Here is an 82997-nt window from a genome sequence, read left to right as displayed (position 1 = left end):
GCTTGCCCTCCTCCCCGGCTGGGTGGGTTCCCTCCGTGGGTGACTCCGTGTTGGTGGCCTTATTTCCTCGCCCCCCCCCCCCCCCCCCCCGCGGCCCCCCCCCCCCCCCCCCCCCCGGGGCGGGGCCCGTACGGCATACGGCTACCGGAGCTGGTCCACGTAGCGGTCCGTACCGGGAACCGTCGGTATGAAGGGCGCGACCAGTTCCACCCGGGCACCGAGCCCGGCCGCCGCCACCTCGGCGCCCAGCCCGTCGAAGAGCCCGGCCCAGCAATCGCGCGGGTCGCGCTCCAGGAACCACAGCAGGGTCAGCCGGGTGTCGACGCCCTCGACCTGCTTCACGTACGACATGCGGTCGCCGGGCAGTGGAGTCGGCCGGAAGACGGTCGCCATCGCGGCCGGTGAGCCCGCCAGCCGCTTGGGCAGGTGGTCGGCGGTCAGCCACTGGAGGAGCCCGGCCCGCTGCCCGGGCTCGGCCGTGTCGATGACCTCCATGACGAGCCCGGCGTACGGATGGTCGAGCGCGTGGAAGTCCCGCGGACCGTCCGCGCCGTCCCGGTACACGGTCGCCTCGTGGTCCTGGAAGGCCGTGAAGACGTGCGTACGGTCCTGGTGCACGCGGCCGTCGCGGTTCAGCCGCTTGTTGATGCCGACGGTCCACCGCATGTGGTCGTCGTAGCGGCCCTCGGTGATCCAGTAGGTGGAGAGATAGCAGCCGGCGGTGACGGGGTTCGCGACGGCCGATTCGCGCGGGTGGCGCAGGAGCTGGAGATCGCGGGTGGCGACCCAGCGGCGGCCCGCGTAGATCCAGGGCATCGCCATCGCCCCGGCGATGTAGTGGTCGTCCTCGTACCAGCGGTTGTAGGCGTGTTCGTGGCCCGGGTGGGGCTCGACCATGGTGATCAGCGCGTGCCCGGGGCGCACGCCGTACGGGCCGGTGGAGGCGAGCCGTCCGTAGAGCTCGCTGTCGGTGTCATCTGTCATGGCACAGCTATAGCTGATGCTGCGTCAGATGAGGATGGTCGTCACACCTCTCACGCCCTCTGCCATTCTCCCTCCGGAACCTTTAACCTGACTGCCCGTCATATCGTGTGTCGCGAGTCGGGAGGCACCCATGCCACTGAGCGGGAAGTCCGTCGTGATCTGCGGCGTCGGCGCCGGCCTCGGACATCAGGTGGCGGCGGCGTGCGTACGCGACGGGGCCGGTGTCACACTCGGCGCGCGCACCGAGTCCCAACTGGCCAAATGCGCCGACGAACTGGACCCGGACGGCTTGCGCAGCGCCTGGCTGGCGACGGACGTGGCGGACGAGGAGCAGTGCGCGGCCCTCGCGGCGCTCGCCGTCGAGCGGTTCGGCACCCTTGACGCCCTCGTCCATGTCGCGGCCCTGGACAGCCACTTCGGCGGACTGGAGGACGCAGACTTCGACGCCTGGAAGCGCGTGCTCGACGTGAACCTGCTCGGCGCGCTGCGCATGACCCGCGCCTGCCTGCCCGCCCTGAAGGAGCGCGGCGGCTCGGTCGTGCTGATCGGCACCCAGTCCTCGGTCGCGGCCCCCACCGAGGTACGGCAGGCCGCCTACGCCGCCTCGAAGGGCGCGCTCGTGTCGGCCATGTACTCGCTCGCCCGCGAGCTGGGCCCGCACCGGATACGGGTGAACACCGTGCAGCCCGGCTGGATGTGGGGTCCGCCGGTACGCGCGTACGTGGAGTACGCCGCACTGGACGAGGGCGTCCCGGAGTCCGACGTGCTGCGCCGGCTGGCCGACCGCATGGCGCTGCCGGAGCTGGCGACGGACGGGGACGTGGCGGAGGCCGCGGTCTTCCTGGCCTCCGACCGGGCGCGCGCGATCACCGGCCAGTCGCTGCTGGTCAACGCCGGTGAATTGATGCGCTGACCGCTGGTGGCGGACAGCCGTCGAGGGCCGCGCGGTCCACGCGCAGCCGCACCCCTCCCCCTCCTCTCCACGCTTCCGGCCGCACCGGATCCCGCGTCCCGTACGGCACCGCCGCATGCCCGGCCGACTGACGGATCACCACTGATGACGGATTGCCACTGACGAAGTGCCCGCCCATCGTGTGGCCGGGGTCACGTTCGGGACAACGCCCCAGAAGGTCAAGAACGAGCAAAATCGTTCTGCTTTCTGACCTGCGTTCACATCCCTGACCGTGAACACCCTTGACCGGCCGCCCGAACAAGCGGTTCAATCCCGGAAGCCCCCCGCTCCCGTACGGGGGCGCCGCCTCAACGGACGTACTGACGAAGCGCGTTCCCGTTCACAAGGCGGACCCCTGGAGGGGGCATGAACAGTTTCGACTGGGCCGTACTCGTCGGATACTTCGGCGTGATGGTCGCGATCGGCGTCTGGTCCCACAAGCGCGTGGGCGACGTGAGCGACTTCTTCACCGCCGGCGGCAAGATGCCGTGGTGGCTCTCCGGCATCTCGCACCACATGTCCGGCTACAGCGCCGTGATGTTCACCGGTTACGCGGGCATCTCCTATACGTACGGCATCACTTCCTTCGTCACCTGGTCGCTCCCGATCGCCGTCGGCATCGCCATCGGCGCCAATCTCTTCGCGCCCCGCCTCAACCGGCTGCGCTCACGGCTGCACGTCGCCTCGCCGCTCGAATACCTCAAGAACCGCTACAACCTGCCCACCCAGCAGGCGCTCGCCTGGTCGGGCATGCTGCTGAAGATCGTGGACGTGGGCGCCAAATGGGCCGCCATCGCGACCCTGCTGTCCGTCTTCACCGGGGCCTCCCTCAACCAGGGGATCGTCGTCACCGGCGTCATCACGGCCGTCTACTGCACGGTCGGCGGCCTGTGGGCGGACGCGCTGACGGAACTGGGGCAGTTCATCATCCAGTTGCTGGCCGGGGTGGCGATGCTCGTCACCGTGCTGAGCAAGCTCGGCGGGGTGAGCGCGCTGTGGAACGTATGGGACAAGCTCCCGGCGGGCCACACGCACCCGACCGCCGGCCCGTACACGGTGACGTTCCTCCTCGCGTACCTCTTCATCAAGACCTTCGAGTACAACGGCGGCATGTGGAACCAGGCGCAGCGCTACATGGCCACCTCCAGTGCCCGCGAGGCCAGGCGCTCCGCCTGGCTGTCGGCGACCCTGTGGCTCGTCTGGCCGGTGGTCCTCTTCTTCCCGATGTGGGTGGCGCCGCTCCTGGTGCACACCAAGAAGCCGGACGCCTCGGACTCCTACGCGCTGCTCACCGAACAGCTCCTGCCGCACGGCCTGCTGGGCCTGGTCGTCGTCGGCTTCTTCTCCCACACGATGGCCATGTGCTCCTCCGACGCCAACGCCATCGCCGCCGTCTTCACCCGCGATATCGCGCCCGTGCTCTCCCGCAGGGCGCGGCAGTGGACGTCGCGGAGCGGTCTGATCGCGGCGCGCGTGACCACGGTGGCGTTCCTGGCGCTGTCCATGGCCATCGCCACCCAGGTCAACTCGCCCGCCTTCAAGGACATCATCACCATCGTCATCAAGTGGGTGGCCGGGCTGATGGGCCCGATCGCGATCCCCTTCATGCTGGGGCTCCTGCGCCCGTTCCGTAAATCCGGCCCGACCGCGGCCCTGATCAGCTGGGCCGTGGGCCTCTTCGGCTTCTGGCTGACGAACTACGGCATCGACGGCCTCTCGCTCCAGGTGCAGATCGTGACCCCGGTGGCGACCTCGCTGGTCCTCTTCATCCTCATCGGCTTCATCAGGCCGGAGGACACCCCGGAGCGCGACGCCGTCATCGAGAAGATCAACACCGACGACGACGCCGGAGCCGCGGCGACCGCTACGCCCGAACAGGACCGTGTGGACCGCACGGTGGCGACGGCGTCGGAATAGCCCGCCGTGGGGCGGGCCGCCCTGGGAGGGCAGTCCGCCCAGGGCGGCTCCGCTTCCCCTCACGCTGCCGCCGGCCGACGGGCAAGACGCTCGGCTGGGACGCGTCGATCCGCGCTGGACCACCACGACCGGTGGCGGCCGGCAGCCGGGCCGGGTCGCCCGGGGCGGACGGGACGGCCCGTACGTACGTACGCGAGTTGCCCTACGCGCGCGGGTACCGCTCCAGCCACGCCGGGGTCGAACCCGCCGGGCCGTGCAGCGCCGCGCCCTGCGTCATCTCCATCGCGAAGTCGTCCGCCAGCTCCAGCACCGTGGCCCGGCCCTCCAGCTCCGCGAGCCAGCTCGGCGGGAGCGCCGTCTCGCCGTGCATGGCCCCGAGGAGGTTGCCGCAGATGGAGCCCGTGGAGTCGGAATCGCCGCCGTGGTTGACGGCCAGCAGCAGCCCATGGCGTACGTCCTCGGCGACCAGCGCGCAGTAGAGGCCCATCGACAGCGCCTCCTCGGCCGTCCATCCCTCGCCCAGCGACTCGACGCGCTCCGGCGAGGGCAGCCCCTGCCGTACGGCCCCCAGCGCCTGCTTGAGCGCCTCCGTCGTCTCCTCGTGGCCGGGGCGCGCGGCGAGCAGGGCCAGCGCCCGCTGCACCGCACCGTCCAGCGACTCGCCGCGCGCCAGGCCGTGCATGATGACGGCGAAGGCGCCCGCCGCCAGATAGCCGGTGGGGTGCCCGTGGGTCTGCGCGCCGCATTCGACGGCGAGCTGGAAGACCAGCTCCGGCTCCCAGCCGACCAGCAGCCCGAACGGCGCGGACCGCATCACGGCCCCGCACCCCTTCGAGTCCGGGTTCTTCGGCTGCTCCACCGTCCCCATCGTCTCGTCGCCGAGCCCCGACAGGCAGGCGCGGCCGGGCGCGCGCTGCGCGTACAGCCACTCCTCGCGGGCGAGCCAGCCCGCGTCCGGCTTGCGCTCGTCGGGCCCCCAGTCGCACTGGGTGGCCGCCCACCGCAGGTAGGCGCGGTGCACGTCGGTCGGCGGGTGCCAGGCACCCGTGTCGCGCCGCACCTGGGCCCGGATCAGCCCGTCCACCGTGAAGAGCGTCATCTGGGTGTCATCGGTGACGGCGCCGCGCCGCCCGTACGCCGGTACGTAGTCGGTGACGCCCTCCGTGCCGTGCTTCGCGCGGATGTCGGCCAGGGAGTTGAACTCGATGCCCGCGCCCAGGGCGTCCCCGATCGCACCGCCGAGCAGCGCGCCGCGCACCCGGCTGCGGAAGTCCTGCTGCTCGACGCGGCCCCATATGGCAGTCGCTGCGCTCGTGCTCACGCCTTCGCCTCCTTGCGTCGGCCTCGTTCCGCCGGCCTGGTTCTGGTGGCCTGGTCCCGTCGGCCATGGCCAGCCGTACGACGTACGTCCGGCACTTGTCAGGTACCGAACCGGCTCAGCACTTTAACGGACCGCCGACGTTCGCTTCCGGCCGATCCGCGCTACGGGCGACAGCGCGCCCGGACGATCAGCGGGCCCTCATGTGGGCATGCTCTGGGTATGTCCGACTCGTTCGAGAGTGACCGCATCACCATGGCCGTCGTCGCCTGCGCCCTGGCGGACGACAGCGACGGCGCGGTGGAGCTCCTGCTGCCGCTGGACGCCCGCGATGTCTCCCGGATCGCGGTCCGGCTGGCCGCGATGGCCGCCGACGCCCTCATCTCGGCGACTCAGGAGAACGGCGGCGACCGAGAGGAAGCCCTGGCGCGCTGGCAGCAGTGCATCCTGCAACACGAGACGGAGAACGAGGGGGGATAGCGGGCCTCGGGTGGCGGTCGGCACCGGGGCGCTCCCGCGTCACTGGGAGCGGGCCCGGCTTTCGCGCATGGCGCTGCGGATGCCGTCCGCGCGCCGGTGCACATAGGCGTTGACGCGTTCCAGCGCCTCCTGGTCCAGGCCGGCCGAATCCACGGCCGCCTGGTTCAGGAGGGCCTTGTCCGGGAGCGATTCCACCCAGCGCGAGAACGCCTTGCCCGCGACGGCCTTGCCCGAAGCGGCCTTGCCCGCGACCGCCTTGCCCAAAGCCGCCTTGCCCGCGACCGCCTTACCACCTGGTGCCGGATGGCCGCCCGCCACCGCCCGGCCATCCGGCACTGCCGGACCGCCGCCGACCACCCCGTCCCGCACCGGCGGAGGCGTGCCCTCCACTCCCCCGTAGCAGCTCTCGCACACGCCGCCCGCCAGCGCGTCCACCCGGCCGGGGAGTCGGCAGACGACACACTCAAGGATCAACGGCGTACGGCGGGGCATCTCTCGTACGGGTGGCATCTTCATCTCGATGCGCTTTTCGAGAAACCGCCTGGGTGCGGCCACATCAGGGGGCAGCCCCGACACCATCTGCGTCGTGAAGTACACGCCGGACAGATCGCGCCGGAGCCACTCCTCCACCAGCGGCTGGAGCACCCGGCATTCGGCGGCGGAGAGCATCAGCCGGCGGTCCTCCTGGCCGAGCCGCGCCAGCAGCCCGTACGCGCGCTGCGCCCGTGGCACGGTCTCCACGACCACCTCGGCGACGGGAACGCTCTCCGCCTCGGGGACGAACTCGGGCCGGGCCTGCGGCTCCTGCCAGCCGTCCATGTCCTGCCCGCGCTGGTAGGCCGCCCACCACGCGTCGCTGCGCGGCACCCGTGAGAAGTACGTGCGGGTGACGTGCTTCCCGCCCTCCAAGCGCTCCGTGAACCGCCTCAGATGCCCCTCCAGCGCCAGCCGCCGCAGCGCCGTGCCGAGGGCGCACTGCCCGTAGTCGAGCTGCGCGGCCAGCGCCTTGATGGAGATGCAGGTGCCGTCGGGCACCCGGTCGATGTACGAGGCGATGGCCGCCTCTCGCCTGGGCAGGTGCGAGAAGTCGTCGGCTCGGCGAGGGCCTTGGCCGGAAATGGTGCGTTTGCCGAAACCGACCGCCGCCATCCGGGGGCGGAGGTCCGTCGCGGACTCGTTGGCGCTAAAGTCTGGGGAAGCCATGGGGATCCCATCTAGATCTCTCGTGGACAGACCCCCGACAGGCGCGCCAACGCCTCCGGGGGTCGCTTTCTTGAGCGCACCGTACACGCTCGCAGCTCTCCGTGGCGACTCGATCACTCGAAGTCATCTCTCCTGGCCCGACGCCCACTTGGGGTAGGGAAGGAGGGTTATCTTCCCTCACCGTTCCAATGGGATCGCTCGGATCCCGAGCACCGGATCCCGCGCCTTGAGTTCCGGTCGCGAGCAGGGGCGACAGCACCGATACCGGCTGCGGCGCCGCCGGGCGCGGTCGCCGTCGGCCGCCCGCTCCGGGACGGTCGCTCCGGAGCAGGTGAGCGGCGGTCAGGGGGCGGTCGGGCGGACCGTTTCCATGATTTTGGCGATCTGGTCCTTGGCCAGGGCGTTGGGAACGCCCTGGTCCGCGTAGATCACCCAACCGTGCAAGCTGCCGTCCGGCAGCTTCTGGGCGATGCTGTGCACGACGGCGGTGGCCGGTACGCACGTGCTCGCGCGGTTGGCGATGGTGACCTCGGCGGTGGCGGTGTAACCGTCGATGCCGTTGTGCTTCCAGGGCTTGGCGGGGCCCACCTTCACCTTCGGCTTATTGCCGGGGCCGCCATAGGCGGCGAAGCCCCAGTTCCCGGCCCAGTTGCGGGCGTTCTCGGGGAGGGTGCCCTGCTTGCCGCCGCCCGTGGTGCCGACGGTGGCGAGCTGGCCCTTTCCCGCCTCACCGATCGCCTTGGGGTTCGCGGACGAGGCGCAGCCGCCCTGGCGGTAGTTGGCGGTGCCGGTCATCACGACGATCGGCCTGCCCTGTTCGTCGTTGTAGGAGATGGCCGTCTCCGGCGCGATGGTCTGCCACTTCTCGGCCTTGCCGGGCACGTCGTAGCGGAAGTGGTGCTGATCGTAGGTCTGCGTCTGCCAGCCCGTGACCATCGGCTTCCCGTCGGGAACATCGGCGGGGTCGCCCGACGGCGCGCCCGACGGGCCCTTACCGCCGGGCGGGGCCTGGGAGGCGGACGACTTCGGCTTGTCCTTGGCCTCATCGGACTTCTTGTCGTCGCCGCCGCTGGTCAGCAGGAACACCCCGGCGCCGATGACCGCGAGCGCCACCACCGCGCCGACGGCCGCGAGCAGGCCCTTCTTGCTGTTACGGCCGGGCGGCGGAGACCCGGGACCCGGACCACCGGGGCCGAGGCCGCCGGGGCCGCCAGGGCCGTACGCGGGGCCGCCGGGGCCGGGGCCCGGATGACCGTACGCCGGTCCGCCGGGGCCAGGAGCGCCGGTCCCCTGGCCCCCGTACGCCGGAGCGCCCGGCCCGACCGGAGCACTCGGCCCCACCGGGGCACCAGGGGCACCCGGGGCACCCGCGCCGGGACCGCCTCCCGCACCGCCCGGCGGCCCCCACGCGGGCGGCGGGCCGAATCCTTGCGGCTGCTGCGGAGGCTGAGGCGGCTGCGAAGGCTGTTGCGGCGGTTGTTGTGGGTGCTGCTGTGGGTTCTGGGGCTGATCGGGCTGTTGAGGGTTCTGCGGCCAAGACATCCGCACACCTTATGCACCCATCGGTTTCCGGCCAGTTGGTGACCGGCAACGGAACCGTAACCGCCGCTAATCCCCCAGCACCGGCAGCAGCTCCGGCAAGTGGCCGTCGGAGGCGTGCGCCGCCGTCTGCCGCTCCTCGGGCACCTCCCCATAGGTCGTCGTACGGACGCGGGACGGGCGGCCCGCGGCGTCGGCGATGGCGACGAGGTCCTGGATCGAGCGGTACGAACCGTAGGAGGAACCGGCCATCCGGGAGATGGTCTCCTCCATCAGCGTGCCGCCGAGGTCGTTCGCGCCGGAGCGCAGCATCTCGGCCGCGCCCTCCGCGCCGAGCTTGACCCAGCTGGTCTGGATGTTGGTGATGTGCGGGTGCAGCAGGACCCGGGCCATGGCCGTGACCGCGCGGTTGTCGCGGGTGGTGGGTCCGGGGCGGGCGATGCCCGCGAGGTAGACGGGGGCGTTGGTGTGGATGAAGGGGAGGGTGACGAACTCGGTGAAACCGCCCGTCTCCCGCTGGATTTCCGCCAGCGTCCGGAAGTGCCCCAGCCAGTGGCGCGGCTGGTCCACATGCCCGTACATCATCGTGGAGGACGAGCGGATGCCCAGCTCATGCGCTGTTTTGACGACCTCTATCCACGTGGCGGCGGGCAGCTTGCCCTTGGTCAGGATCCAGCGGACCTCGTCGTCCAGGATCTCGGCGGCGGTGCCGGGGATGGAGTCGAGGCCCGCCTCCTTGGCCGCGGCCAACCACTCGCGGATCGACATGCCGGTGCGGCTCGCGCCGTTGACGATCTCCATCGGGGAGAAGGCGTGGACGTGCATGCCCGGCACGCGCTCCTTCACCGCCCGCGCGATGTCGAAGTAGGCGGTGCCCGGCAGGTCCGGGTGGATGCCGCCCTGCATGCAGACCTCGGTCGCGCCGACCTCCCACGCCTGCTCGGCGCGGTCGGCGACCTGCGAGAGGGAGAGGGTGTACGCGTCGGCGTCGGTGCGGCGCTGGGCGAAGGCGCAGAACCGGCAGCCGGTGTAGCAGACGTTGGTGAAGTTGATGTTGCGGGTGACGATGTAGGTGACCTCGTCGCCGACGGTCGCGCGCCGCAGGTCGTCGGCGATGCGGCAGAGCGCGTCCAGCGCCGGGCCGTCGGCGTGCAGCAGCGCCAGCGCCTCGTCGTCGGTGAGCCGGGTCGGGTCGTCGGCGGCGACCGACAGCGCGGAGCGCACATCGGCGTCGATGCGGGAGGGGACCATGCCGGGCGCCGCCGCCTCGCGCAGCGCCTCCCAGTCGCCGTACACATCGTCGAAGTCGTCGCGCCGGTCGCTGGTGCGGCCCTCGGTGTCGATGGTGTGGTGCAGGTCCGTACGGCCGGAGGCGCCCAGCGAGAAGCCCTCGTCGGGCTCCTGCCACGGGTGGCCCTCCACCACCGCGTCCGGGCGGGCGAGGCCCGTCTCGGGGTCCGCCAGCGCCCGCACGTGCGGCAGCAGCCGCGGGTCCAGCCAGGGCTCGCCGCGCTGGATGAACTCGGGGTAGACCGCGAGCCGTTCGCGCAGCTCGAAGCCGACGGCGGCGGAGCGCTCGGCGAGCTCGTCGATCCGCGGCCAGGGGCGCTCGGGGTTGACGTGGTCGACGGTGAGCGGCGAGACGCCGCCCCAGTCGTCGATGCCGGCCTCGATGAGCAGCGCGTACTCGGAGTCCACCAGGTTCGGCGGGGCCTGGAGGCAGGCGGCGGGGCCCATGATGTGCCGGGCGACCGCGACGGTGGCGACCAGGTCCGCCAGCTCGGCGTCCGGCATGCCACGCATCGCGGTGTCCGGCTTGGCGCGGAAGTTCTGGATGATCAGTTCCTGGATGCCGTGGTAGGCGCGGGCCGTCTTGCGCAGCGCGAAGAGGGATTCGGCGCGCTCCTCGTACGTCTCCCCGATGCCGATCAGGAGGCCGCTCGTGAACGGCACGTTGGAGCGGCCGGCGTCCTCCAGGACGCGCAGCCGGACGGCCGGCTCCTTGTCCGGCGAGCCGTAGTGCGGCCCGCCGGGCTCGGACCACAGGCGGGTGGCGGTGGTCTCCAGCATCATGCCCATGGAGGGGGCGACGGGCTTGAGCCGCTGGAGGTCGGTCCAGGACATGACGCCGGGGTTGAGGTGCGGCAGGAGCCCGGTCTCCTCCAGGATGCGGATGGCCATGGCCCGTACGTACGCGATGGTGTCGTCGTACCCCTCGGCCTCCAGCCACTCGCGCGCCTCGGGCCAGCGGTCCTCGGGCTTGTCGCCGAGCGTGATCAGCGCTTCCTTGCAGCCCAGTTCGGCGCCGCGGCGAGCGATGTCGAGGACCTCGTCGGGGGACATGAACATCCCGTGTCCCGCGCGGCGCAGCTTGCCGGGGACGGTGACGAAGGTGCAGTAGTGGCATTTGTCGCGGCAGAGCCGGGTGAGCGGGATGAAGACGCTGCGCGAGTACGTGATGACGCCGGGGCGGCCCGCGGCCTGGAGGCCGGCGTCGCGCACCCGGCCCGCGGAGGCGGTGAGGTCCTTCAGGTCCGCGCCGCGCGCCTGAAGCAGCACGGCGGCCTCGGTGACGTCCAGGGCCACCCCGTCCCGGGCCCGTTTGAGCGCACGACGCATGGCGTTGGCGGTCGGTGCGGCCTGGTCGGGTACCTGCGCGCTCGAAGTCATCCCTTGAGGATACGAGCGAGCACTGACAGGGCGGCGGCGACGGGCGTGCCGTTTGTGTGGAGCTGATCACGTCAGGCGGAGGCGCCCTCCAGGTATGGGAGGGCGCGGTTCCGGCCGGGCGCGAACCGTACGGATTCCCCAGGCCGCGCCCGCCCCGCGAACGTCACAGATACCGCGCGTACTCGTCCAGTGTCCGCAGCACCTCCGCCTCGCCCTCCGCGGGCAGTTGCAGCACGGCCTCGGCCACCCCCAGATCCCGGTAGCGCGCCAGCTTCCCCTCCGACGGCAGCACCGCGTACGGCACGACCTGCGGCCCCTCCCCCTCGCGCCCCGCGTCCCGCCACGCCTGCCGCAGCGTCGGCAGCGTCTCCGCCAGACCGCCGCCGCCCATGGGCAGCCAGCCGTCCGCGTACTCCGCGATATGCGCGAAGAGCTTCGGCCCGGCCGCGCCGCCGATCAGCGTCCGCGGCCCGGTCAGCGGCTTGGCCCCGGCACGTACGCGCGGCGCGGTCGCCGGCTTGGGGTGCGCGAAACTGGCCCGTACGGACGCGAACTCACCCTCGTAACCCTCCGGTTCCGCGGCCCACAGCGCCCTCATGAGCGCCATCCGGTCCCGCGTCAGCTCCCGGCGGGTGGACCACTCCACTCCGTGGTCGGCGGCCTCCTCCACGTTCCAGCCGTATCCGACGCCGAGCGTGAAACGGCCGCCGGAGAGGAAGTCGAGGGTGGCCGCCTGCTTGGCCAGGTCGATGGGGTCGTGCTGGGCGACCAGCGCGACCCCGGTGCCCAGGGTGAGCCGTTCGGTGACCGCGGCGGCCTGGCCGAGGGCGACGAACGGGTCGAGGGAGCGCCCGTATTCGCGCGGAAGCGGCTCCCCCATGGGGGCCGGGGTGTCGCGGCTGACGGGTATATGGGTGTGCTCGGGGAGATAGAGACCGGAGAAACCGCGCTGCTCCAGCTCGCGCGCGAGCCGTACCGGGCTGATCGTCTCATCGGTCAGGAAAATCGTGGTGGCGATCCGCACTGAAACACCTCCGTCACAGGGGGAACGGCAGCCATGGGCGCCGCGTTCACGGTACGCCCGAGGAACGCACGGAAGACCTGTCCCGGACACCCGGCCGCCACACCACCGGAGACCGGCCGGCGGCGTCCGGTCACCCGGACCACGCGCCCCCCTCCGGATGGCAACTCGCCGTCCCGGGCCCGTTCCCCCGCGCGCCACCCGGGCGTACAACGGTGTCCTCGCGACACTTCCGGCGCCGCCCGACCCGGGCCGGCGCGGTCCGACGCAAGGGGCCCGTATGCAACGGCGCGACGTTCTCAAGCTCGCGGCTATCGCGGGCGCCACCGGCGCAATTACGCTCGATCCCGTGAAGTTCGCCCAAGCCGCCGACCGCGCCCCCGGCGCCGACGAGGTCCGCCGCGTGACCGGTCATCTGCCGACCGGCGCACCCGATTTCGTCTATCTGCCCGTCGAGGTGCCGCCCGGCGTCCGCGAGCTCGCCGTGTCCTATACATACGACAAACCCGCCGTGCCGCCCGGCACCCAGGGCAACGCCTGCGACATCGGCATCTTCGACGAGCGCGGCACGGCGCTCGGCGGGCGCGGCTTCCGCGGCTGGTCGGGCGGCGCGCGCACGGAATTCGCGATCAGCGCTACCGAGGCGACCCCGGGCTACCTCCCCGGGCCGGTACGGGCGGGCACCTGGCACGTCGCGCTCGGCCCGTACACCGTCGCGCCGACGGGCCTGGAGTACAGCGTGACGATCACGCTGCGGTACGGGCCGACAGGTGACACCCCCGAACAGGTTTATCCGCCGCAGCGCGCTAAAGGGCGCGGCCGAACGTGGTACCGGGGCGACAACCATCTGCACAGCGTCTACTCGGACGGCAAGCGCACCCCCGCCGAGATCGCCGCGGCGGCCCGCGCGGCGGGCCTCGACTGGATCACGACCACCGAGCACAACACCACCTCCGCGCACGGCGCCTGGCAGGGCCTGTGGGGTGACGACCTGCTGATCCTCACCGGCGAGGAGATCACCACGCGCAATGGCCACGTCGTGGCGCTGGGCACCGAGCCCGGCGCCTTCATCGACTGGCGCTACCGCGCCCGCGACAACGCGTTCGGCCGCTTCGCCCGCCAGATCCGGCAGGCCGGCGGCCTGGTCGTACCCGCCCATCCGCACGCGACCTGCATCGGCTGCGGCTGGAAGTTCGGCTTCAACGACGCCGACGCGGTGGAGGTCTGGAACGGCCCCTTCACCCCCGACGACGAGGTCTCCATCGCCGAGTGGGACAACACCCTCGTCGCCTCGGTCCGCCACCGCCGGCCGTGGCTGCCCGCCATGGGCAACAGCGACGCCCACCGCGAACCCGACGCCGTCGGCCTCCCGCAGACGGTGGTCCTCGCCGACGACCTCTCCCGTACGGCCATCCAGGAGGGCATCCGGGCGGGCCGCAGCTGGATCTGCGAGTCATCGAAAGTCGACCTGAAACTCACGGCGACGGGCGGCCGGGGCGCCCACGCGGGCATCGGCGGACGCCTGGAGGTCGGCCACGACACCGAGATCACCGTGCGCCTCGATGTCTCGGGCGCACCCGGCTGCACCGCTGCCTTCGTCACCGACCAGGGCCAACTCTTCACCGCCCCGCTGCCCGATTCCGGCTCGGGCACGGTGGAGTGGCGGACCACGGCCTCGTACGCGGCGTACGTACGGGCCGAGGTGCGCCATGCCCCGGCGGACGGCGGCGCGTCCGGGCTGCCCGGCGCGATGGCGGCGCTGACGAACCCGATCTTCCTCGGCCGGGAGGAGTGAGCGCCCGGGAGGAGACGGCGGTCGACACGGAAGTGCCGGACGGCGCGGGGCCGGCGGCGGACAACACAGACAGCACAGACAGCACGGAACAGAAGAACGGCGAGCGGGTGCCTCTCAGCACGGAACAGACGCAGGACGAGGGGCTCGGGCTCGTAGTCCTCGCGCGGGAACCGCTGCCCGGTGTGCCCGCCCAGGCCGCCGGGGCCAGGCGGGGCAGCGCGCCCACAGGGCCGGTCCGCGCCCGGCTCCTGCGGGGCCTGCCGCCGGCCCTGGTGTCGCTGCTCGTCCTGGCCGTCTGCCTGTGGGGCATCGGGCAGCGGCCGCTGGACCACGACGAGTACGCGGCGTGGTGGGCGGCGACGCTCCCGCACGCCGACCTGTCGCGGCTGCTGCACCACACCGACGCCCTGCTGGCCCCGTACTACCTCTTCACGCACGGCTGGATCGCCCTGGCGGGCGACTCCGCCACCGCGCTCCGGCTCCCGTCCGCCCTCGCCATGGGGGCGGTCGGCGGCCTGACCGTACTGCTGGGACGGCGGCTGTTCGACGCCCGTACGGGAGTGGTCGCGGGCGTCCTGCTCGCGCTGACGCCGAGTGTCGCGCGGTACGGGCAGGAGGCTCGCCCGTACGCCTTCGCGGCGCTGTTCGCGGTAGCCGCGACCTGGGCGCTGCTACGGGCCCTGGACCGGCCGGGGCCGGTCCGTTGGCTGCTGTACGGGGTCGGCACGGCGCTGGCCGTCCTCTCCCATCCGGCAGCGGCGGCGGTGCTTCCCGCGCACTGGGCGCTCGCGCGGGCGGGCCGCCGGACGGGGGCGTGGGCGGTGTCGGCGTGCTGCGCCCTGCTGCCCGTACTGCCGCTGGTGGCGCTCGGCGTGAACGGCGGTCAGACCGGGCAGGTCGGCTGGAACGCCACCGGATGGCGGGGCATCGTCGCGATGCCGTATCTGCTCTTCGGCTCGCCGGTGGTGGCGGCGGTGGCGCTGAGCTGCGCGCTGGTGGCCCTGGTCGCGGGCCGCGAACGGATCGGACCGCTCGTCTGGTGGGCGCTGCTGCCACTGCCCGTCACGGCGCTGACCACCGGCGAGCTCCACCTCTCCCAGCAGCACTATCTGCTCTTCACCCTCCCCGCCTGGGCGCTGCTGGCGGCGTACGGGGCGGTACGGATACTCGGCCCGCACATCACCCGCCGCCGCTCGACGGCCGCCGTCGCGGTGGCACTGGTACCGCTGCTGGCGGCGTGCTCGGCACTCGACCACACCCACCACGTGGTCCGCCGCCACCCGGGCGAACCGGACTTCCGACGGGCGGCAACCATGGTCATGGACCGGTCACGCCCCGGCGACGGCCTGGCCTACAGCGGCAACGGCACCGAGCCGCGGGCCATCGCATACGAGCTGCGCCACCTGACCCCCCGCGCCCTCCCGGCAGACGTCTTCACCGGCCACTCCGCCCGCCGCCTGGGCCGCTACGCCCCCGACGACTGCCGGGACCCGGAGCCCTGCGCACAGGACTTCCACCGCATCTGGGTGGTATCGACGGACCGCAGCGGGGACGGCACGGACAGCATGCCGTCACGAACGGAAGACCTCCTGTGGGACCGCTACCGCCCGGCGCGGGTGGAATGGTTCGCGAACGTACGGGTGGTGCTGCTGGTACGGGCATCGAAGCGGGCGTAGGGCGACGGGGGGCCTCCCTGGCCGTCATCGGCCCGTACGGCATTCGAGAAGGGGTGCCCGTGGTCGGGATGGGCTGGGCTGGGCTCCGAAGACTGCTGCGGCAAGGGGGCAGAGGGCAGGTCAGACGATCACGCTGACCGGATTGGCAGGTCGGAGAGCTCTTCGGCCTTGCGCGCCAAGAGGTAGGCCGCGTGACCGTGGCGTTCGGTGGTGTGGACGAGATGGAAACCCTGCACATCCCGGTAATAGCGGACCAGTCCCGCGTGGCCGCACCCGCGTCGTACCCATTCCCTGCCCGCGCGGGCCGCGTGTCCGAGCGCCCACCAGGCGATCAGCGCGCCGGGGCGTTCGTCCCGGCGGGCGGGGTCGGTGAAGGTGGTGGCGAGGAAGAGGGCGGATTCGCCCCGTTCCGCGTCGGTCCAGCCCCACTGCGGGGTTTCCTCATACAGGCTGGTGCAGCCGACCAGACGTCCGTGGGGATCGGTCATCGCCCAGACCGGGGTGCGATCGTCGGCGGCTCGGGCGGCGATCTCGTCCGCACGCTCGGGCAGTTCCTCACCGCCTTCCAGCCCGCGCCGGACCATCCAGACGGCGCGGTCGCGGATCAGGGCGGCGTAGGCGGGAACGTCGGCTCGGGTAGCCGGGCGCATGACGTACACGGTCTCTCTCCAGGGCGGGTCACGAGTGAGCACTGCGGGCGGCGAGGTGGGCGGCGACGACATCGGCGAGTCGGTCGTCCGTCTCCAGGATTGTGCCCCCGCGGATGCGGCGGATGGCTTCGGCGAAGGCGTCGGGGTCGATCAGCTTGGCGTCGATGAGCGGCGAGCCGTCGCTGAGGATGCGATCGGCATGTGCCGGGATGTTCTCGCGCAGGGCCTTGTGCATGACGTCGGTGAAGTTCTCGGGTTGTTGGGGGCGCACCACATCATCGGAGAAACCGAGGTGGGCGAGGCGTCTGCGGTGCAGGGCCTTGTCAGAGCGCCACGCGCGGGGCAGCCACTCGCCGAAGCGGATCATCGCGGGATCCGCGAAGGGGTGGACAGGCCACATCCGCGCCTTCAGTAGCAGCGGCGCGGCGGAGGCCAGCGCCAGCAGGGTCATTTCGTTGACTGCCGTTGGCGGAGCGGTGTCGACTTCGGCGTCGCGGAGAACTTCGCGGGCGACATGACCGAGCCAGGGTGTTGAACGGTGGGCGGGGCCGATCGGCAAGCGCGGCACTTCGCTCGGCGTGACTGCCAGCATCTCGTCCCCGCCGATGCCAGTGATCACTGTCCGGACGCCATGCGCGTCGAGCGCTTCCACCAGGGCGGTGGTCGCCTCGTGGTACGGCTCCTCGTACGGATTGACGAAACCGCCCAGCGCCCGGCGCCCCATGGGGTGCAGGGGCCCGAGGGCATCTGCGTCAGTGGTCACGTCCGCGCGGAAGCCGGCGTGATGAATCATTTCCCGTCGGCGTCGGCGTTGCTGTACACCGCCGGGCCCGGGCAGCAGCATGGCGGAGGACAGGATGCGCCCGGGGTAACGGAGAGAGGCATGAGTACCGGTGACAGCGGAGTCCATGCCGCCGGACAGGTGTGCGGCCGTAGTGTCCGGGTCGAAGACATGCCGGCCCAGGACACCGTCCAGCAGTTCCTCGTAAGCGACCAGGACATCGGCGTCTTCGCGCAGCGTGCGGGCAGCGGAATGGAGCGCGGGCCCGGGCATCCGGAAGGAGAGTGACCGGCCGTCGAAGACGGCGGTCGCTCGTTCGGTGAGCCGGTACAGGCCGGTGAAACTGGTGCGGTGGGTGTAGCGGAACCACAGGGCCAGCAGGCGGGTCACTTCGACCACATCGAGCCTCACAGCCTGCAGGCTGCGCGCGCTGTCGGCCATATTCCACGAGCCGCATAGCGCACCGGCGTTGACCGTGAGATAGACGGGTGCGATGCCGTGCGTTCCAGCGCTGAGGGTCACCCGTCCGGTCTTGGCGGTCTCCACGATGATGAAGTCGAGCGGCCATCGGCGGGCTTCGTCCAGGAGGCGGTGGTACCCGTCTGTCGGCAGTTCGGCCACGGGACGGCGTCCGTGTTCCTCGCGATCCGGCAGCAGTTCCCGGACCGTGACGAACGCGGCCCCCGTAGACCTGTCTGCCACCGTGCGCGTATCCAGGGCGGGGTGGGCGAGCGGTTCGATCCATGACCGGCCGGACTCCAAACGGGCTCCGTTCCATGTCCACGTTCCAGCCGGAATCTGCGGGTTGATATGCAGCTTCAACACGGTCGGTCCTCGGGGGAAGCGGGTCGGTCCGGTCCGGAACGCGGTCGGCGTCCCGGACCGGAGCACCCTGGTTCAGACGCGGATGGAGTCGTACTCATGGTTGGTGTCGCTGGACCCCGGGTCTTTCTTGTAGGCGAAACGCTCTGCCAAATCCGGTACGTGGTACTGCGGTTCATCCGCGAAGATGCGGCTGCCCACCTGGGCCGCCAGTGCGGTCTGCTCGTCGAGCTGTGCCATTTCCTTCCCCTGTCCTCTCGGGTTCCGTATGACGGCCCGGCGTCGCCCGTGGCCCCGGAGGGGAGGGCTGGAGCAGCCCTGGCGCCCCTCGGTCTCCCCCCGGTGGCGACGGGTTCGGTCCGGATCGTTCAGCCATCTCCGCCGCCCCTCGTGGTGGGCCGGGTACGAGGACCAGTGAAGGCCCAAGCGCGTGCGGGGGCCACGGCAGAACTACCGGAGTTCTGCCGCACGTCCGCCGCATCCATTACCGTGAGCTGCCGCAATGTCACAGCCGGGAGGGCTGGCCATGGGAGCCAGACGTGATCGACTCGTACACCGCAGGAAGGTCTGCGGTTACAGCCAGGAACAACTGGCTGACGCGCTCGGTGTGGACCGCACGTCCATCGGCCGGTGGGAACGCGGCGAGGCGAGCCCCCGGGCGTTCCTGTGGCCCAAGCTGGCCCGCCTGCTCAGGGCGGCTCCTTCAGAGTTTGACAAGCTGTTGCAGCCGGATTCAACCGCACCCGCAGCTGTGGCCGAGACAAAGGGCGGTGACCTTGACGACGTGATCCGACGAGACTTTCTCCAGCTGATGACCGTGACGGCGGCAGCCCCCGCGCTACCCCTCCCAGTGGATGCCGCCGACCGTGATCACGGGTACCGGCCGATGAACGAGCACCTGTGGCAGGTGTATTCACTGGCTTCCTCCAAACGGTCCGTGTATCCCCTCGTACGCGACCAGGCCACCTCGCTGGCTACCGCCCTGCGCAGCGCCGGTACTGAATCGACTCGCAAACAGCTGAGCCAGGAGGCCGGAGACCTGTTCCAACTCGCCGGCGAAGTCCTGTTCGACGGCAGCCGCTATACCGAAGCGGCGTACTGCTACACCCTCGCGGCAAGCGCCGCGAAGGAGGCGGGAAATCCGGACCTATGGGCCTGCGCACTGACCCGGCACGCCTTTATCGGCCTGCACGGCGACCAGAGGTATGAGGAGACAGTTCCCCTGCTGGAAGCGGCTCGTGCTGTCGCTGAACGCGGGAACACCGCCTTGTCCACGCGCCACTGGGTGGCGGCAGTACAGGCCGAGGCATACTCCGGTATAGGGGACTTGGACGCCTGTAAGCGTGCTCTGGACCAGGCCGAGGATGTCCACAGCCTCAGTCGAGGAATGCACAACGGTGGCTGGCTGCGCTTCGACGGGTCCCGCCTCGCCGAGGAACGCGGTACCTGTTTCGTGCGGCTCGGGCGGCCCGATTTGGCGGAGGGGGCCCTGACCGAGGCATTGAGTATGAACCTCTCCAGGCGACGCCGAGGAAGCGTGCTCACGGACCTCGCCCTCCTGGGAGCCCAGCGGCGCGACGTGGACCAGATCATCGGATATGCCGGAGACGCCCTTGAACTCGCCCGGCAGAGCGCATCAGGCTATGTCGCACGCAGGTTGCGCAGCTTGCAGCCGAGGCTGGTCCCGTTCCTGTCCGACCGACGTGCAAGTGATCTCAATGACCGGATTACGGAGTTGGATTCAGCCATCTGACTCAGCCGAGAGGAAAGCATCTTGAGCAACGACAACGGGCGCGTCTTCCGCGAGGCATGGATCGCGGGAGTCACCAAGCACTACCCCGGCGAGCCCAAGCCCGGCTACATCACGCCCTGGGACAGCACCCCGGACTGGGAGCGGGCAGCGGCTGCGGCCGTGTACGAACAGGTACGCCAGTTCATCGAGATCAGCGGTGGGGCCGCGCGGAAACTCACCCGCGAGCAGCGCGGCCACTACATCGCGACCTGCTGGATTGCCCAGATCTTCAAGCATTTCGAAGACCCCAAGCCCGGATACGTCGCAGATTACGCCGACCTACCCGACTGGCAGCGCGAGACGGACGCCGACATCTTCGACGGTATCGAGGACCACGTGGGGCGTCCGTAGCCCCGTCGAGCACCGTCACACCCGCGTATCCACCGTCCGCGTGTCCCGCCCCGACCGCAGCACCACCCCTGGCACCGCACCCGTCACCACGTCGTCGCGGATCGTCTCCACCCCGTTCACCCGGACGCTCACGATGCCCAGCGCCCGCGAGTCCAGCCGCGGGCTGTCACCCGGCAGGTCGTGGACGAGCGTGGCCGGGCCGGCGTCGATCCGGTCGGGGTCGAAGAGCACCAGGTCCGCGTGGTAGCCCTCCTCGATGCGGCCGCGCGACCGCAGCCCGAACAGCTGGGCCGGATCGTCCGTCAGCATCTGAACGGCCCGCTCCAGCGGTACGAGCTTCCGGCGGCGCAGGCAGTCGCCGATGAAGCGCGTGGTGTACGGGGCCCCGCACATCCGGTCCAGGTGGGCGCCCGCGTCCGAGCCGCCGAGCAGGACGTCCTGGTGCTCCCAGGTGCGGCGGCGCAGCTCCCAGCTGTCCGGGTCGTTGTCCGCCGGCATCGGCCACAGGACGGTGCGCAGATCGTCGGCGGCGCAGATCTCCACCAGGCACTCGAAGGGTTCCTGGGAGCGTTCGGCTGCGATGTCGCGCACCACCCGTCCGCTCAGACCCTCGTTGGCCGCCGAATAGGTGTCGCCGATCACGTACCGGTCGAAGTTCGCCAGCCGGCGGAAGACCCCGGCCTCCTTGCTGTCGGCGCGGCGCAGCATCTCGGCCCGTACGTCCGGTTCGCGGAGCTTCGCGATGCGCTCGGGCACCGGGAGGGCGAGGACGTCGCCCCAGCCGGGGATGAGGTTCAGCGCGCAGAAGGTGCCCAGGGACATGTTCATCGGGGTCAGGATCGGCATCGTCAGCGCGACGATCCGGCCGCCCGCCCGGCGGGCCCGCTCACTGGGTACGAGCTGACGCGGCACTCGTTCGGGGACAGCGGCGTCGATGGTCAGCACGTTCCAGTTCAGGGGGCGGCCAGCGGCGGCCGTCATGTCCACGAGGAGGTCGATCTCCTCGTCCGCGAACTGGTCGAGGCACCCGGCCACGATCGCCTCGATCTGCGTCCCCTCGTGCTCGCCGACCGCGCGGCAGAGCGCGAGGAGTTCGGAGGGGAGGGCGTGCCGGGAGGCGACGGGCTTCCCGTCGCCGTCGGAGTGGGTGGCCGACTGCGTCGTCGACAGGCCCCACGCGCCCGCGTCCATCGCCTCGTGGAAGAGTTCGAGCATCTGCGCGAGCTGCTTCTCGTCGGGCTGTCCGCCCACGGCGTCCGGCCCCATGACGTACCGGCGCAGCGCGCAGTGCCCGACCATGAAGCCCGCGTTGACGGCGGTCCGCCCGTCCAGGGCGTCCAGGTACTCCCCGAAGCCGGACCAGGTCCAGGGCGCGCCCTCCTCCAGCGCGGCCAGGGACATGCCCTCGACCTTGCTCATCATGCGCCGCGTGTAGTCGGCGTCCCCGGGGCGGGCGGGGTTGAGCGGGGCGAGGGTGAATCCGCAGTTGCCGCCGGCGACGGTCGTCACGCCGTGGTTCATGGACGGGGTGGCGTAGGGGTCCCAGAAGAGCTGGGCGTCGTAGTGGGTGTGCGGGTCGACGAATCCGGGCGCCAGTACCAGGCCGGCCGCGTCCTCGCTCGTACGGGCCTCCTCGGTGACGGTGCCCGGCTCCGCGATGACCGCGATCCGGCCGTCGCGGATGCCCAGGTCCGCCACGCGTGCGGGAGCGCCCGTTCCGTCCACGACGGTCGCTGCGCGGATGAGGTGGTCGAGCATGCGTCAGGTCCCCTTCTTCTCTGTCGCCTCGCTGTTGGTTCCCGTTGGCCCTTGTCGGTCCTCGTTGGCCCCGTTGGTCCTCGTCGGCCGCGTTGGCCCCGTCGGCCCTCGTTGGCCCCCGGTGCCGGGCTTCGCTGCCCGTCTGCCCTGCCGGGCCTCACTGCCCCGTCCGCGCCCCGCAGGCGTCGGCGAAGGTGCCGGGACGGCGTTCCGGGAGGCGCCGTCCCGGCGTCCGTGGGTGTTGTCACTCAGCGGTGTCAGGAACCGGACGACTGCCGGAACCGCGTCGTCCGGTGCACAGGGTCCGTATCGATCTTCGGGATCACGTGTTCACCTATCAGGCGGATCGTGTTCAGCGTGTCCTCGGACGAGATCCCGATCGGCAGCCCGAAGGACAGTTGGTCCGCCCCCGCCTGCTCCCACCGCTTGCACTGCCGGAACACCTCGTCCGGGTCGCCGCAGATCATCAGCTCCTCGGCGATCAGCAGCTCGATGATCTCGGTGCTGTACTCCGGGAGCAGTTCCGGCCACTCCGGAATCCCCTCCGGGCGCGGGAAGGTGTCGTGGTAGCGGAACAGCAGGGACTGAAGGTAATTGAGCCCGCCGCCGACGGCGATCTCGACGGCCTTCTCATGAGTCTCGGCGCAGATCGCCGTGGAGGTGACCATCACATTGTCGTTGACGAAGTCGCCAATGGCCTCGGCTTCCTTGATCGCCGACTTGTAGGAGTCGACGACCCACTCCATGTCCGCGACCTTCTGCACGCTGAACCCCAGTACGCCCAGCCCCTTCTTGGCGGCCATGGCGTACGAGGACGGGGACCCGGCCGCGTACCACATGGCGGGGTGGGACTTCCCGTACGGCTTCGGCAGGATCTTGCGGGGCGGCAGCTGCCAGAACTTCCCCTCGAAGCCCTGGTATTCGTCCTGGAGCCACATCTTGGGGAATTCGGCGATCGTCTCTTCCCAGATCTCCTTCGTGTAGTTCATATCGGTGACGCCCGGTATGAAGCCGAGGATCTCGTGGCTGCCCGCTCCGCGTCCGCTGCCGAACTCGAAGCGCCCGCCCGAGAGATGGTCGAGCATGGCCACCTTCTCGGCGACCTTCACCGGGTGGTTGACCTGGGGCAGCGGGTTGAAGATGCCCGAGCCCAGGTGGATGCGGTCCGTCGCGTGCGCGAGGTAGCCCAGGTAGACGTCGTTGGCGGAGAGGTGGGAGTACTCCTCCAGGAAGTGGTGCTCGGAGGCCCAGGCGTACTTGAACCCGGACTTGTCCGCCTGGATGACGTACTCGGTCTCCTCCATCAGCGCGTGGTGCTCGGCCTCGGGATCGGCCTGCGCCCGCCGGGCCGGCACGTATCCCTGCACAAAGAGCCCGAATTCCAAGGTTCTCTCCTCCAGGGGTGCGGGGGTCGCCCCGCTCTATTCCTGACGCTCCGTCAGATGTCGGATCACGGTCGACTGTGGCACCGAGCAGGGTAGTCGTCAATACCTGACGACCCATCAGATAGCTGGCTGAGGGAGGCCCAGAACGCGGGCTCAGAACAGAGACACTCCGGCCAGCCAGCCACCATCGATCACAAACGGCTGCCCCGTGATGTACGAGGAGTCATCCGAGGTCAGGAACAGTGCCAGGTTGGCCACCTCCTCCGGCCGCCCGATCCGCCCCATCGGCACCACCTTGCGGTACAGCTCCGCCATGGCCGCCTCCGACGCCTCCGCGTCCGCCCCCGGATCGAGCTGCGCCGGATTGGTCATCGGGGTGTCGACGGCCCCCGGGCAGACGGCGTTGACCCGGATGCCCCTGGCCGCCAGCTCCATCGCGGCGACCCGGGTCATCCCGACGATCGCGGCCTTCGTCGCCGCGTACGAGGTCAGCAGCGCCATGCCCGTAACCGCCGTGTACGAGGCCGTGTTCACGATCGTCCCGCCGCCCGCCGCCTCCAGCTCGGGCACCACCGACTTCATCCCCAGAAAAGCACCTATCTGGTTGACCTGCACCACTTGCAGGTACTCCTCCAGCGGGGTGTTCGCCAGCTCGTTGAAGCGCAGGATTCCGGCGTTGTTGACGAGCCCGTCCAGCTTCCCGAACGCCTCCTTCGTCTCGGCCACGGCGGACGTCCACTCCGCCTCGTCGCGCACGTCCAGGTGTACGTACCGGGCCGACCCCTCGCCGATATCTTTGGCCACGGCCTCACCCGCCTCGTCCAGCACGTCCGCGAGCACCACCTTCGCCCCCTCGGCGGCGAACAGCCGTGCCTCTTGCTCCCCTTGCCCGCGCGCGGCGCCCGTGATGAGCACAACGCGCCCGTCCAACTTGCCCATGTCCGCCTCCATGCCGTCGCGGTGGCCCGGTCGCCCACCACCACGGGGGGCTGCCGGGCAGGATTCAGCCCCTCCGGCTTTGCGGAGGAGCGAGCCGGGGGCAGAGCCCCGGCTTCGAAGAAAGGGGGGCGCTCTCCCGGCTAAAGGACCCGCGCAGAGAGCCCGTACAGAGGCCCCGGGTACAGGACCCGAGTACAGGAACGGTCTCCCGCCGAGCCATATCCCGACGAGCCGTCTCCCGCCGCACCGGCCCCACCCGCGCCGCCCCACCGCCCCTAAACGGCGCCCAGTCCCGGTGCGACCTCCGCCGCGAACGCCTCCATCTGATCGAGGAGTTCGGCGCGGTCCCGGCACCGGAAGCGCACCTGGATCTGGTGCACGCCCATCGCCCCGTACGCGCGCAACGACTCGGCGACGGCCTCGCCCTTGCCGCGCAGGGTCCGCCGGCCGACATCCCAGGAGGGCTCGCCCACGTACAGCGCCTCGGTGATCGCGCCGATCGCCACGGGCTCGGCGACCCCGGCCGCCTCCCTCAGCTCCCGCAACCTGGCGATCTTCGCCGGGAGCTGGTCGCGCCGGTCGCCCTGCGGAAGCCATCCGTCGCCCCGTACGGCCGCACGCCGCACCGCCGCGGGCGAGGAGCCGCCCACCCAGATGGGCGGCCGCGGCGCTCTGGCGGGCCGCGGCGCCTGGCCCAGCCCGCTGAACGCGAACCGCTCCCCGCTGAACTCCGCGAACTCCGACGGCCCGAGCGCCGCCTTCAGCGCGTCGACGGTCTCGTCGAGCACGGCTCCCCGCGCCGCGAACTCCACCCCCAGCACCTCGAACTCCTCCGGTACATGCCCGGCGCCCACCCCGAGCACCAACCGCCCGCCGGAGAGGTGGTCGAGGGTCGCGTACTGCTTGGCGGTGATCAGCGGATGGCGCAGCCCGGCCACCGCGACATGGCTCAGCAGCAGCACGCGCTCCGTGGCCGCGGCGAGGTAGGAGAGGGTGGCCACCGGGTCGTACCAGACCGTGCCCATCGCGTCGGCGAGCCGCCGCGGAATCGCCACGTGGTCGCACGAGGCGATGTACGCGAAACCGAGCCGGTCCGCCGCGCGCGCCACCGCCACCAGGTCCTCGGGGCCCGCCCCGGCCTCCCAGGGCTCCGCGAAGATCGTGCTCTGCGACTGGACGGGGAGCTGCATCCCGTACGCGAGCCGCCCTTCCGGAAGAACCCACAGCCCGTTACCCACTCCGCCTCCTCAAGACACGTCTCTCCTCTGCCGTTACGTCTTCCGTCCCAACTCCCCAGCCGGCTCTCCAGGCAGGTGCCGTCCGCCCCGGGACCAGCCGCCTTCCGCCTTCCGCCTTCCGCCTTCCGCCTTCCGCCTTCCGCCTTCCGCCTTCCGCCTTCCGCCAAGCGCCTACCGCCTTCCGCCAAGCGCCTACCGCCCGGCCTCCCCCTACCGCCTCGCCTCCGCCCATCGCCCGTCAGGCGTCAGCCCGAGCAGCTCGATGGCGTTGCCGCGTACGATCCGCTCCACCACGTCCGGCGCGAGGTGGCCCATCTGGTCCTCGCCGACCTCCCGTGAGCGGGGCCAGGTCGAGTCGGAGTGCGGGTAGTCGGTCTCGTACAGGACGTTCCCGACGCCGATCGCGTCCAGGTTCTTCAGGCCGAAGGCGTCGTCGAAGAAGCAGCCGTAAACGTGCTCAGCAAACAGTTCCGACGGCGGCCTGAGCACCTTGTCGGCGACGCCGCCCCAGCCGCGGTTCTCCTCCCACACCACGTCCGCGCGCTCAAGGATGTACGGGATCCAGCCGATCTGGCCCTCCGCGTACATGATCTTGAGGTTCGGGAAGCGGTCGAACTTCCCCGACATCAGCCAGTCGACCATCGAGAAGCAGCAGTTGGCGAAGGTGATCGTCGATCCCACCGCCGGGGGCGCGTCCGCGGAGGTGGAGGGCATCCGGCTCGACGAGCCGATGTGCATCGCGATGACGGTCCCGGTCTCGTCACAGGCTTGCAGGAAGGGATCCCACTCGTCCGTGTGAATGGAGGGGAGCCCCAGGTGTGGCGGAATTTCGCTGAAGCACACGGCGCGCACGCCCCGCGCGGCGTTGCGCCGCACCTCGGCCGCAGCCAGTTCGGCGTCCCACAGCGGGACCAGTGTCAACGGGATCAGCCGGCCGTCGGCCGCCGGGCCGCACCAGTCCTCGACCATCCAGTCGTTGTACGCGCGCACCCCCAGCAGCCCCAGTTCGCGGTCCTTCGCCTCGGTGAAGGTCTGCCCGCAGAACCGCGGGAAGGTGGGGAAACAGAGCGCCGATTGAACGTGGTTGACGTCCATGTCGGCCAGCCGCTCGGGCACGGAGTACGACCCCGGACGCATCTGTTCGTAGGTGATGCCTTCGAGTTTGATGTCGTCCCTGTCATATCCGACAGCGGTATCCAGCCGAGTCAGCGGACGGTGCAGATCCTCATATACCCACCAGTCCGCGATCGGCCCGTCGTCCCCGGGAGCCCCCATCTTCGGCGCGAACTTACCGCCGACGAAGGTCATTTCCTTGAGCGGAGCCCGGACGATACGCGGCCCTATGTCGTGGTATTTCGTTGGGAGTCGATCCCGCCAGACGCTGGGGGGCTCAACCGTATGGTCATCCACCGAGATTATCTTCGGGAAGCTCTCCATGGCTGTCACGGTAGCGCCCATCTGACGATCCGTCAGCTAGCGGGATGCGGCCAACTCTGGCAGGCATTGTGCAGACGCCCGGTCCCCCCCTGCCGCGAAGGGCACGGACAAGGCAAACTGACCGGTGCGACCAAGCAGCACAGGCAGGGGGTCACCATGGCCGGCGACACAGGGCACCGGCAGCCGCTGCGCTTCACCGTGCTTGGGCCCGTACGGGCCTGGCGCGGCGTGGAGCAGCTCAACACCGGATCACCGCAGCAGCGCGCACTGCTCGCCGCCCTACTGCTGCGGGGCGGCCGCACCGCCACCGCGGCCGAACTCGTCGACGCCCTGTGGGGCGACGAACCCCCGCACGCGGCGCTCGCCGCCCTGCGTACGTACGCCTCCCGGCTGCGCAAGGTGTTCGGCCCGGACGCCGAAGCGCTCATCAGCGAATCCGGCGGCTACGCCATGTGCGTCGGCGTGGGCGGCCTCGACATCGACCGCGCGGAGCAACTCGCGGCCGAGGCCGACAAGGCCCGCCACTCCGGCGACCGTACGAGCGCCCGCGCGCTCATCAACGACGCCCTCGACGTCTGGGGCGGCGAGCCGCTCGCCGGCGTTCCCGGCCCGTTCGCGGACACCCAGCGCACCCGGCTCGAAGAGTGGCGGCTCTCCCTCGTCGAGACACGCCTCGACCTCGACCTCGAAGCGGGCCGGCACTCCGACATCGTCTCCGAGCTCACCGCCCTGACCGCCGCCCACCCGCTGCGCGAACGGCTGCGCGAACTGCTGATGCTGGCCCTGTACCGCAGCGGCCGCCAGGCCGAGGCGCTCGCCGTGTACGCGGACACCCGCCGGCTGCTCGCGGACGAACTCGGGGTCGACCCGTGCCCCGAACTCGCCGATCTCCAACAGCGCATCCTGCAAGCCGACATCGAACTCGCCGCGCCCGCCGTCCACGACGAGGACCGGCCCGCCACGAGCGGCCCCTCCTTCACCCGCCCCGCCCAACTGCCCGCCACCGTCTCCGACTTCACCGGCCGGGCCGCCTTCGTGGGCGAGCTGAGCGACCAGCTCGCCACGGCGGAGGGCCGGATCATGGCCGTATCGGCCGTCGCGGGCATCGGTGGCGTCGGCAAGACGACACTGGCCGTGCACGTCGCCCACGCCGCCCGCCACCACTTCCCCGACGGCCAGCTCTACATCGACCTCCAGGGCGCGGGCCCCTCCGCCTCCGACCCCGAAGCGGTCCTCGGCTCCTTCCTGCGGGCCCTGGGCACCCCCGACACCGCCATCCCCGACGGCGTCGAGGAGCGCGCCGCGCTCTACCGCTCGACGCTGGACGGCCGCCGCGTGCTCGCCCTGCTCGACAACGCGCGCGACGCGGCGCAGGTCCGCCCGCTGCTGCCGGGCATGGAAGGGTGCGCGGCCCTCGTCACCAGCCGCTCCCGGATGGTCGACCTGGCCGGCGCCCACCTCGTCGACCTCGACGTCATGAGCCCGGAGGAGGCGCTCGTCCTCTTCACCCGCATCGTGGGCGACGAGCGGGTCGGCGCGGAGCGCGACGCGGCCATGGACGTCGTCGCCGCGTGCGGCTTCCTCCCGCTCGCCATCCGCATCGCGGCCTCCCGGCTCGCCGCGCGCCGCACCTGGACCGTCTCCGTACTGGCCCGCAAGCTCGCCGACGAGCGCCGCCGGCTGGACGAACTGCGCGCCGGCGACCTCGCCGTGAAGGCCACCTTCGAGCTGGGCTACGGACAGCTGGAGCGCTCCCAGGCACGCGCCTTCCGCCTCCTGGGGCTGGCGGACGGGCCGGACATCTCCCTGGCCGCGGCCGCGGCCGTGCTCGACCTGGACACCGAAGCCACCGAGGAACTCCTCGAATCCCTCGTCGACACCTCACTCCTGGAGTCCGCCGCGCCGGGCCGCTACCGCTACCACGACCTGGTGCGGCTCTACGCGCGTGCATGCGCGGAGCGGGACGAGCAGCCGCCGTCGGAGCGGGTGGCGGCGATGTCGCGGCTGCTGGACTTCTATCTGTCCACCGCGGCCGGGGTGTACGCGATCGAGCGCCCCGGCGACCGGCTCGTCGACCACCTGGCCCCGGCCGAGCGCCGGGGCCTGACCTTCCCGGACCGGGACGCCGCACTGGACTGGCTCTTCGCCGAGGCCAACTGCCTGCTGGCGTGCGCGCAGCAGTCCGCCGCGGACGGCATGCTGCGGCGCGGCGCGGACCTGCTGATGGCCGCCGTCGACCTCGCCGAGTCCGGCGCCAACTCCCGGCAGTACGAGATGGCCGCCGCGGCCATCAGCGAGGCCGCGTCCGCGGCGCAGGACGCGCTCGCGGAAGGCCGGGCGCGTACGTTCCTGGCCCACGTCCGCAGCCTCGTCGGCAAATTCACCGAGGCCGACGAACAGGCCCAGCGCGCCATGCTGCTCGGCGTCGCCGCCGGGGACCCGGTGCCCACCTGCCGGGTGCCCAACCAGCGCGGGATCATCGCGCTCTACCAGCAGCGGTACGAGGACGCGGAGGCGTATCTCCAGCGGGCGATCGAGGCGTTCCGCGCCGACGACAACCGACCGGGCGAGGCCAGCGCGCTGTGCAACCTCTCGCGCGTACGGCTGGCGATGAACCGCACCGGCAGCGCGGTCGAGCTGGCGCAGCGCGGCATCGACATCTACAACAGCCTCGGCCTCACGCTCCGGCTCGCCAACGCCAAGTACGCGCTGGGGCTGGCACTGACCCGCGCCGGTCACTTCGCCGACGCCTTCAGCCAGCTGACGGCGGCCCTCACCATCTTCCACGAGAGCCGTCAGCCGCTGTGGGAAGGCATGGCACACTACCGGCTGGCTGAGGCGCACCTCGCCGCGCGCCGCCCGGCGCAGGCCGCGGGCCACGCGGAACAGGCCCTCGGATTGCGCGGGATCGGCGGCGACTGGCGTCGTGCCATCGTGCTGACAGTGCTGGGCAGAGCGCTGACGGGGATCGGGCAGACCGACCGGGCCCGCGCCTGCTGGCAGGAGGCGCTCTCGATCCACGAGCAGCTGAAGACGGTCGAGGCGGACGAGGTGCGGGAGCTGCTGTCGCCGCCCGTAGCGGCCGCCTGACCCGCGCAGCGCATCGTTCATCATTCGTTTATCGCCGAGCGGCATTCTCTCTTATGTCGATCCGTCGCGTCGGGGGGCAGGCGGGTCGAGATCAGGACCTCACCATTATGGTGAGCGGTCCTGAGGCACCCGCCCGGCGGCCCACGGGGGAGATCGCCGGGCGGGTTCATTCAACCCCACCGCCCACAGTTCAATGGAGTTGATTCAAATGAGCGACCAGAAGCCACCCACCGGTCCAATCACCCCGCAGGACGAGCACGCGGGCAGCACCCGCCCGATCATCGCCGCCAAGGACGAGCACGCGGGGGCGCCTCGTCCGATCATCACGCCGCAGGATGAGCACGCGGGGAGCACCCGCCCGATCATCGCCGCCAAGGACGAGCACGCGGGGGCGCCTCGTCCGATCGTCAAGCCGCAGGATGAGCACGCGGGGTCGGCGGACCCGAAGTAACCGAAGCCATAGCGCGCACGGGGGAATGACGTAGAGACCGGCCTCGACGGCACGGAGGGGGAGCCGTCGGGGCCGGTCTTTACGCATACGCGGGGGCACACAGGTTCGATTGCGCCAAAATGCCGGCAAGTTCGGGCCACTTGGCCTGAGTCGGCCAGTTGTTGTTAATAGATTCATTCGGCGAATGGCACTCCCGCCAGTTGGAGGAGTTGGAATGACCCGCACGAAGAAGGCCCTCGCATCTGTTCTCTTCGCCGCCACGGCCGCCCTCAGCCTCGTGACGGCTCTCGATGAGCATGCGACCCGGCCATCACCCCAGGACAGTCACGCCGCCCTCGCGATACCGGCGGACGAGCACGCCACCGACAGCGAGCTGTAGCGGGTCGCGCCTCGTTGAGGACAGGACAGCGCGGCGTGGCGTGGCGTGGCGTGGCTCTCCACGTCGCGTGGAGAGCACGTCGCGTGGAGAACCGCACCGGGTGGAGAAGCGCGCATCGTCGAGAGACGCGCATCGTTGAGAATCAGCGCCCCGGGCTGCTGCCGGTGAGTGAGTCGGTCTGCGAGTTTGGCGGTCTGCGAATGGGGCTGCCGGCGAATGAGGCGGTCGCCGAGTGGGGCTGCCGGAGGGTGAGGCCGCCGGCAGCCTCCCGGGGCGGCCATCTCGATGGCCATCGAGATGGCCGTCGGGATGGCGCACGGGGTGTGGTGGACGGTGACGGGTGCAAGGCGGTGTCCGGTGGATCACGTGACTGCCTTGCGCTCGGGATCGCCGGTCTGGGCGTCGGGATCGCCGGTCTGGGCGGTGGGCAAGGGGCCGCGAGCCCAGCCCGGGCGACGGCAAGGAGTACCTGGAGGCCCCGCCGGAAGACGTGCGAGTGGTCGTCCGCATCACCCCGACCAAGATCCTCGGCAACGACACCAAAGCCGCGCGGCAGGACATCGAGTCGACGCTGGCCATGCTCCAGTCGATCCGGCCCACGAGATCGGCATCCGCCTGGACGGCATGCAGGATCCGGTCCCACGTGCCGTCCGCCGATCATCGCGCCGATGCCGTCCGTAGACGGCCTTCCAGCTACCGAAACGCTCCGCAAGGTCGCGCCACGGTCTGCCCGTCCGGACCGGAGCAAGATCCCGTTGATCACCCTGCGGTGATCACTCCACCGCCCTCCACGCTGATCCGACACGGGCAAGTGCAGCTCCAGCCGCACCCATTCCGCATCCGTCAGATCACCCCGCCCCACCCCGGACACAACGGGCAGGCAACCCAACGGTCGATGATCCGCCGGACAGGACCTACCGCGCGCCCGGGCGGAGCAGGGTCTTGAGGATCTTGCCGCTCGCGTTGCGCGGCAGATCCGCTACGAACTCGACCTCTCGCGGCACTTTGTAGTTCGCCATTTCCCGGCGTGACCAGGCGATCAGATCGTCGGCGGTCAGCGTCGCGCCCGCGCGCCGCACCGCGAAAGCCTTGCCTGCCTCACCGAGCCGCGCGTCCGGTATGCCGACGACCGCGGCATCGGTGACGTCCGGATGGCGGGTGAGGATCTGCTCTATCTCGGCGGGATAGGCGTTGAAGCCGCCGACGATGTACATGTCCTTGATCCGGTCCGTGATGCGCAGGTTGCCGTCGGCGTCCAGCACGCCGACATCGCCGGTGTGCAGCCAGCCGTCGCCGTCGATCGCCTCGGCGGTCCCCCGCGGGTCCTCGAAGTAGCCGGACATCACCTGATAGCCGCGGACGAGGATCTCGCCGGGCTCACCCGGCGGCAGGACCTCCCCCGAGGGGCCGACGACCACGACCTCGGTATCGGGGATGGCGCGGCCCGACGTGCCCGAGATAACCTCCGCCGGATCGCCGCGACGGCACATGGTGACCATGCCCGTGGCCTCGCTCATCCCGTACGCGGTCAGCACCGTCCCGATCCTCAGCTCCCCGCGCAACCGCTCCACGAGCCGCAGCGGCACGACGGCGGCGCCCGTGACGACCAGCCGCAGCGGCGACAGATCGTGCTGCGCGCGGGACGGATGGTCGAGGAGCGACTGGTGGAGCGTGGGCGGACCGGGCAGCACCGTGACCCGCTCGGCGGCGATGTTGGCGAGGACGGTGTCCACGTTGAAGACAGGCTGCGGAATCATCGTCGCGCCCCGCATCAGGCAGGCGATGATGCCCGCCTTGTAGCCGAAGGTGTGGAAGAAGGGGTTCACGATCAGATAGCGGTCCCCCTCCTCCAGCCCGGCCAGTTCGCTCCAGACGCCGAAGGCGCGCAGGGTCTGGGCGTGGGTGATGACCGCCCCCTTGGGCGCTCCGGTAGTGCCCGAGGTGAAGAGGATGTCGGAGGGGTCGGACGGCCGGATACCGGCCACCCGCGCCCGTACGGCCTCGGGTGCCACCGCGTCCCCGGCCGCCAGGAACTCCTTCCAGGTACGGAAGTCCGAAGGCGCGTCCTCGGCCAGGACCACGACCTCGCGCAGCTGCGGAAGCCCGGGGAGCGGGCCGCTGCTCGCCGGGGCTCCCGGGCGCCGGCCTGACTCCTCCCCTGGGTCCGACCCCGAGTCCGGCTCCCGGCCCGGCCCTGCGCCCTCCCCCGCGCCCTGCCCTGCCGTGTGTCCCGGCTCGCGTGGCGTTTCGCGTCCTGCGGCGCGCCCCGGGCCGCCGCCCGCCGCGCGCCGCAGCGAGGCCACGTACGAGGTGCCGAGGAAGGTGCCGGTGACGAAGAGCAGCCGGGCGCGGGTGCGCCGCAGGACGTCCGCGGCCTCGGCGCCCTTGAAGCGGGTGTTGACGGGGACGAGCACCGCGCCCGCCGAGACCGCGCCCAGGGCGCAGACGATCCAGTCGAGGGTGTTGGGGGCCCAGACGGCGACCCGGTCGCCCGGCTCGACACCGGCGGCGACACAGGCCGCGGCGGCGCGCTCGACTCTGCCGCCGAGCTGCGCGTACGAGACGCGGGTACGGCCGTCGGCGACCGCCTCGCGGGTGGCGTACCGCTCGGCGGCCACCCGGACCAGGTTGGGAATCGAGCCGAACTCCACGTCACCGCGCATCGTATGACCTCCCGCACCACTAGCTGACTACCCGTCAGATTAGCGGTAGCCTTCCCCCCTGTCAGCAGCGAAGCAGGCACGACCACGCACGCGGAAACGGTCACGGCCACTGTCACGCACGCGAGTACGGGCATGGCCGCGAGTACGGCCACGAGCGCGGGCGCAGGCAGAAGCGTCGAAGCGGACACCGGCACGAACGCGAACACCGGCACAAGCACGACCACAAGCACGACTACAGGCACAGGCGTAGGCACAGACGCAGACACCAGCGCGGACACAACCGCGGACCCGCCGCGGACGGACCCGACCACGGAGGTGGCGATGGCGGCAACGCTCAAGGACGCTACGGCGATCGTCGGAATAGGTCAGACCCCCTTCGCCAAGCAACTGGCCGAATCAGAAAGAACCTTGGCCTGCCGCGCCATCGTCGCCGCCCTCGACGACGCGGGCATCCCCCCTTCCCAGGTCGACGCCTTCGCCTCGTACACGATGGAGGAGACGGACGAGGTCGAGGTCGCCAAGGCCATCGGCGCGGGCGACGTGACCTTCTTCTCCAAGGTCGGCTACGGCGGCGGCGGTTCCTGCGCCACCCTCGCCCACCTCGCCGCGGCCATCGCCACCGGACAGGCGTCCGTCGGCGTCGCCTGGCGCTCCCGCAAGCGCGGCTCCGGTCCCCGCCCCTGGTCGAACACCACCGCCCAACTCCCCACCCCCGGCCAGTGGACCCGCCCGTTCGGACTCCTGCGCCCCGCCGACGAGATCGGGCTGCTGGCCCGCCGCTATATGCACGAGTACGGAGCCACCCGCGACCACCTCTTCAACGTCGCCCTCGCCTGCCGCAACCGGGCGAACCAGAACCCCGCCGCGATGATGTACGAACGCCCCCTGACCCGCGAGATGTACATGACCTCGCGCTGGATCAGCGACCCCCTCTGCCTCTTCGACAACTGCCTGGAGACGGATGGCGCGCTGGCCTGCGTCCTCGTCTCCGCCGAGCGGGCCCGCGACTGCCGCACCAAGCCCGTGTACGTCCACTCCGTCGCCCAGGGCCTCCCCTCCCAGCACCACGGCATGGTCAACTACTGGAACGACGACCCCCTCACCGGCCCCGCCTGGACCGCCGCCCGGCACCTGTGGAAGTCCGCCGACTTCGGGCCGCAAGACGTGCACGTCGCCCAGATCTACGACGCCTTCACCCCCCTCATCCCCCTGTCCCTGGAGGGCTACGGCTTCTGCGGCCGCGGCGAAGGGGCTGCCTTCACCGAAGGCGGCGCCCTCGAAAGCGGCGGCCGGCTGCCCATCAACACCGGAGGCGGCGGACTCAGCGAGGCGTACGTCCACGGCTTCAACCTGATCACCGAAGGCGTCAAACAGCTCCGCGGCACCTCCACCGCGCAGGTGCCCGACGCGGCGACCTGTCTGGTCACCGCGGGTGAAGGAGTCCCCACTTCGGCGCTGCTGTTGAGGAGTTGAGTTCTCATGTCCTCCATCATGAAGGCCACCACTGACAACGGCCTGCTGCTGCCCGTCGTCGACGAGGACGGCGCGCCCTTCTGGGAGTACGCGGCCCGCGGCGAACTGCGCGTGCAGACCTGCGCCGCCTGCGACGAACCGCGCTTCCCACCCCGCCCCTGCTGCCCGCACTGCCAGTCCTTCGACAGCTCCTGGTCCCGCACGAGCGGCCGCGGCCGCATCTGGTCGTACGTGTTCCCGCACCCGCCGCTGCTGCCCGCCTACGCCGAACAGGCCCCGTACAACGCGATCGTCGTCGAGCTGGCGGACCTCCCGCGCATCCGCCTCGTGGGGAATCTGGTCGCCGCCCCCGACGCCGCGCTGAACTCCGTGGACCCCGCCAGGCTCCGCATCGGCGCACCGGTCAAGGCGGTCTTCACCGAACTGGCCGAGGGCATGACCGTTCCGCGCTGGATGCTGGAGCGCCCATGACCACGGAAACCGGGACCGTACGCACCGAGAAGCGCCCGGACGGCGTCGCGCTCGTCACCCTGGACCGCCCCGACCGCCACAACGCGGTCGACCTGGCCACGGCCGCCGAACTGACCGCCGTCTGGCGCGGCCTGCGCTTCGACGACTCCGTACGGGCCGTCGTCCTCACCGGCGCCGGCGACCGCGCCTTCTGCACCGGCATCGACCGCACCGTCGACGTCCCGCAGCCGGCCTCCCCCTACTCCATGGACGATCCGCTCATCACCATCGGCCCCAAGGCCGCCGACCTGTGGAAGCCGGTCGTCGCGGCCGTCGGCGGCATGGCCTGCGGCGGGGCGTTCTACCTCCTGGGCGAGGCCGAGTTCATCGTCGCCGCCGAGAACGCGACCTTCTTCGACCCGCACACCACCTACGGCATGGTCAGCGCGTACGAGTCCGTCTACATGGCGCAGCGCATGCCCGCCGGCGAGGTCGCGCGCATGGCCCTGATGGGCACCGCCGAGCGCCTCTCGGCTCAACGGGCGTACGAGATAGGGCTGGTGTCCGAGGTGGTGCCACCCGGCGAGGCCGTCGGGGCCGCCCTGCGCGCGGCGGCCGTCATCGCCTCGTACCCGACGGAGGCCGTACAGGGGACCGTACGAGCCCTCTGGGCGACGAGAGAGGCGGCGCGGGCGCAGGCACTCGCCCTGGCGCCCTCGCTGATCTCGCTCGGCAATTTGCCGCCGGACCAGCAGGCGGGACTCTTCACGAGCCGCGCCCGTACGGGCGGCTACCGCGTGCGCTGACCGCCCGCACGGGGCGGCTTCAGCCCGGCGTCAGCCGACCGACCGCAGCCGGCAGGAGACCAGGTCGCTCGATACGGTGGCCGGGGACACCCGCACGGTCCCCGACGCGCCGCCGGCCAGCGTGATGCGGGCGCTGCCGAGTGAGACGGAGGCGCCCTGCCGGTCGCGGAAGTCGACGGTGACGCTGTAGGCGGCCCGTGCGCTGCCGCGGTTGGTCACCCGGACGGTCGCCGCCTCGTGCTTCACATCGTCCGAGATGCACTGGACGATCTTCGCCTCCGGCCGCGCGGCGCGGCTGGGCGACGCGCTGTGCGTACTGGTACTGCCGCTGCCGACGCCGCGGTTTCCGGCGGACGTGCCGTACGAGCCCGACGAACCGTACGAGCCCGAGGAGCCGTAAGAACCAGAGGAGCCGGAGGAGCCCGAGGAGCCGTAATCGGAGCTCGAACCCGACCCGGAGTCCGATCCGGAGCTGTGGCGCGAGTGGGAGCTGCTGCACCCGCCTCCGCCCCCGCTGTGGCGGCTGGTACTGCCGTGGCTGCCGTGACTCCCGTGCCCATGGCCCCGGCTGAAGCCGGTGAGCGAGACCAGAACGAGCGCGACGACGGCCGTGAGCCTCAAATGGCGGGCTGCCATGTTTCTTCCTCCCCCGATGGATACCCGTGCCTCGTACTGCCTTGGCCGACGGGCCCGCGTCACGTTAGCAGCGGCCGGCGGTGGCCCGGCCGCGCATGGCGAGCGGCCGAAACCGGGCGTAGCGTCGGATTCAGGGCGAACGGAAACGAGAGAGTGAGGCGAATGCCCGTGGTGCGCAACGCACTCGGTTCCGTCGTGGCCCTCATTGGAGCGGCGGCCGCCGTATGGAGCCCCTTCCGTGCCTGGTACGACGGCCGTCTCGGGCGTGATTTCCGCGTCCAGGACCTCTTCAACGGCGTCACGGGGACGCATGCCGAGCTGATGGGCTCGCTCTTCCTGCCGATGGCGTTCGCGGGTCTCGTGACACTGGTGGGGCTGGTGTTGCGGTCCCGCCTGCTCATCACGCTCGCGGGCCTGGTGACGCTGGGGTTCACGGTGCTGTGGATGGTGCGCCAGGGCCAGGCAGCGGGCGACCTCACGGTGAACGGCGACGGGAACGGGCTGAACATCGGCGTCGCGGCCGCCCTCGGCGGCGGCGTGCTGCTGCTTCTCGCGGCCGCCCTCATGAGCGGCCGCCGCGGCGCGCACCGCCGACGCCGCCGGACGGCCGAGCCGGAGCAGCAGGAGCCGACGCGGTACGACGGGCAGCCTGACCCCTACGAACAGCCGACGCGGTACGAGCAGTCGTACGCCGAGCCGTACGAGCAGCCGCACAAGGAGCCGCACGCCGAGCCCTACGAGCAGCCCCAGAGGGAGCCGTACAGCGAGCCGCACGGTGCCTCGCGTGACCGGGGACGTGACCGGGGAACGGCCGACACCCAGGAGTTCGACCGTCCGACCGCCGCCGATGGCACCTGGCCCACCCCGCCCCCGCGCGACGGCCGCTGACCGCTCCGCTCACGCCGGGCGGCCGGGTCCCTGAACCGTTCGAGCCGGGTCCCTGGACCGCTGGAAGGGCCCTTACCGCCCGCCGCTCCGGGCCAGCCCCGTCCCCTTGCCCGCGTCCAGCGCGTACACGCAGCGGTCCTTGCTACAGGCGTAGACAACGCCGGCCGCGACCACCGGCGACCCCGTGATCTCCCCGCCCGTGGCCAGCTTCCAGCGCAGCTGCCCACCGTCGGCGTCCACCGTGTACAGGCAGTGGTCGGCGGAGCCGAAGTGCACCCGCCCGTCCGCGACGACCGGCGAGCCCACCACCTCGCCGCCGGCCGCGAACCGCCACTTCGGCGTGCCCGTGACCGCGTCGAGCGTGTAGAGCGCGCTGCCGCTGCCCAGGTGGACGGAGCCGCCCGCCACCAGCACCGGTTCGATCGACTGCCGCGCCTCGGTCGCGATGCGCCAGCGGTCGCGGCCGGTGGCCGCGTCGATGGCGTACACGGTGCCGAGGTAGTCGGCGATGTAGACGCCGCCGCCCGTGACCGCCGGCCCCGGCGCGAAGGCGGGGGCGCTCAGGAAGACCGCCGGAGCGTCGAACCGCCACCGCACATCGCCCCGGGCCGCGTCGATCGCCAGGACGCGGGTGCCCGCGGCCACGTACACGGCCCCGTCGGGCGCCGGAAGCAGCCGCATCGGCACTCCGCCGCAGGACCCGGCGTCGCCGACCGGGTACGACCAGCGCTCCGCGCCCGTACGGGCCTCCAGGGCGCGCAGCCGGGCGTCCGCCCAGATGTACACGACGCCGTCGTGCACGACGGGCCCGTACTCGGGGGTCTCGAAGTCGGTCTGTGCGCCGCTCATCTCCCAGAGCAGTTCGCCGTTGGCCGCCTCCCACCCCTGTACGCCGCCGCCGCGCGTCCCCGTGACGACGGTGCCGCGGTCGACCGCGAGGGAGTAGATCCAGCCGTCGGTCGCCAGCCGCCAGCGCTCCGAGCCGTCGGAGGCGTCGAGCGCGTACAGCGTCGGACCGTCCGAGGCGTGGATGCGGCCGCCCGCGACGGCCATGGCCCAGGCCACGTCCCGCGTCTTGAACTGCCGCCGCCCGCTCGCCACTTCGAGCGCGTGTACCTCAAAGGAGGTGACGTAGAGGAGGTCTCCGGAGACGGCCGGGGTCCCCCACACGTCGTTCGACATCCGGAACCGCCAGGGCCGCCAGCGCCCGCGCGCGCCTTGGTCGCCGCTCTCGGCCGCGGGCGGCGCCGCGGGCGGGGCGGGCGCGTCGCCCGCCGGGGTCGGCGAGGGCACGGCGAGGGGCACGCCGTTCGGCGGCCGTACCCAGCCCGTCGCGGACCCCGCGTCCACCGACGCGTGCGATTCGCGTGCGTCGGCGCGCGGCCCGGGCCCGATCGGCACCTGGGACCCTGACAGCCGTACGGGCCCGTCCCCCGTATCCCGTACGGGCGCGGGCACCGCTTGCGCGGCGGCGTGCCGGCCGGGTGCGCCGCGCGGGTCGTCCAGACCGGTCGAACTCTGCCGGCCGCCGTGCGCGGGCCGGTGCCGGTCGGCCCCGCCCTGCTCGTCGCCACCCTGATAGGCGTTTTCCCAGTCACCCACGCTGACGGGCCCGCCGCCCGCCACAGGACCGGCGTGGGGGTCCGCACCGCGCCCGGAGCCGTGGGCCGGACCAGGCGCATGGGACGGGGCCGGTGCGGCAGCGTGACCGGGCGGCCGGCCGGAGAGGAAGCCCGGCCCCGACTCGGGTGGCGGCCCGCCGGCCGCCGACGGCTGGTAGGCGGGCGGCGGCTCGTACGGCGCGAGCGGCGCGGGGGAGGACCGCGCGAACGAGGCCGCCGGGGGCTGCGCCGGACGCGGCGGCGTGGCCGGCCGGCCACCCCCGCGGCCCCGCGCTCCGGAACCGGCGGCGGACCGGCCGCCGCCCCGCCGCTCCTCGATCATCGTGACCGCGCTGTCCGGCAGCCAGGCCGAGGCCGTGCCGCTGTCGTCCGCTTCGGAGGCGAAGAGATGCGGTGCGAGCTGGGACTGGAGGTCGGCCGGGCTGGGCCGCTGGTCGGCGGTCATCTGCATGCAGGAGTCGAGCAGCGGACGCAGTTCGTCCGGCAGACCGCTCAGGTCGGGGCCCTCGCGGAGCAGCATGAAGACGGTCTCTACCGGGTTCGCGCCGTGGAAGGGCGCGTGGCCGGTGGACGCGAAGACCAGGGTCGAGCCCAGCGAGAAGACGTCGCTGGCGCCCGTCACGCTGCGCGAGTCGCGCGCCTGCTCGGGCGACATGTAGGCGGGGGTGCCGACAGCGACATTGGTCATGGTCAGGCGGGTGTTGGAGACCCCGCTCGCGATACCGAAGTCGATGACGCGCGGCCCGTCCTCGACGACGAGCACGTTCGACGGCTTGAGGTCCCGGTGCACCAGCCCGGCGCCGTGGATGGACTGCAGCGCCTCCGCGATGCCGGCCGCCAGCCAGCGCACCGCCTGGGCGGGCAGGGGCCCGCACTCATTGATTATTTCTTCGAGGGAGGGCGCGGGCACATACGCGGTGGCGAGCCACGGCACGGCGGCCCGGGGGTCGGCGTCGACGACGGCGGCGGTGTAGAAGCCGCTGACGGCGCGGGCGGCCTCCACCTCGCGTGTGAACCGGACGCGGAACAACTGGTCCTCGGCCAGCTCGGTCCGCACCGTCTTGATCGCGACCCGTCGGCCCGAGGCCGAGCGGGCGAGATAGACCAGCCCCATGCCACCGGCGCCGAGTCGGCCGAGCACCTCGAACGGGCCGATCCGCCTCGGGTCGTGCTGCGTCAGCTGCTCCACCACTGGCCTGCCACCTCCCCGTAGGGGCTCGAAGGGTTCCAGCCCCGTGCAGCGTCTCACCGCGAATTATCCCGGGGTACGCATCCTGATTCTTCCTGGCCGAGGCCCCGGTTGCGAACCCGGGGGCGCTTCGCCGTGTCTCCGTTACATCCGGAAGGGCTCGCGCCGGACGGAGGGCCTGGGCACGTACGGGCGGAACGTCGGATTCGTGCCGACCGGCCGGGCGGGACGCTGCCGCGTTGACGCGCACCGGCCGGGTACGCCGCTCCGGCGCCCGTATGGACTTCCCCGCAACCGTACGTCGGCCGGGCGGGCCGCCGTCCACGTCCGCACACCGGCCGGGCGGGCTGCTCCCGTGTCCGTACGCGACGACTGGGCGGGGCTCCCCCGCGTCTGTACGACGACCGGGCGGGGCTCTCCCCCGTGTCCTTACGCGTCCTTACGCGACGGCCGAGCGTCCCTCCCCCGCGCGCCGCCTCGCACGAACGCGCCCGCCGGACCGCGCCGTCCGCGGGCAGGCGGGCAGGCGGGCAAGCGGGCAAGCGGGCGTGCCCGCTCGCCGGAGCGCGGTCTGCGCGGCCTGCGCGGCCACAGCGACTGACGCGCCACCCCTGTCGGCGACCGTCCGTACCGGCAATCGCCGTACGGCGGCATGCGACGTCAGCCGCCGACCGGTCAACGGTCGGCTACCGGCCGATCGGGACCGGGCCAATCGGTAGCCGGCCGATCCGCAGCCGCCGTTACTTCGTCGCCGCCGACGGGTCGATGACGGCGAAACTCGCTCCCTGGTCGTCGACGACGACCGCGAACCGTCCGTGCGGTGTGTCCTGCGGCTCACGGATGACGCGCCCGCCGAGCCTGGCAGTGGTCCGCACCGCCGCGTCGCAGCCGTCGACCATGAAGTAGATGAGGAAGTGCGCGGGCATCTCGGCCGGGAAGGTGTCGTCGATGACGGCTCGGCCAAGGGCCGCGTGCTCCCCGTCGGAGGGCTGGCCCGCGGGCGTCCAGACGAGGAAGTCCATGCCCGAGTCGCCGCTGTAGTCCACGCTGCCGTAGCCGAAGACCGCCTCGTAGAAGGGGTCGACGGCCTTCGCGTCGCGGGTCCAGCACTCGACCCAGCCGTACGAGCCGGGCTCGTGCTGAAGCCCGAAACCCTTGTGGGCGCCGGGCTGCCAGACGCCGAAGAACGCGCCGCCCGGGTCGACCGCGAGGCCCATCGTGCCGAGATCGCCGACGGCGATCGACTCCTCGATGACCTGGCCGCCCGCCTCCCGGACCTTGGCCGCGGTGGCGGCCGCGTCGGACGTGGCGAAGTAGATGTCCCACGCGGTGGGCATCCGGCCGTCGGGCTTGGGCATGAGCCCGGCCACCGCTTTGCCGTCGCGCAATGCCTGTGTGTAGTTGTGGAATTCGGGTCGGGGCGCACCGAAGTCCCAGCCGAACAGCTCGCCGTAGAATCGCTTGCCCGCTTCGAGATCGGGGAGCGCCACATCGGCCCAACAGGGCGCTCCATCCGCAAACGCGGCCATGGGTCCGGTCCTCTCGTGCGAAGAGTGTCCTGCACCACACGCTATCGGGGGATCACGGATCGCGCCCACCCCTGGAATCGAACGCTTGGGCAATTCCAGACGGTCACAGAGCGTTGCCCACTAAAGTTATCCCCAGCCTGTTGATAAGGCGATTCACCAGTACGGACCAATACGCACCGGCACCCTGCGCACCTGCTGAAACGTCCCTGAGCTGCCCGTACACAGCGGTCCACCCCCCGGCCCCCATTTGCAGGCAGCCGAATCGCGATCCGATCACCCCTCGGTAAGCTGACGGCATGACAGGACAAGTACGCACCGTCGACGGCCGAGTGGCCGGGCGACGCGGACAGGCGACGCGGCAGAAGCTGCTCGACTGCCTCAGCGAAATGCTCAGCACCGAGCCGTACCGCGACGTCAAGGTCATCGACGTCGCCCGCAAGGCGGGCACCTCACCCGCCACCTTCTATCAGTACTTCCCCGACGTAGAGGGCGCCGTCCTCGAAATCGCCGAGGAGATGGCGACGGAGGGCGCGAGCCTGACCGCCCTCGTCGCCGGGCGCTCGTGGGCCGGAAAGTCCGGCTGGCAGACCGCCGAGGAACTCGTCGACGGCTTCCTCGGCTTCTGGCGCAAGCACGACGCGATTCTGCGCGTCGTCGACCTGGGGGCGGCGGAGGGCGACAAGCGGTTCTACAAGATCCGCATGAAGATCCTCAACGCCGTCACCAACTCCCTCACGGACTCGGTCAAGGAGCTCCAGTCCAAGGGCAAGGTGGACAAGGACGTCAGCCCGGCGGCCATGGCGGGCTCCCTCGTCGCGATGCTCGCCGCGGTCGCCTCGCACCAGAAGGGCTTCCAGAGCTGGGGCGTCAAGCAGGCCGAGCTCAAGCCCAGTCTGGCGCTGCTCGTGCACCTGGGCATCACCGGTAAGAAGCCGACGAAGTAAGCGCCCGCGCACTGGCTTCGGAGCACCGCGTCCAACCGCGCGCCCGCTCCGCCAACGTCCTGTCACCGCAGCGGCGGATCTCTCGGCCATCCCGGGGGATCCGCCGTTGCGGCATCCGGGGCCGCGCACACGGACAGCCGGGGAAACCGCACACCTCAGTCGCTCGCGGGGATCCAAACATCGATTGCGGACCAATGCCGACCAATGCGGGCGAGCGCACGGGCCCGCCCGTGGGGGACTCGGCCGCCCCCTTCAAGACGCCCGCCACGGCGCTCGTCATGACACCGCCGTCATGGCACCGCCGCGTGAAGCCACCGTCCTGACACCGCCGTCATGACGCCACTGCCACGAACCGTCCTCGCGACACCGCCGTCGCGCTACGGACGTCGTGACACCGTTCTCGCGACACCGCCGTCGTGACACGTCCTCCCGAAACCGCCGTCGCGACGACCGCCGTCGCGACGACCGCCAGGAACCCGCCCGGCTACCCGCCACCCAGGCTGTCGGCCCCTTCACGAGGCCCTCGCCCTGGCCCGCGTCGCTCCAGCCGGAACAGTCTGATCTCGCGCTCCACACGCTCCTGGTACTTCGCGTACGGCGGCCAGAACTCCAGCAGCGCCGCCCACGCCACCGCCCGCTCCGCCCCACTGAGCGGTCGGGCCCGTACGGCGATGTCCCGCCCCTTCCAGCTCACCCGCGCCTCCGGATGCGCCAGCAGATTCGCGGTCCAGGCGGGGTGCCCGGGCCGGCCGAAGTTGGAGCCGACGAGCAGCCAGGTGCCGCCGTCCTCCGGCATGCAGGCCAGCGGCGTACTCCGCGGCCGGCCGCTTTTGGCGCCCGTGGCCGTCAGGATGACGCCGGGCAGCATCTGCGCGCTGAGCAGCACTTTGCCGCGTGTCAGCCGGTGTACGGCGCGATCCATGGCCGGGATCACGTACGGGGCGACCTTCGCGAAGGCCCTGGTGGCGGACACCTTCTGCACGAGTCGGACCCCTGGCGGGGCCATCAGACGGCCACCGCGGCGGGGCCGGCCGATGCGGCCGGGGCGACTGGACCGGCCGAGGCCGCCGTGCGGGTCGCGGCTGCCGGACCGGCCTGGGCGTCCGGTGTGAACAGTCCGGCCAGGTCCGCGGCGCGCGCCCGCAACCGGTGCACGGGCCCGAAAAGCAACTCGTCGCAAGCGGCGCGTTTGAAGTAGAGATGCGCGTCGTGCTCCCAGGTGAAGCCGATGCCGCCGTGCAACTGCACCGCCTCGCCCGCGACCGTGCGCAGCGCCTGGAGCGCCTGCGCGAGGGCGAGCCCGCCGGTACCGGGCTCGGCGTCCATCCGGCCCGCGGCCCAAGCCGCGTAGTACGCCGCCGAACGGGCCGCCTGCACCTCGACGTACAGGTCCGCCAGGCGGTGCTTGACCGCCTGGAACGAGCCGATCGGGCGACCGAACTGTTCCCGCGCCCGCGCGTATTCGAGCGTGCGCGCCAGCGCCCGGTCGGCCGCGCCGACGGCCTCTGCGGCGAGCACGGCGCCGACGCCGCCGCCCAGCCGCGCGAGGGCCCCCGGCACATCGGCCTCGTCGCCGGCTCCGAGCAGCTCGGCGGGGGTGTCGCGGAGTTCGATACGGGCCTGGGGCCGCGTCTCGTCCAGCGCGGTGAGGCGCGTACGGACGAGCCCCGCGAGACCGGCTCCGGGTACGGGTCCGGAACCGGCGCCCACCCGTGCGATGGGCCCGGTAGCCGTCCGCGCGGTACGTGCGCCCCCGGCCCGTACCCGACCTTCCGGGGACGCTCCCCCGGCCCGTACGGTCCGCGCCGCCGTAGCCGCGTCCCCGGTCCGTACGACGAACAGGAGCGTGCGGCTGCGCGCGTACCCGCCGGCGTGCGCGGCCACGATCAGCAGCCCCGCGCTGTGCCCGTCGAGTACCTGTTCAGCCTGCCCGTACAGCCGCCAGCCCCCCTCGTACGGGCGGGCCTGCACGCCCCCCGCCCGGCCGCCGCCGGCCCAGTCGCCGTCGTTCGGGCCGGTGAGCCCGAGCGCCGCGGACAGCGCACCGCCCGGCACGGCGAGCGCCGCAGTCAGCCCGCCGTCGGCGAGGCGCGGCAGCAGTTCGGCGCGCTGGGCGTCCGTACCGAGTTCGGCGAGGAGGGGCGCGGCGAGGGCGGCGGTGGCCAGCAGGGGCGAGGGCAACAGCGCCCGCCCGGTCTCCTCGCAGGCCAGCGCCAGCTCGGTCAGGCCGCAGCCGACGCCGCCGTATTCCTGGGGGATGGCCAGCCCCGGCAGCCCCAACTGCTCGGCGAGCTGCCGCCACAGCCCCTCGTCGTACCCGGCCTCCGTGCGGACCGCGGCCTTGACCTCATCCGGTCCGCACCGTTTGGCCAGCAGTTCGCGCAGTGTGCGGCGGATCTCGTCCTGCTCCTCGGTGAACGCGGCGTCCATCGGCGCACCCCTCCCGTTTCTGACGGGTCGTCATGGTAGGGAGAAGGGGCGCACTTTCCTAGAGCCGGGAGCGATTCGGCCAACCACGCGGGGTGCCGCCGGAAGGCTTACCTGATGTACCGTCAGATTCATGAGATCAGGCACTCCAGGGGCCTCATCAGTCACAACAGGCCGCCGCAAGGTGGCCGTCGTCGGCGTCGCCCTCGCCGACTGCGGCCGCGTCGACGAAGCCACCCCCTACGCCCTGCACGCCCAAGCGGCCCGCCGCGCCCTCGCGGACTCGGGGCTCGACCGGTCGGTCATCGACGGGCTGGCCTCGGCGGGGCTGGGCACGCTCGCCCCTGTAGAGGTCGCCGAATACCTGGGGCTGCGGCCTACGTGGACGGACTCCACCTCGGTCGGCGGCTCCACCTGGGAAGTCATGGCCGCGCACGCGGCCGACGCCATCGCGGCAGGCCACGCCAACGCCGTCCTGCTCGTATACGGCTCCACCGCCCGCGCCGACATCAAGGCCAAGCGGCGGACCTCGAACCTGTCCTTCGGCGCGCGGGGGCCCCTCCAGTTCGAGGTCCCCTACGGACACACGCTCATCGCCAAATACGCGATGGCCGCCCGCCGCCACATGCACGAGTACGGCACGACGCTGGAGCAGTTGGCCGACATCGCCGTCCAGACGCGCGCCAACGCCGCGCACAACCCCGACGCGATGTACCGCGCCCCCATCACCGTCGACGACGTGCTCGGCGGCCCCATGATCGCCGACCCCTTCACCAAACTGCACTGCTGCATACGGTCCGACGGCGGCTGCGCGGTACTGCTCGCGGCCGAGGAGTACGTCCCGGACACCGCGCGGGCCCCCGTATGGGTACTCGGCTCGGGCACCGCGGTCTCGCACACATCGATGTCGCAGTGGGAGGACTTCACCGTCTCTCCGGCCGCGGTGTCGGGCCGCGCCGCCTTCGAACGGGCGGGCATCGGCCCGAGCGACGTCGACGTGGCCGAGCTGTACGACGCGTTCACCTACATGACGCTCGTAACGCTGGAGGACCTCGGTTTCTGCGCCAAGGGCGAGGGCGGCGCCTTCGCGGAGAAGGGGCGGCTCACCATCGGCGGCGAACTGCCCGTCAACACCGACGGCGGCGGGCTCTCCGCCTGCCACCCGGGGATGCGGGGGCTGTTCCTGCTGGTGGAGGCGGTACGGCAGCTACGGGGCGAGGCGGGCGCGGGCCGTCAGGTCCACAAGGCCGGGGGCCGGCTCCCGGAGATCGCGGTGGCCTCCGGAACGGGCGGCTGGTTCTGCTCCTCCGGCACGGTGGTACTGGGGCGGGGGTGAGCCCGTGGTTCTCGGCCCAACGGCCCTCCTCAGTCGCTCCTCCCGATCCAAACCTCCGTTGCTTAGATGGTGCGCATGACCACCGAGCCGAACCAGCGACAGGCGGAGTTCCGCGCCCTTCTGCGCTCGCTGCCCGTATCGGAGGGCGAGCTGCCGCCCTTCGACTCCGCCTCAGCCCCCGCCGCCCCCCTGCCCCTCTTCCAGCGATGGCTGCGCGAGGCCGCCGAAGCGGGGGTGCCCGAGCCGCACACGATGACGCTCGCGACCGCGGACACGGCGGGCGCCCCGTCCGTACGCGTCCTGATGCTGCACGACGCCGACGAGCGCGGGTGGCACTTCGGCTCACACCGTACGAGCCGCAAAGGCCGCGAACTGGCCGCGCGGCCGGAAGCGGCGCTCGGGTTCTACTGGTCGGCGCTGGGGCGACAGGTGCGCGTCCAAGGGACGGTGACCGCCGCCGGCCCCGAGGAGAGCGCGGCCGACCTGCGTCAGCGGTCCACGGGCGCCCTGGCGGCGGCCCTCGTCGGCAGGCAGAGCGACGTGCTCGGCTCCTGCCGCGAGCTGGCGGAGGCATCCGCCGAGGCATGGGGACGCGCGCGGCGCGAACCGAATGCCCAAGTGGACAGTTGGACGCTCTACCTGCTGGCCGCGACCGAGGTCGAGTTCTTCCAGCGGGATGCCCAGCGCCGGCACGTACGCCTCAACTACCGCCTTACGGGCGACGGCTGGACCACCGAACTCCTCTGGCCCTGACGACGGCGGCGGCCGCACCGCCAGGGGCGGGATGCCCCTGGACACCAGCGGCGGTCGCGACAGCGGCGACAGCGATGACAGCCGCGACGCCAGCGGACGCGACAAACCCCGTACCCGGCGCAGCCCCAGCCCGACCGGGCCAGGCCAGGTCCGAGCCTACGAACCCCCGGCCGGGCCCGAGCTACGCATCTCCCGGCCGGGCCCGAACCTACGCACCTCCCGGCCGGGCCCGCCCCTGAGCATCCGCGGGAGCCGCCAGACCCGCGGGAGCCCCTGTCTCACTCTCCGGCCGCGACTCACCCCTCATCGGCCACCCCCGCAGCATCGACTGCCCCCGCAGAGTCGACTGCCCCCGAGAAGCCGGCCGGCGGCGGGTCGCTCGCGAGCCGTGCGTGAAGGTGGACGTCCCGGAAGACGTCCTTGCGCCCCGCCTCGAACATCGCCTCCCGCAGGGTGCCCTCGTACTCGTACCCGCAGCGGGCCGCGACCCGGCAGGACGGCGTGTTGCCCACCGCGTGGCCCAGTTCGAGCCGGTGGAGGCCGACGTCCTGGAAGGCCCAGCGGGTACAGAGCTCCAGCGCGCGGGCGGCCACCCTCCGGCCGCGGGCCGCGGGGAGGACCCAGTAGGCGACGCGGGCCTCCGCGAGGATGTGATTGATGGCGCCGAGGGACACCTGCCCCACGATCTCGCCGTCCTCGGTGACGGCGTAGGTCGCGGAGTCGCCGCGCTCCCAGCCTTCGAAGCCGTTACGTATGGAGTCACGGGCATCGGCCTCGTCCCGGACCGGAACGAGCAGCGTGTTCCAGCGCAGGAACTCGGGGTCGGTGACGCCCTGAAGCACCACGGGCGCATCCGTGTACTCCCATGTGCGCAGCCGCAGCCCATACCCCCGCAGGTCGGCCGGGCGCAGCGCTTCCGCCGCCGTCGTGTTCGCCATCCTCGCGCACTCCCCACCCCCGTAGCGCCCCGACGCCCGTCGCTCGGTCCTCGACGCTCCCGGACAAGTCAATCTGCACCGCATTCAACAGGGACGGAAGACAGGCACTGTCACCGGGGGTTCACTGGACTCCGTACGGAAATGAGCCCGCAGCGGCATACCGACGCGCAGGTCTCCCTCCGGGCAGTCGACGATCTCGGTCATCATCCGGGGCCCTTCGGCCAGGTCCACGACGGCGGCGGTGTACGGGACGCGGTCGCCGAAGGGCGGCAGATCGTTCAGGTGGACCACCGACCAGGTGTAGAGCACGGCCCGGCCGCTCGTCTCCTCCCAGCGGACGTCCTCGCTCCAGCAGCGGGGACAGAACTCGCGGGGGTAGTGGTGGGCCAGCGAGCAGGCGGCACAACGGCGGATCAGGAGGCGGCCTTCGGAGGCCGCGTCCCAGTAGGGGCGGGTGAAGGCATCGGTCTCGGGCAGGTCGAAGCGCGCCACGCTCACAGGAACAACCCCATCACGTCGTCGAGGGACCACGTCTGCCAGCTCATGGCGAAGAGGGCGACGAGCGATATGAGCGCCATCATCGCGTTCTGGCCCTGTTCGGCCCAGTCGTGGACCATGAGGACGAGGTAGAGCAGATTGAGCAGGAGGCCGCCTATGAGCGCCACGGGGGTGAGCAGACCGAGCACGAGGCCGAACCCCAGGGCGAGTTCGGCGTAGACGACGATGTACGCCATGGTCCTGGGCCGCGGACTGACGACTTTCTCGAACCCGGTTTTCACGAAGCCCCAGCGGTGCTTGCCCGCCACGTCGGTGGCCCACGCTATGCCCGTACCGCGCTCGAACCAGCCCTTCTTGTCCTTGTGCCGCCAGCTCTCCAGCCACCACAGCCCGAGGCCGATACGCAGCACAGCGAGCCATTCGGCCCCGCTGAGCCAGACCGTCCGCATCGTCTGCATCGCCTGCCCTTCTCTTCTCGCTCGCCGCTCTCCGCTTCTCAGTTTTCTGACGGTACGTCAGTTCAACGGATGGGTAAGGGGTTACGCAAGGGGCTCGGCTCGGATCTCTTTACCGTGCAACCCCATTCCTGACGCAGCGTCAGTTCAGTAACCTGACTAGGCGTCAGTTGTGTTGGCCATCGAGCAGGAGTGGGCGAGAACGATGCTTGGATCGACTCACGGCACCCTCACCACCACCTCCCGCACGGCCCGCGTGCTGGCCTGCGGAGAGCAGACGGCGCCCGCCGTCCACGGCAGGGCCGCACCGGCCGAGGACGTGGATGTCAGCGGACGGGCTCTGCACTCGGACGTACCCGACCTGGACCGCTTCTTCCGTCCCTCCTCAGTGGCAGTCGTCGGCGCGTCCGACGTCGAGGGGCGCCCCAACACCGGCATCACCCGGCAGCTCATCGCCTGGGCCGAGCGCGTCGGAGCCCGGCTCCACCCCGTGCACCCCACCCGTACCAGCGTCTTCGGCCTCCCCTGCTGTCCGAGCGTCGCCGACCTGCCCGAAAAGGTCGACCTGGCCGTACTCCTCGTCGGCGACCCGACCCCCCTCATCGAGGAACTGGCCGAGTCGAAGGTCCGGTTCGCCGTCGCCTTCGCCTCCGGCTTCGCCGAGACCGGCGAGGCGGGCGCCGCCGCGCAGCAGCGACTGGCGGCCGCCGTCGAACGCTCCGGGATCCGCCTCCTCGGCCCGAACACCAACCTCAACGCCTTCGAGAAGTTCCGCGACGACCTCGACGGCCCCGCCATCGCCCTCATCACCCAGTCAGGCCACCAGGGCCGCCCCGTCTTCACTCTGCAAGAGCTCGGCATCCGGCTCTCCCACTGGGCCCCGACCGGCAACGAAGCGGATCTGGAGACAGCGGACTTCATCTCCTACTTCGCCACCTGCCCCGAGGTCGGCGCCATCGCCGCGTATGTGGAAGGGCTCAAGGACGGCCGCGGCTTCCTCCTGGCCGCCGACCGGGCCGCCCGCAACAAGGTGCCGGTGGTCACCATCAAGGTCGGCCGGACCGAGGCCGGTGCCCGGATGGCCGCCTCCCACACCGGCAAGCTCACCGGGGCGGACGAGGTGGTGGACGCCGCCATGCGGCAGTTCGGCGTGATCCGCGTCGACGGCCTGGACGAGCTTCAGGACACCGCGGCCCTGCTCGCCCGCGCCCGCCCGCCGCGGGCCGACGGCGCCGTGGTGTATTCGATCTCGGGCGGCACGGGCGCGCACTTCTCGGACCTGGCGACCGCCGCCGGACTCGAACTCCCCACGCTCGACGCAGCCAAGCAGGCCGAGCTCCACCAGTGGATCCCCGACTACCTCAGCGTCGCGAACCCGGTGGACAACGGCGGCCACCCCGTGGGCGACTGGCGCGGCCGAAAGATCATTGACGCGATCCTCGCCGACCCCTCCGTCGGCGTCCTCATCTGCCCGATCACCGGCCCCTTTCCGCCCATGAGCGACAAACTCGCGCAGGACCTGGTGGACGCGGCGGAACAGAGCGACAAGCTGGTGTGCGTGGTGTGGGGGTCCCCCGTCGGCACCGAGGCCGCTTACCGCACCACCCTGCTCGGCTCCTCCCGCGTCGCCACCTTCCGCACCTTCGCCAACTGCATCACCGCCGTCCGCGCCTACCTCGGCCACCACCGCTTCACCGCGAGCTACCGCTCTCCCTTCGAGGACGCCCCGCGCGTCCTGTCCCCCTCCGCACGCAAGGCGCAGGCGCTGATGCGCCCCGGCGAGCAGCTCAGCGAGCACGCCGCGAAGCAGCTGCTGCGCGCGTACGGCATTCGCGTGCCACGCGAGCAGCTGGTGACCAGCGCGGCGGCGGCCGTACGGGCGGCCGGCCTGGTCGGCTACCCCGTCGTCATGAAGGCGTCCGGACCGCGGCTCGCCCACAAGAGCGAACTCGGCCTGGTCAAGGTCGGTCTGACCTCCGCCAGCCAGGTCCGGGACGCCTATCGCGAGCTCACCGACATCGCCCGCTACGAAGGCGTGCCGCTCGACGGAGTGCTCGTCTGCCAGATGGTCGCGCGGGGCGTCGAAATGGTCGTCGGCGTCACTCCCGACAGCCTCTTCGGCCCCACCGTCACGGTCGGTCTCGGCGGCGTGCTGGTGGAGGTGTTGCGGGACGCGGCGGTGCGCGTCCCCCCGTTCGGTGAGGACCAGGCGCGCGCGATGCTCGGTGAACTGCGCGGCCGCGCCTTGCTCGACGGCGTCCGCGGCGCGCCGCCGGCCGACGTGGACGCGCTCGTCGAGGTCGTACTGCGCGTCCAGCGCATGGCCCTGGAACTGGGCGACACGCTCGCCGAACTCGACATCAACCCGCTGATGGTGCTGGAACGCGGCCAAGGCGCGGTGGCGCTGGACGCGCTCGCCGTCTGCCACTGACCCAAGGATCTGGAGCCGCTCCCCCATGACTTCCTCCCCCGAAGAATCCGTTGAGTCATTGATACGGCACACCACTGACAACGGGGTCTCGTGGATCACCCTCAACCGCCCCGAAGCGATGAACGCCGTCACCTGGGACCAGCGAGAACGCATTATTTCGCTGCTCGACGAGGCATCCGCCGACCCGGCCGTACGAGCCGTGGTGATCACCGCGACCGGCAAGGGATTCTGCGCCGGCGCGGACCTCCGCGGCGGCCCGGCCAACGGCGGCGCCGAACGCGTCGCGGGCGATGTGGCCCGTACGATCCGGCGCGGCGCCCAGCGGCTGATCAGCGCTGTCCTGGACTGCGAGAAGCCCGTCATCGCCGCCGTCAACGGCACCGCGGCGGGCCTCGGCGCGCACCTCGCGCTCGCCTGCGACCTTGTGCTGGCGGCGGAGTCGGCCCGGTTCATCGAGGTGTTCGTACGGCGCGGGCTCGTACCGGACGGGGGAGGCGCGTACCTCCTGCCACGCCTGGTGGGCCCGCAGCGCGCGAAGGAGCTGATGTTCTTCGGCGACGCGCTGCCCGCCGCCGAGGCGGAGCGGCTGGGCCTGGTCAACCGGGTCGTGGCCGGAGCGGAGTTGGCGAAGGTCGCACGCGAATGGGCGGAGCGGCTGGCAGCGGGCCCCACCCGCGCGCTCGCCCTCACCAAACAGCTGGTCAACGCCTCGCTCGACGCCGACCGTACGGCAGCCTTCGCGGCCGAGGCCGCGGCGCAGGAGATCAACATGACGACATCGGACGCGCGGGAGGGCGTCGCGAGCTTCATCGAGCGACGCACGCCCGAATACCGAGGAGGTTAACCAAGTGTCAGGCTCTGCCCATCACTTCCCATCCGAAATCCCGTCAGATTCAATGAAGTCATGATGGGACACGCAGGGATGGCAGCCACCGCCGTGCGCTATCTGCGGTCGGTGGGTGCGTCCACCTCAGCCGGTCAGCCGGTCGACCCACTCCCCCGCCCCGAATTGCGAGCCGTCCGCGAGGACGAACGGCCACCCGTTGAACCGTCCGAGTTCCGGCGCGTTCTCGGCAACTTCGCGAGCGGCGTCACCATCGTCACGGCGCCGGCCGAGGCGGGTGAGACGGACGACGACGGCCGGTCCGGCCCGGCGGGCTTCGCCTGCCAGTCCTTCTCGTCCCTCTCCCTGGACCCGCCGCTGGTCACCTTCATGGTGGCCCGCACCTCCACGACCTGGCCGCGCATCGCCCGCGCCGGCGTGTTCTGCGTCAACATCCTGGGCGCCGGGCAGGGCAGCCTGTGCCGGGGCTTCGCCGTGAGCGGCGCGGACAAGTTCGCCGGAGTGGCGTACGAGCCTTCGCCCGCGACCGGATCGCCGCTGCTCGCGGGCGTGCCCGCGTGGATCGACTGCGCCATTCACGCCGTGCACACGGGCGGCGACCACCTCATCGTCGTCGGGCGCGTCGAGGCGCTCGGCGCCGCGGAGGACGGGGCCGGACACGGGGCCGGGGCGGGCCCGCTGCTCTTCCACCGGGGGGCGTTCGGCTCGTTCGGCGGCCTCTGAAGCGCTCCACCGCGGCCCGGGGCCCAGGCCGGTCCGTCAGTGCTGGTGGGCCCCGGTGTGGGCGCTCTTCCCCTGCTGCGCTTTCCGCGCGGCCTCGGCCTTCTTCTTCGTCGTCTTCGTCAGCACATAGCGCTTGCCGGAACCCGGCTTTCCGATCTCGTGGAAGATCCGCGGCTTCTTGGCGGTGCCGCCGACGTTCCAGTCCCGCGCCAGGTCACACGCGCTGATCCGCATGGAGACGCCCTGAACGTGGCCGCCGTCCTTCACCGAACTCCAGGTCCCGGTGCCCTCGCAGTCCTTCGGCTTGTCCTTGCCGGTGCCATCCCACACGAAGTTGTCGAGCCCGTCGGCGACGGCCTTCCCGTCCGTGGCCAACTGCACCATTCCGCCGTGCCCGTCGCTCCAGGTGCCCGCGATGTCCGAGGCGCTGAGCCGCGGCGGCTTGTAGACGCTCACCAGCCCGGTTCCGTACGCGGCCGTGCCGAGTACGGCGACGCCCAGCCATGCCGCGGCGGCGTTGCGCGTCACCCGCGGGACGAGGCGTCCGCTGCGGCCTTCCCGGGCCCGCCCCCCAGCGGTCCGCGCGACCACGGTCGCGGGCGCGAGCGCGACGGTGAGAGCGGCCCACCACTCCAGGTAGGTCAGGGGCTGCGCGAGCGCCCGGCTGCCGAGCGCGGCCACCGCCCCGAACGCGACGACCAGCGCCGCCGACACCACCGGTACGGCCGCGAGGGCCCTCCACCGGTTGTCGGTGCGCTCCTTTCGCCGCGCCCAGCAGCGCGCGAGCGACAGCGCCGGCATGACCGCGATGGCGGTGATGAAGCCGCTCAGCAGCACACCGACAAGGCCGAGGACGAGCACTGCCCCGACGATCACTGCGGCGCTGCCGGGGAGGCCGTCGTGCTCGCGCGCGAGCATGACGAAGACGGCCAGCGTCCCTCCGATGACGGCTTCGGCGCACAGCGTCGCCATTGAGGCGCAGAAGGCCGACCCAAAGCCGTCCTCTGTGCCCTCTGTGCCCTTGACGGCCTTGACGGCCTCGGCGTTCTCCGGCGGCTCCTCCCCCGCGGCCTTCCCAGGCCGGCGGGGTCTCGCCTTCGTCAGGTCGACCCGTGCGCCATCCGGTACGGGGGCGGGCTCCGGGTCTGTACGGGGGGCCGCGGCCGTTTTCGGGCGTGCCGATTCCCCGTCCGCCTCCGCCGATATAGCGCCAGGCCCCGTCTGCTGAGTCATATCCGCCCCTCTCACCAAGAATGATTCCTTGTGGGGCCGGAAGGTTCCGCTCCAAATGGGCCGGCCGTCGGGGCTCTCAACGGGCGGCGGCACGCGCCGGTGCCCGGACCGCCGGTCCGCGACCCCGCCCGAATCGCACGCCGGCGTCGGCGCCACCCCAATCACCTGGTGAATCGCTCCTGTTGATGCCGACACGCACCGACTGTCCCGTACGCACCACCCACCCCGTACGTACGGTTCCCCCACCCGGAACCGCCAGTGTGGCCCTCGTCACTATGGGCCGCCATAGCGCCCCCAGGGGCCGTCCCGTTGACCATCCCTACGGAATGGTCCCTGCGCGCGGTCGGCGTCCGGCACCGGCGGGTACGGAGCGTCAGAAGGTGAGCACGCAGCGCGCCACCCGTCCGTGGTGGGCATCGTCGGCGGCCTTCGCGAAGTCCTCGACCGGGTAGGTCTCCGTGATCAGCTCGTCCAGCAGCAGCCGGCCTTCGCGGTAGAGGCGCGCGTACAGGGCGATATCGCGTTGCGGACGCGAGGAGCCGTAGCGGCAGCCGAGTATCGATTTGTCGAGATACATGGACGAGACCAGGAAGGACGCCTGCGCGTCGGCCGGAGGCACACCGAGCAGGACGGCCTGTCCACGCCGGTCGAGGAGGTCGACCGCCTGCCGGATCAGTTTGGTGTTGCCGACGCATTCGAAGGCGTGGTCCGCGCCCGTCGGCAGGATCCCTTTCACCGCGGCGGAGGTGTCGGGGGTGGTGGAGGCGTCGATGAAGTGGGTCGCACCGAATGACCGGGCCGCCGCCTCCTTCGCCGGATTCGCGTCCACCGCGACGATCGTCGACGCTCCGGCGAGACGCGCCCCCTGGAGGACATTGAGGCCGATGCCACCCGCGCCGATAACGACGACCGACTCGCCCTGGCCGACCTTGGCCCGGTTGAGCACCGCTCCGACGCCGGTCAGCATCCCGCAGCCGATGAGCGCGGCCGAGGCCAGCGGCACATCGTCGGGGATCTTGACGGCCTGGACGGCTTTGACGACCGTACGCTCGGCGAAGGCGGAGTTGGAGGCGAAGTTGAAGAGTTTCGCGCCGCGCCTCGTGAAGGGCTGCCCCGGCATGCCGATGGCCTTGCGGCACATGGTCGGGCGGCCCCGGTCGCACTCGGCGCACGTGCCGCAGTTGGCGAGGGTGGACAGGGCGACGTGATCGCCGGGCGCGACGTGCGCGACGCCCGCGCCGACCGCTTCGACCACGCCCGCGCCCTCGTGGCCGAGCACCACCGGTACCGGAAAGGGAATGGTGCCGTCGATGACCGAGAGGTCGCTGTGGCACAGGCCGGCCGCGACGACCGCGACCAGCACCTCGCCGGGGCCTGGCCCGCGGACCTCCAGGTCGTCGACGACCTGGGGCTGTTTGCCGTCGAAGATGACGCCTCGCATATGTGCCGTCCCTTCAAGGTGGCCTTGGCCAAGGCCGGAGAGGAGTTCCGCGGAGGAATCCGGTGCGGAAGGCGGAAGCCGGAAGGCGGAAACTGTTGCCTGGGCCCCGCCGCTGTGCCGGGGTGACACCGCTGTGCTGGAGTGATGGCGCTGGTCAGGAGGGCCAGACGACGGATTGGAGTTCGCTGTACGCGTGCAGGCCGAACGATCCGCCGTCGCGGCCCACCCCGCTGTCCTTGAAACCGCCGAACGGGGTCTCGGGGTGCCGCTGCACGGTGTTGATGCCGATATTGCCGCTGCGCAGGCGGGCCGCGAGGGCCCAGGCCCGGCCGGCGTCGGAACTGAAGACGTAGTCGTAGAGGCCGTAGGACGTGCCGTTGGCGATGCGGACGGCCTCCGCCTCGTCGTCGAAGGGAATCGCGACGACGACCGGTCCGAAGAGCTCCTCGCGCGCGACCGTCATGTCGGGGGTGACATCGGCGATGAGGGTGGGCCGGACGTAGAAGCCCGGCTTGAGGTCGGGTCGCGCACCGCCTGCGACGACGCGGGCGCCCTGGTCACGAGCGCCCGCGATATACGCCTCGACGCGGTCGCGCTGGGCCGCCGAGATCAGCGGACCGACGATCGTGGAGTTATCCACAGGGTCCCCGACTGTCAGTGCTTCCGCGTACTGTTTGAGACCGGCGACGACCTTCTCGTACAGCGATCGATGGACGAGCACACGGGTCGGTGCCGTGCAGATCTGTCCGCTGTGGAATGACCAGACCGAACCGACCGCCCTGATCGCCGACGCGACCGTTTTCTCGTCGGCATCCCCCAGGACGATGGCCGCGCCCTTGCCTCCCAGCTCCATCAGGGTGCGCTTCATCGACCTCCCAGCGGACTCGGCGATCTTCTTTCCCACCGCGGTGGACCCGGTGAAGCTGACCATGTCGACGCCCGGGTGGGACACGAGTTCCTCTCCGGCGGCGGCACTCGATCCCGTGACGACGTTGAAGACGCCGTCCGGCAGTCCGGCCTCTTTGAGGATCGGCCCCAACTCCAGGCAGGCCAGCGGGTCTTGGGGGGCGGGCTTGGCGACCACGGTATTGCCCATGGCCAGGGCGGGCGCGGCCTTGCCCGCGAGGTTGACGATGGGGAAGTTGTAGGAGGTGATGCATGCGATGACGCCCATAGGGCGACGTACGGCGGCGGCGCCGATGAGTCCACCGGGGGCCAGGGCACTGGCCTTCACGGGCTGCGGAGCCAGCGGGACCACATCCGGTTCGAGTGCACCGCGCGCGTAGCGGCGGAAGCGGTCGGCCGCGGTGGGCACCTGCATGGTCGAAGCGAGGCGCATGGTCGCGCCGGTCTCGGCCTGGAGCAGGGGCACGAGGTCCCCGCCGTGTTCGGTGAGGAGATCGGCTATCCGGTCCAGCACGGCCGCGCGCTCGCGCGGGTCGGTGCGGGACCAGCCGTCATAGGCGGCCCGCGCGGCGGCCACGGCGGCGGCGACTTCGGCTCGCGTCGCTTCCGGGGCCTCCCCGACGACCTCTTCGGTCGCCGGATTGACAACTGCATAGTGCCCTTGGTCGGGCTCGCACCAGGAGCCGTCGATCCAGTGCCCGTACGCGGTCATCGGGACTCCTTCGGCAGGCCGAGCACCCGCTCGGCGATGATGTTGCGCTGGATTTCGTCCGAGCCGCCGTAGATGGTGTCGGCGCGTGTGAAGAGGAAGAGGCGTTGCAGGGCATCGAGTTCGTACGGACGCTCGGCGCTCCAGTCGGCGGGGCCGAGGGCCGCGGCCGTACCGCGCACCCGCATCGCCAGCTCGCCGAGCCGCTGATGCCAGCCGCCCCACAGCAGTTTGGCGACATTGGGAGCGCCGGGCACGTCAGTGGTGCCCAGCGTCCGCAGGGCGTTCCAGCGCATCGTCTGGAGTTCGGCCCACTGCCGTACGAGCCGGTCGCGCAGTACCGGTTCCACTGCGGCACCGCACTCCAGCGCGAGGCGGACCACTTCGCGCAACTCGGCGGCGAAGCCGATCTGCTGGACGAGAGTAGAGACTCCGCGTTCCAGGGCGAGCAGCCCCATGGCGACCTGCCAGCCATTGCCCTCCCCGCCGACGAGGTGGTCGGCGCTCGCCAGCGCCCCGTCGAAGAACACTTCGTTGAATTCGGCGGTGCCAGAGAGCTGCCGGACCGGCCGGACCTCGATGCGGCCCGGCTGGTCCATCGGAACGAGCAGGAAGGAGAGCCCGTGGTGGCGGCGGGAGGCGTGCTCCGTTCTGGCCAGCACGAAGCACCAGTGGGCGTCCTGGGCCAACGAGGTCCAGATCTTCTGGCCCGTGATCCGGTACGGGCCGCCGGGCGCGGTGTCTCGGGTGGCGGTGGTCCGTAACCCGGCCAGGTCGGACCCGGCGTCGGGCTCGCTGTAGCCCTGGCACCACAGTTCCTGGCCCCGGGCGATGGGGGGCAGGAACCGCTCCCGCTGCTTCTCGTCCCCGTAGCCGATCAGGGTCGGGGCGAGCAGATTCTCACCGATGTGGCCGACGCGTCCGGGCGCCCCCGCGCGGGCGTACTCCTCGGCCCAGACGACCTGTTGGGTCAGGGTCGCGGTGCGGTTGCCGTAGATGCCTGCCGTGCGGTCCCAGCCGATCCCTATCCAGCCGGACGCGCCGAGTTCGCGCTCCCAGGCACGGCGGACCTCCGGGAGCTCGTGCTCGCTACCGGGCCCGCCGTGGCCGGCGGCGTCCGCGAACTCACCGGTCAAGTGCGCCGAAAGCCACGCCCGTGCCTCTTCGCGAAAGGTCTCGTCCTGTGGCCCGAAGGCGAAATCCACAGCGTCTCCTTTCCTTCCCCGCGCTCCGCGCGGGTTCGCTCGGCCGGCCGCCGGCCGGGCTGCGGTCAGGTCCTGTCGCCAGACTCCCGCCGTGCGCCCGGAGGGCGGGCCCCGCGGCGTCTGGTACGTGCTCTCACGAGGCGGAGGGCCATCCCCTGCACCTGGACCCGACGACGCGGCGCGGGAGCGCTCCAGGCGCCGCGGGGCAGACGGGAGGCCGCCTCCAGGGCCTGGGCCGCCGGGTCGGGCGGCACTTGGCGTCGTCCCCTGCGGTCTCACGCGTTGGGTCGCTCCTTGGCCGCCGCGGCGGCTGCCATCGCCTCCAGTCGCGCCAGCATCGGCATGGGATCCGTGCCGACCGTGCCGGGCAGGAAGTCGGCGATCTTCTGGGGGGTCCACGCACCGTCCGCGTAGGCGGAGCGCAGTTCACGGGGCTGGGCCCAGACCGCGATCTTGGGGCCGGCGATCGTATAGACCTGCCCGGTGATCTTCTCCTCGCGAGCCCGTTCGCTCAGCAGGTAGACGACGAGGGCGGCCACGTCCTCCGGTTCGCCGATCTCCTTGAGCTCCATCGGTACGTTCGCCGACATCCGGGTGCGGGCCACGGGGGCGACGCAGTTCGCGGTCACCCCGTACTTGTTGAGGCCCAGGGCGGCGCTGCGCACCAGGGAGATGATGCCGCCCTTGGCCGAGGAGTAGTTGGCCTGGGCGACGCTGCCCTGGTGGTTTCCGCTGGTGAAACCGATGAGGGTGCCGCAGCCCTGCTTGCGCATCACCGCCGACGCGGCCCGGAAGACGGTGAAGGTGCCCTTGAGGTGGGTGGCGATGACCGGGTCCCACTCCTCCTCGGACATGTTGAAGAGCATGCGCTCACGCAGGATCCCGGCGACGCATACGACGCCGTCGATCCGTCCGTACCGCGTCAGGGCCGCGTCGATGATGCGCTGACCGCCCTCCATCGTCGAGACGTCGTCCGCGACGGCGACCGCCTCGCCGTCGGCCGCTTGGATCTCCTTCACCACCGACGCGGCGATCTCGCTGGTGGGTTCGCCGCCCTCGATGGATACGCCGTAGTCGTTGACGACGACCTTCGCGCCCTCGGCGGCGCAGGCGAGGGCCACCGCTCGTCCGATGCCGCGGCCGGCCCCGGTGACCGCGATCACCTTGCCTGCCAAGAAGTTCCCCACGTCGCACCCCTTCCCGCGTTTTCTGACGGACCGTTAGATTTTTGAGCAGACGGGTGCCGAGCACAAGACCCAGAGGACAACCGATCCCAGGAGGACCCGTGGCCCTGCCACCCGAGTTCCACGACATCGCCAAGCGCGTCAACAACTGGGGACGTTGGGGCGAGGCCGACGAGATGGGAACCCTCAACCTCATCACCCCCGACGCCGTCCGCGCGGCCGCCGAGACGGTACGGTCCGGCCGCCGCATACCCCTCGCCGTCCCGTTGCTACAGGACGGAGTGCAGACCGGGATGATCCCCGGCAGGGTCAACCCGCTGCACACGATGGTCGCCGTCAACCTGGAGATGTTCGGTCCCGAAACCGTCGCCACCAGCGACGACGTGGTGACCATGGGCCTACAGGCAGGCACCCACTGGGACGGCCTCACCCATGTCTCGCACAGCGGCAAGCTCTACAACGGCCGCCCGGCGGACTCGATCACCGCACATGGCGGAGCCGCGTTCCACGGCATCGAAAAGGCCGGGCCCCTCGCCTCCCGCGGCATCCTGCTGGACGTCGCCCGCGCCCGCGGCCTCGACCGCCTGGAGGGCGGGCACGCCGTCACCCCCGAAGACCTGGCAGCCGCGGAGGAGCTGTCCGGCGCCAAGGTCCGCTCCGGCGACTGCTTGCTCATCAGGACCGGCCAGATCCAGCGCTACCTGGCGGGCGACAAGCACGCCTACGCCTTCCCCTCACCCGGCCTCTCCATCCGGACGCCCGAGTGGTTCCACGCCCGCGACGTGGCCGCCGTCGCCAACGACACCCTGACCTTCGAGATCTTTCCGCCGGAGATAGACGGTCTGTGGATGCCCGTGCACGCCCTCGACCTGGTCGAGATGGGCATGCCGCAGGGCCAGAACTGGAACCTGGAGGAGCTGTCACAGGCGTGCGCGGAGGAAGGCCGCTACACGTTCTTCCTGTCGGCCGCACCGGAGCCGTTCGTCGGCGCGACAGGCGCACCGGTCGCACCGGTGGCCGTCTTGTGAATCCGGTCCGGACCAGCGGTGGGCCGGACGGTCGGGCAGCGGTGCGCGCGTGCGCGCCCCGAGCACGGCACAGCGCACCGCCACCCGGCTCCGACGCTCAGACCATGCGGACGCGCCGGGCCGCGACCCGCACTCGCCGAGGCAGTCCGGTCGAATCCGGCTTCTCGACGTCCCCTCGCGACGAATCGCTCAACCCAAGAGTGATCACCTGGGCACGCCACGTCAACACCTGGTCTGGACTTTATTAGTTATGCCCCATTTGTCGCGGCGCGGGGTGAGTCACAAGCCCCCACCAGGAGCGACTGGGCACGGTCCACCTCGCACCAGATGCTCTTGCCCGTGCCCTCCGGCCGCCAGCCCCACCTGTCGGCGAGCCCATCGACCAATTCCAGGCCGCGGCCGCCCGTCTCCTCGCCGTCCGCGTACCGCTGCCGCGGCGGGCGCGCGCTGATGTCGGCGACTTCCACCCGGACCGTGCCGGCGCCGGCGCCCGCCTCCATCGCGGCGGCCCCGCCACGGCTGTCACCATCGCGTCGGCCGTCGCCTCCGAAGCCGGCGCGGACGACCGGGAAGAGCATGCGGAGCACGGCCGGGCAGCCCGTATGCACCACCGCGTTGGTGACCAACTCCGAGATCAGCAGCAGGAGCGTGTCGGCCAGCGGCTCATCCGCACCTATCCCAGAACCGGCAAGCCGTGAACGGGCCCACCTCCGGGCTCGCCCTACCTCCGCAGGGTCGGGCCTGATCTCCATCTGCACCTGAAGCACCTGCACCGCTCACACCATCCGAACCGGCGGACACATCGCCTCGCACCTCTGAGAGATCACGGACCGTGATCCCCGTGCGAGACAGCATGGTTGACGTTCAGTCACCCCAACAAGCGCTTCGGGCATATTCCGGCGCAAAGGAGTATGCGTGCTGCATACTGTGCGACGCGTGCCACGGGGAGTCGAACAATCGAGGTTTACGGGCCTCCACCCGGTGGGAGCGGCACACATTCTCGCTTCCAGGGTTGCCTCGTTGGCAACACCGGGGGAGTTGCGCCTCAGAACCACTCGCACCCAAGGGAGCGTACCCGAGCCCGGAGCCGACTCCCCCCAGTGACGAGTCACCCTTAGGACACAACCCGGCATCAACGCTCGGTGACTACTTACATGGTGCAGATGGGCAATTTCACCTGATGTCCTCTACCGTGCGACATTACCCCCCATACAGCAGCTCTTCTGCGAGCGCTTCCTCGCCTGCCGCCGCCGACTGCCACCGCTGCGCCCTCAGCCAGGCCCGCTTCAGGTGCAGATGAACGTCCGCCTCCCACGTGAACCCCATACCGCCGTGCACTTGCAGACAGTCTCGGGCGTTGTGGACTGCGGCCTCGTCGGCGAGCAGTTTGGCCGCCGCGATGTCCCCGGGCTCCTGCGTGACCGACGCCGCGTACACCGCGCTTCTGGCCACCTCCGCACGTACGAGCATCCGCGCGCACAGGTGCTTCACCGCCTGGAAGCTCCCGATCGGCCGACCGAACTGGGTGCGCTCCTTGGCGTACGAGACCGCCGTCTCAACCGTACGGACAGCGCTGCCCAGCTGTTCCGCGGCGGTCAGCAGGGCCGCTTCCCGGCGGAGGCGGGGAGCGTCGCCCCCGAGCGGGCGGCCGCCCCCGGGCACCACGACCCGGGCCATCGGGGTCAGCGGGTCGACGGAGCGGACCGCTGTCACCGCCGGGGACGACGGGTCGACGCTGTACGGCTCACCATCGCCGATGAAGATCAATTCATCGCAGTCCGCCGGGTGTTCCCAGAGCCGCTCCTTCACGGTCGCGTCGCACATCCCGACGATCCGCTCGCCGCTCGCCGCCCCCTCCACCAGGCCGGCCGCGAGGTGGGTGGCGATCAGGGGGCCAGGCAGCAGCACGCGGCCCGCCTCTTCGAAAAGGAGCACCGCCTCGGGCAGCCCGAGCCCCACGCCGCCCTCGTCCTCCGGCAGCCGCAGCCCGAAGAGCCCGACCTCACCGAGTTCGCGCCACAGCCCTCGGTCGATGACCGGCCCGGCCCCGTCCACCGCGGCGCGCAGCCGCTCCCGCGGAAACCGGCCCGCCAGCAGATCACGCACGCCGGACCGCAGCGCCCGTTGGTCCTCGGTCAGCTGAAAGTCCATGATCACCGCCCCTTCGGGAGGCCGAGGATGCGCTCGGCGACGATGTTCGCCTGGATCTGGGACGTGCCGGCCGCGATCGTGTACGACAGCGACGACAGCCGGTCCGCCACCCACTCGTGGTCCGCGTCCAACGCCCCCTCCCCCAGGACCTCCGCCGCCGCGTCGTACAGTTCCTGCCTCGCCTGCGAGTAGCGCAGCTTGAACACGGAGCCGCCCACCCCCGGCACCCCGCTGCCGCCGCCCCGCAGGGACCGCTGCGCCTCGCTGACGTTCCACTGGGTGAGCCGCCACAGCGCGCGGAACTCCGCGGACAGCCGGCCGAGCCGTCGGCGCAGCACCGCGTCGTCCCAGAGCCCGTTCGCTCGGGCCGTACGGGCCACCTCGCCCAGCACGCGCCGGCAGGCGACAACCTCGCCGACGAAGGCGGTGCCGCGCTCGAAGGAGAGAGTCACCATGGTCACGCGCCAGCCGTCGTTCTCCGCTCCGATCCGGTGGGAGATCGGCACTCGCACCTCGTCGAGGAACACCTCGGCGAACTCCGCGGACCCGGCCAGCGTCCGCAGCGGCCGGACGGTGACACCGGGCGCGTCCATCGGCATGGCGAGCCAGGAGATGCCCCGGTGCTTGGGGGCCGAGGTGTCCGTGCGGACCAGCAGTTCGCACCAGTCGGCGATCTCGGCGTGCGAGGTCCAGATCTTGCTGCCGCTGACGACGTAGGAGTCTCCGTCGCGGACCGCCCGTGTCCGCAGGGCCGCCAGGTCGGACCCGGCCTCCGGCTCGGAGAACCCCTGGCACCACACCTCGTCGCCGCGCAGGATCGGCGGCAGCCAGCGCGCCCGCTGTTCGGGCGTCCCCTCGGCCGCGATGGTGGGCCCCGCGTGCAGCGTCCCCACGAAGTTGGCCCCCACGTAGGGCGCGCCCGCCCGCTCCGCCTCCTCCAGGAAGATCAGGTGCTGGGTGGGCGTGGCCCCTTGGCCGCCGGCGTCCCGGGGCCAGTGCAGTCCGGCGTATCCGGCGTCGTACAGCGCCCGCTGCCATGCGCAGTCGTACGCCCGGCGGCCCGGCCAGTCGGTGGCCTCGGGCTTCGCCGGGAGCCCGGCCAACGCCGTGCCGAGCCAGTCGCGCAGCCGCCGCCGGAAGTCCTCCTCTTCCTCCGTGTAGGAAAGGTCCATCAGCGGCGGCGTCCCCGGTCGAGGTCCAAGTCGAGCATCCGGATGGCGTTGCCCCGCATGAGTTTGTAGACCGTCTCGTCGTCGAGGCCCTTCATGTGGTCGAGCGCGACCTCCTTGGTGTGCGGAAAGGTCGAATCCACATGCGGGTAGTCGGTCTCGAACGTCGCGTTGTCCCGGCCCACCACATCGAGTGACGCGACCCCGTGTTTATCGCGGAAGAAGCAGCAGAAGATCTGCCGGTAGTAGTAGGAAGAGGGCGGTTCGGGGATCAGGTCGCGCACCCCGCCCCACGCCCGGTGCTCCTCCCACACGTCGTCCGCGCGCTCCAGGGCGTAGGGGATCCATCCCATCTGCCCTTCGCTGTAGGCGAGTTTGAGCGTCGGGAACTTCACCAGTACGCCGCTGAAGAGGAAGTCCATCATCGACGCCATGGCGTTGTTGAAGGAGAGGGACGCCTGCACGGCGGGCGGCGCGTCCGGGGAGGCCGCGGGCATCTGCGAGGACGAGCCGATGTGCATGTTGACGACGGTTCCGGTCTCCTGGCAGACGGCGAAGAAGGGGTCCCAGTAGCCGGAGTGGATGCTCGGCAGCCCCAGATGGGTGGGGATCTCGCTGAAGGTCACGGCCTTCACGCCACGTGCCGCGTTCCGCTTGATCTCCGCTACGGCGAGGTCGATGTCCCACAGCGGGATGATGCAGAGCGGGATCAGCCGGCCCCCGCTGTCACCACACCACTCCTCCACCATCCAGTCGTTGTAGGCGCGTACGCAGGCGAGGGCCACTTCCTTGTCGTGCGCCTCGGCGAACGTCTGCCCGCAGAAGCGCGGGAAGGTCGGGAAGCAGAGGGAGGCTTCCACGTGGTTGAGGTCCATGTCCCGCAGCCGCTCGGCGGGGTCCCAGCAGCCGCGCCGCATCTCGGCCCGGGTGATGCCCTCCAGCGTCATGTCGTCGCGGTCGAAGCCGACGGCCGCGATATTGCGCTTGTACGGGAACTTGAGGTCCTCGTAGATCCACCAGTCGGTCGGGGGGCCGGCCGGGTCCATGGTGATGACGTACTTCCCGCCGGTGTACTCCAGCTCGCCGATACCCTCCGTCAGCGACTGGGGCCCGCGGTCCCGGTATCTGGCCGGCAGCCAGGTCTCGAAGAGGTGTGCGGGCTCGATCACGTGGTCGTCGACGCTGACGATGCGCGGTAGCTCCATGGTTTCCCCTCACACATGGCGATGATCACTGTGGCGCGGACTGCTCCCGCCAACTTTTCTGATGGGTCGTCAGATGTGCAGGCTAGCCCCGGCACCTCTGGACCGACAAGGCGCTGCGGCTTACGCTTCGCGGACATTCTGACGGGGCATCAGATAAGCGGAGGCTGCACCCATGCGCGAGCACACTGATCCCGGAAGCGGCACACGGCTCGCCCGCGAACTGGAGAGCTCCCGCACCCTGTGGGAGCTCCTGGACCGCCGCGCGGCACATACCCCCGAGGCGCTGGTCCTCATCGACGCCGCGCCCTCGGCCGACGACGACCGGAAGCTGACCTTCGGCGCCCTGCGCACCTGGGCCGAGCGCGTCGCCGCCGGCCTGTACGGCCTCGGTGTACGTCCTGGCAGCCGGGTCGCCTGGCAGTTGCCCACCCGCATCGAGACCGCCGTCCTCACCTTCGCCCTGGCCCGTATCGGGGCCGTGCAGACGCCGCTCATCCCCTTCTACCGCGACCGCGAGGTCGGCTTCGCGCTCCGGGCTGCCGAGGCCGAGTTCTTCGCCGTACCCGGCACCTGGCGCGGCTTCGACCACTCGGCGATGGCCCACCGCGTCGGACTCGAACTCACCACGCCCCCACGCGTCTTCGAGGCGTACGACACGCTCCCCGAGGGCGACCCGGCGGTCCTCCCCGAGCCCCCGTCGGACGGCACCTCGGTCCGCTGGATCTACTGGACCTCGGGCACCACCTCCGACCCCAAAGGGGTCCTGCACACCGACCGCAGCCTCATCGCCGCCGGCGGCTGCCTCGCCCGCGCTCTGCGCCTGAACGCCGAGGACATCGGCTCGATGGCCTTCCCGTACGCCCATGTCGCCGGGCCCGACTACACCGTGATGCTGCTGCTCCGCGGCTTCCCCGCCGTCATGCTGGAGCACTTCTCGATGCCCGGTTCACTCGACGCCTACCGCCGCCACGGCGTCACGGTCGCCGGAGGCTCCACCGCCTTCTACGCGATGTTCCTCGCGGAGCAGCGCAAGGACCCCGGACGCAGACTCCTCCCCGCCCTCCGGCTCATGGCGGGCGGCGGCGCCGCCAAGCCGCCCGAGCTCTACCACGAGGTGGTCCGCGAGATGGGCTGCCAACTCACCCACGGCTACGGCATGACCGAGGTCCCGATGATCACCATGGGGGCGCCCGACGACACGCCCCACAACCTCGCCACCACCGAGGGCCGGCCGCCCGAAGGCATGGAGATCCGCATCGTGGACGCCGACGGCAGCCCCCTGCCCGCCGGGCGGGACGGCGCCGTACGGCTACGCGGCGAAGCCGTCTGCCGCGGCTACCTGGACGCCGCGCAGACCGCCGAGGTCTTCGACCGCGACGGCTTCCTCATCACCGGCGACCTCGGCCACCTCACGCCCGACGGCCACCTCGTGCTCACCGGCCGCGAGAAGGACATCATCATCCGCAAGGGCGAGAACATCTCCGCCCAGGAGATAGAGCGGCTCCTCTACGAGCACCCGGACGTCGAGGACGTCGCCGTCATCGGCCTCCCCGACCGGGACCGCGGGGAGCGGGTCTGCGCCGTAGTCCAGCAGCCGCCCGGGGCGGCCCCGCTCACCCTCGGTGCCGTATCCGCGTGTCTGCGCGCCGCGGGGCTCTCCGTGCACAAGATCCCCGAACAGCTGGAGCTGGTCGGCGCGCTGCCGCGCAACGAGACGTTGCGCAAGGTCCTCAAGTACCGGCTGCGTGACCGGTTCTCCGAGCCCCTCCCCGGTCAGGGCTCCGCGCGGTAGGTCGCGATGGCCTGATCGAAGTACCGGTCCACAGCGCGCTGTTCGTCGGCCGGGCCGATCACCTGGAGCAGGTGGTAGCGGCCGTCGAGGATCATCGCCGCGTTGCGCACATACACCTGGCGGCCGCTGCTGTCGTTCCAGTTGAACGTGCCCTCCGCCATCGCCGTCCTGCCCACGTCGATACGGCGCAGCCCCGAGGCGCCCGACCAGGACGACGAGCGGTACGGGGCCAGCTCGGGCTCCCGGTCCTGCTGGTACGCCATCGGGTCGCCCCCGTACTCCGACACCTTGTCCCTGCCCGGGACCACGATCAGTTCGTAGTCCCCGCCGATGTAGACGACCTGACCGCGGTCGTTCTCACCGCGCCGCTGCCAGTTCTCGGCCACGGACACCGCGAACCCCTTCGGGTCCTGGCGCAGCGCGAAACCCTTGGCGACGCCGGCGGGCTCGGACGTCTGGGGCTCCTGCGCCCCCATGGAGGCCGCGGCGGAGGAGCGGGGCGCGCTCCTCGTACCCGTGCCGTCGGCCGCGGAACTCTGCGCGCCGGCCGCGCCCGTACGGTCCGTACGGGCCTGGCCCGCGTTCTTCCCCTCGCGCGGCATGAACAGCAGGGCGTAGGCGATGACCCCGGCCATCACCACGAGGATGAGGACCAGCAGCAGCCGCCCCAACCGACGGGGGGCGCGTCCTTGCCGCTCGTGCGCGGGCCCGACGGTCCGCTCCGGCCGCTCGGTGTGCTCCAACTTCAGCCGCTGCGGACGCGGGGGACGCGGCTGCTTGGTCACGGTGCGGTGCACCGTCTTATGGGCCTTCTTGTGCCGCCCGTGCGGGGCGGCCGCCGATGCGCCGGACCGCCGCCTGCGCACCAGTTCCCCGCGCCGGCGCTTGATGGGCAGCCGGTGCGGATCAGAGGGCGAACCCGGGCCGATCGACGGGACGGTGACGGTGCGGCTGCCGAGTTCCGGCTCCGGGGCGGACCGGATCAGCGAGCGCAGCCAGCCCCGCAGCTCCTCGAAGTCGGGCCGCTCGGTCGGGTCCTTGCGCATCAGCGACTCGACGACGGGGCGCAGCGCCCCGCACTCCTCCGCGTAGGCGGGCGACTCGGCGCATACGAGCTGCACCAGTTCGGCGGCGGTCTCCTCGGGGTAGGGCGCGTGTCCCTGCACCGCCCGGAACAGCAGGGCGCCCAGCGCCCACAGGTCTGCGGCCGGGCCCACCGGCGGTGCGAGCCGCCAGTTCTCGTGCACCGGTCCGGCCTGCTCGGGCGCCCACCGCTCGGTGACGGGGCCGACGACCACCATCCGCGCCTGCCGAGCCCGTTCGGCCGCCAGGGCGGTCTGCGGGCCCCGCCCCTGGCGCCCGTTCTCGCCGTGGCCCCATGGCTCCGTGAAGCCCGTGTGCGCGCGGCCGTCACCACCCGGAACGGCGGGCTCGCCCGTCCCGCCGTCCTCAGCGGCCCCTTCGGGCCCAGCGGTCCCTTCGGCCATAGGCGCGCCCAAGGACGTCTGTGGCGCGGCTCCTTCGTCCGAGTGCCCCGCGGGCCCCGGGAGCGCACTCTGCGATCCGGTCTTCATGAGGGCGTCCGCGCTCCAGGCGGCGCTGTCCGGCGCGGGCCCCGTGGGCGCGGTGCCGCTGGCGGCGCTGCCGCCGCCCCATGCCGCGGGGGCCCCCGGGGCGTGGGAGGAGTCGTCCGGCGCCGGGGTGTCGGCGTTCGCCCGCGCGGTGGCGGCCCGCGTCCCGGCCCGGTACGCGGCTATCGCTCCGGCCCGCACCGCTCGCGGATCCGGCCCGGCCACCCCTTCCCGCTGGGTATCCGGCGCCTCGGCCTGGGGCAGGAAGCCGCCTGCCGCGCCCTGGTCGCGGTAGGCGGGACCGGTGAAGGCCGGGGGCGGGGATCCGTTGTGAGCGGGCACGGAAGGCTGTTGGCCTGAGCCGCCATCGGCCGCGCGGGCCGTGGCTATCGCGGCCCGGCCGCCGACCGGCGGCCCCGCGGGCCGCCCCGCCGCCGCGACGCCAGGGGCGCCGGGCGGTCCGGCTCCCCCTTCCACCGAACCCGCGGGCACGGCGGGCCGCAGGGCGGTGCTGCCGCCCTTCAGGGCCACGGCCGGCACCGGGTCGTAGCCGCAGAGCGCCTCTTCCGCCGCCCCCGCCGCGAGCCCGGTGAGGACCGCCCGGCCGTCGTCGCAGACGAGGACCGTACGGGCGGTGATGTTGCGGTGGGTCCAGCCGTGCGCGTGCAGCGCGCTCAGGGCGGTCAGGACATCGGCGGCGATCTCGGCGGCGCGGTGAGGGGTCAGCGTGCGTTCGGCGAGGAGCGCGGCCAGCGGCCGGGCGGGGATGAGCTCGCTGACGATCCACAGGCTGCCGGCCTCGGCGAAGACGTGGAAGACCTGGTCGAGCCGGGGGTGATCGGGTATCTGGGCCGCGGCGCCGGCGGCTTCGAGGGCGCGGCGCACCGCCGGATCGCCGGTCCCCTGGGTCGTACGCCCGCCGTGCCGGCCCGCGTTCCGCCCGCCGTGTCCGCCCTCCTCGCCGACGACCTCCGCGTCGACGACCTCGGGCAGCGGGATCTGCCGGAGGAGGACCTCCTGCCCGCTGTAGGCGTCGAAGGCGCGCGTCTCGACGAGTTCGAACTCGTCGGAAGGCGGCAGCGGAAGGCGATAGCGGTCGGCAAGGACCCGACCCGCGTAGTCGTCCACGACGCCTCCCCAAGCGCGAGATTCACCATCTCGCGCCAGCTATCGCCCGAAACCTCGACAGACCCCGTCAGCAACCGCCAAGTACGGTCATTTCACTGCTCTTTGTGGCTGCGTACGGTCCACGGGCTCTCACGATACGTGCCCAGCCCCCGCCTTGGGACCGTACGGCTCAGTACGTCGCTTCGTACGCGCTCCGTGAGCCATTTCGGCCAGGGCCCGGCCAGGGCCCGGTGTCGCCGCTCAGCCCTCGGGTTTGAAGGAGGCGAAGGCGGCCTCCCGCAGCTCCCTGCACTGGGCGTCCTTCCACTTGTCCTTCTCGCAGGTGATCATGATGGCGTAGCCATGGCCGCCGTCGACCTTGAAGCCGCGGTTGACGACCTGGACCCGCTTGCCGCTCTGGTCGCGCTCGAAGGTCCAGTCCGCGACGGTCGGGTAGTCGTGCCCGGCCCACTTGTCGACGGTGTCGACGCCGAGGCCCTGGTAGCCCTTCATGCCGCCGTTCTTCGCGCTGCCCTCCGCCGCCCGCCACGACTTGGCCGCGTCCGACTGCGGCTGCGAACCGAAGTCGACCTGGAGCCGCGGGAAACCGCCCGCCGCGCTGTATATGGCGCCGGAGTGATCACCCGCGGTGGCCGTCTGCTTCCAGCCCTTGGGCATCGCGATACTGAAGTGGTACTCACCGTTCTTGACCGGTTCGTACCCCTCGGGCAGGCCGTCCGTGCCCGCCGGCTTCTTGGCCGCCCCGTCCGTCGAGGCCGACCCCGTCGGCCGCTCGGTGCCCTTCTCGTCCTTCTCGCCCTTCTCGTCCTTCCCGCCGCCGGCCGCTGCCGGGGCCGATCCGGAGGAGGTCGCCTTGTCGTCCTTGGAGCCGGAAGAGCCCTTGTCCGACTTGTCGGCGTCGTCGCCACTGAGGGCGAAGGCGAGCACCGTGCCCAGTACGGCGAGCACCACGACCACGGCCACCACCAGGAGCGTCCGCTTGGGCACCACGTCCGTGATCGACGCGCGCGGCGGAGTTCCCGGGCGCGCGCCCGGCCCCCGAGCGCCGCCGCCGGACCCGGAAGCCGAACCATTCCGACCGGCGGCCCCGGACTCCTTGGACTTGGACGCTTTCGCCGCGGTCGCGGACGCCGCCGCGTTCCGTACGGACTTCAGCGCGCCGCGCATGCGGTCCGCCGCCACATCCGCGGCCCGTGGCCCGGCCGGGGGGGATGCCGCCCCCGAGCCGGTCTTCTCCAGCGACAGCGGCGGTGAGGAGGGGGCGGGCGGCGCCGGGGCCGGAGGCAGCGCCATCGCGCGCGTCGGCTCGACGACCGGCGGCTCGGGAGCCTTGCGGTCCTCCTCGGGCGCGTTGACCGCGTCGGTGAGCAACGCCCGCGCGCCCGCCTCGTTCAGCCGCTTCTCGGGGTCCTTGGCGAGCAGGCCGTAGAGGACCTCCTCCAGCGCCCCCGCGTGCTTCGGCGGCTCCATCGGCTCGGTCATCACGGCGGTGAGTGTCGCTATGGCCGAACCCTTGTCGTACGGCGGGACGCCCTCCACCGCGGCGTACAGCAGGCCGCCCAGCGACCACAGGTCGGCCGGCGGGCCCGGCTTGTGGCCGCGTGCCCGCTCCGGCGAGATGTACGAGGGGGCGCCGACCAGCATGCCGGTGGAGGTGACCGACGGGTCGCCCTCGACCTGTGCGATGCCGAAGTCGGTGAGCACGACCCGGCCGTCGTCGGCGATCAGGACGTTCGACGGCTTCACGTCGCGGTGCAGGATGCCCTCACGGTGCGCGGCGCGCAGCACGTCGAGGATGGCGAGACCGGCCTCGGCCGCCTGTCTCCACGGAAGGGGCCCGTCCTCCCGGATCGCGTCGGCGAGCGAGCGACCCTCGATCAGCTCCATGACGATCCACGGCCGGTCGTCCTCGTCGACGACGTCGTAGACCGTGACCGCGCCGTTGCTGCGGATGCGGGCGATCGCCTTCGCCTCGCGCAGCGTACGGGTGATCAGGCGGCGCTTCTCGTCCTCGTCGACGCTCGACGGGAAGCGCAGTTCCTTGACCGCGACCGTACGGCCCAAGGTCTCGTCGCGCGCACGCCACACCGTACCCATGCCGCCCCGACCCAGCACCTCGCCGAGCCGGTACCGACCAGCCAGGAGGCGCCCTGTCGTGCCCTGCGTCTCTTCCGCCTCCGACATGCGTCCCCTCTGGCAATCAGCTCTGCGATCAACCCACCCTGGCAGAGCGTCCATTGTCTCTCATCCGCGGACCAGGGGAAGGCCAGGGTCCGAGTGCCGACTTGATGAGCGCATGCCGAGCCACTCCGGCCTCTCCCGCCTCATCGTCATCATGGCCGAGCCGGCAGCCGCGTTGACGGTGTGCGGCGGTTCCATACCGCGGTTCCATGCCGCGCCTCCCTGTCCAAGAGCCGGTGGCCGGCGGTTCGGTTCCGGAGACCGCCGAGCTGTCACAAAACGCTCATGGGGTCCGTTTCGCGACGGTCGGCACGGCGCACGTACGGACGGACCGCCGCGGCGCGCGGACAACCGTCTCCGCGCGGGCGGCGTCACCAAGACGGCGGTCGTCCCGCAACTCGCCGCCCAGCGGCGGCCGAGCCTCGACGGCCGGATCGCGAAGTCCCTCCGCCGGTTCTCCGGCGCGGGCTTCACCGCGCACCGCCGCGACAGCCGCTCCGCCTCGCACGGCGGTACGGGATGGGCCCGTCCCGTACCGCCCGTGCGAGGCGGAGCGGCGAGATCGACGGTTCGTACGTGCCGGCGGTCGCCGGCCCGCACGGCCGGCGACCGCTCAGCTCTCGGATCAACAGAGGCGCGGGGATCGCTCCGGCGACCCAAAGGCCCCTTCTGGGTGCGGAGTTCTGCCGGAATTCACCCCATTAGGGCTCAGTCGTCTCGGCAGGGCCGGGCGTTCGGCGTTCACCGGGGCTGGATGTCCGGGGCCCCGAGCCGTGCCGCGTCCGCCGTCAGGTCGTCCGGCTGCCGCTGCGACTCCCGCTCCGCCTCCACCCGCTTCTCGTAGTGCTCGACCTCCCGCTCGATCTGCCCCTTGTCCCAGCCCAGCACCGGCGCCATCAGCTCGGCGGCCTCGCGCGCGCTGCGCGTGCCCCGGTCGAAGGTCTCGATCGAGACGCGCGTACGGCGCGTGAGGACGTCGTCGAGGTGGCGCGCGCCCTCGTGCGAGGCGGCGTAGACGACCTCGGCGCGCAGATAGTCCTCAGCGGCGGCCAATGGTTCACCGAGCGTGGGGTCGGCGGTGATCAGTGCCAGCACCTCGTCGACCATGGAGCCGTACCGGTTGAGCAGGTGCTCCACGCGCGCCACGTGCAGCCCGGTGCGCTGGGCGATGTGCGCCCGGGCGTTCCACAGCGCCTTGTAGCCCTCCGCGCCCATCAGCGGCACGTCCTCGGTGACGCAGTCGGCGACCTTCTGGTCGAGGCCGTGCACCACCTCGTCCACCGCGTCCTTGGCCATCACCCGGTATGTCGTGTACTTGCCGCCCGCGACGACCACCAGGCCCGGCACCGGGTGCGCGACGGTGTGCTCACGGGACAGCTTGCTGGTGGCGTCCGACTCGCCGGCCAGCAGCGGGCGCAGCCCCGCGTAGACGCCCTGCACGTCGTCCCTGGTGAGCGGGGTGGAGAGCACCGAGTTGACGTGTTCCAGCAGGTAGTCGATGTCGGCGCTGGACGCGGCGGGGTGCGCCTTGTCCAGGTCCCAGTCGGTATCGGTGGTGCCGACGATCCAGTGCCGCCCCCAGGGGATGACGAACAGCACGCTCTTCTCGGTGCGCAGGATGAGCCCGGTGGTGGAGTGGATGCGGTCCTTGGGCACCACCAGATGGATGCCCTTGGAGGCCCGTACGTGGAACTGGCCGCGCTCGGCGATCAGGCCCTGGGTGTCGTCCGTCCACACGCCGGTGGCGTTGACCACCTGGCGGGCGCGGATCTCGAATTCGCCGCCCTGCTCCAGGTCGTGCACCCGGGCGCCGACGACCCGCTCGCCCTCGCGCAGGAAGCCCACCACGCGCGCGCGGTTGGCCACGTCCGCGCCGTAGGCGGCGGCGGTGCGCACGATCGTCGCGACGTAGCGCGCGTCGTCCATCTGGGCGTCGTAGTACTGGAGGGCGCCCACCAGGGCGTCCTTCTTGAGGCAGGGCGCGACGCTCAGTGCGTGCTTGCGGGTGAGGTGGCGGTGGGTGGGCAGGCCGCGGCCATGGCCGGAGGAGATGGACATGGCGTCGTAGAGGGCGACGCCCGAGCCGGCGTAGAACCGCTCCCAGCCCTTGTGCTGAAGGGGGTAGAGGAAGGGCACCGGGCGCACCAGGTGCGGGGCGATCCGCTCCAGCAGCAGCCCGCGCTCCTTGAGCGCCTCCCGTACGAGCGCGAAGTCGAGCATCTCCAGATAGCGCAGCCCCCCGTGGATGAGCTTGCTGGAGCGGCTGGAGGTGCCCGCCGCCCAGTCCCGGGCCTCTACGAGGCCGGTCGCCAGTCCGCGGGTGGCCGCGTCCAGGGCGGTGCCCGCGCCGACGACGCCGCCGCCGACGACCAGCACGTCCAGTTCGCGCTCCGCCATCCGGGCGAGCGCCTCTCCGCGCTCGGCCGGGCCGAGTGTCGCTGTCCTCACCAATGCCTCCCGTGTGATCGGGCTCGCGCTCCCCGTCCGACGATTCTGTCCGCGTCGGGGGCGCGCGACCAGGCTTCACCCGGCTTGGCAACACCGGGTCAATGCCACCGTCCAATACTGAATATGAGTCATATTTCCGCTTAGTCTGAATTCACGCCATCCGGAATCGCCTCGGGAAGGACGGCACGACGCCATGCCCGCAGATCTCGCCGTCATCGGCCTCGGCCATCTCGGCCTCCCTCTCGCCCAGGCCGCTACCGCCGCCGGAGTGAACACCGTCGGCTACGACCCCGACCCGCGCGTCGTCGCGGACCTACGAGCCGGCCGGCCACCCGTGGACGGCTCCCTCACCGCCCCCGAGATCCGCCGGATGCTCTCCGGACGCTTCCGCATCACCGCCGAGGACGGCGAGCTGGGCCGGGTCCATACGGCCGTGATCTGCGCGCCCACGCCGCTGGGCGAAGACCGGTCACTGGACCTGCGTGCGATCGGCGACGCCGCGCACACCCTGGCGGCCCGGCTGCGACCGCACACCACTGTTCTCCTGGAGTCCAGCGCCTACCCGGGGACCACGGAGGAATTCCTGCGCCCCATCCTGGAGAACGGCTCCGGGCTGCGCGCCGGGCGCGACTTCCACCTCGCCTACTCCCCCAGCCGCCTCGACCCCGGCAACCGCGCGTACGCCTACGGCAACATGCCCAAGGTCATCGGCGGCCTCACCCCCGCCTGCACCGAGGCCGCCGCCGCCTTCTACGGGCGGCTCTGCGAAAAGGTCGTACGGGCCCGCGGGCCCCGCGAGGCCGAGACCGTCAAGGTCCTGGAGTCCAACTACCGGCACGTCAACATCGCGCTCGCCAACGAGATGGCCGTCTTCTGCAACGACATCGGCGTCGACCTGTGGGACGTCGTACGGTGCGCCGAGACCAAGCCCTTCGGCTTCCAGGCGTTCCGCCCCGGCCCCGGCGTCGGCGGCCACGGCGTCCCCATCGACCCCAATTACCTCTCCTACCAGGGCCGCAGCCTCGGCTACCCGCTGCGCATGGTCGAACTGGCCCAGGAGGTCAACGGGCGGATGCCGCGCTACATCATCCAGCGCTGCGCCACCCTCCTCAACGAACACGGCAAGTCCGCGCGCGGCGCGCGCGTGCTGCTGCTCGGCGTCAGCTACAAGGCCGACATCGCCGACCAGGAGGGCTCACCCGCACGGGAGATCGCCTCCCGGCTCATGGAGCTGGGGGCACAGGTGAGCTACCACGACCCGCATGTGCCGCAGTGGCGCGTGCTGGGCCGGCCCGTACCGCGCGCCGACTCCCTGTACGAGGCGGCGGCCGACGCCGACCTCACGGTGCTGCTCCAGCAGCACCGCACGTACGACCTCCAGGGGCTGGCCGTGAAGGCCCAGCTCCTGCTGGACACCCGCGGAGCGAGCCCCGCGGGCGCGGCGCACCGTCTCTAGCGCCACCTCTGGCGCCGCCCCTAGCAGCGTCTCCGGCGCCGTCTCCAGCGCCACCTCTGGTGCTGCCTCCAGAGCGGAGCCCCCGGAAGCGCCGCCTCCAGGGCCGCGGGGTCGTCGCCGGGGACCGTTCAGCGGCCCGCTCCCTCCGTTCGGCCGCCCGCCCGTTCAGCGGCCCGTGGCCAGCAGGCGCTGCGGCTGCGCGTCCAGCACCGTCTTGAGCGACGCGAAGTCCTCGACGCACCGGCCGGTGCCCACGGCCACGCAGTCCAGCGGTTCGTCGGCCACCAGCACCGGGATGTCCAGCTCCTTGCTGAGCCGCACGTCCAGGCCGCGCAGCAGCGCCCCGCCGCCCGTCAGTACGATGCCGCGGTCCATGATGTCGCCGGCCAGCTCCGGCGGGGTCTCGTCCAGCGTCTGCCGGACGGCCGCGACGATGGTGTCCACGGGTTCGGTCAGCGCGTGCCGCACCTCGTCCGCCGTCAGTTCCAGGGTCTTGGGCAGGCCGCTGACCTGGTCGCGCCCGCGGATGGTGCAGCGGTCCGGCGGCAGCAGGCCCTGAGTGTCCTCGGGGTCGCCGTTGTCGTCGGAGAGGCCGTCGTTCTTCTCCAGCTGCTCGGCGAGAGCGCTGAGACCCGCCGCAGTCCAGTAGCCGGTGGCCGTGGCGGAGCCGATGCTCATCTTGAGCGACTCCGCGGTCCGCTCGCCGATCGCGAGGGAGTACTCCTTCTTCACGTACGAGATGATCGCGGCATCCATCGCGTCGCCCGCGGTCCGCACCGAACGGGCCGTCACGATGCCGCCCAGCGAGATCACCGCGACCTCGGTGGTGCCGCCGCCGATGTCGACGACCATGCAGCCGGTCGGCTCGCTCACCGGCAGCCCCGCGCCGATCGCCGCGGCCATCGGCTCCTCGACCAGGTGCACCTGGCGGGCCCCGGCGCGGTTCGCCGCCTCGATGACCGCGCGCCGCTCCACGCCCGTGATGCCCGACGGCACACAGACCACGACCCTCGGTCGCCCCCAGCGGCGGTTGCCCTGGACCCGCTTGATGAAGTGCCGGAGCATCCGCTCGGCTATCTCGAAGTCGGCTATGACACCGTCGCGCAGGGGGCGGACGGCCACGATGTTCGAGGGCGTACGACCGATGGTCTCCCTCGCCTCGAAACCGACCGACAACACCCCGCCGTCGGCGGCGTTCACCGCGACCACTGATGGCTCGTTGAGCACCACTCCCTTTCCCCGCACGTACACCAGCGTGTTCGCGGTGCCGAGGTCGATGCCCATGTCCCGTCCGTTGAACGACTTGCTTTGCGCCATAAGTTGCCATTATTCCCTATGCCCGAATCTTTATCCGGCGCACACATCGGACGCCCGCTGACATTGGCCGCTGCTAGCGTGCGAAATCATGAGCGTGCCCGCACCGCGAACCGAGACCGCTCCGCCTCCGTCCGACCGCCCCGCGGCCGGGGGCCGACCCGCGCGGGGCCTCGCCGCGGGCGCCGCCGCCGCGCTTCTCGGCGCCGTCGCCTTCGGCTGGGTCCAGGGGCTGGCCGGCCCCGGCAGCCATGAACTCGGCTACTGGGCGCTCGCGATCGGCCTGCTCGTCGGCGCGGCCCTCGGCAAGGCCGGCGGCCGCGCGCCGGCGCTCGCGCCGCTCGGACCCCCGCTGGCCCTGCTCGGCGTCCTCCTCGCCCAACTCCTCGCCGCCGCCACGCAGATGAGCGAGGCGGCGAGCGACGCCCTGAGCCACCCGCCGAGTGTCCTCACCACCCTGCTGCACCACTTCGACACCGTCGTGGACTACTGGCGCCACGAGATGCTCGGCAGGAACGACATCGGCTTCTACACCGTGGCCGCGGCCGAGGGATACCTGGTCGCCAAGCGCGTAGCGGAGTAGCGGCGGCGTCCCGACCGTGTCACAGAGCGGGAAACACGTTACTGCCCTGTCAGTCCTAACTGTTAGCTTATGGCCCGACTTTCATACTGCGCTCCAGCCACTTCCGGCTCAGGAGCGCGGTTCCGCACCTTCACCTCGGGGGACCACCGTGAGCCAGCCCTGGCAGCAGCCACAGCCACCGCAGCAGCCGAACCCGTACGGCCAGCCGCCCCAGCAGCCGGCCGGATACGGCGACCCGCAGCAGCAGCCCGGCGGCTACCAGCCCCCGGCGCCCGGCGGCTACCAGCAGCAGCCCTACCCGCCCCAGCAGGGCCAGTACGGCGCTCCGGGCGGCTTCCCGCCTCCGCCCCCGGCCGGCCGCAGGGGCACCCCGGGCCTCGCGGTGGTCGTCGGCATCGTCGCCATGCTCGTCGGTTCCGCGATCTATGGCGCGATACTCAAGGCCACCGACGGCGCCCAGATCGGCTACCTCGCGGTCGGCACCGGTGCGCTCATCGGCGCCGCCCTCGGCAAGCTCGGCGGCCGCAACGCCGCCCTGCCCGTCGTCAGCGCGATACTCGGCCTGATCGGCGTCTACCTCGGCCAGATCTTCGGCTTCGCGCTGGCCCTCGCCGGCGCCGCGGACATCTCGGTCTTCGAGGCGCTCCTCGACCACTTCGACCTCATCAGCAAGGCGTGGAAGGAGTACCTGGAGATCATCGACGTGGCCTTCTACCTCCTCGGCGCGGCCGGCGCCTACAGCACGACCAAGAAGCTCGCCGGCTGACACCGCCGGGCCGCACCGAGCCGTTCGGAGCCGAGCCGCGATCCGCGCGCTCCCGTGCCAAGACGGCCGTACGAGAACGCGCCCGCGCCAAGGTGCCCGTACAAGAACACGCCCGTACGAACGGCAAAGGGCCCGGACACCCGCCACAGCGACAGCGGGTGATCCGGGCCCTCGGCGGCTACGGCCGACGCGGCGTCAGCGGTTGTCGTGCTGGGACGGGGCCACCGTCACCTCGACGCGCTGGAACTCCTTGAGCTCCGAGTAGCCCGTCGTGGCCATCGCCCGGCGCAGCGCGCCGAAGAAGTTCATCGAACCGTCCGGGATGTGCGACGGGCCGAGCAGCACCTCCTCGGTGGTGCCGACCGCGCCCAGGTCCATCCGCTTGCCGCGCGGCACATCCTCGTGGACGGCCTCCATGCCCCAGTGGTGGCCGCGGCCCGGGGCGTCCGTGGCGCGGGCCAGCGGGGAGCCCATCATCACGGCGTCGGCGCCGCAGGCGATGGCCTTGGGCAGGTCGCCGGACCAGCCCACGCCGCCGTCCGCGATCACGTGCACGTACCGGCCGCCGGACTCGTCCATGTAGTCGCGTCGGGCGGCGGCCACGTCGGCGACCGCGGTGGCCATCGGCACCTGGATGCCCAGCACGTTGCGGGTGGTGTGCGCCGCGCCGCCGCCGAAGCCGACGAGGACGCCCGCCGCGCCCGTGCGCATCAGGTGCAGGGCCGCGGTGTAGGTCGCGCAGCCGCCGACGATGACGGGCACGTCCAGCTCGTAGATGAACTGCTTGAGGTTGAGCGGCTCGGCCGCGCCCGAGACGTGCTCGGCGGAGACCGTGGTGCCGCGGATCACGAAGATGTCCACGCCCGCGTCGACCACGGCCTTGGAGAACTGCGCGGTGCGCTGCGGCGAGAGCGCGGCGGCGGTCACCACGCCGGAGTCACGCACCTCCTTGATGCGCTGCCCGATCAGCTCTTCCTTGATCGGGGCGGCGTAGATCTCCTGGAGGCGCCTGGTCGCGGCGGTCTCGTCCAGCTCGGCGATCTCGGCGAGCAGCGGCTCCGGGTCCTCGTAGCGGGTCCACAGACCCTCCAGGTTGAGGACGCCCAGCCCGCCCAGCTCGCCGATGCGGATCGCGGTCCGGGGCGAGACCACCGAGTCCATCGGCGCCGCGAGGAAGGGCAGCTCGAACCGGTAGGCATCGATCTGCCAGGCGATCGAGACCTCCTTCGGGTCGCGGGTGCGCCGACTCGGGACGACGGCGATGTCGTCGAATGCGTACGCCCGGCGGCCGCGCTTGCCGCGCCCGATCTCGATCTCAGTCACGTGTGTGGCCTCTCAAATTCTTCGGCGCTCCGTCTGCCGATTCCAGTATCCCCGACATGGCTGAGCCCGCGGCCGGTAGTCCGGGCCGCGGGCTCTGACCGGGCTTTCGCCGTGTGTCAGCGGCGCGAGTAGTTCGGCGCCTCGGTCGTCAGCTGAACGTCGTGCGGGTGGCTCTCCTTGAGCCCCGCCGACGTGATGCGCACGAAGCGGCCCTTCTCCTTCAGCTCCGGGACGTCGGCGGAGCCGACATAGCCCATGGAGGCCCGCAGGCCGCCGATGAGCTGGTGCGCGACCGAGGAGAGCGGACCGCGGTAGGGCACCTGGCCCTCGATGCCCTCGGGCACCAGCTTGTCCTCGGAGAGCACGTTGTCCTGGAAGTAGCGGTCCTTGGAGTAGGAGCGGGCCTGGCCGCGGGTCTGCATCGCGCCCAGCGAGCCCATGCCCCGGTAGGACTTGAACTGCTTGCCGTTGATGAAGACCATCTCGCCCGGCGACTCCTCGCAGCCCGCCAGCAGCGAGCCGAGCATCACGGTGTCCGCACCGGCCGCGATGGCCTTGGCGATGTCGCCCGAGAACTGGAGGCCGCCGTCGCCGATCAGCGGCACGCCCGCCGCGTGGCACGCCTGAGCGGCCTCGTAGATGGCCGTGACCTGCGGTACGCCGATGCCCGCGACGACCCGCGTCGTACAGATCGAGCCGGGGCCCACGCCGACCTTCACGCCGTCCGCGCCCGCGTCGATGAGCGCCTGCGCGGCGTCGCGGGTGGCGATGTTGCCGCCGACGACGTCGACGGCGATCTGGGACTTGACCTTGGCGATCATGTCGAGGATGCCGCGGCTGTGGCCGTGCGCGCTGTCGACGACCAGGAAGTCGACCCCGGCCTCGACGAGCGCCTGCGCGCGCTCGAACGCCTCGTCGCCGACGCCCACCGCGGCGCCGACGACGAGCCGGCCCTCGGCGTCCTTGGCGGCCATCGGGTACTTCTCGGCCTTGACGAAGTCCTTGACGGTGATCAGGCCCTTGAGGATGCCCGCCCCGTCGACCAGCGGCAGCTTCTCGATCTTGTGACGGCGCAGCAGCTCGATGGCGTCCTCGCCGGAGATCCCGACCTTGCCGGTGACCAGCGGCATCGGCGTCATGACCTCGCGCACCTGACGGCCGCGGTCCAGCTCGAAGGCCATGTCGCGGTTGGTGACGATGCCCAGCAGCTTGCCCGCGGGGTCCGTGACCGGCACGCCGCTGATGCGGAACTTCGCGCACAGCGCGTCGGCGTCGGCCAGCGTCGCGTCGGGGTGCACCGTGATCGGGTCGGTGACCATGCCCGACTCGGAGCGCTTGACGAGGTCGACCTGGTTGGCCTGGTCCTCGATGGAGAGGTTGCGGTGCAGGACGCCGGCGCCGCCCTGGCGGGCCATGGCGATGGCCATCCGCGCCTCGGTGACCTTGTCCATCGCGGCGGACAGCAGCGGGATGTTCACGCGTACGTTGCGCGAGACCCGGGACGAGGTGTCGACCGCGTTCGGCAGCACCTCGGAGGCGCCCGGCAGCAGCAGCACGTCGTCGTACGTCAGCCCGAGCATCGCGAATTTCGCAGGCATTCCGTCGACGTTGTCAGTCATGACACCTTCCCAATGGTCTTGCCTCGGTGCGGATGTCCATGCTAACGGGAGCCACAGGTGTCTCATTCCACGACGAATGAGGGACGCATCACTTGTGCGTTCATACGGCGTGCGCGCGGCATTCGTACCGCCGCGGAAGCCGCCGACCGGCGCCCGCACGACGCCCGCACGACGCCCGCACGATGACCGTACGGGCAGCCGCGGCCTTGCGCGTACGGGCATCCGCTCCCGTACGCGCGGCACGCGTCCCGCCGTCCGTACGCGCGGCACGCGTACTGCCGTCCGTACCCGCCGCGCGCGTCCTGCGGCCCGTACCCGCCGCACACATACCGCGGTCCGTACGGGTCGGCCCACCGCGGCCTACTGCTCGGCCAGCGCGCGGAGCCGGCTCAGCGCGCGGTGCTGCGCGACCCGTACGGCCCCCGGCGACATCCCCAGCATCTGCCCGGTCTCCTCGGCCGTCATCCCGATGGCCACCCGCAGCAGCACCAGCTCACGCTGGTGCTCCGGCAGGTTGGCGAGAAGTTTCTTGGCCCACTCGGCATCGCTGCTGAGCAGCGCCCGTTCCTCCGGACCGAGCGAGTCGTCCGGCTGCTCCGGCATCTCGTCCGAGGGCACGGCCGTGCTGCCGGGGCGGCGCATCGCGGCCCGCTGGAGATCGGCGACCTTGTGGGCGGCGATCGCGACGACGAACGCCTCGAAGGGCCGGCCGGTGTCGCGGTAGCGCGGCAGCGCGCACAGCACGGCCAGGCAGACCTCTTGCGCCAGGTCGTCCACGAAGTGGCGGGCATCACCGGGCAGCCGGGAGAGCCGGGTGCGGCAGTAGCGCAGGGCAAGGGGGTGCACCAGGGCGAGCAGATCGTGGGTGGCCCGCCGGTCCCCCCCGGCGGCGCGTGTGACGAGGGCGCCGATCGCCGTGTTCTCGTCGTCGCGCATCGGTCCATGGTGCCTTGACGCCCAGCGATCCATGGCACCGCCTTCGTAGTTGTGCATCGAACCGTTACGCGTCGATGTCCTCGCACTCACGTCTCGCGCCTCCCCATCCGGGTATATCCGCCCCCGCGGCCACGCCTCCACCGATGGCTTGCCCCGGTGCTGTGCGGCACCGGTCCGAGCCTGTCCGTCATGAGATCGCTGCCGGCCGAGTGAGGAACCTCGGCCTCCGCCGGGGAGGAGTCACACACCCAAGGATGCGGCATCCCTCGGGCTTTCGGCGTCGGACGCCGACGCAGTGAGGGGGGGGGGGGGGGGGGGGGGGGAGGGGGGGAGGGGGGGGGGGAGGAAGAAAAAAAAACAAAAAGAAGAAAAATAAATAGGGAAAACCACAAAAAAAAAAAAAAAAAAGAAGGAAA

65 protein-coding genes and 1 pseudogene are annotated in these 82997 nt (G+C 71.5%); 26 read left to right on the top strand and 40 right to left on the bottom strand.

Features of this window, described 5'->3' with window-relative positions:
• Positions 1 to 141: 141 nt before the first annotated feature.
• The gene (locus AC07AB_RS25270) at positions 142 to 984 is read right to left on the bottom strand and encodes a hypothetical protein (RefSeq protein WP_478570826.1); all 843 of its coding nucleotides are present in this window, start codon (positions 982 to 984) and stop codon (positions 142 to 144) included.
• 130 nt (positions 985 to 1114) lie between these two features.
• Here AC07AB_RS25270 and AC07AB_RS25265 point away from each other — a divergent pair, with 130 nt between their 5' ends.
• Together AC07AB_RS25265 and AC07AB_RS25260 are read left to right on the top strand one after the other, a co-directional pair.
• Positions 1115 to 1897: an SDR family oxidoreductase gene (locus AC07AB_RS25265; protein ID WP_478570823.1), complete on the top strand. Its 783-nt coding sequence runs from the start codon at positions 1115 to 1117 to the stop codon at positions 1895 to 1897.
• A gap of 405 nt (positions 1898 to 2302) precedes the next feature.
• A complete protein-coding gene (locus AC07AB_RS25260; RefSeq protein ID WP_478570820.1) occupies positions 2303 to 3853 on the top strand; it encodes a sodium:solute symporter family protein in 1551 nt (516 codons plus the stop codon).
• 202 nt (positions 3854 to 4055) lie between these two features.
• Here AC07AB_RS25260 and AC07AB_RS25255 read toward each other — a convergent pair whose 3' ends face one another.
• Positions 4056 to 5174 carry an ADP-ribosylglycohydrolase family protein gene (locus AC07AB_RS25255; protein WP_478570817.1) on the bottom strand — a complete coding sequence of 373 codons (1119 nt, stop codon included), beginning with the start codon at positions 5172 to 5174 and terminating at the stop codon, positions 4056 to 4058.
• Between the two features lie 219 nt (positions 5175 to 5393).
• On the opposite strand from AC07AB_RS25255, the gene AC07AB_RS25250 reads away from it, so the two are divergent.
• Entirely contained in the window at positions 5394 to 5651 is a 258-nt protein-coding gene (locus AC07AB_RS25250) for a hypothetical protein (protein WP_478570814.1), read from the top strand.
• 39 nt (positions 5652 to 5690) lie between these two features.
• On the opposite strand, the gene AC07AB_RS25245 is transcribed toward AC07AB_RS25250, so the two are convergent.
• From AC07AB_RS25245 to AC07AB_RS25230, 4 genes are all read right to left on the bottom strand, one after another.
• Complete coding sequence (locus AC07AB_RS25245; RefSeq protein WP_478570811.1) at positions 5691 to 6854, bottom strand: hypothetical protein; 1164 nt, start codon at positions 6852 to 6854, stop codon at positions 5691 to 5693.
• A gap of 342 nt (positions 6855 to 7196) precedes the next feature.
• The gene (locus AC07AB_RS25240; protein WP_478570808.1) at positions 7197 to 8195 is read right to left on the bottom strand and encodes a DUF8017 domain-containing protein; all 999 of its coding nucleotides are present in this window, start codon (positions 8193 to 8195) and stop codon (positions 7197 to 7199) included.
• A 267-nt stretch (positions 8196 to 8462) separates the two neighbouring features.
• Complete coding sequence (locus AC07AB_RS25235) at positions 8463 to 11063, bottom strand: bifunctional FO biosynthesis protein CofGH (RefSeq protein ID WP_478570805.1); 2601 nt, start codon at positions 11061 to 11063, stop codon at positions 8463 to 8465.
• 163 nt (positions 11064 to 11226) lie between these two features.
• A complete protein-coding gene (locus AC07AB_RS25230) occupies positions 11227 to 12087 on the bottom strand; it encodes a TIGR03619 family F420-dependent LLM class oxidoreductase (RefSeq protein ID WP_478570802.1) in 861 nt (286 codons plus the stop codon).
• Between the two features lie 277 nt (positions 12088 to 12364).
• On the opposite strand from AC07AB_RS25230, the gene AC07AB_RS25225 reads away from it, so the two are divergent.
• Together AC07AB_RS25225 and AC07AB_RS25220 are read left to right on the top strand one after the other, a co-directional pair.
• On the top strand, positions 12365 to 13879 hold the full coding sequence (locus AC07AB_RS25225; protein ID WP_478570799.1) for a CehA/McbA family metallohydrolase: 1515 nt from the start codon (positions 12365 to 12367) through the stop codon (positions 13877 to 13879).
• Positions 13876 to 15555 carry a glycosyltransferase family 39 protein gene (locus AC07AB_RS25220; protein ID WP_478570797.1) on the top strand — a complete coding sequence of 560 codons (1680 nt, stop codon included), beginning with the start codon at positions 13876 to 13878 and terminating at the stop codon, positions 15553 to 15555. The genes AC07AB_RS25225 and AC07AB_RS25220 overlap by 4 nt, the downstream gene beginning before the upstream one ends.
• A gap of 128 nt (positions 15556 to 15683) precedes the next feature.
• Here AC07AB_RS25220 and AC07AB_RS25215 read toward each other — a convergent pair whose 3' ends face one another.
• The 3 genes from AC07AB_RS25215 to AC07AB_RS25205 form a co-directional block, all read right to left on the bottom strand.
• Positions 15684 to 16205 carry a GNAT family N-acetyltransferase gene (locus tag AC07AB_RS25215; protein ID WP_478570794.1) on the bottom strand — a complete coding sequence of 174 codons (522 nt, stop codon included), beginning with the start codon at positions 16203 to 16205 and terminating at the stop codon, positions 15684 to 15686.
• 28 nt (positions 16206 to 16233) lie between these two features.
• Positions 16234 to 17811 (bottom strand): asparagine synthase, encoded by a 1578-nt coding sequence (locus AC07AB_RS25210; protein ID WP_478570791.1) that lies wholly within the window; start codon positions 17809 to 17811, stop codon positions 16234 to 16236.
• 72 nt (positions 17812 to 17883) lie between these two features.
• Positions 17884 to 18048 (bottom strand): hypothetical protein, encoded by a 165-nt coding sequence (locus tag AC07AB_RS25205; protein WP_478570789.1) that lies wholly within the window; start codon positions 18046 to 18048, stop codon positions 17884 to 17886.
• Between the two features lie 286 nt (positions 18049 to 18334).
• On the opposite strand from AC07AB_RS25205, the gene AC07AB_RS25200 reads away from it, so the two are divergent.
• Positions 18335 to 19561 carry a helix-turn-helix transcriptional regulator gene (locus AC07AB_RS25200; RefSeq protein ID WP_478570786.1) on the top strand — a complete coding sequence of 409 codons (1227 nt, stop codon included), beginning with the start codon at positions 18335 to 18337 and terminating at the stop codon, positions 19559 to 19561.
• A gap of 21 nt (positions 19562 to 19582) precedes the next feature.
• Positions 19583 to 19951 (top strand): hypothetical protein, encoded by a 369-nt coding sequence (locus AC07AB_RS25195; RefSeq protein ID WP_478570783.1) that lies wholly within the window; start codon positions 19583 to 19585, stop codon positions 19949 to 19951.
• Positions 19952 to 19966: 15 nt separating this feature from the next.
• Here AC07AB_RS25195 and AC07AB_RS25190 read toward each other — a convergent pair whose 3' ends face one another.
• The 5 genes from AC07AB_RS25190 to AC07AB_RS25170 form a co-directional block, all read right to left on the bottom strand.
• Positions 19967 to 21709, bottom strand: coding sequence for an N-acyl-D-amino-acid deacylase family protein (locus AC07AB_RS25190; RefSeq protein WP_478570781.1), 1743 nt, complete (start codon positions 21707 to 21709; stop codon positions 19967 to 19969).
• Positions 21710 to 21966: 257 nt separating this feature from the next.
• The gene (locus AC07AB_RS25185) at positions 21967 to 23094 is read right to left on the bottom strand and encodes an LLM class flavin-dependent oxidoreductase (RefSeq protein WP_478570779.1); all 1128 of its coding nucleotides are present in this window, start codon (positions 23092 to 23094) and stop codon (positions 21967 to 21969) included.
• A gap of 153 nt (positions 23095 to 23247) precedes the next feature.
• On the bottom strand, positions 23248 to 24033 hold the full coding sequence (locus AC07AB_RS25180) for an SDR family NAD(P)-dependent oxidoreductase (RefSeq protein ID WP_478570777.1): 786 nt from the start codon (positions 24031 to 24033) through the stop codon (positions 23248 to 23250).
• A gap of 275 nt (positions 24034 to 24308) precedes the next feature.
• Entirely contained in the window at positions 24309 to 25223 is a 915-nt protein-coding gene (locus AC07AB_RS25175) for a TIGR03619 family F420-dependent LLM class oxidoreductase (RefSeq protein ID WP_478571087.1), read from the bottom strand.
• A gap of 258 nt (positions 25224 to 25481) precedes the next feature.
• Positions 25482 to 26708: an amidohydrolase family protein gene (locus AC07AB_RS25170; RefSeq protein WP_478570774.1), complete on the bottom strand. Its 1227-nt coding sequence runs from the start codon at positions 26706 to 26708 to the stop codon at positions 25482 to 25484.
• 117 nt (positions 26709 to 26825) lie between these two features.
• Between AC07AB_RS25170 and afsR the strand changes: the two genes are divergently transcribed.
• The 3 genes from afsR to AC07AB_RS25155 all read left to right on the top strand — a co-directional run bounded on the left by afsR (position 26826) and on the right by AC07AB_RS25155 (position 30628).
• On the top strand, positions 26826 to 29798 hold the full coding sequence (gene afsR / locus AC07AB_RS25165) for an SARP-family global regulator AfsR (protein WP_478571085.1): 2973 nt from the start codon (positions 26826 to 26828) through the stop codon (positions 29796 to 29798).
• A gap of 208 nt (positions 29799 to 30006) precedes the next feature.
• Positions 30007 to 30249 (top strand): hypothetical protein, encoded by a 243-nt coding sequence (locus AC07AB_RS25160; RefSeq protein WP_478570772.1) that lies wholly within the window; start codon positions 30007 to 30009, stop codon positions 30247 to 30249.
• A 214-nt stretch (positions 30250 to 30463) separates the two neighbouring features.
• The gene (locus tag AC07AB_RS25155; protein ID WP_478571107.1) at positions 30464 to 30628 is read left to right on the top strand and encodes a hypothetical protein; all 165 of its coding nucleotides are present in this window, start codon (positions 30464 to 30466) and stop codon (positions 30626 to 30628) included.
• 546 nt (positions 30629 to 31174) lie between these two features.
• Here the strand turns inward: AC07AB_RS25155 and AC07AB_RS25150 are convergent.
• Positions 31175 to 31490, bottom strand: a pseudogene (locus tag AC07AB_RS25150) (transposase); the annotation flags it as partial.
• Positions 31491 to 31542: 52 nt separating this feature from the next.
• Positions 31543 to 33291 carry a fatty acid--CoA ligase family protein gene (locus AC07AB_RS25145; protein ID WP_478570770.1) on the bottom strand — a complete coding sequence of 583 codons (1749 nt, stop codon included), beginning with the start codon at positions 33289 to 33291 and terminating at the stop codon, positions 31543 to 31545.
• 321 nt (positions 33292 to 33612) lie between these two features.
• Between AC07AB_RS25145 and AC07AB_RS25140 the strand changes: the two genes are divergently transcribed.
• Genes AC07AB_RS25140 through AC07AB_RS25130 form a run of 3 tightly spaced genes read left to right on the top strand, consistent with a single transcriptional unit; the run spans position 33613 to position 36020 of the window.
• The gene (locus tag AC07AB_RS25140) at positions 33613 to 34764 is read left to right on the top strand and encodes a lipid-transfer protein (RefSeq protein WP_478570768.1); all 1152 of its coding nucleotides are present in this window, start codon (positions 33613 to 33615) and stop codon (positions 34762 to 34764) included.
• Between the two features lie 6 nt (positions 34765 to 34770).
• Positions 34771 to 35235 (top strand): Zn-ribbon domain-containing OB-fold protein, encoded by a 465-nt coding sequence (locus tag AC07AB_RS25135; protein ID WP_478570766.1) that lies wholly within the window; start codon positions 34771 to 34773, stop codon positions 35233 to 35235.
• Positions 35232 to 36020 (top strand): enoyl-CoA hydratase/isomerase family protein, encoded by a 789-nt coding sequence (locus AC07AB_RS25130; RefSeq protein WP_478570763.1) that lies wholly within the window; start codon positions 35232 to 35234, stop codon positions 36018 to 36020. The genes AC07AB_RS25135 and AC07AB_RS25130 overlap by 4 nt, the downstream gene beginning before the upstream one ends.
• Positions 36021 to 36050: 30 nt before the next feature.
• Here AC07AB_RS25130 and AC07AB_RS25125 read toward each other — a convergent pair whose 3' ends face one another.
• Positions 36051 to 36266, bottom strand: coding sequence for a hypothetical protein (locus AC07AB_RS25125; protein WP_478570762.1), 216 nt, complete (start codon positions 36264 to 36266; stop codon positions 36051 to 36053).
• Positions 36267 to 36276: 10 nt separating this feature from the next.
• On the opposite strand from AC07AB_RS25125, the gene AC07AB_RS25120 reads away from it, so the two are divergent.
• Entirely contained in the window at positions 36277 to 36420 is a 144-nt protein-coding gene (locus AC07AB_RS25120) for a hypothetical protein (RefSeq protein WP_478570761.1), read from the top strand.
• 404 nt (positions 36421 to 36824) lie between these two features.
• Positions 36825 to 37544, top strand: coding sequence for a hypothetical protein (locus AC07AB_RS25115; RefSeq protein ID WP_478570759.1), 720 nt, complete (start codon positions 36825 to 36827; stop codon positions 37542 to 37544).
• A gap of 72 nt (positions 37545 to 37616) precedes the next feature.
• On the opposite strand, the gene afsK is transcribed toward AC07AB_RS25115, so the two are convergent.
• Both afsK and kbpA read right to left on the bottom strand, forming a co-directional pair.
• Positions 37617 to 40358 (bottom strand): protein serine/threonine kinase AfsK, encoded by a 2742-nt coding sequence (gene afsK / locus AC07AB_RS25110; protein ID WP_478570758.1) that lies wholly within the window; start codon positions 40356 to 40358, stop codon positions 37617 to 37619.
• 737 nt (positions 40359 to 41095) lie between these two features.
• The gene (gene kbpA / locus AC07AB_RS25105) at positions 41096 to 41884 is read right to left on the bottom strand and encodes an AfsK-binding protein KbpA (protein ID WP_478570756.1); all 789 of its coding nucleotides are present in this window, start codon (positions 41882 to 41884) and stop codon (positions 41096 to 41098) included.
• A 296-nt stretch (positions 41885 to 42180) separates the two neighbouring features.
• Here kbpA and AC07AB_RS25100 point away from each other — a divergent pair, with 296 nt between their 5' ends.
• Positions 42181 to 42828 (top strand): TetR/AcrR family transcriptional regulator, encoded by a 648-nt coding sequence (locus tag AC07AB_RS25100; protein WP_478570754.1) that lies wholly within the window; start codon positions 42181 to 42183, stop codon positions 42826 to 42828.
• Between the two features lie 484 nt (positions 42829 to 43312).
• On the opposite strand, the gene AC07AB_RS25095 is transcribed toward AC07AB_RS25100, so the two are convergent.
• Positions 43313 to 43834 (bottom strand): nitroreductase family deazaflavin-dependent oxidoreductase, encoded by a 522-nt coding sequence (locus AC07AB_RS25095; RefSeq protein ID WP_478570751.1) that lies wholly within the window; start codon positions 43832 to 43834, stop codon positions 43313 to 43315.
• The gene (locus AC07AB_RS25090; RefSeq protein WP_478570749.1) at positions 43834 to 45258 is read right to left on the bottom strand and encodes an acyl-CoA dehydrogenase family protein; all 1425 of its coding nucleotides are present in this window, start codon (positions 45256 to 45258) and stop codon (positions 43834 to 43836) included. The genes AC07AB_RS25095 and AC07AB_RS25090 overlap by 1 nt, the downstream gene beginning before the upstream one ends.
• Before the next feature lie 130 nt (positions 45259 to 45388).
• Here AC07AB_RS25090 and AC07AB_RS25085 point away from each other — a divergent pair, with 130 nt between their 5' ends.
• Both AC07AB_RS25085 and AC07AB_RS25080 read left to right on the top strand, forming a co-directional pair.
• The gene (locus AC07AB_RS25085) at positions 45389 to 46591 is read left to right on the top strand and encodes a thiolase C-terminal domain-containing protein (RefSeq protein ID WP_478570747.1); all 1203 of its coding nucleotides are present in this window, start codon (positions 45389 to 45391) and stop codon (positions 46589 to 46591) included.
• A 75-nt stretch (positions 46592 to 46666) separates the two neighbouring features.
• On the top strand, positions 46667 to 47344 hold the full coding sequence (locus AC07AB_RS25080) for a pyridoxine/pyridoxamine 5'-phosphate oxidase (protein WP_478570745.1): 678 nt from the start codon (positions 46667 to 46669) through the stop codon (positions 47342 to 47344).
• A 296-nt stretch (positions 47345 to 47640) separates the two neighbouring features.
• Here AC07AB_RS25080 and AC07AB_RS25075 read toward each other — a convergent pair whose 3' ends face one another.
• The 3 genes from AC07AB_RS25075 to AC07AB_RS25065 form a co-directional block, all read right to left on the bottom strand.
• Positions 47641 to 48282, bottom strand: a complete 642-nt coding sequence (locus AC07AB_RS25075) for a GNAT family N-acetyltransferase (RefSeq protein WP_478570743.1) — start codon at positions 48280 to 48282, stop codon at positions 47641 to 47643.
• 84 nt (positions 48283 to 48366) lie between these two features.
• Entirely contained in the window at positions 48367 to 48780 is a 414-nt protein-coding gene (locus AC07AB_RS25070; protein ID WP_478570741.1) for a Zn-ribbon domain-containing OB-fold protein, read from the bottom strand.
• Positions 48777 to 49229 carry a DoxX family protein gene (locus AC07AB_RS25065; protein ID WP_478571083.1) on the bottom strand — a complete coding sequence of 151 codons (453 nt, stop codon included), beginning with the start codon at positions 49227 to 49229 and terminating at the stop codon, positions 48777 to 48779. Before AC07AB_RS25065 ends, AC07AB_RS25070 begins: the two co-directional genes overlap by 4 nt.
• A gap of 211 nt (positions 49230 to 49440) precedes the next feature.
• Between AC07AB_RS25065 and AC07AB_RS25060 the strand changes: the two genes are divergently transcribed.
• The 3 genes from AC07AB_RS25060 to AC07AB_RS25050 all read left to right on the top strand — a co-directional run bounded on the left by AC07AB_RS25060 (position 49441) and on the right by AC07AB_RS25050 (position 53233).
• Positions 49441 to 51666 (top strand): acetate--CoA ligase family protein, encoded by a 2226-nt coding sequence (locus AC07AB_RS25060; RefSeq protein ID WP_478570738.1) that lies wholly within the window; start codon positions 49441 to 49443, stop codon positions 51664 to 51666.
• A gap of 25 nt (positions 51667 to 51691) precedes the next feature.
• Positions 51692 to 52510, top strand: coding sequence for an enoyl-CoA hydratase/isomerase family protein (locus tag AC07AB_RS25055; protein ID WP_478570735.1), 819 nt, complete (start codon positions 51692 to 51694; stop codon positions 52508 to 52510).
• Positions 52511 to 52588: 78 nt separating this feature from the next.
• Positions 52589 to 53233, top strand: coding sequence for a flavin reductase family protein (locus AC07AB_RS25050; RefSeq protein ID WP_478570733.1), 645 nt, complete (start codon positions 52589 to 52591; stop codon positions 53231 to 53233).
• Between the two features lie 36 nt (positions 53234 to 53269).
• Here the strand turns inward: AC07AB_RS25050 and AC07AB_RS25045 are convergent, their stop codons facing one another.
• The 5 genes from AC07AB_RS25045 to AC07AB_RS25025 all read right to left on the bottom strand — a co-directional run bounded on the left by AC07AB_RS25045 (position 53270) and on the right by AC07AB_RS25025 (position 59914).
• Positions 53270 to 54205: a hypothetical protein gene (locus tag AC07AB_RS25045; protein ID WP_478570730.1), complete on the bottom strand. Its 936-nt coding sequence runs from the start codon at positions 54203 to 54205 to the stop codon at positions 53270 to 53272.
• A 634-nt stretch (positions 54206 to 54839) separates the two neighbouring features.
• Entirely contained in the window at positions 54840 to 55907 is a 1068-nt protein-coding gene (locus AC07AB_RS25040; RefSeq protein ID WP_478570727.1) for a Zn-dependent alcohol dehydrogenase, read from the bottom strand.
• 154 nt (positions 55908 to 56061) lie between these two features.
• Entirely contained in the window at positions 56062 to 57525 is a 1464-nt protein-coding gene (locus AC07AB_RS25035; RefSeq protein ID WP_478570724.1) for an aldehyde dehydrogenase family protein, read from the bottom strand.
• On the bottom strand, positions 57522 to 58727 hold the full coding sequence (locus AC07AB_RS25030; protein WP_478570721.1) for an acyl-CoA dehydrogenase family protein: 1206 nt from the start codon (positions 58725 to 58727) through the stop codon (positions 57522 to 57524). Before AC07AB_RS25030 ends, AC07AB_RS25035 begins: the two co-directional genes overlap by 4 nt.
• Before the next feature lie 275 nt (positions 58728 to 59002).
• Complete coding sequence (locus tag AC07AB_RS25025) at positions 59003 to 59914, bottom strand: SDR family oxidoreductase (RefSeq protein WP_478570719.1); 912 nt, start codon at positions 59912 to 59914, stop codon at positions 59003 to 59005.
• Positions 59915 to 60012: 98 nt separating this feature from the next.
• Here AC07AB_RS25025 and AC07AB_RS25020 point away from each other — a divergent pair, with 98 nt between their 5' ends.
• Positions 60013 to 60939, top strand: a complete 927-nt coding sequence (locus AC07AB_RS25020; RefSeq protein WP_478570717.1) for a cyclase family protein — start codon at positions 60013 to 60015, stop codon at positions 60937 to 60939.
• A gap of 248 nt (positions 60940 to 61187) precedes the next feature.
• Here the strand turns inward: AC07AB_RS25020 and AC07AB_RS25015 are convergent, their stop codons facing one another.
• The 4 genes from AC07AB_RS25015 to AC07AB_RS25000 all read right to left on the bottom strand — a co-directional run bounded on the left by AC07AB_RS25015 (position 61188) and on the right by AC07AB_RS25000 (position 65464).
• Positions 61188 to 61712, bottom strand: coding sequence for an ATP-binding protein (locus AC07AB_RS25015; RefSeq protein ID WP_478570715.1), 525 nt, complete (start codon positions 61710 to 61712; stop codon positions 61188 to 61190).
• A gap of 427 nt (positions 61713 to 62139) precedes the next feature.
• Positions 62140 to 63090, bottom strand: coding sequence for an acyl-CoA dehydrogenase family protein (locus AC07AB_RS25010; protein ID WP_478570712.1), 951 nt, complete (start codon positions 63088 to 63090; stop codon positions 62140 to 62142).
• A gap of 2 nt (positions 63091 to 63092) precedes the next feature.
• The gene (locus AC07AB_RS25005; RefSeq protein WP_478570709.1) at positions 63093 to 64262 is read right to left on the bottom strand and encodes an acyl-CoA dehydrogenase family protein; all 1170 of its coding nucleotides are present in this window, start codon (positions 64260 to 64262) and stop codon (positions 63093 to 63095) included.
• Positions 64262 to 65464 (bottom strand): amidohydrolase family protein, encoded by a 1203-nt coding sequence (locus tag AC07AB_RS25000; RefSeq protein WP_478570706.1) that lies wholly within the window; start codon positions 65462 to 65464, stop codon positions 64262 to 64264. Before AC07AB_RS25000 ends, AC07AB_RS25005 begins: the two co-directional genes overlap by 1 nt.
• Positions 65465 to 65636: 172 nt before the next feature.
• On the opposite strand from AC07AB_RS25000, the gene AC07AB_RS24995 reads away from it, so the two are divergent.
• Positions 65637 to 67256: an AMP-binding protein gene (locus AC07AB_RS24995; protein WP_478570703.1), complete on the top strand. Its 1620-nt coding sequence runs from the start codon at positions 65637 to 65639 to the stop codon at positions 67254 to 67256.
• Here AC07AB_RS24995 and AC07AB_RS24990 read toward each other — a convergent pair.
• From AC07AB_RS24990 to AC07AB_RS24980, 3 genes are all read right to left on the bottom strand, one after another.
• Positions 67238 to 69955 carry a protein kinase gene (locus AC07AB_RS24990; RefSeq protein WP_478570700.1) on the bottom strand — a complete coding sequence of 906 codons (2718 nt, stop codon included), beginning with the start codon at positions 69953 to 69955 and terminating at the stop codon, positions 67238 to 67240. The genes AC07AB_RS24995 and AC07AB_RS24990 overlap by 19 nt on opposite strands.
• Positions 69956 to 70195: 240 nt before the next feature.
• Positions 70196 to 72139 (bottom strand): serine/threonine-protein kinase, encoded by a 1944-nt coding sequence (locus AC07AB_RS24985; RefSeq protein ID WP_478570697.1) that lies wholly within the window; start codon positions 72137 to 72139, stop codon positions 70196 to 70198.
• Positions 72140 to 72877: 738 nt separating this feature from the next.
• Positions 72878 to 74584 carry a glycerol-3-phosphate dehydrogenase/oxidase gene (locus tag AC07AB_RS24980; RefSeq protein WP_478570694.1) on the bottom strand — a complete coding sequence of 569 codons (1707 nt, stop codon included), beginning with the start codon at positions 74582 to 74584 and terminating at the stop codon, positions 72878 to 72880.
• A 193-nt stretch (positions 74585 to 74777) separates the two neighbouring features.
• Here AC07AB_RS24980 and AC07AB_RS24975 point away from each other — a divergent pair, with 193 nt between their 5' ends.
• Positions 74778 to 76040, top strand: coding sequence for a nucleotide sugar dehydrogenase (locus AC07AB_RS24975; protein ID WP_478570691.1), 1263 nt, complete (start codon positions 74778 to 74780; stop codon positions 76038 to 76040).
• Between the two features lie 165 nt (positions 76041 to 76205).
• On the opposite strand, the gene AC07AB_RS24970 is transcribed toward AC07AB_RS24975, so the two are convergent.
• Complete coding sequence (locus AC07AB_RS24970; protein ID WP_478570688.1) at positions 76206 to 77357, bottom strand: rod shape-determining protein; 1152 nt, start codon at positions 77355 to 77357, stop codon at positions 76206 to 76208.
• Positions 77358 to 77445: 88 nt separating this feature from the next.
• On the opposite strand from AC07AB_RS24970, the gene AC07AB_RS24965 reads away from it, so the two are divergent.
• Positions 77446 to 77937 carry a hypothetical protein gene (locus tag AC07AB_RS24965; RefSeq protein ID WP_478570685.1) on the top strand — a complete coding sequence of 164 codons (492 nt, stop codon included), beginning with the start codon at positions 77446 to 77448 and terminating at the stop codon, positions 77935 to 77937.
• A 148-nt stretch (positions 77938 to 78085) separates the two neighbouring features.
• Positions 78086 to 78703 carry a hypothetical protein gene (locus AC07AB_RS24960; RefSeq protein WP_478570682.1) on the top strand — a complete coding sequence of 206 codons (618 nt, stop codon included), beginning with the start codon at positions 78086 to 78088 and terminating at the stop codon, positions 78701 to 78703.
• 195 nt (positions 78704 to 78898) lie between these two features.
• On the opposite strand, the gene AC07AB_RS24955 is transcribed toward AC07AB_RS24960, so the two are convergent.
• From AC07AB_RS24955 to AC07AB_RS24945, 3 genes are all read right to left on the bottom strand, one after another.
• The gene (locus tag AC07AB_RS24955) at positions 78899 to 80026 is read right to left on the bottom strand and encodes a GuaB3 family IMP dehydrogenase-related protein (protein ID WP_478570679.1); all 1128 of its coding nucleotides are present in this window, start codon (positions 80024 to 80026) and stop codon (positions 78899 to 78901) included.
• A gap of 116 nt (positions 80027 to 80142) precedes the next feature.
• Positions 80143 to 81645 carry an IMP dehydrogenase gene (gene guaB / locus AC07AB_RS24950; protein WP_478570676.1) on the bottom strand — a complete coding sequence of 501 codons (1503 nt, stop codon included), beginning with the start codon at positions 81643 to 81645 and terminating at the stop codon, positions 80143 to 80145.
• Positions 81646 to 82005: 360 nt separating this feature from the next.
• Entirely contained in the window at positions 82006 to 82581 is a 576-nt protein-coding gene (locus AC07AB_RS24945; RefSeq protein WP_478570674.1) for a sigma-70 family RNA polymerase sigma factor, read from the bottom strand.
• Positions 82582 to 82997: the final 416 nt, after the last annotated feature.

Source organism: Streptomyces sp. NPDC044033, from assembly GCF_056434425.1.
Note: the sequence above shows the minus strand (reverse complement) of the source record. Positions and strands in the feature narration are given on the sequence as shown.

Coding starts and splice junctions, on each gene's coding strand:
- AC07AB_RS25270 (WP_478570826.1), bottom strand. CDS start 984: ATGACAGATGACACCGACAGCGAGCTCTACGGACGGCTCGCCTCCACC.
- AC07AB_RS25265 (WP_478570823.1), top strand. CDS start 1,115: ATGCCACTGAGCGGGAAGTCCGTCGTGATCTGCGGCGTCGGCGCCGGC.
- AC07AB_RS25260 (WP_478570820.1), top strand. CDS start 2,303: ATGAACAGTTTCGACTGGGCCGTACTCGTCGGATACTTCGGCGTGATG.
- AC07AB_RS25250 (WP_478570814.1), top strand. CDS start 5,394: ATGTCCGACTCGTTCGAGAGTGACCGCATCACCATGGCCGTCGTCGCC.
- AC07AB_RS25245 (WP_478570811.1), bottom strand. CDS start 6,854: ATGGCTTCCCCAGACTTTAGCGCCAACGAGTCCGCGACGGACCTCCGC.
- AC07AB_RS25235 (WP_478570805.1), bottom strand. CDS start 11,063: ATGACTTCGAGCGCGCAGGTACCCGACCAGGCCGCACCGACCGCCAAC.
- AC07AB_RS25225 (WP_478570799.1), top strand. CDS start 12,365: ATGCAACGGCGCGACGTTCTCAAGCTCGCGGCTATCGCGGGCGCCACC.
- AC07AB_RS25215 (WP_478570794.1), bottom strand. CDS start 16,205: ATGCGCCCGGCTACCCGAGCCGACGTTCCCGCCTACGCCGCCCTGATC.
- AC07AB_RS25205 (WP_478570789.1), bottom strand. CDS start 18,048: ATGGCACAGCTCGACGAGCAGACCGCACTGGCGGCCCAGGTGGGCAGC.
- AC07AB_RS25200 (WP_478570786.1), top strand. CDS start 18,335: ATGGGAGCCAGACGTGATCGACTCGTACACCGCAGGAAGGTCTGCGGT.
- AC07AB_RS25190 (WP_478570781.1), bottom strand. CDS start 21,709: ATGCTCGACCACCTCATCCGCGCAGCGACCGTCGTGGACGGAACGGGC.
- AC07AB_RS25180 (WP_478570777.1), bottom strand. CDS start 24,033: ATGGGCAAGTTGGACGGGCGCGTTGTGCTCATCACGGGCGCCGCGCGC.
- AC07AB_RS25175 (WP_478571087.1), bottom strand. CDS start 25,223: ATGCAGCTCCCCGTCCAGTCGCAGAGCACGATCTTCGCGGAGCCCTGG.
- AC07AB_RS25170 (WP_478570774.1), bottom strand. CDS start 26,708: ATGGAGAGCTTCCCGAAGATAATCTCGGTGGATGACCATACGGTTGAG.
- AC07AB_RS25160 (WP_478570772.1), top strand. CDS start 30,007: ATGAGCGACCAGAAGCCACCCACCGGTCCAATCACCCCGCAGGACGAG.
- AC07AB_RS25155 (WP_478571107.1), top strand. CDS start 30,464: ATGACCCGCACGAAGAAGGCCCTCGCATCTGTTCTCTTCGCCGCCACG.
- AC07AB_RS25145 (WP_478570770.1), bottom strand. CDS start 33,291: ATGCGCGGTGACGTGGAGTTCGGCTCGATTCCCAACCTGGTCCGGGTG.
- AC07AB_RS25140 (WP_478570768.1), top strand. CDS start 33,613: ATGGCGGCAACGCTCAAGGACGCTACGGCGATCGTCGGAATAGGTCAG.
- AC07AB_RS25135 (WP_478570766.1), top strand. CDS start 34,771: ATGTCCTCCATCATGAAGGCCACCACTGACAACGGCCTGCTGCTGCCC.
- AC07AB_RS25130 (WP_478570763.1), top strand. CDS start 35,232: ATGACCACGGAAACCGGGACCGTACGCACCGAGAAGCGCCCGGACGGC.
- AC07AB_RS25120 (WP_478570761.1), top strand. CDS start 36,277: ATGCACTGGACGATCTTCGCCTCCGGCCGCGCGGCGCGGCTGGGCGAC.
- kbpA (WP_478570756.1), bottom strand. CDS start 41,884: ATGGCCGCGTTTGCGGATGGAGCGCCCTGTTGGGCCGATGTGGCGCTC.
- AC07AB_RS25100 (WP_478570754.1), top strand. CDS start 42,181: ATGACAGGACAAGTACGCACCGTCGACGGCCGAGTGGCCGGGCGACGC.
- AC07AB_RS25095 (WP_478570751.1), bottom strand. CDS start 43,834: ATGGCCCCGCCAGGGGTCCGACTCGTGCAGAAGGTGTCCGCCACCAGG.
- AC07AB_RS25090 (WP_478570749.1), bottom strand. CDS start 45,258: ATGGACGCCGCGTTCACCGAGGAGCAGGACGAGATCCGCCGCACACTG.
- AC07AB_RS25085 (WP_478570747.1), top strand. CDS start 45,389: ATGAGATCAGGCACTCCAGGGGCCTCATCAGTCACAACAGGCCGCCGC.
- AC07AB_RS25080 (WP_478570745.1), top strand. CDS start 46,667: ATGACCACCGAGCCGAACCAGCGACAGGCGGAGTTCCGCGCCCTTCTG.
- AC07AB_RS25075 (WP_478570743.1), bottom strand. CDS start 48,282: ATGGCGAACACGACGGCGGCGGAAGCGCTGCGCCCGGCCGACCTGCGG.
- AC07AB_RS25065 (WP_478571083.1), bottom strand. CDS start 49,229: ATGCGGACGGTCTGGCTCAGCGGGGCCGAATGGCTCGCTGTGCTGCGT.
- AC07AB_RS25060 (WP_478570738.1), top strand. CDS start 49,441: ATGCTTGGATCGACTCACGGCACCCTCACCACCACCTCCCGCACGGCC.
- AC07AB_RS25055 (WP_478570735.1), top strand. CDS start 51,692: ATGACTTCCTCCCCCGAAGAATCCGTTGAGTCATTGATACGGCACACC.
- AC07AB_RS25050 (WP_478570733.1), top strand. CDS start 52,589: ATGGCAGCCACCGCCGTGCGCTATCTGCGGTCGGTGGGTGCGTCCACC.
- AC07AB_RS25045 (WP_478570730.1), bottom strand. CDS start 54,205: ATGGCGACGCTGTGCGCCGAAGCCGTCATCGGAGGGACGCTGGCCGTC.
- AC07AB_RS25040 (WP_478570727.1), bottom strand. CDS start 55,907: ATGCGAGGCGTCATCTTCGACGGCAAACAGCCCCAGGTCGTCGACGAC.
- AC07AB_RS25035 (WP_478570724.1), bottom strand. CDS start 57,525: ATGACCGCGTACGGGCACTGGATCGACGGCTCCTGGTGCGAGCCCGAC.
- AC07AB_RS25010 (WP_478570712.1), bottom strand. CDS start 63,090: ATGGACTTTCAGCTGACCGAGGACCAACGGGCGCTGCGGTCCGGCGTG.
- AC07AB_RS25005 (WP_478570709.1), bottom strand. CDS start 64,262: ATGGACCTTTCCTACACGGAGGAAGAGGAGGACTTCCGGCGGCGGCTG.
- AC07AB_RS25000 (WP_478570706.1), bottom strand. CDS start 65,464: ATGGAGCTACCGCGCATCGTCAGCGTCGACGACCACGTGATCGAGCCC.
- AC07AB_RS24995 (WP_478570703.1), top strand. CDS start 65,637: ATGCGCGAGCACACTGATCCCGGAAGCGGCACACGGCTCGCCCGCGAA.
- AC07AB_RS24985 (WP_478570697.1), bottom strand. CDS start 72,139: ATGTCGGAGGCGGAAGAGACGCAGGGCACGACAGGGCGCCTCCTGGCT.
- AC07AB_RS24975 (WP_478570691.1), top strand. CDS start 74,778: ATGCCCGCAGATCTCGCCGTCATCGGCCTCGGCCATCTCGGCCTCCCT.
- AC07AB_RS24970 (WP_478570688.1), bottom strand. CDS start 77,357: ATGGCGCAAAGCAAGTCGTTCAACGGACGGGACATGGGCATCGACCTC.
- AC07AB_RS24965 (WP_478570685.1), top strand. CDS start 77,446: ATGAGCGTGCCCGCACCGCGAACCGAGACCGCTCCGCCTCCGTCCGAC.
- guaB (WP_478570676.1), bottom strand. CDS start 81,645: ATGACTGACAACGTCGACGGAATGCCTGCGAAATTCGCGATGCTCGGG.
- AC07AB_RS24945 (WP_478570674.1), bottom strand. CDS start 82,581: ATGCGCGACGACGAGAACACGGCGATCGGCGCCCTCGTCACACGCGCC.